Here is a 109740-nt window from a genome sequence, read left to right as displayed (position 1 = left end):
GACCGCGCAGCAGAAATTATGGCTGGTCGAGGCGCCGATCGCCGCACCGGTGGTGATGGCGGGCATTCGCACTGCGGCGGTGTGGACGATCGGCGCCGCGACGCTCTCCACGACCGTGGGCCAGCCGAGCCTGGGCGACCTGATCTTTGCGGGACTCCAGACCCAGAATTGGGCGCTGGTGCTCGCCGGGTGCATTGGCGCCGCAACGCTGGCGATGGGGGTGGACCTGATCCTGGCGCTGGCAGAGGGGGGCATCCGGACGCGCAACCGCGCGCGGGTCTGGGCCGGGGTCGGCGCGCTTATCGCGATCATCGCGGCGGCGGCCATTGCGCTCGCCCCCGCTGCCGGCGGCAAGACGGTGGTGGTCGGCGCCAAGGGCTTTTCCGAACAGTTCATCCTTGCCCGGCTGATCGGCCAGCGCCTGGAAGCCGCGGGCTATCGCGTCGAATATCGCGAGGGGCTGGGATCCGCAGTGGCGTTCGGCGCGCTCGCGGGCGGCGATGTCGATGTCTATGTCGATTATTCGGGGACGATCTGGACCAACCAGATGCAGCGCAGCGACGTACCCCCGCGCGAGGCGATCGTCGCCGGGGTCGGTGAATGGGCGAAGGCGCAGCATGGGGTTGGCCTGCTGGGGTCGCTCGGCTTCGAAAATGCCTATGCGTTTGCGATGCGCGGCGACGACGCGCGGCGGCGCGGGATCGCGACGCTGGCCGATCTGGCGGCGCAGGCACCGCAACTGAACCTCGCCACCGATGTCGAGTTTCTGGAGCGGCCGGAGTGGCGCGCGGTGCGCGATGCCTATGGCCTACGCTTCAAATCGGCGCGGCCGTATCAGCCGACCTTCATGTACCGCGCGCTGGCGAGCGGGCGGGCGGATGTGATCCCGGCCTTTTCCTCCGACGGGCGAATTGCGGCGGACAGGCTGGTGGTGCTGGACGATCCCAAGGGAGCGATCCCCGGCTATGACGCGATCCTGCTGGTCGCGCCGGACAGGGCGGAGGATACGCGGTTCGTCGCAGCGCTGCAGCCGCTGATCGGCAAGATTCCGGTTGCGGCGATGCGCGAGGCGAATCTGATGGTCGATCGGGATGTGGACAAGCGGACGCCGGATGAGGCGGCGCGGTGGCTGGCGGAGAAGGCGGGGATATAGCTAAAGCCCCCCCTTTAGGGGAGGGGTTGGGGTGGGGCCTATATTCTTGGCCCGTCGGTCTCGGTGAGACTGAGACGCCCCACCCCCATCCCCTCCCCTGAAGGGGAGGGGCGCGCCCGGCCTCAACCCCAGTCCCTCAATCCACCAGCGCGTCGATCGCCTGTGCCATCTCGATATCGCGCCCGGACAGGCCGCCCGCGTCATGCGTGGTGAGCAGGATGTCGACGCGGTTCCACACGTTCGACCATTCGGGGTGATGGTTCGCCTTTTCCGCGAGCAGCGCGACCTGGGTCATGAAGGCAAACGCCTGACTGAAATCGTCGAAGGTGAAACTGCGCGTGATCGCGTCGCGGCCATCGTCATGGTCCCATTCGGGCAGCCCCTCGAGCGCGTCGTCGCGCTCCGCCTGGCTCAGTTGCTCGACCATTCTTCCCCTCCTGTGCTGGGTGCGGCATAGCGCGGGACGATGACGGAGAAAACCGAGACCTTCGCGCCGAGTGCGGAACAGATGGAAGCGCTCGCGCGCGCGGCGTTGGCCCGCATCCCCGAGCCGTTCGCAGGGCATCTGCCCGACATCGTGCTGATCGTCGAGGATTTCGCCGACGAGACGATCCTGCGCGAGATGGGGATGGAGGATCCGTTCGAGCTGACCGGCCTCTATTCGGGACGGCCAGTGGGCGAGAAGGAGGGGTTCGCGATCGGCGAAATCCCGCAGCCGGACACGATTCACCTCTACCGCGTCCCGCTGCTCGCCGAATGGGTCGAGACCGGGGTGAGCCTGGAAGCGCTCGTCACGCATGTCGTGGTGCATGAGGTGGGGCATCATTTCGGGCTTTCGGATGACGACATGCACGCGCTGGAAGACAGCGTCGCGTGAGCGATTGCGGCATCCGGCTGGAGGGCGTGGCGTGCGCGCGCGGCGGGCGGATGCTGTTCGAGGGGCTCGATCTGGCGCTGGAGCCGGGGGGCGGGCTGCTGGTGACCGGGCCGAATGGCGCGGGCAAGTCGAGTTTGATCCGGATCGTCGCGGGCTTGCTGAACGCCAGCGCAGGGCACGTGTCGGTGACGGGGGAGAAGGCGTTGCTGGCCGTGGCGGCGGGGCTGGACCCGGAATTGCCGGTGGGCGAGGCGCTTCGCTTCTGGGCCGGACTGGATGGGCGGCGTGACGCGGTTGCGGACGCGCTGGAGGCGGTCGGGTTGCTGCATCTCACTCCGGTGCCCGTGCGGATGTTGTCGACCGGACAGCGCAAGCGCGTTGGGATTGCACGGGTGGTGGCGAGCGGGGCGCCGATCTGGTTGCTCGATGAGCCCGCGAACGGGCTGGACCATGGCGCGATCGGGGTGCTGGGCGGGTTGATCGCGGCGCACCGCGCGGCGGGCGGGATCGCGGTGGTGGCGACGCATCTGCCGATCCGGATGCAGGGCGCGCGGGAGATATTGATCGGGGGTGGAGGGTGAGCGCTGCGACGCATCCCCGGCCCGTCCTCCTGCGAAAGCAGGAGCCTAGGGTCACGCGGGATTTCCCTCCATGTCACTGGACCCCTGCTTTCGCAGGGGAATATCAGGGCGTTCCAAAATGAGCGGCTTCGGCGCACTCATAGCGCGCGAACTGCGCCGCGCCTGGGCGGCGGGAGGCCTCACCCTGCCCGTAGCCTTCTTCCTGCTGGTCGCGATCCTGTTCCCATTCGCGGTAGGGCCGGAGCCAAAGTTGCTGGCGCGGATCGGCGGCGGGGTGATCTGGGCAGCGGCGTTGCTCGCGGCGTTGCTGCCGGTCGAGCGGCTGGTGGCGCCCGATCTGGAGAGCGGGGTGCTCGATCAACTGAGCGTTCGTGGCTGGAACGACGCGAGCGTCGCGGCGGCGAAGATCGTCGGGCATTGGCTGGGCTTTGCGCCCGCCTTGCTGCTGGCGTGCGCGGTGGCGAGCGGGTTGCTGGGCCTGTCGCTGGAGCAGGCACTGGCGGCGGGACTGAGTTTGCTGATCGGCACGCCGGGGCTCGCGGCTCTGGGCGTCGCGACCGCCGCGTTGACGGCGGGCCTGCGCGGCGCGGGCGCGGTGGCGGGGCTGGTGATGCTCCCCTTTGCGGTGCCGCTGCTGATCTTTGGCGCGGGGGCGATGGGAACTGATCCGAGCGCGATGAAGCTGCTGGGCGCGGTGAGCTTGCTGCTGGTAGCGGGGTGCCCGTTCGTGGCGGGCGCGGCGATGCGGATGGGGCGGGGGTGATCATGAAGGACTGGCTAAGCAAGTTCGCCGAGGTAACACTTCTATTTTGCGCGCTAGCTTTCACCTTACCCTATATACCCTCCCATCCGATTGAGCGGCTCCCATTGTTTCCGGGCGCGGTGATCGCGCTAATCTGTTTCGCCGGAAGTCGAGCATTACGCTGGCGTCGAAACTATCTGCTCATCGGTCTGGAGACATCGGGCTTTCTGGCGTTCGTCTGGATCGCGAATCGAGTCGCGAACATTATCTACTCAAGCTGATCCTACCGACTCCACCGCGCAAAGATCGCGGTCGGCAGCACCAGCCCCCGCGCCTCCTCGCGCACACCAAGTTCGCCGCACTCGACCTTGCCGCCGAGGTCGGCAAAATGCTGGTTGAGCAATTCGCCGATCGCGAGCGCCGACATGCGGATTGCGTAGACGGTGAGGAACAGGAAGCGCGAGTCGGCGTCCAATAGCTGGCGGCAATCGGCGATCAGGCCGGGGAGGTCGCGTTCGAGTTGCCACACTTCGCCGGTCGGGCCGCGGCCATATTTGGGCGGGTCGAGCAGGATGCCTTCGTAGCGGCGGCCGCGGCGCACTTCGCGCGCGACGAACTTGGCGGCGTCGTCGATGATCCAGCGCACCGGCTTGTCGGTCATCCCCGACAGCGCGGCATTGCCCTTGGCCGCCTCGACCGACTTTTTCGACGCATCGACATGGACCATGTGCGCGCCGCTCGCCGCCATCGCCAGCGTGCCGACGCCGGTATAGCCGAACAGGTTCATCACCGTGGGTGCATCGACCCCGGCGGTCTGCTCGCGCATCCAGCTCCATACCGGCGCCATGTCGGGGAAGAAGCCGAGATGGCGGAACGGGGTGGTCTGCGCGGTGAACTTCGCCTCGTTCCACGCGAGCGGCCAGCCTTCGCGCGGCACGGGCTTGGTGAAGACCCAGCGGCCACCGCCTTCGTCATCGGGGGCGGGCATGAATTCGCCATGCGCGTCCCAGTCGGGCGACGCGGGCGCCCACATCGCCTGCGGCTCGGGGCGGATGAAGCGGTAGTCGCCGTAACGTTCTAGCTTGCGGCCATGGCCGGAGTCGACGAGGCCGTAATCGGCCCAAGGCTCGCCGGTGAGGGTAATGAGGTTCATGGGGGTCTCTTAGCCGTTCCTCCCCCAACGGGGGAGGGGGACCATGCGAAGCATGGTGGAGGGGCCGCCCCGCAGAGGGCGGAATTTTGCCGAGCTGTGCACGGCCGTCTGCGCGGCCGCCCCTCCGCCACCGGCTTCGCCGGCGGTCCCCCTCCCCTGAGACAAGCTCAGGGGAGGAATGGTCAGGATTTGGGCGTCCCGCGCTCCGCGACATAACCGGTGATCGCCTCGAACGTCGCGGGGAGGACGTCGTAACGCTCCTCGCGATCGAACAGGTCGCCGACGCGCGGCGGCAGCGTCGGGCGGATGCCGGTGGCGCGCTCGACCGCGTCGTCGAACTTGGCCGGATGCGCGGTCGCGAGCGTGACGATCGGCACGTGCGGCGCAAGATCGGCGCGGCGCGCGGCGGCAAGGCCGATCGCGGTGTGCGGATCCAGGATCTCGTTCGCGTTCGAACAGGCCCATGCCATCGCGCGCGACATGTCGTCCGGCTCGATCCGGTCGCTGGCGAACAGCGCGGCGGCGCCCTGTTGCTGCGCGTTGGTCAGGCGCATCGCCCGGCTCGATTCGAATCCCGCCATTTGGCCGGCGAGTGCCGGGCCGTCGCTCCCGGCGAGGTCGAACAACAGGCGTTCGAAGTTCGAGCTGACCTGGATGTCCATGCTCGGCGCGGCGGTGGGGGTGACGGCGCCGGCGGAATAATCGCCGCTCGACAGCGCGCGGTGGAGGATGTCGTTGACGTTGGTCGCGACGATCAGCTTGGCGACCGGAAGGCCCATCTTCGCCGCGACATAGCCAGCAAACACGTCGCCGAAATTGCCGGTGGGGACGCTGAACGCCACTTCGCGTGCCGGGGCGCCGAGGCGGACGGCAGCGTAGAAATAATAGACCACCTGCGCCATCAGTCGCGCCCAGTTGATCGAATTGACCGCGGTGACGTGGAAGCGGCCCGAGAAGTCCCCGTCGTTGAACATCGCCTTCACCAGCGCCTGCGCGTCGTCGAAACTGCCCTCGATCGCGATGTTGTGGACATTGGGCGCGAGCACGGTGGTCATCTGGCGGCGCTGGACGTCGCTGACCCGCCCCTTGGGGTGGAGCATGAAGATGTCGATCTTCTCGCGCCCCGCCACCGCGTCGATCGCGGCAGAGCCGGTGTCGCCGCTGGTCGCCCCGACGATGGTCAAATGCCGGTCGGTGCCGGTCAGAAACTTCTCGAACAGCAATCCGAGCAGCTGGAGCGCGACATCCTTGAACGCGAGCGTGGGCCCATGGAACAGTTCGAGCAGGAAATGGCGGTGGTCGAGCTGCACCAGCGGGGTCACCGCGGCGTGGCTGAACCGGCCATAGGCACGGGTACACAGATCGCGCAGCTCGTCCTCGGTGAGGCTCCCCGCGACGAACGGCGCCATGACGCGCACGGCGGTCTCGACATAGGAGAGGCCCGCCATGTCCGCGATCTGGTCGGCGGTGAAGCGCGGCCATTCGACCGGGATATACAGGCCGCCGTCGCTCGCCAGCCCGGCGAGGGTGACTTCACGGAAATCGAGTTCGGGCGCGGTGCCGCGCGTGCTCTGGTAGCGCATGGCTCGCGGACCTAGCCGCCGCACCGCCGGGCAGCAAGAAAGACTAGCTTTGCGCCGGATCGGATGGCGGCGTAGCGCGGCGCTCTCGCCGCCGCAGCGCGAGGAGGTAGATCACCAGCGCGATCCCCGCGAAGAGGAACCACTGCACCGCATAGGCGAGGTGGTTGTTGGGCACGCTGGATGGATCGGGCGGGGCGCTGGCGGACAGGCCCGGCGCAGGCGTGTCGGCGACGAGCATCAGGTTACGCGGCGGCCGTTTGCCGAAGAGCGATGCGAGCAAGGGCGTCGAATCGGGGGCGTGGGTGATCACCCCGCTGACCTGCCCGCCCTTCCATTGCGGGGTCACGCCCGGCTGGTCGCTGACGCCCATATCGACCTTGACGCCCATTCCCTCCGCCCCGATGCGGCATTCGGCGAGGTGGCGCCAGCCGCTCTTGCCATCGGCCTTGCGCCCCGCCTGCTCGCTCCACCCCGCGACCTCGAGGCACATGAACCCCGCGCGGCGGAACAGGTGTTCGTCGCCGACCGGAGGGCTGGGAAACGCCATTTCGGGGAGCGCGCGATTGGCGGCGAGGCGGGCGATCATCGCTTCCTTCTCGCCGCTTCGGTCGAGCTGCCAGATGCCGAGCCCGATCATCGCCGCGACGGCGAGGCCGACCAGGATCGTGGGGAATAGCGGAAGTCTCACGCCTCGGGGTCCTTCAATCGCCCCTCACGCGCGGCGTTGCGATATTCGAGTGCGAGCAGCGCTCCCTTGGCCCAGCGCAGGCTAAAGATCACCAGCAGCAAGGTCAGCGGCGGCCAGATCAGCAGATGGACCCAGACCGGCGGCTCGGCCGCCAGCTCCAGCCAGATCGACAGCACGACGATGATCGTGCCGACGATCAGCGTCAGAAACGCCGCCGGACCATCGCCGACGTTGAACGCGCTATAGTCGAGACCGCATGAAGGACAGCGATCCGCGAATTTGACCCAGCCGGAAAACAGCGAGGGCGCGCCGCACCGCGGACACGCCCCCTTCACTGCCGTTTCGATGACCGGAGGCGGTGCCTCGCTCATCGTCCCGAGTCAGCCGCCATGGACCGGCGCCCCGGCGCTGCCCCAGACATAGACGGCGACGAACAGGAACAGCCACACCACGTCGACGAAGTGCCAGTACCAGGCCGCCGCTTCGAAGCCGAAATGCTGGCGCGGGGTGAAATCGCCCTGATAGGCGCGGAGCAGGCAGACCATCAGGAAGATCGTGCCGACGATGACGTGGAAGCCGTGGAAGCCGGTCGCCATGTAGAAGGCCGACGAATAATTGGTCTTGCCGAACACAAACGGCGCGTGCGCATACTCATAGGCCTGGATGCCCGAGAATATCAGGCCGAGGATGATGGTGAGCCACAGGCCCTTCTTCACCACATCATTCTCACCCACGCCGATCGCGCCCCACAGGCCGCGCAGCGCACCGCCACGCTGATTGTGGATCAGGCCGTGATGCGCCCAGGTCACCGTGGTGCCCGACAGCAGCAGGATGAAGGTGTTGAGCAGCGGCAGTTCGAACGCGGGGAGGACTTCCATCCCCTTGGGCGGGAAGGTCGCGACCGCGCCCTGCACCAGATCCACCACGCTGCCATGTTCGGTGACGTTCATCGCCACCGGGAACAGCGCGAAATCGAACCACGCCCAGAACCAGCCGACGAAGAACATGACTTCCGACGCGATGAACAGGATCATGCCATAGCGCAGGTGCAGCTGGACCACCGGGGTATGGTCGCCTGCATTGGCTTCCTTGATCACGTCGACCCACCAGGACGCCATACAGAACAGCACGGCGGCAAGGCCCGAGAGCATCACCCAGAAGCCCGCCGGATGCTCTTTCATGTACATCAGGCCACCCGCCGCCAGCCACAGGGCGGCGAGCGAGCTGAGCATCGGCCACGGGCTGGGCGGGAGAATGTGGTAATCGTGGTTCTTGGCGCCTGCCATCGTCCGTCCCTGTTCGTTTCTGGCGTTGTTCGCTGGCTTCCCTAGCCTTTGGGCTTGGCGGAATCCACTGGGTAAAATGTGTAGGAAAGCGTGATCTTTTCGACGTCCTTCGTATCCGGATCGGTCAGGATCTTCGGGTCGACATAATAGATCACCGGCATCCGGACGCTTTCACCGGGTTGCAGCGTCTGCTCGGTGAAGCAGAAACACTCGATCTTGGTGAAATATTTGCCCGCCTGGGCCGGGGTGACATTGTAGGTCGCGGTGCCGGTGACCGGTACGGTACCGGTGTTGGTCGCGATATAGAACGCCATGTCGCGCGCGCCGATGGCGATCTTGTCGGACGCGACCTCGGGTTTGAACTTCCAGGTCAGCGCGGGGCTGATGTTCGAATCGAACGCGACGGTGACCTTGGCATCGACCGCGCCGGGGGCGTCGTCGGCGCGCTGGGTCGTCCCGCCAAAGCCGGTGACCTGGCAGAAGAGTCGGTAGAGCGGCACGCTGGCAAACGCGACGCCAGTCATCGCGACGACGCCGAGCACGGCGAGCAGCGCGGTGCGCAGCTTGCGATCGATGGGAAGAGCGAGGTTCATTCGGCCCTCAACGGCATTCCGGCCTGGATCTTCACGATGGCGATCGCGAACACCAGCACGACAAAGGCGAGCAGCAGCACCGCCATGATGCGGGCGCGTGATTTCTGCCGCGCGCGGATCAGGTCTTCTTCCTCGGGGTTCATGCGAACCACCTATCCGCCGCGACCGCGCCGAACAAGATGAAGAGATAGGAGATCGAATAGGCGAACAGCCGCTTTTCGGGCTTCATCGCATCCCCCTCGACCGCCATCCGCGTCGCGACCTGGAGCGCCAGCAGTGCGAACAGCGCCGTCGTGACGATCGAAACGATTCCGTACAGCGCGCCAGTCAGCCCGAGCGGCCAGGGCGCGACCGCCACCGCCGCCATGGGAATCGTGTAGAGGCCGATCTGCGCCCGCGTCGCCCTTTCGCCCGCCACCACGGGCAGCATCGGCACACCCGCATTGGCATAATCGGTCTTCACGAACAGCGCGAGCGCCCAGAAATGGGGCGGGGTCCACAGGAAGACGAGGCCGAACAGGAGCACGGGGAGCAGCGCCACATCCCCCATCGCCGCGGCCCAGCCGATCAGCGGCGGAAACGCCCCGGCCGCGCCGCCGATAACGATATTCTGCGGCGTCCGCCGCTTGAGCCAGACAGTATAGACCAGCACGTAGAACAGGATCGACAGCAGCAATATGCCCGCCGCGACATAGTTCACCGCAAGCCCCATCAGGATCACCGACAGCGCGGCGACGGCGACCCCGAAATGCAGCGCCGACTGGCGATCCATCCGCCCGGCGGGCAGCGGGCGACCCTGCGTCCGCTTCATCTTGCCGTCGAGGTCCGCCTCATACCATTGGTTGAGCGCCCCCGCCGCGCCCGCCCCCAGCGCGATGCAGAGGATCGCGGTAAAGCCGATCACCGGATGGATCGGCGCGGGTGCCGCGAGCATCCCGCACAGCCCGGTAAACACGACAAGGCTCATCACCCGCGGCTTGGTCAGCGCGAGAAAATCGCGCCAGTCGGCGGGGATGGTCAGGGCGTGGTTGGCGACGGACATTTGTCGGGCGCTATAGGCGGGGATGGGGCGCGGGGGAAGAGCGGTCGCTTAGGTCAGTCGCTTCTTCAAATAGGAGGTGCCGACGCTTACAAGAACGCCACCGGTCAATAGATTCTGAAGATGAGCGAGTTGCTCTACGCTCAAAAAGTGCCACGGGGTGACAATGTGCCAGAACCATGCGCCTCCAGATAGGAGCATCGCGCCCGCCAATACATATAGCGCGCATATCCCGATCTTGTCGAAGTGACGCTTAAATTTCTCGTTTCGCTCGTGATCGGACTCTTCTGCTTCTCGGCGAAGGTCGCGGGCAGGCAATCCCCGCCCTAGCGAAAACGCTTCCGCTTGTCCAAGATCGACGCCAGCGACAGGCGCATCTTCCTCCGCCAACGGAGGAATTTGCGCCTGCCTCTCGTCGCTCAAGCCGCAGCTTTCTTAGCGAGTCTAGCGTAGTGATCTTCGATCAAATCGTTGGGAATGACGGTTCCATAAGACCCGTGGTCGTAGACCGCATCCCACGGGCTACCCTTCTGGTGCGTCAAACGAGAGAGGGCAGGCCCGGACCGGTTACCATAGATATCATAGACTTGCCGAACGATGCTGTCTTCCGTCGCATCCAGCGCAGCGTTCTCCGCGGACAACGGGCCTTCAACTGGCTGACTCCGAAAACGGCGGATTGCATTATATAGCCGCGGAATAACCGGCCCATATTGCCAAGCCTCAACCTCGTCACGGATCAACGGCCTGCCGTGAAGCCCGAGCATCCATCCGTGAGCGATGTACACCAACTTCAAAAGTTGCATGGGAGTGACCGCGTCACCGCGTTCCAGTGCTAGATCGAGGAAGCGGTTGGCCACTGATCGACTATCGCGCATAGCAGCCTCCACGAGAACATTATAAGCACAAGACGACGTCTTTACAAGCTACGAGCGCTGACCATTGCATCCTTCACGAACCAAAACGCCCCGGAGTTTCCCCCGGGGCGCTTCGCGTTTCAGCCGTCGCCAAACCTCAGTGATGCTTGTCGTCGTCGATCACCGGCAGCGTTTCGAACTGGTGGAACGGCGGCGGGCTGGACAAGGTCCATTCCAGCGTCGTCGCGCCTTCGCCCCAGGGATTGTCTGGCGCCTTCTTACCCGCGGCCAGCGACCAGAACAGGTTGGCGAAGAAGATCGCCATGCCCGCCAGCATGATCAGATAGCCATAGGACGAAATCTCGTTCCAATGGGCATAGGCATCCGGATAGTCGGGATAGCGGCGCGGCATACCCTGAAGGCCCAGGAAATGCTGCGGGAAGAACAGCACGTTCACGCCGACGAAGAACACCCAGAAGTGCAGCTGGCCGAGCAGCTCGCTGTACATCTTGCCCGACATTTTCGGGAACCAGTAATAGAAGCCGGCGAACAGCCCGAACACTGCGCCCAGCGAGAGCACATAGTGGAAGTGCGCGACGACATAATAGGTGTCGTGCATATAGTCGTCGACGCCGCCGTTCGCGAGCACCACGCCGGTCACGCCGCCCACGGTGAACATGAAGATGAAGCCGATCGCCCAGACCATCGGGGTCTTGAAGCTCATCGATCCGCCCCACATCGTCGCGATCCACGAGAAGATCTTGATGCCGGTGGGCACCGCGATGATCATCGTCGCGGCGGTGAAGTACATCTTCACGTTCACGCTCATGCCGGTCGTGAACATGTGGTGCGCCCATACGACGAAGCCGACCACGCCGATCGCGACCATTGCGTATGCCATGCCGAGATAGCCGAACACCGGCTTGCGGCTGAACGTCGCGACGATCTGGCTGATGATGCCGAAGCCCGGCAGGATCATGATGTACACTTCGGGGTGGCCGAAGAACCAGAAGAGATGCTGGTACAGCACCGGATCGCCGCCGCCGGCGGGATCGTAGAAGGTGGTGCCGAAGTTACGGTCGGTCAGCAGCATGGTGATCGCCGCCGCCAGAACCGGCAGCGCGAGCAGCAGCAGGAAGGCGGTGATCAGCACCGACCACACGAACAGCGGCATCTTGTGCAGGGTCATGCCCGGCGCGCGCATGTTGAAGATGGTGGTGATGAAGTTGATCGCACCCAGGATTGAGCTGGCGCCCGCGAGGTGGAGTGACAGGATCGCCATATCGACCGCCGGACCCGGCTCGCCATAGGTGGAGAGCGGGGCATAGACCGTCCAGCCCACGCCCGCGCCACCACCGAAGAAGGGGGAGGCGAGGAGCAGGAGGAAGGCCGGGATGAGCAGCCAGAAGGACAGGTTGTTCATGCGCGGGAACGCCATGTCCGGCGCACCGATCATGATCGGGACGAACCAGTTGCCGAAGCCGCCGATCATCGCCGGCATGACCATGAAGAACACCATGATCAGGCCGTGCGCCGTGATCAGCACGTTCCAGAAGTGCAGCGATTCATCAAAGGTCTGCGGGCCGCCATGGACGAATTCCGCGATCCAGCCGAGATGCTGGATGCCCGGCTCGGCCAGCTCGAGGCGCATGATGCCCGAAATACCGCCGCCGATGATCCCCGCGACGATCGCGAAGATCAGGTACAGCGTGCCGATGTCCTTGTGATTGGTCGACAGGAACCAGCGCGCGAAAAAACCGGGCTTGTGATCCGCATCGTGATGGTGGTCGTCATGCGCCTGGAAGGCGTGCGCGTCGCGTGCTGCGTCGGTCATGGCTTACTGGTCCGTGTTGCCGGTGGCGGCTTGATTGGTGGTCGCGCCCGCGGCGGTCGCTTCGATCGTGTCGTTGCCGGTGGGAACGGTGCCCTCCAGCGGGGTCGCGGTGGCGTCGGCCGCATCGCTGCCCGGCTGGGCCGGGGCGGCGGCGGACGGCGTATTGGCCGCCGGCATCGTGCCGCCCTTGGCCGCGATCCATTGCGCGAACACGGCGGGCTCAACCGCCTCGACCACGATCGGCATATAGGCATGGCGCGCGCCGCACAGCTCGCTGCACTGACCGAAATAGACGCCCGGCTTGTCGACGGTGAAGCTGGTCTCGTTCAGGCGGCCTGGGACCGCGTCGATCTTGATCCAGAAAGCGGGAATCGCCCAGCTGTGGATCACATCATTCGCCGTGGCGATGATGCGGATCGGGGTGCCGACCGGCACGACGATGCGGTTGTCGACCGCGAGCAGGCGCGGGCCATCGGTATCGGTGCGGAACCGTGCGCCCGCCGCAACCTCATCCTTTTCCTTCAGCATGTTCGCGGTGATCGAAATGCCGCCATGGTCGGGATATTCGTAGGACCAATACCATTGGTTGCCGATCGCCTTGATCGTCACGGCGTTATCGGGCGCAGGCTTGAACTGCTTGGCGAGCAGGGAGATCGACGGCCAGGCGATGACCGCCAGGATCAGCACCGGCACCAGCGTCCACACGATTTCGATCATCGTGTTGTGCGTGGTCTTCGACGGCACCGGATTGCGCGCGCGGCGATAGCGCAGGATCGTCCAGCCGAGCAGCAGCAGGACGAAGATCGAGATCACCACGATGATCGGCAGCAGCAGATAATTGTGGAAGTTCGCGGCGCGCTGACCCAGCTGGGTCACCTGGGGCTGAATGCCCAGCTTGCCGTCGACCGGCTGACCAACCGCTTCGGTCGGGCCATTTTTGTGCGTGCCGTCGGCATTGAGCAACGGATCGGCGGGCGTCGTCGCAGCGGGCGCCGCTGCGGCCGCGGGCGATTCGACCGCAACCGGTGCGGGTGCCTCGGGCGCGCCGACAACCGGTGCCGCAGGTGCCTGCTGCGCCTGAGCCGTCATGCCCCCGGCCAGCGCCAGGCCCGCAGCCAGGACGATCGCCTTCAATCCATCCATGCGCATCGTGTCGTTGTACCCCATGTTTTCCGTCTTCCCCGATTATGGGGGCGCCGGCTCTCCGGTCGCGCGGGCGCATTCCGCCCGTTGAGGCTGGCCTATAGCACCACAATCGCGGGCCTCAAGCACAACGCTTGCTCTTTTTGACCCGCGGGCGCCGGGGGGCTTGCTCTTTTTGAACCTCCAGTTGCGGGGGAACCGGCACATGCCTAGATGCTCGGCAACCACAAGGGAGCAGGCGGCGGCGTGACCGAGGACGAGGTTCTGGACGAATTCCGGGCGGCGCAGGCGCTGCTTGAGGGGCATTTCATCCTGTCGTCGGGGCTTCGCAGCCCTCGCTACCTGCAATGCGCACGCGTGCTGATGCACCCGGCGCGCGCCGCGCGGCTGGCGCAAGCGGTGGCGGGACAGATTCCCGCCGATCTGCGCGCACGGATCAGCGCGGTCGTCTCCCCGGCGATGGGCGGCGTGATCGCCGGGCAGGAGGTCGCGCGCGCGCTGAACGTCGATGCGATGTTCGTCGAACGCCCCACCGGCACCTTCGAACTGCGGCGCGGATTTGCGCTGGAGCCGGGACAGCAGGTGCTGATGATGGAGGATGTCGTCACCACCGGGCTTTCGTCGCGCGAGGCGATCCGAGCGATCGCGCACGCCGGGGGCGAGGTGATCGCAGCGGCGAGCCTGGTCGACCGGTCGAACGGCACCGTCGATCTCGGCGTTCCCTTCTTCCCGCTGATCCGCCTGGACGTTCCGAGCTATGCGCCCGACGCGCTTCCGCCCGAGCTGGCGGCGATCCCGGCCGTCAAGCCGGGAAGCCGGGCGGCGGCGTGAAGATAGCGCTCGCCGCGCTGCTGCTGCAGGCAGCAACGGCGCAGACGGCGCCCCCGATCGACGCACAAGCAGTGGACGCGTTGGTCGAGGCGTCGGAATTCAGCGGTGATATCCGGATCGCCGATGCGCAGGGCGGCGGCTGGGGTTGGGTCGGGACGCTCCCGCAGCCCGCGCGCGGGGGCGAGGACGGCGCGACCTGGCGCTGGGCGTCGGTCACCAAACAGGTCGTCGCCGTACTGGTGATGCAGGAAGTCGTCGCTGGACGAGTCGAGCTCGACCGCCCGATCGCCGCCTATCTCCCCGGATTTCGCAGCGCCAATGCCGCGACGGTGACGGTCCGCCAGCTGCTCCAGCACCGCTCCGGCCTGCCCAATCCGGACGACAGCCCGGTAGGGACCGGCGGCTTTCCGTCCTATTATCAGCCCGGCTACGCCGGCAGCCGCGATCCGCTGGCCGGCTATTGCGCGGGACCGGTCAAGGGCGCGCCGGGCGGCGACTGGTCGTACAATAATTGCGACTATTCGGTGTTGGGCGCGCTGCTGGAGGCGGTGACCGGCACGCCCTGGGCCGCGCTGGTCGAGCAGCGCATCGCCAGGCCGCTGAAGATCGATTTCCTCGCCGCCTATCCCGGCGAGCGCTATACCCGCATCGGCATGATCGAGGGCAAGCCGGAACCCGCGATCGATCTGGCGAGCTACGGCGCGGCGGCCGGGCTGTATGGATCGGTCGACGCTCTCGCCAGATTCGATCTGGCGCTGATGGACGGGACGCTGCTCCCAAAGGACGCGCTGGCCGTGCTGTGGAAGGGCGATCCTGCCCTGGGCTATATGGCGCTGGGGCAATGGGCGTTCGAGGCCCCGCTCAAGGGTTGTGACAAGCCGGTCCGAATCATCGAGCGACGCGGCGGGGTCGGCGGGGTCGAGGTGCGCAACTTCATCCTGCCCGAGATCGGTCGCGCCGTGATCGCCTTTTCCGACCGCGCGCCGTTCGACTTTGGCGAGGTGTGGCAGGGCACCGGCTTTTCGCATGATCTGTTGAGTGCCGCAGCGTGCGGCAAGAGGATTCGGGAATGAGCGGCCATCTGCGCCTGGGCGTGAACATCGATCATGTCGCCACCGTGCGGAATGCGCGGGGCAGCGGCTATCCCGATCCGGTGCGTGCGGCTTTGCTGGCGGCGGAGGCGGGAGCAGACGGGATCACCGCGCATCTGCGCGAGGATCGACGGCACATCACCGATGACGATATCGCCCGGCTGGCGACCGAACTGACGATCCCGCTGAACCTCGAAATGGCGGCGACCGACGAGATGCTGGCAATCGCGCTGCGTCACCGCCCGCACGCCGCCTGCATCGTGCCCGAACGGCGCGAGGAGCGCACGACCGAGGGCGGGCTGGATGCGGCGGGGCAGCATAATGTGCTCGCACCGATGGTGTCCGAACTCAGGGGCGCGAATATCCGCGTGTCGCTGTTCATCGAACCCGATCCCGCACAGATCGAGGCGGCGATCCGGCTCGGCGCGCCGGTCGTGGAGCTTCATACCGGCCGTTATTGCGAGCTGGAGGGCGAGGCGCGCACCGCCGAGCTGCGCCGCATCGCCGACGCCGCCGCGCTGGCCGCTAAGAACGGGATCGAGGTTCATGCGGGGCACGGCCTGACCTTCGACAATGTCGTGCCAATCGCGGCGATCCCGCAGCTCGCCGAACTCAATATCGGCCATTTTCTGATCGGCGAGGCGATCTTCGACGGGCTGGCGCCGGTGGTAAAGCGGATGCGCGACCTGATGGACGAAGCGCGGTGAGGACTGGAAACTCCGTCATCCCGGCGAAAGCCGGGATCTCCCGTTTCAGAGCGAACGGCCTGACGCACCAGACCCCGGCTTTCGCCGGGGCAACGGCGGTGCCGTCATGATCATCGGCATCGGCTCCGACCTCTGCAACATCGAGCGCATCCAGTCATCGCTCGACCGGTTCGGAATGCGCTTCGAACAACGCGTCTTCACCGATGTCGAATTGCGCAAGGCGGCGCGGCGGCCGATGGGCTATGCCGCAACGCTCGCGAAGCGGTTCGCCGCCAAAGAGGCTTTTTCCAAGGCGGTGGGGACCGGATTCAAATCCGGCGTGTTCATGCGCGACATCGGCGTGGTCAATGCGCCGTCGGGCGCGCCGACCCTGGCGCTGACCGGCGGGGCAAAGGCGCGGCTTGACGCGATGACCCCGCCCGGTCACGTCGTGAAGGTGCATCTGACGCTCACCGATGACCATCCCTGGGCACAGGCGCTAGTGGTGATCGAGGCGTTGCCCCGGGCGGCGGAATGAGGAACGGGACGGGCATGGCCGAGGAGCTGGCGTTGAAGGGCGAGGACGAACACCGCCGGACCGGGACCGACTGGTGGGCCGAGGCGCGCGGCATTTTCTGGCTCGTCCTTGCGGTGCTCGGATTCCACAGCCTGGTCGCCAAGCCCTTCTACATCCCGTCGGAATCGATGATGCCCGCGCTGCTCGTCGGCGATCGGCTGGTGGTGACCAAATATCCCTATGGCTATAGCTACGTCACCCCGACCTTCCATATCCTCCCCTTTATCGACGGACGGCTGTTCGGCAGCCTGCCCAAGCGCGGCGACATCGTCATCGTCACGCCGACCGATGCGCGCACCGATTATATCAAGCGCGTGATCGGCCTGCCGGGCGATCTTGTCGAGATGCATGGCGGGATTCTCTATATCAACGGCAAGGCGGTGGAGCGCGAGCGGCTGGGAATGCGTGCGCTCAAGGTCGACGACAATCTGAAGTGCGATCCGGACCATTATCCCGGCGCGCTGGGCCGCGACGCAACCGGAGCGCTGGTGTGCAATGTCCAGATCGTGCGGGAGACGTTGCCGGATGGCGCCAGCTACGACACGATCGACATCGGTCCGACCACGGCGGACAATTTCGCGCCGTTGCGCGTTCCGGCGGGCCATGTCTGGCTGATGGGCGACAATCGCGACAACAGCGCCGACAGCCGCATGACGATTGCGCAGAGCGGGCTGGGCGGCGCGGTGCCGATCGAAAATATCGGCGGCCGCGCCGAATTCATCACCTTCAGCCTGGACGGCAGCGCAAGCTGGAACCCGCTCAGCTGGGCCGGATCCTTCCGATCGGGCCGGGCGGGCAATTCGCTCCATCCTGATCGCCCGGAGGAATAAGGCGGTGAGCGACGCGCGGGACGATGTGAATGTCACCCGGTCCCCCGGCCCCAACGAAATGCGCGATCCGGTGATGCGCGCGGAGATGCGGCGCGCATCGGTATGGTTCGGCCTCGCCATCGCCGTCGCGCTGGTTGTTCTGCTGATCCAGCCGCTGCTGTTGATCTTTGCGGGACTCGTCGTCGCATCGATGCTGGACGGCGGGGCAAGGCTGATCCGTCGCTATATCCCGATCCCGCGCGGGCTGGCGCTCAGCATCGTCGTGATCGCGGTGGTCGCCTTTATCGGCGGCGTTTTCTACCTTACCGGGGTCGAGATCGCGACCCAGGCCGAACAGTTGCGCGCGACGCTGGAGGCGCAGGCGCTGCGCATCGGCGCATGGCTGACCGAACTCGGCATCGTTCCGGGCGCGCAGGATCTTGCCGGGCTGGCGCAGCAGGCGCTGGGGTCGGTGGGTCGGGTCACGTCGCTGATCGGCGGCGCACTGGGCGCGATCGCCAGCTTTTTCCTCGTCCTCGTCATCGGCCTGTTCGTCGCGATGGAGCCGCGTCTGTACGAGCGCGGCCTGCAATGGATGGTGCCCATGGGATCGCGCGACCAGTTTGCGATCACCGTCGCCCGGATGGCGCGCACCATGCGGATTCTGCTCGCCGGGCGCCTGCTCGGCATGGTGTTTGAAGGGATCGTTACCTGGATTCTTCTGTCGATTGCCGGGGTGCCGATGGCGCTGCTGCTGGGCATCCTCACCGGTATGCTCGCCTTCATCCCCAATATCGGCGCGTTCATCTCAGGCGTGCTGATGGTCGCGGTGGGCTTCAGCGCGGGACCGACCGAGGGTCTGTGGGCGATCGCCATCTATTTCGGGGTGCAGACATTCGACGGCTATGTGCTGCTTCCGCTCGTCGCCAAACGCACCGTCGATATGCCCCCGGCGCTCACCGTCTCGTCGCAGATCTTGATGAGCACATTGTTCGGCTTTCTCGGCCTTGCACTGGCCGACCCGATCGTGGCGATGATCAAGGTCGCGCTGGAGCGCCGTTCGGAACAAGCGATCGCGGCGGGCTTTGGACGCGATGGGGATGACGGCCCCGCCCCCGACCCCCTCGCCTCCGAACCGGAGTCCGCCAACGCATGATACTCTACGATTATTTCCGATCGAGCGCCGCCTATCGCGTTCGCATTGCGCTAAACCTCAAGGACGTGCCGCATGAGCGGCGCGAAGTGCATCTGGTAAAGGGTGACCAGCGCAGCGACGCGCATCTCGCGCGCAATCCCCAGGGCTTCGTCCCCGCGCTCGATATCGGCGGCGGACGGGTGCTGAGCCAGAGCCTGGCGATCATCGAATGGCTCGATGCGACCTATCCCGAGCCGCGTCTGATCCCGCTCGACCCGCTGGCGCGCGCCGCGACCATGGCGATGGCACTGAGCATCGCCGCCGACATCCACCCGCTCAACAATCTGCGCGTGCTCAAGCGGCTCGAGTCGCAGTTCGGCGCGGACGAGGCGGCAAAGGCCGACTGGTATCGTCACTGGATCGGCGAGGGCTTCACCGCGCTTGAGGCGATGGCCGCGGCCAATGCCGCGCCCGGCCCGTTCCTGGGCGGCACCGCACCGAATATCGCAGACGTCTTTCTGGTTCCCCAGATGTACAATGCGCGCCGGTTCGACACGCCGCTCGACGCCTTCCCGACGCTGGTCGCAGCCGATGCGGCGGCGGGCACACTGGACGCCTTCGTCGCTGCCAGCCCGGACTGGGCCAAACCGCAATGAGGGGCGCGCCCCTCCTGCTCCTCCTCGCCTTGCCCCTTCCCACCGCCGCGCAGGAGATCATCGTCACCGGGCGCGGGCTCGACGCCCCGCCGGGCGACGCCGCCTATGCCGTGGCCGAAATCGATCGGGAGCGGATCGAGGAGAGCGCGAGCGGCCGGATCGAGGACGTGCTGCGCGATGTCGCGGGCATCGCGCAGTTCCGGCGCGCCGATTCGCGGTCTTCGCATCCGACCGCGCAGGGAATCAGCCTGCGCGGGATCGGCGGCAATGCCTCGAGCCGCGCACTGCTCGTGCTCGATGGGGTGCCCCAGGCCGATCCGTTCGGCGGCTGGGTCCCCTTTCCCGCCTATCTGCCCCAGCGGCTGGCCGGGATCCGCGTCACCCGGGGCGGGGGAAGCGGCTATCATGGCGCAGGTGCGCTCGTCGGCACGGTCGAACTGACCAGCGCGAGCGCAGACGAACTGGGACCGCTGGCGCTGACCGGCTGGTATGGGAGCCGAGAGTCGATCGATCTGGTCGCGACGGGCGGCACCCGGCTCGGCGCAGGCGAGGTGACGGTTGCGGCCCAGTTCGCGCGCGGCGACGGCTTCACCCCGACCGTGGCGGAGGATCGCGGCGCTGCCGACCGTGCGGCACCCTATCGCCAGGCCAGCCTGGCGCTACGTGGCGTCGCTTCTGTCGCATCGGGGGTGGAACTTCAGACCAATCTCTCCGCCTTCGCCGATTCGCGCGAACGCGGCACCGCCTTCACGCCCGTCGACAGCAAGGGGACGGATGCCAGCCTTCGCCTCGTCGGACGCGGCACGTGGCGCTGGTCGGCGCTCGCCTTTCTCCAGCATCGCGACTTTTCGAGCGGCTTCGCCAGCGTCGATGCAACCCGCGACACGGCGAGCGCGGTGCTCGACCAGCATGTCCCGGCAAGCGGCCATGGCGCGCGGATCGAGATCGAACCGCCGCTGGGATCGGGCGTGACGCTGCGTATCGGCGCGGATCTGCGCAGCGTGCGCGGGCGGACCCAGGAGCTGTACAGCTTCGTGGCGGGCAGCCCGACCCGGCGGCGCAGCGCGGGCGGCGCGAGCGACACTACCGGCGCCTTCGCCGATCTGAGCGTCGAGCGTGGCGACTGGACGCTGAGCGGAGGCGGGCGGATCGATCGCTGGGCGATCCGCGACGGCAGCCTGTTCGAGGCGCCGCTGGCGGGCGGCCTTCCGCTTACCGATACGCAGTTTTCCGATCGCAGCGGGTGGGAAGCGAGCGGGCGGGCGGGCGTCGCCTGGCGCGCGGATGACGCCGTCACGCTGCGCGCAGCGGGATATACAGGCTGGCGGCTGCCCACCCTCAATGAACTCTACCGCCCGTTCCGCGCCGGGACCGATGCCACCGCCGCCAATGCCCTGCTCGATCCCGAGCGACTGCGCGGAGTCGAGATCGGGGTCGATCTGACCCCGGCTACCGGGCTCAGTCTGCGCGCGACCGGGTTTCTCAACCGGCTGGACAATGCGATCGGCAATGTGACGCTGGCGACCGGCCCGGGCAGTTTTCCCGGGGTCGGCTTCGTTCCGGCCGGCGGCGCCTATCGCCAGCGGCTGAATCTCGATGCGATCGACGCGCGCGGGGTGGAGATCGATCTGCGCTGGCAGGCGGGACCGTGGCGGGCGCGCGCGTCCTGGGCCTATACCGATGCGCGGGTGAAGGCGTCGGGCGCGGCGGCAGCGCTGGACGGGATGCGTCCCGCCCAGACCGCGCCGCATCAGCTTTCGGCCAGCCTCGGCTATCGCGGCGAACGCGCGGGCGGGTCGGTTACCGCGCGCTACGCTGCGGCACAGTTCGAGGACGATCTCAACGGTCGCGCGCTCGCCGACGCGCTGACCTTCGACGCACGGCTGAGCCTGCCGCTCACCGAGCGCTTCGGACTGGAGTTGCGCGGCGAGAATCTCACGGACACGCAGGTCGAAACCGGAGTGAGCGGCACCGGCGTGGTCGAACGCGCTACCCCGCGCACGCTGTGGATCGGCCTTAGTCTCGTTTTTGGTTAGGCGGCACCGTCCCGCTCCCCCACCCGGTCACCCAACGGCAGTGTATTCTATGGGTGGCCGGGTGGGGGAGAGGGCCGGTGCCGCTTCAGCGAAGCTGAAACGGGTCTCGCTACCGGATGCGATAAACCTACGCCGCCCGCGCCTGGCTCCATGCCCCGGCGATTTCCTCAAGATCGTCGGCGACCGCGCGGAACGGCGTCGGGTCACGGCCAAGGCTCGCCTGAACGATCTGGGCGCGCAGCCCGTGATAGAGCGTCGCCAGCGTGCGGGACACATCGCCACCACGCTCGAAATCAAGCCCGCCTTCGAGCGCGAACAGGATCGCGGTGGCACGCGCGATCCGCTCGCTCTTGACCGACAGCTGGCGCTTTTCGGTGGCGAATGCGGCGGAGCGGAGTGCCGCGACACATTCCTTGTACATCAGTTCGACCAGCTGGTGCGGATCGGCGGTCGCCGTCCGCCCCACCGCATCGATCGAGCGATAGGTGGCGGCCGCATCGGTGCTGAGGTGCATGGGAAAGCGCATCGCATCAATCCTGCTTGTTCCATGCATCGACCTGATTCTCGAGGAAGGTCATGGTCGATTTGTACGCCGCGACCTTGGCATCCATCGTCGCGAACTGGCGGGTCATCCGGGTACGCAGCGACTCCGCCGCCTCCAGCGCGTCGGCCTTGGCGTCGGCGAGATCGGTCTTGCTGCGCGAATAGCTGAGCTCGCTGGCACCAAGCCCGCGGACGGTGCTCGCCGCTTCGGTCGCGATGGCGTTGAGCGCGCCCGCGACGCCATTTGCGGTTGCGGACGAACCCACCGGTTCGGCGAACATCTTTTCGACTGCATCGGGATAATCGACCAGCGCGCGGGTGAGCGCAGTGGTATCGACGGTCAGTGATCCGTCACGTTCGGTGCGGATGCCGATCTGCGCGAGCGTCGTCGGGGTGCCGTTCGCGCCGCTGGTGATCTGCGCGACGGTGAGCTGTTGCAGCTGGCGCTTGAGCGTCTTCGCTGCGCTGTCGGCGCGCAGCGCGCCGCCCATCGGATCGAGATCGACGTTCAGCCCCGACAGCATCTCGTTATAGGTCGCGACGAAATCCTGCGCGGCCTGGATCAGCGCGGAGGTCGGCAACGACTTGCCGATCGATATGATCGTTCCCGGCTGGGCCGCGGCGAGGTCGAGCCGCACGCCGGGCACCAGATCGGAAATACTGTTCGAATCACGCCGCAGCGCGACCCCGTCGATCGCGACGATCGCATCGGAAGCGGCGCTGCCGATCGTCGTGCCGGTCGCGCCCACGCCAACCGCGAGCGCGGCCAGCCCTTCCTGTCCCACCGTCTCGGTCGCGGCGAGCGTGAAGGCGCGTTCCTCGCCGCTTGCGCCCTTGATGACCAGCCGTGCGCCGTCCGCATCGGTCAGGATGCTGGCGGTGACCCCGGCATTGGCGGCGTTGATCTTTGCGGCGATGCCGTCGAGGCTCGCATCCTCAGGACCGATGGCGATGGCGACCGGATCGCCTTCGCCGGGTACGAAGCCGGTCATCGTTCCATCGACGACCGTCGCGGTGCCGAGAGTAAGCGTGAGCACGCCCTGTCCTACCGCCGCCGTGCGATCGGCGACCGGCGCCGATGCGGCGCTTTGCGCGGCGGCAAGCTGGCGCACCTCGACCTTGGCGTTGAGATTGGCGAGATCGGCACCGGCAAGGCGCGAGACGCCCAGGATCGCACTGTTCGAACTGGTCGGCTGGGTGGACAGCGTGCCGCCGCGCGTCAGCGTGGTGAGCGCGCTGGCAAAGCCGGTGATATTCGCCTTGTGCGTCGAGGCGGCGGTAATCTGGGCGGTGAGCTTTTCTTCGCGCGCGGTGATCTGCGCATTCTTCGGCTCGAACTGCGCATCGACCAGGCTCTGGACGAGCGCGGTCGTGTCGATGCCCGACCCGGTACCAATCGTCTTGGCGATCGATTCAATGGCCATGTCGCCCCCCTCTGATCGGGTTAACGGCCATCACGCCCTACCCTTAAGGTCAATCTGGCGGCCTTCCTCGTCGAATTGTGCGGTCGGCGGAACGGTGACCTGCGGCAGCTGCGACCCGGCGCGCTTGTCGAGGCCGAAGACGAAGGCGAGCACCGTCGCGACGGCCATATAGAGGTCGTCGCGAATCTCCTGTCCCTCGCGGCTGGTGAAATAGATGGCGCGGGCGAGCGGGGGCAGTTCGATGCGCGGCACCGCCAGCTCGTCGGCCAGTTCGCGGATCGCCAGCGCGATCTCGCCGCGCCCCTTGGCGACCACCACCGGCACCTGATCCTTGCCCGCGTCATAGCGCAGCGCGACCGAGAAATGGGTCGGATTGGTGAGCACGACATGCGCGGTTGCCATCGCCTTGCGCATCCCGCCCTTGGCCAGCTCGCGCTGCCGCTGGCGGCGGGCCGCCTTAGCCTCGGGCGAGCCCTCGGTCTGTTTGTGCTCGTCCTTTACCTCCTGAAAACTCATCTTGAGCCGTTGCATATGGCGGAAGATCTGGATCGGCAGATCGACGCCCGCGATCAGCAGCAATCCGCCCGCCATCACGAAGATCAGCGTCGCGAAGGTATCGCCCAGCGACTTCACCGCCGTGCCGAGATCGGACGAGACCAGCCCCATGGTCGGCCCCGCCGCGCTCCACAGCATCCAGGCACCCATGCCGCCGAGCAGGATGACCTTGAGCAGCGACTTGCCGAGCTCGATCCAGCCGTTCGGACCGAAGATGCGTTTCAGGCCCGATCCGGGATTGATGCGATTGCCCTTGGGCGCCAGCAGCTTGCCGTTGAAGCGCAGCGCGCCGAGCGCCGCCTGGCTGAACACCGCGCCGACCAACGTCACCGCAAGCAGCGCGCCAAGCGAGGGCGCGAGCTTCCATCCGGCAATGGCCAGCGGCTTCCAGGGCTGGAAATTCTCGATATCGTCGCGCCCGAAACTGAAGCTGGCGGACATGACCTCGCGGATCGCGGCGAGCAGCTGCGGCCCCATCAGCACCATCCACCCGCACCCGAGCAGCACGATCAGCGCCGCACCGAAATCCCGCGATTTGATGAGGTCGCCATCGTCCAGCGCCTTTTGCTTGCGCTTGGGTGTTGGGGCTTGTGTCTTTTCGCCTGCGCTTTCCGACATCAGCCGAGCACCAGCATCTGTGCCGCGTCGAGCGCCTCGCGGACGATCACCAGCATATAGTCACCCATTGCGGGCATACCCACGAGCAATGCCAGCACGCCCATCGCCAGGCTGGCGGGAATACCGATCGCGAACAGGTTGAGCGCCGGCGCCGAGCGCGACAGCATCCCGACGACGATGTTGAGACACAGCAACAGGAAGCCGACCGGGAGCGCGAGCAGCAGCCCGGCAAGAAAGGCATAGCCGCCGAACAGCGCGATGTTCATGAGCTTGCCCGGCGCCAGCCACGCGCCGCCCGGCGGCAGCAGCGTATAGGAGCGCACGACCAGATCGACGAGCACGAGGTGGCCGTCGACGGCGAGGAAGAGCAACGTCAGCAGGATCGTCAGGAACTGGCCGAGCGCCGGGGTCGACTGGCCGGTCTGCGGGTTGATCGCGGTCGCAAAGCTCAGCCCCATCGACACGCCGATCATCTCGCTTGCGACCAAGGGCGCGGCGAAGGCGATCTGGAGGATGAAGCCGAGCGCGAGTCCGACCAGCGCCTCGGCCGCGACCGACAGGATCGTGGTGAGACCGAAGATCTCTGCGGGCGGCTCGATCGGCGCGGCGTTCATCGACAGGATCGCGACCGCACCGGTCAGAAGGACGCGCACGTTGAGCGGCACCGACACCGCGCTGAACACCGGCGCGGCGAGGAACGCAGCGCCAACGCGCACCATCGTGAACAGCAGCGTCCACAACTGTGGCTCAATCGAAAGGCCGAGGCCGAGCATCAGCGTTGAGGGCCCTTCGGCTGCGCCGAAGTACGTGCGGCACCGCCATCGAGCGAAGCTGGATCCGTCACTAGCGCACCAAATCCGGAATACGCTCGAAGATGCCGGTGGTGAAATCGCCCAGCAGCGTCATGATCATGCCGCCGAAGATCACCAGGCTGAGCCCGACGATCGCCAGTTTCGGCACGAAGGTCAGCGTCTGTTCCTGGATCGAGGTCGCGGCCTGAATCATGCCGAGGATCAGACCCGACAGCAACGCCGGGATCAGGATCGGTGCCGAGGCAAGCGCAAGGATCCACATCGCCTCGCGCGCGACCGACAGGAAATAATCGGCGTCCATTTCATTGGTCCTTCGCGGTGCCGGCCCGCTCCCCCATCCAGCCACCCATAGGGTAGCCTGGCTGGGTGGCCGGGTGGGGGAGCGGGCAGGCGCCGTTCATTGGTCGCTATCCCGAGAAACTTGAGGCGAGGCTGCCCATCGTCAGCGCCCAGCCGTCCACCAGGACGAAGAGCAGCAGCTTGAACGGCATCGAGATGATCGTCGGCGACATCATCATCATGCCAAGGCTCATCAGCACGGTGGCGACGATCAGGTCGATGACGATGAAGGGCAGAAAGATCAGGAAACCGATCTGGAACGCGGTCTTGAGCTCGCTGGTGACGAATGCCGGGAGCAGGATCGAAAAGGGTGTATCCTTGGGTTCTGCGATCGGCCCCATTTTGGCGATGCCGGCGAACATGGTGATGTCCTTCACCCGGGTCTGCGCGAGCATGAAGGCGTGGAGCGGGGCGCCGGCCTTTTCGATCATCTCGGTCGCGCCGATGCGTCCTTCCGCATAGGGCTGGATCGCGACGCTGTTGATCTGGTTCAGCGTGGGCGCCATGATGAAGAAGGACAGGAACAGCGACAGGCCGACCAGCACCTGATTGGGCGGCGTCTGTTGCAGCCCCAGCGCCTGGCGCAGGATCGCCAGCACGATGATGATCCGGGTGAAGCTGGTCATCATCAGCAGGATGCCCGGCAGGATCGTGAGCAGGCCCATGATGATGAGGACCTGAAGCGACAGCGACAGCGGCGCATCGCCGCCGCCAAGCTCGCCCAGCGCGCGATCGATCGCGTCCCCCGCTCCGGGCGTCGGCACCGCGACGGGCGCCGCCGGCGCCGCTGCCTGGGCGAAAGCGGGCGAAACCACGAACAGCGCCAGCGCCAGCGCGCCGAGCAGCAGCAGCAGATGGCGCAGCATCGGGCTCATGCGTCGATCCGGTCGATCAGCGAGACGCCGTTGCGGCTGACCGAGACGAGGATACGTTTGCCCTCGACCTCGAGCACCGCGATGCGGGTGCCGGTCGAGACCATCATCGTCTCACGCACCTTCAGCATCCGGTCGCCCTGGTTGCCGGGCAGCCGCGCCTCGAGCTTGCGCCAGAGATAGAGGCAGCCGATCAGCAGCCCGCAGACCAGCGGCAGCAGCACGACCAGCTTGAGGATGTAGGACCACATCATGGGTCGATCAGCCCCGCTTTTCGGGCGCGACCAGCTCGGTCATGCGCACCCCGAACTTGTCGCCGACGGTCACCACCTCGCCCCGGCCGATCAACGTGCCGTTGACGAACACGTCGAGCAGTTCGTCCGCCTCGCGGTCCAGCTCGATCACGCTCGCCTCGGTCAGCGCGAGCAGTTCGCGCAGCGTCAGCGTGGTCGATCCGATTTCGACGGTCAGCTTGACCCCGACATCCTGGATCAGGTGGAAATTGGCCGCAGCCGCGGTCTCGGCGGCGAAGCTGGCGCTCATGTCGTTCATCGTGCGTCCTCGAGTTCAAGCGGGTCGAAACGGGTCATGCGGATCGCGGCGCGTCCGTTGGCGGTGCCGACCGTCCCGGCGCCGATCGCGCGGCGCGCGACCATCACCGGTACGTCGGGACCGAAGCTGATCGGGATGACGTCGCCGGGCTTCAGCGCCATCAGCATCTGCACCGGCACCACCGGCTCGGCGAGCACCGAGCGGACGGGCAGGCGAACCCCCAAAGCTGCGCGGGTCAGCGCGTTGCGCCATTCGGGCTCCGCCTCAGGCTCGCCGCCGATCACCCGCGCGGTCAGCGAGGGGGTGTAGGGCTTGAGCGCGGACACGGGGTAGAGGATGTCGATCCAGTGCGGCTTGGCATTGCCCTGCGCGACGCCGATCCGGGTGACGACCATCGCGTCCCCCCCCTCGATCTCCGGCGCGACCGACAGCGGCGCGTGAACCGGGACCGGCGCGAAATCGATCTGCGCCAGCACGTCCCAGGCAGGCCGAAGCTGTTCGGCGATACGGTTTGCGAGCCGGGTCAGCAGCATCTCCGCCGATCCGGTGAAGTCGCTGGGAAGCGGCTGCGGCGCCTCGCCATCGCCACCGAAGAAGCGGTCGAGCATCTCATAGGTCAGCTTGCCCTCGATCGCGATCAGCGCACGGCCCCGCCCCGGCGCCATCGCCAGCGGCAGCCAGGCGGTAAGGCCGTCGGGCCGCTCGGCGCGATAATCGGCGAACCGCTGCACCGCCAGCGGCTCGGCCCAGATGCGCAGTCCTTCGCCGACCAGCGGCTCGAACACGGGCTTCAACGTCTTGGCGAGCCGCGCGGTCAGATGCTGCACCCCGTGCAGATCGCCGAACGGATTGAGGTTCGCGGTCCCGAGCGCCGGTGCGTGCTCCGCACCGGATCGGGTCCGCTCGCGCCGTTCGGGCGTCACCAAATCTGAAGGGCCGTTAACCATGCCCGTTCACTGAACAATGAAATTGGTAAAGTAGACGTTACCAATCCCGCCAAATCCCTCTTTTTCCTTCAGGACTCCGTTAATTGCAGCCACAAGGCGCTTCTGGAGCTTCTTCTTGCCGTCGGCGGTGAAGACATCGTCCTCACCCGTCTCGCCCAGCGCCATCAGGATCGCCGAGCGCACCGCGAGCTCATGCGTTTTGATGTTCTCGATCACGCGACTGTCATAAGGCGTCGAGATCGCGACCCCGACCTGCACGAAATGGACGCTCTCGCGCAGGTTGGAGGTGAATTCCTTTTCGAGCTGGTAATAGGTCGAGGCATATTTGTCCCCGCCCTGCCCCTTGGGGGTCGGCATACCGGCACCGGCGTCGCCCTCCTCACCGCCCTCCCCCTTCGCCACGGCGCGGACTTCGTCGCTCTTCGGGACGAGTTGGGGGATATCGGCGGCGGCGGCGGCACCCTGTGCGCCGGTGCCGCCGATCAGGCCCGAATTCGCCGCATACAGCCCGCCACCGACGCCGCCGCCGATCAGCACGATCAGCCCGGTGCCGATCAGGAGCCATTTCATCGCGCCGCCCTTTTTCTTGGGCGTCGCAGCCGTCGCTTCAGTCTCGCTCATTTCTCATTCCCCCTGGGGCTGTTCATGCGATCCGCTCGCTCGGAGCGGGGGTGGCCGTGGCGGGAGCGGCGGATGCCGGGCGCGCGGGCCGGTTGCTGTGCGACGGCGGCGAGTCCTGGCGGCCATCCTGACCGCCAGTGCCGCCGCCGACGCTGGTCTGGCCGAGCTTCACCCCGCGCGACTCCGCCAGTTCGGCAAGCCGGGGCGCGGCCTCGGCAAGCAGGTGACGGGTCGCCGGAGTTTCGGCGTTGAAATGGACGTGCAGGCGATCGCCATCGCGGCGGATCGAGACCTCGACCGAGCCGAGATGTTCGGGCGCGAGGCGAATTCGGGTATCCGCCGCCTCGGCCGCGTCGCGCAGGGTGGCGATGCGATCGATCATCTTGCCGGTCCACTCCTCGCGGCTGAGGTCGAGCGGCGCCTGATCGGCCTGGGTCATCGCCTGCACGCTGGTGCGCTGCGTCTCGGCAGCACGCGTGGCCTGGGCTTCGATCACGACGGGATCGACCGTGCGCGCTGTGCTTTCGACGGGGTCGGCCAGCGGCGCGGCGAGCGCGGCGGCGAAGACCTGTGCGGCCGGCGCCGCAGCCTGGGTCGCGTTCGGTAGAGGCGCTGGCTGGTGTTCAGGTGCCGCAACGCCGATGGCGCGCGCGATGCGCGTCTCCGGCGTTGCGGCATCCCCGCCCCCGATGCGCGGCTCGGCCTGGGCCGGAACCGTCGCGGATCGGGTGGGAAGCGCGGTAAGGGAATCGCATGTGTCGGCGGCGAAGTCGGCAACTTCAGCGACCGAACTTTCGCCCGGCAGCGCGGTTTGCTCGGCGATCGGGGCCTCGAAAGCGGCCGAATCCGGCGGCGTGAGCGCCTCGGCCTCAGCACCGTCCGGCACGACGGTGAACGTGATGCCCGGCAGGGGCGACGGATCGGGAAGCGGTACCGGCTGGCCCGGAAGCCAGGTGAGCAGCGCATCATCATCCTCGGTGTCGGTCCCGGCATCCGCCACCGGCAAATCCTTGCCGCCAGCGGCAACTGCCTTGCCATTGCCCTTGCCGGGCAGCGCGATCCCCGGCGGGACGAGCGCATCCAGCGCCAGCGCGAACGCCTCACCCGGCGAACCCGTGTCGGGCAGCGCGACAGGGGCGGTGCGCGACAGGATGGCCGGAGCGAATGCGGGCAAGGCGGTGGTGGCGAGCAGGGGTGGCACGGCGGGCGAATCTCCTTCGCCCGTGGATCAGCAAGGATCGTGCCGTTTTCGCGGGATCGCGGGCATGTCCTCCAGCGCGCGCATCGCGCGGCGCGCGGCGCTGGCCTCGGCGCGTTCGAGCAGCTTTTCGATCGCGCTCTGGTCGCGCTTCGCTTCCTGCGTGGCGGCGCGCGCGGTTCGCAGACCGCGTTCGGCATCGATCACGCGGCGTTCGGCGGCAGCAGCCGATTGGTGGAGCCGATCGCGATAATGGGCGGCGGCGATCAGGCTCGTCGCGCTGCCCGGAACAGGAGCTGGAGCCGGAGCGACACCCTGGGCAAGCTGTTCGATCCGCGCGCGCAGCGCCTGTTCGGCCGCGACCTTGTCGCGCGCCGCCGCCTCGCTCGCGCGGACCATGTCGAGTTGCAACGTGCGGACGCGCAACAGCCGCCCGAGCTTCTCGGCGTGTTTATCGGCCATAAAGGGCGCCCAAATCTTCCTCAAGCATTCCCGAACACGCCCACCAGCTCGGTCACCGCTTCATCCAGCCCGACGGTTTCGTCATAGGGCTGGCGAATATAGTCGAGCACCGTGTCGTGGCAGGCGATCGCCGCGTCGATCTGTGCATCGGCGCCGGGGCGATAGGCGCCCATCAGCACCAGATCGCGATTCTCCTCATAGGTGGCGAGGTGGCGGCGCAGCACGCGCGCGGCGGCGATATGCTCTTTGCTCGCGATATCGGTCATCACCCGGCTCACCGACGGCCCCAGGTCGATCGCGGGATAGACGCCGCGTTCGGCGAGCGCCCGGCTCAGCACGATATGCCCGTCCAGGATCGATCGCGCGCTGTCGACCACCGGGTCGTTGCCGTCGTCGCCATCGGCGAGCACGGTGTAGATCGCGGTGATCGATCCGCCGCTATGGACGTCGGTTCCGGCCCGTTCGATCAGACTGGGCAGCATCGCGATCGCGCTGGGCGGATAGCCGCGCGCGCTCGCGGGTTCGCCCAATGCCAGTCCGATCTCGCGTCCGGCATGGGCGACGCGGGTCAGCGAATCCATGATGAGCAGCACCTTCTTGCCCTCGGCGCGAAAGGATTCGGCGATGGCGGTGGCGCGCAGCGCGCCGCGAATGCGCAGCACCGGCGAATGATTGGCCGGGACCGCGACGACGACCGAGCGCGCCCGCGCCGCGCCCGCCACCTTGGTCTCCAGAAAATCCGAAACCTCGCGCGAGCGCTCGCCGATCAGGCCGATGACGATCACATCCGCCTTGGCCGCGCGGACCATCATGCCGAGCAGGACCGACTTGCCAACGCCCGACCCAGCCATGATCCCGACACGCTGGCCCTGGCCGATGGTAAGCAACCCGTTGATCGCACGCACGCCGACATCCATCGGTTGCAGCACGCGCCCGCGATCGAGCGGCGACTGGATCTTGCCCGCGAGCGGCCACTTACCGGCGCCCCTTATCGGGCCGAGGCCATCGATCGGCTTGCCCGCGCCATCGACCACCCTGCCGAGCAGCGCGTCACCCACCTCCGCCTCGCCCGGCGGGCCGATCGGGCGCACCGGAGCATTGGGCAGGAGCGCGGCGGGGCCACCCAGGTTCATCAGCAACGTCTTGCCGCCGCGAAAGCCGATCACTTCGGCTTCAATCCGGCTGGTGCCGGTGCCGATCGCACAGACCGTGCCGACCGGAAGCGAGAGGCCGACCGCCTCCATCAACAATCCGTCATAGGAGGAAAGCCGACCGGAGATCTTGGGCCGCGGGCGGAAATCGCCGCAGACAAGGCCGTCGAGATAATCGGCGGTGAAGCGGTTCAGCATTGGGGAACCCTAGATGGCGGGGGGAATGGGAACGCGATCGATGGCGTCGGCCAGTTGTTCGAGCCACAATTCCGGCCCGTCCTCGACGATGGTGGACGCGCTTTCGATGACGAATCCGCCGCGCGCGACATGCGGATCGCCGGCCGGGAAGACATTCTTGGGCAGATGCCCCTCGATCAGCGCGACATCGTCGGGATGCAGGCGCAGGATCGCCGATTCGGCGCTGTCGGCCAGCATGTCAGTGGCTGCCTCGATCCGCGCGGCGAGTATGTCGGGCGCGATCCCCGCCTCACCGATCATCCGGGTGACGAGGTGCAGCACCGTCTGGCGCAGATGCCCGGCCATGCGTTCGCGGTCGAAATGGGCCCCCTTGGTCAACGCGTCGCTGACCTGTTCGAGCAACGCCGCCTGTTGCGCGGCGGCGGCATCGGCTTCGGCCCGACCTGCGGCATAGCCCTCGGCATAGCCCGCCGCGCGCGCGGCGGCGACCGGATCGACAAAGCTCTTCGATGCGGGTTCGGGCGCTGGATCGACCAGCGCGTCGGCGTCGAACATGTCCCAGCCCTCGGTCGGCTTGTGACCCGGGGCTTCGGGCGCGAAGTGGCGCGGCTTCACCGCGTCTCGCGCCGCCGGGACCGCGCGCGGGGCAAAGCCCTGCGTTGGTGCAAAGGCGCGCTTGAGCGCTTCGGCAATCCCCTCGCCGCGTGCCGCAAGCCCGGGCGTGAAGTCAGACATAATCGTCGTCTCCGCCGCCGCCCGGCATGGTGATCGTGCCGTCCTTCACCAGCTGGCGGGCGATCGCGATCATGGTCTTCTGCGCTTCGAGCACCTCGGCCATCTTCATCGGCCCGCGCGCTTCCATCTCGTCGCGGATCGTGTCGGCGGCGCGGCTCGACATGCACGACAGGAAGCGGGTGCGGGCCGCCTCGTCCACGCCCTTCAGGCTGCGGACCAGTATGTCGCTGTCGATGTTGCGCAGCAGCGTGCCCATATTCTTGTCGTCCAGCTCGAGCAGATTGTCGAACACGAACATCTGCTCCTCGATCGCGCGGGCGATCTCGCGGTCGAGCTTGGCGAGCTTGGGCATCACCTTCTGCTCGGTGATCTTGCGCGCCGACGACATGATCTTCGCCGCCTCGCGCGTGCCGCCCATCTGGACGCCCGCCGCGCGGCGCGGCTGGCGCGCATGACGCTCGAGCACCTCGGTGAGCGCGGCGATCGCCTCCGAGGTCACCGGACCCAGCCGCGCGACGCGACGCAGCACCTGGGGCTGCATCGCCTCGGGCAGCATTTCCAGCACCTGCGCGGCGATAGCGGACTCAAGATGCGCCATCAGCACCGCAGCGATCTGGGGATGTTCCTCCTCCAGCATCGCCGCAATTTCGGTCGGCTCCATCCAGGCGAGCGCGGCGATCGATTCATTTGGCTGGGGTGGCAGGATGCGCGCAAGCACGGCGCCTGCCCGCTCCGGCCCCAGCGCCTTGGTGACCACCGATTCGAGCTTGGGGCGGGGGTCGAACTGAATCGCGCTGCGCTCCTGCGCGCGGCCGGTGAAATCGTCGAGAACCTGCGCCATTTCCCATTCGCTGACATCGGCAACGCTCATCATCGCCGAGCCGAGCTGGCGCACCTCGTCGGGATCGAGCTTTTGGAGGATGGCTGCTGCTTCCTCGTCGCCGACGACCATCATCAGCACGGCGGCGCGTTCGATGCCGTTGAACTTGCGGGGCGCGTTCATCTTAGTTCGCCTCGGTACGGATCATGTCGCGCACCGCCAATGCGGCGCGCGCGGGATTTTCGCGGGTGAAGTCGCGCACCAGCCCCACCCGATCGCCCAGGGTCAGGCCGGTCCCGGCGAGCATTTCCGGGCTGACCTGCGCGGGCAGCTGGACGCCGTCCCCGGCGATCGGCAGCGCACCGGTCGTCGGTCGCGCATCCTCGCGCTTGCGGAGCAGCGCCTTGGCCAGCGGACGCACACCCAGCAGCAGCACGAGCAGCGCGATCACCAGCGCAGTGACGTTGCGCGCGACCATCGCGAACCAGCCGGTTTCGTAGAAGGGGGCGCCCTCGCTCGCATCGGCGGCGTTGGTGCTGAACTTGCGGCTGACGACCGTCACCTGATCCTGGCGCTCGGCCTTAAAGCCGACCGCGGCCTTCACCAGGCTGTCGATCTGGCGCAGCTCGACCTGTCCGCGCGGCTTGCCCGGCTCCTCGCGCAGCACCACCGCGACCGACAGGCGGCGGACGCTGCCCGGCGCGTTGCGGGTGACCGAGATTTCCTTGCCGGTGTTGTAGCTGCGCACGAAGCTGTCGCTCTGCTTCATCGCGGGTGCCGCCGCCGCTGCGACCTGCCCCGGTGCCGCGGCGGCGGTGCCGTCCGGCGAAGGGGTCGCGACCGTGGCGGACGGCGGCGGAACATTGGAGAGGGCGCCGGGAATGCCGCCGGGCGCATTGGCACCATCGCGCGGCGCGCCGGTCCAGTTGCCCTGTTCGGCGCGCACCACGGCGCCTTCCTTGTCATAGCTTTCGCGGGTCGCCTGGCTCTCGTCCAGATCGACCTCGGCCTGCACCTCGGCGCTGAAGTTGCCCGCGCCGAGCAGGGGGGTGAGCAGCGTCACGAGCTGCTGGCGTACCTTGTCCTCGACCCGTCCCTGAAATTCGATGCGCGCGTCGCCGACGCTCTTTTCCTGCCCCGATTTGCTCAGCAGTTCGCCCATCTGGTCGACGATCGTGACGGCGTCGGGCTTCATGCCCGGCACCGACGAGGCGACCAGATTGACGATCGAGCGCACCTGCGCCTCGGACAGCGAGCGGCCCGGCTGGAGTTTGACGATCACCGATGCCGAGGGTTCGGCCTTGTCGCGCACGAATACCGTCGCCTCGGGCGTGGCGAGATGCACGCGCGCCTCGGCCACCGTATCGATCTCGCCGATCGAGCGGGCGAGTTCGGTTTCGCGCGCCTGGCGCAGCCGCTCGCCTTCCACCGCGCGCGACGCGCCCATCGGCATCTGGTCGAGCAGTGCATAACCGCCCGGCGCCGCCTTGGGCAGATCCTGCCCGGCGAGCAGCATCCGCGCCTTGTGATAATCGTCCTCGTTGACGGTGATCGACCCGCCATTGTCGATGCGGTTGGGGATGCTCGCGGCATCCAGTGCCTGCGCCACAGCAGCCTTGTCGCTTTCGGGCAGACTGGCGAACAGCACGCGCTGCGGCGGGGTCGACAGGCTCGCCCAGGCGAGCGCGGCGGCGCCGATCAGGGCGAGCATGAAGATCAGCGGCAGGCTGCGCTTCACCGCGGGCTGGGACAGGATGCCGCCCAGCTGCTTGATCGGATTGGCCATGCCGAGACCCGCAGGAGCGGGAGCGGCGGGCGCGTCGGATACGGAGAGTGCGTTGCTCATGATCAGACCGGCATGCTCATGATGTCACGATAGGCGGTCAGGAGCTTGTTCCTGACCTGAAGCGTCGCCTCGAATCCGACCGACGCCTCCTGGCGGGCGAGCATCACCTTGGCGATGTCGACCGTCTCGCCGCGCTCATAAGCGGCGGCGAGGTCGCCGGCGCGGCTCTGTGCGTCGTTCACATTGGCCACCGCCTGCTGCATCGTGTCGATGAAGCTGGACGGACCCGTGGGCTGGCCAGCGGGCGCCGCAGCCGGGGCGGCAACGCCGCTGGTGGCGCGCTGCAGCGCCTCGTTGCGTTCGAGAATCTGGGCGCGCAGCTGCATCACCCGATCGACGCCGCCGATCCCATCGATCCCGCTCATGCGCTAGCCCTCCGGACAAGGTCCTCACCCTGCTCGCGCGCCTTGGCGAGGCGGTAGCGCAGCGTGCGCTCGGAAATGCCGAGCCGCCGGGCGGTCTCGGTGCGGCTGCCGCCGCACGCCGCCAGCGTTTCGCGGATGGCGGCGAATTCGCTGAGCTGAACAATGTTACTCAACTGGGCACCGTCCGCGCGGAGCGGAGCCTCGGCAGCCGGAGCGCGATCGAAGATCAGGTGGTCGGGGGTGATCGCGTCACCGCCGCAGAGCAGCAGCGCGCGCTGGATCACATTTTCAAGCTCGCGGACATTGCCCGGCCAGTCGTGGGCCTGAAGCACCGCCAGCGCGGCGCGCGTCACCCAGGGCAGGCGGGCGCGACCGCCAGCATGGCGCAGCACCATCGTTGCGGCGAGCGCGGCGACATCGCCGGGCCGTTCGGCAAGCGGCTTGGTGGACAGCGGGAAGACCGAGAGGCGGTAGTAAAGGTCGGCACGGAACCGGCCTTCGGTCACCTCGGTCTGAAGGTCGCGGTTGGCACACGCAATGACGCGCACGTCGATCTTCTCCGGCGTCGTCGCGCCGATCGGCACCACCTCGCGCTCCTGAAGAGCGCGCAGCAGCTTGGCCTGGAGCGCGAGCGGCATTTCCGCCACCTCGTCAAGCAGCAACGTTCCGCCATTGGCGGCGCGGAAAAAGCCCTCTCCCGCCGCGTTCGCGCCCGTGAACGATCCTTTCTGGTGGCCGAACAACAAGGCTTCGAGCATCGTTTCGGGCAGCGCCGCGCAATTCACCGCGATGAACGGGCCGTCGCGGCGGGTGGAGCCCATGTGGATTGCGCGTGCCAGCACCTCCTTGCCGGTTCCGGTGGGTCCGTTGACCAGCACGGTGATGTCGGCGGCGGCGACCCGCTCTGCCAGCGCATAGAGCGCGAGACTTTCGGGATCGGCGGCGACGGGCGCATGGGCGCCGCGCAGCATCGCGCTGGCAAAGCCGCTCGCAACCGCCGCGTCGTCGGGACCGTAGGACAGCCGGGCCGGATTGCCGTCGCTAAAGGGAACCGCCGCGACCGGCCCTTCGGCCAGCACCAGCGTGCGCGAGGAAACCGGGGGCGCCTCGCCCTCGACGATCATGAACAGGTCGCCGGGCAACGGCTTCACCTTGTCGGCCGCGCCGATCGTGAAGCCCTGCGCCCGAAGCGCCGAGACCAGCGCATAATTCTGGCGAAGAACGGCAGCCGACGGAAAGATGGTCTGCATTCAAGAACCCCCCTGTTGCAGGGTGAATGCGGGATTGATGGTAAACGAGCGGTAAACCATCCGGCAAAAAATAGCCTCTCCGGCTCCAGATTGCCGCGCGCGCCTCTACGCACACGCGCGAGGGCTTTGCGAAAGCTGGTTCAGAAAAGTGCTTAATCGCCGATGCGCCTTGCCGTTCACCCCTTTGGCGGCTCGGGTTCCTTCGCATTCAGGGGGGTATCGCGGGGACGCTGGGACTGAACGGAGAACGGACATGACTGTTATCGGAACGAATATCGCGAGCCTGCGCGCCGCGAATGCGTCCAAGATGGCGTCGACCTCGCTGCAGAGCGCGATGGAGCGCCTGTCGACCGGCAAGCGCATCAACAGCGCCAAGGACGACGCAGCGGGTCTGGCCATTGCGAGCCGCATGACCAGCCAGATCAAATCGATGACCGTATCGATCCGCAATGCGAACGATGGCATCAGCCTCGCTCAGACTGCGGAAGGTGCGCTGGGCGAAGTCACCAACATGCTTCAGCGCATGAAGGAACTGGCGACCCAGGCATCGTCGGGTACCTATTCGGACGACGACCGCAAGAATATGCAGACGGAAGTCACCGAGCTGTCGGGTCAGATCAACGACATCCTGAAGAACACCAAGTTCAACAATGTCCAGCTGTTCGCGACCGACGCGGACATCACCAAGACGATCCAGGTCGGATCGAGCGCCGACCAGACGGTGTCGCTGAAGATCACCAAGCTCGACCTGTCGTCGATCACCGGCCATACCATCGCGGCTCCGGTCGAAGCGGTCGAGGGCGGCGCGGGTGAAGGCGAAGGTGAAGGCGAGGGGACGTTCGAACTCCAGACGATCGGCGCCGGCGACGAGCGGATCGACAGCGAGTACACCGTCACGGCCGACGACGTCGAGAATGGCGCCGAATTCGCGATGGCGGTCGACCGTCAGGTCATGCTCAAGGCGGGCGACCAGATTTGGGATGCTACGGCAAATGCCGGTGCAGGTGGCCTCAAGACGCTCGCCGATGGCGATACCGAACTGGACGACTGGCACACCGTCACCCAGGACGACATCGATAACGATGCGGTGATCAGCGCGTTCGCCGAACCGGCGGAAGGCGACCAGATCAAGCTCGCCGAAGGCGACAAGGTATGGGCGTCGGCCGAGGCTGGCGAGGCCGAGGGCGCAGAGGAAGCTTCGGGTGAGCTCGACACGTTGGGCGCCGGCGACGAGCGGATCGACAGCGAGTACACCGTCACGGCCGACGACGTCGAGAATGGCGCCGAATTCGCGATGGCGGTCGACCGTCAGGTCATGCTCAAGGCGGGCGACCAGATTTGGGATGCTACGGCAAATGCCGGTGCAGGTGGCCTCAAGACGCTCGCCGATGGCGATACCGAACTGGACGACTGGCACACCGTCACCCAGGACGACATCGATAACGATGCGGTGATCAGCGCGTTCGCCGAACCGGCGGAAGGCGACCAGATCAAGCTCGCCGAAGGCGACAAGGTATGGGTCGCAGCCGAGGCCGGTGAGGGCGCAGGCGAGGGCGAGGGCGAAGGAACCGGCGGCGAAGCCACCGTGCTTCAGATCGGCACCCGCACCGAGGCGTCGACCGCGCTCAAGACGATCGACGACGCGCTCGACGCGGTGGCATCCACCCGGGCCAGCCTGGGCGCCGCGCAGAGCCGCCTCGAATCGGTGGTCAACAACCTGACGACCAACTCGACCAACCTGTCCGAAGCGCGCAGCCGCATCGAGGACGCCGATTTCTCGGCCGAAACGATGGCGCTCGCCAAGGCCCAGATCCTGGGCCAGGCATCCACCGCGATGCTGGCACAGGCCAACCAGTCGCAGCAGAACGTTCTTTCGCTGCTTCGCTAAGCGTGAGCCGGTCGGGGTGTCACCCCCCTGACAGGCGCCACGGCCGGTCACCCTTCCCTATGGAAGGGCATGCGAGGAAGCCCCGGTGGTCGCAAGACCGCCGGGGTTTTTCGGCTTTGGCTGGCTTGGCTTTCCTCATTCCTCCCCTGCCCCGCAGGGGAGGTGGCATCGCGCAGCGATAACGGGGGGGCGGCCGCGTAGACGGCCGAAACGACTCGGCAAAATTCTGCCCTCTGCGGGGCAGCCCCTCCACCACCCGCTACGCGGGCGGTCCCCCTCCCCTGAGACAAGCTCAGGGGAGGAATGGCAGACTCCAGCCCCTTACTCCCCCGGCTTGCCGCCCGGCGTCCAGTCGGGGCGGAAGTCGCTGTCGGCGAGCCAGCGCGCCGGGCCGATCAGCGACTGGACCGCGCCCGCCATGAACGGGATATCGAGCGCGTCGATCGTGTCCTTCGGCGAATGATAGGTCGGCGTAACCGCCCAGCCCGAAATCGTGTGCGCCACCACCCCGCGCCGGGCGAGCGCATAGTTATCCGACCGTTCGAAGAAATTCTGCTCGGGATAGGGGTCCTTCACCACCAGCGCGCCGCGTTCCGCAAGCGCGGGACCCAGGGTGGATCGCTCATAGCCGGTCATCATCATCGTGCCTGCGGGCAGCTTTGGGTCTTGCGCGCCGATCATCTCGATCGCGATATTCGCGACGATATCGGTCAGCGGCACCGGCGGCGCATCGGCGAACGCGCGCGATCCGAAGCCACCCAGCTCCTCCGCCCCGAACGCCGCGAACAGGATGCCGCGCCGATGCCGCTTCCCCGACGACAGCGCATGGGCGAGTTCGAGTATGGCGGCGGTACCCGACGCATTGTCATTGGCGCCGTGCATCACCGTCCCGTCGGGCTGGACGCCGAGATGATCGAGATGCGCGGCGAGCAGGATCACCCCCGCCTTGGGATCGGTACCGGGAAGATAGCCGATCGCATTGGTCGTCTCGACCTCCTCGCGCACCAATCCCGGAAGGGTCATCGCCACGGGCTTGCCCGCCGCTTTGGCCGCCCGGTCGAACGCCTCGGCAGGGAGAATCAACACCGACAGCCCGTCGCGCGGTGGCTGCGACGCGAGATAGGCGGTCAGGCGCGGCTGGCGGCCAATCTGGTCCCACAGCTTTGCGGTCTGGTCGCTTGCGCGCAACACCAGCAATTTGGTCCCCTTGCCCCGCACCGCACGCAGCGCGGCGGAGGGCGACAATTTGGCGCTGGCGGATAAAATCACGTCACCCGTCGGCATCGCCGCCGCGTCGTCGCCAGTGAACAGGGTCGCGGTTCCCTCCACCTTTTCCGCGCCACCGAGGAGCAAGGTTGCGCCCGCGACCGCCTTGCCATCCACGGTCAGCGCCGGATCGCCATCGAGCCGGGGCCGGATCACCTTCACCTTCTGGAGATAGGAATCGGCGCCGGGTGCGGGCGCAAGCCCATAGCCCTGGAAGCGCGCGGCGACATAAGCGGCGGCGATCGCCTCGTCCCGCGTGGCGCTGCCGCGCCCCCGCAATTCCGGCCCGGCGAGGAAGCGGACATGCGCCGCGATCCATTCGGGTTTGACCGTCCAGTCCTCGGCCGGGGCCGCGCTGACCACCGGTGCCGGAGTCGCAGTCTGGGCGGTGGCGTGCGGCGTCGTCGTCGCGGTGGCGAGCAGCAATGCGGCGGCGAACTGATATTTCATGGAATCCCCTCAAACAGATCGAGGGACCCTAACGCCAGCACCGTGCCGGGCAAGCCGTCAGGCTTCGGGGCGGCTCCAAAGCCAGCCGCCGATGACGACCGCAGCTGCGATGGTAACCAACGGCCAGGGCATCGCGGTCAATGCGAGCGTGAGCACGATGCTGACCGCAAAGGCGATGCTCGCCGCCACCTTGCCCGATCGACTGACCGCGCCCTTTTCCCGCCACCGCACGATATGCGGGCCGAAGCGCGGATGCTCCAGCAACCGCGCCTCCAATCGCGGCGAACTGCGCGCGAAGCAATAGGCCGCCATGATGACGAACACCGTGGTCGGCATCACCGGCAACAGCGCGCCGATCACCGCAAGGCCGAGGCAGAGGAAGCCGGCAATCAGATAGAGATGACGACGCACGGCCCTTGCGTAGCACGGCATAAGAGCAAGCCGCTCCAAGAATAACGTGCCGATTGCCAATCCCGATCGGTGACGCCACAGCTTGCGCGATGGACCGCCCGGGGAGAGAGGAAGCGACGCGACGCGACGCCGCGATGGTGGCCGCACCTGTTCCGCTCGCACTCGCAGCGCTGTTCGCGGCCTACGCCCTCGCGTTTGCATTGAGCGGCGCACACCTCGCCGACGCGCTCTCGTCGGCAGCGGTCAATGTCGCCGCTGCCGCGATCTCGGGTATTGCCGCAACGGTGGTGATCCGAATCGTGCGGAGGTCCGCGCTCGCCCTGCGATGGATGCTTGCGATCCATGTCGTCGGCGCCGTCGCCTTCGCCTTTCTATGGTATCTGCTGGTGCTGGTCGGTTTTTCGATCGGCGCGAACTGGCTGCGCGGTGGTCTGGTCGCGCGCGCGTTCGGCGAAAATGCGCTGGTCTGGCAGCTCTTCCAGGGCGTCACGCTCTATGCGTTGCTTGTCCTTTGGTGTGAGCGGACCCATTATCCGGCGACCGGCGACGCCAAACCGCCGGCTGGAGTACTCACGCCTGCCGACCCGCGGGCGCCGTTGCTGGTGCGCCGCGGCGACGAGATCATCGCGATCGAGCTGGCCGATATCGTGCAGATCAGCGCCGCCAGCGGCTATGCAGAGATCGTCACCGCGACACGCAGCTTCCTGTCGGGCCGCACGCTCTCTAGCCTGGCCGAAACGCTCCCCGGCGATTTTCTTCGCGTCCACCGGTCGCATATCGTGCGGCATGGCGCGATCGTGAGCGCCGAACCGGCCGGCAACGGGCGACTGACGCTGCACCTTTCCGACGGCGACGCGGTGACCACGAGCCGCGAAGGCGCCCGCCTGATTCGGGCTCTTTCGAGCTGATTGTCGCTTCACGCTGCGCTGGTGTCACTTCACCGGATTTTCCGCAGAAGGGCTCCGGCGGACGGCAAGGGTCACGGCATGATCCGCTTTCTCCTCGCTCTCCCGCTCGCCCTCGCCGGCTGCGCCACGCCATCCGCCGGGCCGGGCCCGTCGCCCTTGCCGGTCGCGGAGCCCGTCCTGCATGGCCAGATCGATGCAATCCTGACGAAGGGCGGAATCACGACCGCCGGGATCGGCGTGATGCGCGGCGGTCGCCTGGTGTTCGAACATTACCATGGCGATGCGGGTGGAACCCCGGCCAATCCGGACACGCGGTTTGACGTCGCGTCGATCACCAAGACAGTTGCGGCCGAGACCTATCTGCGCATGGTGGCTGCGGGCCAGGCTGAGCTCGACACGCCGCTTTCCCGCTATTGGGTCGACCCCGATGTGCAAGGCGACCCGCGTCACCGACTGCTCACTGCGCGGATGATCCTGACCCATCGCAGCGGCCTGCCCAACTGGCGTCTCTTCCGTGCCGACAGAAAGCTGGCCTTCGAACGCAATCCCGGCAGCGGCTATGGTTATTCGGGCGAGGGGATCGAATATCTCTGGCGCGCGATGGAGCGCAGACATGGCGCCAGTTTTCCGGTGCTGGCCGATCGCTATCTCCTCCGCCCGATCGGCGTCACCTCCGCGACGCTGACGGTTGATCGGGCCGATCGCGTCAATGTCGCGCTGGGCGTCGACGAGCAGGGCAAGCGTTACGATCCCGGATGCCGACCGGGCTTTTGCTGGCCGGAGGGCCAATGGTCGGCAGCGGGCGGGATGCTCATCACGCTGCGTGACTATGCAAAGGTGATGGCCGCGATCAGCGACGGCGGCGGCTACGGCATCGGCCTGCGGCGCGAGCGGAATCGCATCGTCACCGATCGCGGCGGGGAATCGGTGGTCGATTGCACCCAGCCGCGCGTGATCTGTCCGAAGCGTCAGGGCTACGGCCTGGGCTTCGACATGGTCGATATGGGCGGTCGCCGGACGATCGGGCATGAGGGCGGTGACTGGTCGCAACTCACCATCGCCTATAGCGACCTGCCCTCACGCGACGGCCTTATCATCTTTTTGAACGTGCCGATGCGCCGCGGCATTGCGCCGATGCGGGACCTGATCGCGCTGCTCGATCCGGATTCACCCTATGCGGCACGTTTCGAGAAATGGGCACGCGAGGGTAGTTAGAGTCGCTTTCGGCAACGCTGACACGGCACCGGTCCGCTCCCCCACCCGACCACCCATAGAATACACTGGCGGTGGGTTGCCGGGTGGGGGAGCGGGCCGGTGCCGCCTAACTGAAAACGACTCTACCCCAGCCGCCGCATCAGCCCCTTCTTCAGCCGATCATGCGCGCTCTTCTTGATCTGGCACACGCGCGCGGCGCCGACGCCGAGCACCTGGCCGATTTCTTCGAGATTCAGTTCCTCGACATAATAGAGCTGGATCACCAGCTGCTCCTTTTCCGGCAGTTCGGAAATCGCGCCGATCAGCGCCTCGCGCTGGTCGGCATCGGCGAGCTGGTCGAAGGCGCTGGGTTCGTCAGACATGAACCACGGGCCCTCGTCCGAATAGACATCGTCGATCGGGTCGAAACGCACCGCCTCCGCCGTCGCATAGTCGCTGCGCAGCTTGTCGACGCTGACGCCCAGCCGCGCCGCGACCGCCGCTTCGTCGGGCCTCCCGCCATCGACGCTGAGCGCCGCGACCGCATCCTGATAGGCACGCCGCCGCTTCATCGCGCCGCGGGTCAGCGTCGCCTGTCGCCGCAATTCGTCGATCATCGCGCCGCGCACGCGGGTATGGAGATACTGGTCGAAGCTGACGAGACCACGATCCTCGAAGCTCGTCGATGCCTCGACCAGCGCGACGAGGCCGATCTGGACCAGATCCTCGACATCGATCAGCGCGCTCATCGATCCATGGACGTGCCAGGCGAGGCGCCGGACAAGCGGCATATGCTTGCGCACCAGCGCATCCATGTCGCGCCGGGTCTCGCCGGTGCGCGCATAGGTCAGGGCGAATTCGTTGGGGGCTGGCTGGTAGGTCATGCGGCAAGCGCCTCCGGTGCGCCGATCACGGCGACGACTTCGACCGACTTGTCTTCGGGAACCTCGAAAAAGCTCATCACGGGGGTATCCGGCAACACGGTGCGGACCAGCTTACGGATCGCGATGCGGATCGACGGCTGGACGACCAGGGCAAAGGGCTTGGCTTCGGACACCAAAGGCTGCGCGGCGCGCTGGAGCGCGTCGACGATGCGGCGGCCGAGATCGGGCTCGATGGTGTGGCGCTTGGCGGGATCGGAGCGCACCGCCTGGCCGAGCAGCGCCTCGAGCTGCCCCTCCAACGTCATCACCCGAAGCGGTTCGCGCACCCCGCACAGCCGCTGAATGATCAGCGGGCCGAGCTCGGGGCGGATCAGCTCGATGATCTCGTCGGCGTCCGCGCTCTTCTGCGCGGCGAGCGCGATCGCGGCGGCAATGCGGCGGAATTCCTTGAGCGGGATATTCTCCGCGAGCAGGCCGCGCAGCACCTGGGTCAGCGTCGTGATCGGCAGCGGGTTGGGCGAGAGCGAGGCGACCAGCTGTGCCGCGCGCTCGCGCAGCCCGTCGAGCAGCGCCTGGACCTCGTCCGGACCCAGCAGGTCGGCGGCATTCTGGATCAGCGTCTGGTTGAGGTGGGTCGCCATCACCGTGCCGGGATCGACCACCAGCCAGCCCTGCCCCGTCGCCGCATCGGCATCCGCCGCGGCGATCCAGATCGCGTCGAGACCGAAGGTCGGATCCTTCACCTTCTTGCCCGGAAGGCTGCCGACCGCCTGGCCGGTATCGAGCGCCAGCATCTCGTCGGGCGAGACGCTGTCCTCGCCGATCACCACACCGCCGACGACGATGCGATAGGCAAAGGGCTGCATGTTGATGTCGTCGCGCACCCGCACCTGCGGCACGACGAAGCCGAGCTCCTTCGACAGCTGGCGCCGCACGCCGGTGATCCGGCCCATCAGCGCACCGCCGCGGCGCTCATCGACCAGCGGCACCAGGCCATAGCCGATGTCGATCATCACCTGCATGTTATCGGTCACCTCGTCCCAGCCGATGCGTGAGGGATCGGTGGGTTCGGTAGGCGCGACGGTTGCGGGCGGGGGCGGCAGCTTGCTCGCGCGGTACATCTTCCACGCCATGAAGCCCGATCCGGCGGCGGCGGGAAGGATGATGAAGGCGGGCATTCCGGGCAGCAGGCCGAGCAGGCCGGTGATGACCGCGACCGGGGTCCAGGTACGGTGGCTGCCGAACTGGGTGCCGATCTGTCCGGTGAGGTCCTGATCCGTGCTCGACGCGACGCGGGTGACGATCGCCGCAGCGGCGATCGAGAGCAGCAATGCGGGAATCTGCGCGACCAGCGCATCGCCGATGGCGAGCAGCACATAGGTCTGCGCCGCCTCGCCCAGCGACAGGCCATGGCTGACCGGGCCGAGGATCAGGCCGCCGATCACGTTGATGAACAGGATCAGCAGGCCGGCGATCGCATCGCCCTTCACGAACTTCGACGAACCGTCCATCGCGCCGTAGAAGTCGGCCTCGGTCGACACCTCGACACGGCGCGTCTTGGCCTCGTCCGGCGTGATGAGGCCGGCGTTTAGGTCGGCATCGATCGCCATCTGCTTGCCGGGCAAGGCATCGAGGGTGAAGCGCGCCGACACTTCGGACACGCGGCCCGCGCCCTTGGTCACCACGATCATGTTGATGATGATCAGGATCGCGAAGACGAACAGGCCGACGACATAGTCGCCGCCGATCATGAAGGTCCCGAACGCCTCGATCACATGGCCCGCCGCGGCCTCGCCCTCATGGCCATGGCCCAGCACGACGCGGGTCGAGGCGACGTTGAGGCCGAGCCGGAACAGCGTCGCGAACAGCAGCACCGTGGGAAAGGCGGAGAAGTCGAGCGGCTTTTGCGCGTTGAGGGCAACCATCAGCACGGCGAGGCTGATGATGATGTTCATGATGAAGAAAACGTCGAGCAGGAAGGTCGGAACCGGCACGACCATCATCGCGACGAGCACGAGGATGGCGACCGGCAGCGCGAAGCCCTTCAGCGCGGGGACGAGATTCTGCTGGAACGTCAGTGCGGTCATTGCGGATCAGGCTCCCAGCCGCGCGAGCATCAGATAGGCGAGCTTGGCCGTTTCCGGCGTCGGGCGCAGCGGATTGACCGTCGGCAGTGCAGACGCCTTCAGCCTTCCTGCGCTTTCCAGCCGGTCGAGCGTGGTCAGCCAGCCGCGATCCTGCGCGACCGCGTCATTGCCCAGCACCACCTCGACATCCTCGCCCAGCGACTGGACGAGCTGTTCGAACTTCGCGTCGAGCGATCCCGAGGCAAGGCCGGTGGCGCCGACCGCCGCCGCGCCCTTGTCGAGCTTGCCCGCGAACCGTTCGTAAATCTGACCGAGCGAGCGCTGCGATCCGTCGGGCGCATAGAAGATATTGCGATTGGCGCGCGCGGCGGCAGGGAACATGCCCGCCGCGCCGCGATCCGGGTCGGCATCCATCGCGCGCAGGAATTTGCGCGCGCCGCCAAGGCCCAGGAAATGCGCCATATAGAGGTCGGTTCCGGTCGCCTCGCGCCCGAGCGAGGCTTCGAGCGCATCCTTGTTGTCGCTGGCATGTTCGGCCGCCATGACCGAGGCGGCGTTCGGATCGGTGCGCAGCGACAGGATCGCCTGGCGCGTTGCCGCATCGCTGACCACGAACCGGCCAGACGATGTCCGTTTGATGCTGTCCGCGGCCCAGCCAAGGCCGTGCTTCTGGCCGTGCTCCTTGACCACGCCGAGCCAGCTTTGTTCGATGAACTGATAGAGACCGGTCGCGCTGGAGGTGCGCGCGCGCGCATCGGCGCGCATCCCGCTTTCCACCTGGGCCTGGCCCAGCAGATAGTTGAAGTCGATGCCGGTCTTCTGGCTTGCCGTGGCGATCGCCGTGGTGACGTTCGTCCTGGCTCCGATCGAAGGTACGCTCATCCGCTGTGCTTCTCATTCCCCTGGGTAGGGAGCGATCAGCAAAAGACGTGCCAGTTATTCGAGATTGTCGTCACCCCAGCGAAAGCTGGGGTCTTCGGCCTGTAAAGACCCCAGCTTTCGCTGGGGTGGCGGTAGCGCGGACCGTTTAGGAGAATGCCCCGGCAATGCCCGGCCGGTAGGACGGCAAATCATTGCCGGTCAGCGCGTGCAGCCGCCGCCGCACATTGGCGGCCATCAGGTTGACATAGATGCGGCAACTTTCGTTGAGGCGATGCGCCTCTTCCGCCAGCACCCGCAATTCCCCGGCCAGCGCCGGATCGTCGTCATTGGCGGCCCCCACCGCTTCGATCCCGATCAGCTTCTCCCGCGTCGCGCGTTCGAGCGCGGCGACATCGTTCTTCTTCAACGCGTCGATCTCGGCGTGCAGCGCGTCGATCACCCGGACCAGGGCGTCACGCCTGTTCATTGGGGTTCCATTGCAGCTTGAGCGCCAGCAGCCGATCCGCGACGGTCGAGGGGACCAAGGGGAACTTGCCATCGGCAATCGCCTTCTTGATCCGCGCGACGCGCTCTGCATCGACCGGCGCGCTCGCCGCAGCGTTCTGGGTGAGCGACGCGGCGGTGCTGGTCTGCGCAGCCTGTGTCGCGCCCTCCGCCGCCCGCACGGGTGCGGTCGGCGCCACCGGCGTCAGCCGGCTGGCATTCGATACAGGCTTGAAGCCAATTGGATCCACCATGTCTGCAACCCTTTTCGTTCTGCTGACATACGCCTGAACGACCCCTTTGCGCGGAGCTTTAGCAAAAAATTCAGTCGCCGAATCCGGGCAGCCGCGCACGACCCGGTTCGAGCGCGATCGCCGCGACCGGCGGGCGTTTGTCATGGACCTTCACCGGCACGCGCGCGCCCGCAACGGCATCGGCCATCGCCACCCCCTCACGCGTAATCGAAAAGCCTGCCGCGCCCGCCTCCAGCATCACCGGATCGCCGCGCTTGATGATCGCCTCAGCCTTGACCGGCGCCACCGGACGGACGGCGGCGACCTGCGCCGGCGCTGCTTTGGGCAGCGCGTTGATGGCGACGAAGACGCGCCATTGCTGGGGACCCTGGCAGCGAATCACCACCGCATCCTCGGCGGGCGAACGCCAGCTGAGATGCGGCGTATCGCAGGCAGCGAGCTTGAGCCTCTTGTCCACCGCCGCCCGCGCGCCGCCCTCGGCGCCGATCGGCGCGCCGGCAAAGCGTTCGACCAGCTGGTCAAGCGCTTCGGTCGACTGGAATTCGCCGGGCGTGGCAGCGGCGGCGAGCAGGAGCGAAAGGACGATCATCGGATGTCTCCAGACTGAAGGTGCGAATCGCCGGCGAAGCCGACGGAAAGGGTCACCGCGCGGCGCGTGCCGGGGGTGACGCGAAGAATGAGGCGGTCGGGCGACACCGCGCGCCGCGCCACCAGTGCGGCGGCGACGGCACGCGCGCGATCGGCGGCCAGGATCGCCGCGCTGCCGGTGGCTGGATCGACATCGCCCTGAGGGTCGGTCGACCCGGTGACGGTGATGCGGATGCGCGGGTCGCGTGCGACATCGCGCGCCCAGTCGATCACGGCACGCAGATCGGCATCGGTGCCGCCGGGCGCGAAACCGTCGACGCGGGCACGAGCCACCGCCATCGGATCGGCAACGGCCGGGCTCTCGACTCCGAATCCCGCACGCATACCCGCGAACAGCACGTCGCGGTCGAGCGTTCGGTTGGCCTGAAGCAGTACGAAAAAGCCGACCAGCAGCAGTGCCAGATCGGCCAGCGTGATGAGCCACACGCTGCGCGCGGGCGCGATGTCGTCCCAGCTGTCGGACGTGATGGCGGGCATCACGCGGCAATGTCCCGCTTGCGCGCGCGTTCGAGCGTCGCGAGCAGCGCGAGCGGCGCGGCCAGCCGCATCCGCTCCGCCGCCTCGACCCGAGCCAGCCGCTTCAACCGTGCGGTGACGGGCATTGCGACGAGATTGGCGACCAGCGCGCCATAGAGGGTGGCGAGCAGCGCGATTGCCATTGCCGCACCGATCCGGTCCGCATCCTCCATCGTCGCGAACATGCGGACTAGGCCGAAAATCGTACCGATCAGCCCCATGGCGGGCGCCGCCTCCGCGACCCCGCTCCACAATTCGATGACCGCGCGGTGCCGTTCGGCACGCGCGGCCACGCGGTCGGCGACGAGCGCCGCAACCTGTTCGGGGGTGTCGCCATCCACCGCAGCGGCAACCGCAGCGGCCATGTCGGGATCCTCGATTACCGACCGGTCGAGCGCGATCAGCCCGTGGCGCCGCGCGATCCGGTCGAGCGACGCGACCTGCGCCAGCAGCGGTTCGGCATCGAACGGTCGCCGCCCCATCGTTACCAGCGCGGCAAGCGCGCGCCCGATATCGCCCAGTCGGTTGCGCAGCAGCACGCTGAGCGCGGTGCCGCCGAGCACGATGGCGAGCGCCAGCGGATCGAGCAGCACGCCAAGGTCCGGCTGGGTCAGGACGGCGGAATCGGACGGCGCGAGAAGAGTCATGCGCGACCCTGTGCAAGCGCCGGGCCAGTTTCCGCTTCCGGGAGGAGACGCTCGGTGGGGTCGGCACGCCCGGCAAAAGCGGCAACCGCCTTGCCGACCACCCGGCAACATCTTGCCGGTCTCACCGCCAAACCCGGCAATCGCGACGTTTCGGGGGCGGCCCGGCCAAATTGGCACGCCCATTGCTAGGAATGGCCCGAACGATTGCATGAGGATCACGCATATGGGCAGCAACAGTCTCTTCGGGGTGCATGGCGCCGCGCTCGAGGTGCGTTCGCAGCGCATGGGAGTGCTCGCGTCGAACATCGCCAACGCCTCGACCCCCGGATTCAAGGCGAAGGACATCGATTTCCGCGAAGCACTGAACGCGATCGAGACGCCCAATGGCATGGGGGGCCTCGCAGGCGCCGATCCGATCGGCGGCGCGACCAAATATCGCGTGCCGCTCCAGCCCAGCCTCGACGGCAACACCGTTGAGCTCGCCACCGAACAGACGGCGTTCGCGGAGAATGCGGTCGCCTATCAGACGACGCTCGCATTCCTCAACGGGCGCATCGACACGATCAAACGCGCGCTGAAGGGGGAATAAGCACATGTCCGACCAGCCGCTCAGCATTTTCCAGGTCGCGGGACGCGCCATGTCGGCGCAGCTCGTGCGGATGAACACCACCGCGTCGAACCTCGCCAATGTCGGCCAGGTCGCGTCCAACCCGGGCCAAGCCTATCGCACGATGAAGCCGGTGTTCCGCACCCATTTCGATGCGGCCAGCGGCATGTCCACCGTCGATGTCGAGCGCGTCGTCGCGGCGGGCGAAGCGCCCACCAAACGCTACGATCCCGGCAACCCGATGGCCGACAAGGACGGCAATATCTGGGAAAGCGCGGTCGATGAGACCCGCGAACTGGTCGACATGCTGGAGACCGCCCGCACCTATCAGAACAATGTCGAGGTGATGCAGACGGCGAAGACGCTGATCACCCAGACGCTCAACCTGGGACGCAGCTGATGAGCTTCGACACGACGCTTGCCAATCTCGGCATCGGCCGCACCGGCACGACCAACCAGAGCGCGACCAATTCGCTCGGCTCCGAGGCGATGGACCAGTCCGACTTCCTGACGCTGATGACGGCGCAGATGAAGAATCAGGACCCGTTCGAGCCGGTCGACAACACCCAGATGGTTGCGCAGATGGCGCAATTCTCGTCGCTCGCCGGGATCAGCGAGATGAACACGACGCTTCAGGCGATCGCCGCGAAGCTGGGCGGCACATCGACCACCGATCTCGTCTCCTGGGCCGGCCGAACCGTGCTGACGGAGGGCAATGTCGCCTTTCCGCGCACCGATGGATCGCTGGGCGGGGTAATCGAACTGGGCGCCGAGGCGGCCGAGGTCAATGTCGTGATCGAGGGGCCGAACGGCGAAATCCTCAAAAGCGTCTCGCTCGGCGCTGCGCCAGCGGGCCAGACCGAATTCGAATGGGACGGAACGACCGATACCGGCGAGCCGGCGGGCGACGGCCCCTTCACCATCCGCGTCGCCGCACGCGACGCCAATGGCGAAGCCGTCGCCGCGCAACCGCTTGTCTGGGCGCCGGTCACATCGGTGGCGATGGGCAGCGACGGCAACCCGGTCCTTACTCTGCCCGGCATCGGCCAGGTCTCCACCACCGCGGTCCGCAAGGTCGCCTGAACTTTCCTCTGAGGAGCTACCGAAATGTCCTTCTTTACCTCGCTCTCCGGTCTTCAGGCGGCGCAGACCGACATGTCGACCATCTCGCACAATCTGTCGAACGTCTCGACCAACGGCTTCAAGAAGAGCCGGACCGAATTCGCCGACGTCATCGCGTCGAGCGTGTCGCTCAACCCGAACCAGATGATCGGATCGGGCACGGTGGTGAAGGGGATCCGCCAGCAATTTGGCCAGGGCGGGATGCAGCAATCGGCATCGAGCCTGGACATCGCGATCGCCGGGGACGGCTTCTTCGCGGTCAAGCCGAGCCTGGAAGCGGCGGGGGTGAACTTCACCCGCAACGGCAGCTTCCTGGTCGACAGCGACCGCTATGTCACCGATTCGCAGGGCGGCTATCTCCAGGTCTATCCGGTCGACGGGTCGGGCGCGGTGGTCGCGACTGGCCTCGGCTCCACCGTCAACCTGCGCCTGCCGCAGACCAGCGGCGTACCGGAGGCGACCGAGAATGTCGCGCTGTCGCTCAACCTCTCGGCCTATTCATCCGTCCCGGCCGAGGCGTCGCGCTTCACCGAGGAAACGCCCTATGCGTTCGACCGGTTTGATCCGGGCACCTACAACAATTCGACCCAGACGACGATCTATGACGCCAGCGGCAACCCGCTGACCATGACCAGCTATTTCGTGCGCGAGACGACCGAGGCTCCGGCGAGCTGGTCGGTCTATACCTTTGTCGGCGACAAGCAGCTGGGCACGGATGCCGAGAACCCGCAGCCGGTGACCCTGACGTTCGACGCCAATGGCGCGCTGACGCAGCCGACCGAGCCGACCCAGTTCGCGCCGTTCACGGTGGGGACCAGCACCACGGAACAGAGCATCGCGCTCGACTTCGGCAGCGCGACGACGCAGCTTGGCGCGCCGTTCAGCGTCGACAGCCGCTCGCAGGACGGCCGCGCGGTGGGTCAGCTCGACGGTGTGACGGTGGGCGAGGACGGCATCGTCCGCGCCAGCTTCTCCAACGGCGACAGCATGGCGCTGGGCAAGGTGGCGCTCGCCGCCTTCTCCAACCCGTCGGGGCTGCGCCAGCTCGGCAATTCAACCTGGGCCGCGACCGGCCTGTCGGGCGAGCCGCGGCTGGGTGAACCGGGATCGAACGGCTTTGGCGACCTGATGTCGGGCGCGATCGAGCGATCGAACGTCGATATTACCGAGGAGCTGGTCGGCCTGATCGCGGCACAGCGCAATTTCCAGGCGAACGCCAAGGCGCTCGATACCGCGAGCCAGATCTCGCAGACCATTTTCAACATCCGCAGCTGATTTCAACGGGTTAGGAGGCATTCGCGATGGACAGGCTCGTCTATACCGCATTGTCGGGTCTCAAGGGCCAGATGGATGCGCAGGCGACGATCGCGAACAATATCGCGAACGCCTCGACGATCGGCTTCCGCGCCGACCGGGTCAATTTCGAGCGGTTGATGGTACAGGGCGACGGCCACGACAGCCGCCAGCCCAGCGCCGAAACCGTGGTCGATATGGACCGGCGCGCGGGTGCGATCACCCAGACCGGCCGCGGGCTCGACATCGCCATTACCGGCGAGAACTGGCTCGCGGTACAGGCTGCCGATGGCAGCGAAGCCTATACGCGGCGCGGCGATCTTCGCATCGCGCCGAGTGGCGTGTTGGAAACCGGCGACGGTTTCCCGGTGATGGGGTCGGGGGGCCCCATCACCGTGCCGCCCCATGACAAGATCGTGATCGCCGATGACGGGACGATCTCGATCGTGCCTCCGGGCGCCGACCCCAGCCAGCCGCCCCAGATCCTCGACCAGCTCAAGCTGGTGAGCGACCAGGGCAGCACGACGGTGAAGGGGCTGGACAATCTGCTCCATGTCCGCGGCGGCGGCGCGCTGCCCCAGGATATGGAGGCGAAGGTCCAGACCGGCGCGCTCGAACAGTCGAACGTCAACCTGACCCAGGCGCTGGTCGACATGATCGAAAATCAGCGCAGCTACGAGGTGCAGGCCAATCTGCTCCGCGAAGCCAAGAGCATGGACGAGAGCGCAGCGTCGTTGATGCGCGTCAGCTGAAACATCAGCACGCGGCTTTGATGCACGTCAGCTAAGAATTTTTAGGAAGGACCAAGACCATGGGTTCCGCAGCAATGCACATCGCGCGCACCGGGCTTGATGCCCAGGACATGCGTATGCGGGTGATCTCGAACAACCTCGCCAACGTCAACACGACGGGGTTCAAGCGCGACCGCGCGAGCTTCGAGGCGCTGGCCTATCAGGTCGTGACCGCGCCCGGCTCCGCCAGCACCGCAGAGACAAAATATGCCACCGGCCTGAACCTCGGCACCGGCGTGCGCGTCCAGGGGACGGCGCGGATCGATACCCAGGGGGCTATGCAGACCACCGGCAACGCGCTCGACATGGCGCTCGATGGCAATGGCTATTTCCAGGTACAGATGCCGGGCGGTCAGCTGGGCTATACCCGCGCAGGCAATTTCTCCCGCTCGCCCGAAGGGTTGATGGTGACCAATGAGGGCTATCAGGTAATGCCCGGAATCACCATTCCCGAGGGCGCGACGTCGATCACCGTCGGCAGCGACGGCACCGTCAGCGCGACCATCCCCGGCCAGACCGAGGCGAGCCAGATCGGCCAGATCCAGATCGCGGCCTTTCCCAATTCGGCGGGGCTGCAGGCGGTCGGCGACAATTACCTCGTCGAGACTGCGGCGAGCGGCGCGGTCAATCTCGGCATCGCCGGGCAGGACGGTCGCGGCAACATCCGCCAGGGGATGCTCGAAGGATCGAACGTCAATGTCGTCGAGGAACTGGTCGACATGATCGAGACCCAGCGCGCCTATGAGGTCAATTCCAAGATGATCTCGGCCACCGACGAGATGCTGCAATATGTCAACCAGAACGTCTGAGGGGGCCGCGATGCGCTTCATCATCGGTCTCGCCATCGGCGCTGCGCTCGTCGCCCCGCTCATGCTCGCCGCGCCTGCGGACGCAAAGCTGTTCGGCAAGAAAAAGCCCCGGGAGGACTTTACCGTCACCCTGCCCGCGCCGGTCACCGCGCCGCCGCCCGCCAACGGATCGATCTTTCAGGCGAGCGAGGGCTATGCCGCGCTCTACGAGGGGACCCGGGCGCGCCGCGTCGGCGATCCGGTAACGATCGTACTGGTCGAGCGCACCAGCGCGTCCAAATCGGCGGGCACCAATCTCGACAGCGGCGGCGGCTTTTCGATCACCCCGCCGACAACGGGCGCGCTCAACCTGTTCAACCAGAGCGACGCGAGCATCAGCGGCAAGCGCGGATTCAAGGGCACCGGCGCCGCCGACCAGTCCAATGCACTGTCGGGCGAGATCAGCGTGACCGTGGCCGCGGTGCTGCCGAACGGCACGATGCTGGTCCAGGGGCAGAAGCGCGTCACGCTGAACCGTGGCGACGAGTTCATCCAGATCAAGGGCATCATACGACCCACCGATATCGACGCGAACAACCGCATCGCCTCCACCCGCGTGGCCGATGCGCAGATCGCCTATACCGGCAAGGGCGACGTCGCCCGTGCCGCCCGGCAGGGGTGGCTCAGCCGCTTCTTCCAAGTCATCAGTCCGTTCTGAGGATGAAAGACATGCTGCGCTTTCTGCTCTCCCTGCTCGCAACACTCCTTCTCGCCCAGCCCGTCGCGGCCGAGCGGATCAAGGATCTCGGCAATTTCCAGGGCATCCGCACCAACCAGCTGACCGGCTACGGCATCGTCGTCGGTCTGCCGGGAACGGGCGACGACAATCTCGAATATACCGTCCAGTCGATGAAGGGCGTCACCGCGCGCTTCGGTCTGGCGCTGCCGCCTGGCGTCAATCCAGCGCTCAAAAATGCAGCGGTGGTGATGGTGACGGCCGAACTGCCGCCCTTCGCCAAGCCGGGGCAAAAGCTCGACATCACCGTCTCGTCGATGGGCAAGGCAAAATCCCTGCGCGGCGGCACGCTCGTGATGACTCCGCTGATGGGTGCGGACGGACAGATTTACGCAATGGCGCAGGGTAACCTCGCCGTGGGCGGTCTGGGCGCCGAGGGCGCGGACGGATCGAAGATCGTCGTCAACATTCCGTCATCTGGCCGTATCCCGGAGGGTGCAACGGTCGAGCGCGCGGTCGAGACCGGCTTCGCCACCGCCCCTACGCTGACCTACAACCTCGCCCGCGCGGACTTCACCACCGCCCAGCGCGTCGCCGACGCGATCAATGGCCGGTTCGGCTTCGGCACCGCGCGCGCGGTGGATGCCGTGTCGGTCGCCGTCGCAGCGCCGCAGGGCGCCGATGTCCGCGCGCAGATCATGAGCGAGATCGAGAATCTCAACGTCGACGCCGCCGAAGCCGCCGCCAAGGTCATCGTTAACGCGCGCACCGGCACCGTAGTCATCAACTCCGCCGTGCGGGTCAGCCCCGCCGCGGTAACACATGGTAAACTGACTGTTCGTATTGATGAAGCTCAGCGTGTCAGTCAGCCGCTGCCGTTCAGCCAGGGGGAAACCGCGGTCGAACAGCGCAGCGGGGTCGGCGTCGAGGAGGAGAAGCGGCCGATGTTCCTGCTGGATCCGGGTCCCAAGCTTGCCGATGTGGTGAAGGCGGTGAACGCGATCGGCGCCTCGCCAGCCGACCTGGTCGCGATCCTGGAAGCCCTGAAGCAGGCCGGCGCGCTCAAGGCGGAGCTGATCGTCCTGTGACCCAGCCGATCGCCCCAGCCTCGCTCAAGCTGACCGGCAGTGTCTCGACCGACACCGCTCGGCTGGGGACGCGCGACAATCTGGACGCGGCGGGCGAGAAGTTCGAGGCGATCTTCACCAAGATGATGCTGAGCTCGATGCGCAAGGCGAAGCTCGCCGACAGCCTGTTCGAGAGCCAGGCGCTCGACCAGTTCCGCGACATGCAGGACCAGAAGCTGGCCGAAAATATGGCCGCGCACACGCCGATCGGCATCGGCAAGGCAATGACCGAGTTTCTGGCAAAAGCCGGATCGGTGCCCGACGCCGCCTCCGCCGCGACCAAGGGTGACACGCCATGAGCGACATGCTGTCCATTGGTGCGAGCGGCGTTCGCGCCTATCAGACCGCGCTGACCACCACGTCCGAGAATATCGCCAACGCGGGCACTGCGGGCTATTCGCGCCGGGTTTCCAATCCCAGCGAGGTCGCCGCGCCGAGCGACGGGTCGAACCGCACGCTCAACGGCCTTGGCGTCACCGTCACCGGCGTCACCCGCACGGGCAGCGACCTGCGCAGCGCCGAAGTGCGTGCCGCCGGGTCCGACCTTGCGCGCAGCGAGGCGGGGGTCGTCTGGCTCGAACGCACCGAAAGCGCGCTGACCGCCAACAAGCTCGACGAGCGGATGACCGCATTCTTCAACGCCGCCACCGCACTCGCCGCCGACCCGTCGGCGAGCGCGCCGCGCGCCACAATGCTTCAGGCGGCCGCCAGCCTCGCCAATGCCTTTGCCGCGACCGGCTCCGCCGTCGACGGCGCGCTCGCCGACCTCGACGGCACGGCGGAAGCGGCGGTGTCCGATCTCAACGCGCTGAGCTCCGGACTGGCCAAGGTCAATTCGGCGCTCGGCCGCACGCCGCAAAACACCAGCGCGCAGGCCGCCTTGCTCGACGAGCGCGACCGGCTGCTCGAATCCATGAGCGCGCTCACCGATATCGCGACGAGCTTCGATGCCGCCGGACGCGTCAGCGTCCGTGTCGGTGCGAGCGGACCGGTGCTGGTCCAGGGCGATCAGGCCGCGGTCGTCACCTACGCACGCAATGACGCCGCGGTCTCCTTCGCCGCTTATGGCATCGACGGATCGCACAGTCTTACCCCGACCGGCGGCGCGCTCGCGGGAATGGCGGAAGGCGCGGCGCGGCTCTCCGACGCGCGCGATGCGCTCGACGCGCTGGCAGTGGAGTTTGCCGATGGCGTCAACGCGGTGCAGGCGGCAGGCGAGGATTTGACCGGCACATCCGGCGCGGCAATGTTCGAGGCGAGCGGGGCGAGCGATTTCCGCATGATCCTCAATGATCCGCGCGGTATCGCCGCCGCCGCGCCCGGCGCAGGCGAGCGTGACAATGGTAATCTGACCGCGCTCACGACGCTGCGCAGCACCGAAGGGTTCGAGAGCCAGCTCACCACGCTCACCACCGGCAATGCCAGCGCGCTCGCCGGGCGCCGCGCCATTGCCGAGGTCCAGTCGACGATCCGCACCAACGCGATCGCGGCGCGCGATTCGGTGAGCGGCGTCAATGTCGATGAGGAAGCGGTCGATCTGATCCGCTTCCAGCAAGCCTATCAGGCGTCGAGCCGGGTGATCCAGGTCGCCCGCGAAACGCTCGATACCCTCTTTAACATCCGGTGACCGCGATGCGCGTAACGACCAGCCAGAGCTTCGACCGCCCCTCGCTGATGATGGCGAGCCTGACCAGACAGGCCGACCAGTTTCAGACGCAGGTCGCGACCGGCAAGAAGATCCTTGCCCCCTCCGACAGCGCGTCGGGGTGGCAGCAACTCGCGTCGCTCAAGCGGGCGGGCGCGGACGATACCGCCTATGGCGCGAACATCGCCACCGCACAGGGTCTGCTTGCCGCGACCGACGCGGCGCTGTCGAGCGTCGAGACCCAGCTCCAGCGGGCCAAGGCGCTGGCGGTGCAGGCGGGCAGCGACACGCTGAGCGATGCCGACCGGCAGGCGGTGCTGGAGGACGTCGACGCGATCATCGATGACCTGCTGGCCATCGCCAACAGCAAGGATTCGCGCGGCCATCCGCTGTTCGGCGGCGCATCGGGCGACACCGCCTATGCGCGCGGAGCCGATGGCTCGATCGCCTATGTCGGCACGGGCGACGCCGCGGCGATCCCGGTCGGCGATGGCGTCGCCATGGTCGCGACCACCAGCGGCGACCGCGCGTTCGGCGGCATCGCGGCACCGGGTGGCACCACCGACATGTTCGCGATCCTCACCGCGCTCGCTGCGGCGCTCCAGTCCGACGCCGAAGCGGGCGGGATCGGGACGGCGATGGACGATCTCGACGCCGCGCTCGACCAGATCGGGACCACCCGCGCATCGGTCGGCGCGCGCGCGTTCCGCCTCGACCTGGAGGCCGAACGGCTGGGCGATGCGGAGATCGCACGCGAGGCCACACGATCGGGGATCGAGGATGCGGATACCGCGACGTCGATCGCCGAACTGCAAAAGACGCTGACCATTCTTCAGGCGACCCAGGCGAGCTTCACCAAGCTCACCAGCCTTTCGCTGTTCGATTATCTGCGCTGACCGCTCAAACACGCGGTGAATCGGTCGTTAGACATGTTTGTACGGGCCGCGCGCGTGAGCGCACGCGGCGAGTGACTTCGGGGGAAGAGCGCGCTCATGTTTCCAGCAATCGGCTTCGTCGTCCTGATCGCCATGGTGTTCGGCGGCTTCGCTTTGACCGGCGGCGCCCTCGGCCCCGTGCTCCACGCACTGCCGCACGAGATGCTCATCATCGGCGGTGCGGCGGTGGGAGCGCTCATCATCGGCAATTCGGGACGCGAATTGAAGGCGCTCGGGGGCGGCTTCGTCAAGGTGCTCAAGGGACCGAAATACAAGAAGCAGGATTATCTCGACGTCATCTTCCTCGTCTCCAAGCTGATGAAGATGCTGCGCGTCGACGGGCCGATCGCGCTTGAGCCGCATGTCGAGGATCCCAAATCCTCCGCGATCTTCGCCGACTATCCCCGGCTGCTCGCCGATCACACCTTGATCAATCTGATCGCGGACACGCTGCGGCTGGTGGTCGTCTCCTCCGGTACGCTCGACGTGCACGCCGTGGAGGAGGTGATGGACAATGCGATCAAGACCCACCACCACGAGGTCGAGGAGCCGCAGCACGCCTTGCAGAACCTGGCCGATGCGCTCCCCGCGCTCGGCATCGTCGCGGCGGTGCTGGGCGTGGTCAAGACGATGGGATCGATCGACAAGCCGCCCAACATCCTGGGCGGAATGATCGGATCGGCGCTGGTCGGCACCTTCCTCGGCGTGCTGCTCGCTTATGGTCTGGTCGGGCCGCTCGCGGGTCGGCTGAAGCAGATCATTGAGGCGGATGCCGCGATCTATCACACGGTCAAGCAGATCATCATCGCCTCGCTGCACGGCCATCCGCAACCGCTGGTGATCGAGGCCGCGCGCAGCGGCATCGCCCATCACAACCAGCCGGGCTTTGCCGAAGTGTTTGACGGTCTGCGCGGGAAATAATCGTGAGCGCACGGGCTCCCCATGCGGCCAAGCAGCCGCCCAAGATCATCGTCAAGAAGATCTATATCGAAGGTGGCGGTGGCCATCACGGCGGCGCCTGGAAGGTCGCCTATGCCGATTTCGTCACCGCGATGATGGCATTCTTCCTGCTGATGTGGCTGCTCGGCGCGACCAATGAGAAGCAGCGCAAGGCGCTCGCCGATTATTTCGCGCCGACGCTGATCGAGTTCAAGCAGAACAGCGCCGGGTCGAACGGCCTGTTCGGCGGCGACGCGATCCAGGGACGCGACAATTATCCGACCAACGGCAAGCAGACCGGTACGCGATCGATGACGATCCCGGCGGGCGCTGCGGGCGGCGACCGGGTGGGCACGGGCGAAAAGGGCAGCCTCAAGAACAAGGAGGCGATGGACGTCGCCGACCGCAAGGCATTCGCCCGGATGAAAAGCGAGATCGAATCGAAGATGAAGGCCAATGGCCTCACCCGCCTCGGCAAGCAGGTCCGCTTCGTCCCGACGCGCGAGGGGATGCGGATCGACCTGATGGACGACGCCGATTATTCGATGTTCGCGCTGGGCACGACCAGCTTCGTCCCCGATGCGGCCGAACTGGTGAAGCTGGTCGCCCAGTCGATCGCGGATTCGGAAAACCCGCTGATGATCCGCGGCCATACCGACAGTCTGCGCTATGGCGATCCGACCAACATGAACAACTGGATGCTGTCGAGCGCGCGGTCGGAAGAGACGCGCCGACGCCTCGTCGCCAATGGCGTGCCCGAGACGCGGTTCGAGCGGATCGAGGGGGTCGCCGACCGCGAGCCACTGATCGCCGACAACCCCGCCGATCCGCGCAACCGCCGCGTCGCGATCACCTTGCTGTACCGCAAGAGCAAGTTCGGAAAGTAGGTTTTTTGGAGTTCGGCACCGGCCCGCTACCTCGCGCGGCGTATCCGCGACGCCACAAATTCAAAAAAACAATTTCCGCACGCTGATCCGCACCGTTCGCCCCACCGGGTCGAGCAGCGCGGGCTGATAGCTGAGCGGGGTTGCGCCGCTGGCGTCGGTGACCTTCAGCCGATTGTCGAACAGGTTGTCGACCGACACCACCAGGCGCGTGCCTGTCAGCCACCGATTGTCGCGCACGAATTTGAACTGTGGCCCCAGATTCGCGAACAGGCGCAGATTGACGGTCGCGAAATCGTCGAATCGCAATGTCTCGCCGCCGGTCGTGCCGCCGCTCACGCGCGTCGCGCTCTGCCAGTCGGCGTTGAGCCGCACGCCGATGCCGTCACGGACCACGCCGGTCCGCAGCTCGACCTGGTGGCGCGGCGATCCGCCCCGGCTGCCGGTCGCCGATCCATTGAGCAGGTCCAGCGCAGGCAGGCCGTCGCGGATCTCGACCCGGTCGGTGAGCGCGATGGTGTGATAGATCCCGAACTGGAACCGCCCGCCTGCCGCGCCGCCGCCGCGACCGCCGAAACCGCCGCGTCCCGGGCCACGCCCACCACCGAAGCGCGGGCCACCCGGCCGCTCACCTGCGCCGGGACGCGCGCCTTCCCGATCCGGCTGACCCTCACTCGCTTCCCGCGCTGCTGCGCGCTCGGCACGGCGCGCCTGGGCCGCCTCCATCGCTGCGCGTGCCAGCGGGGAACTGATCGGTGCGGAGAAATTGAGGCCCCAGCGAATCTGCTCGCGCTCGCTGCGCTCGAAATTGACCGGACGGTTGTCGATCTGGATCAGCTGGCCATCGCCGTCGCGCACGAACCGGTCGGGAAACGCCGCCTCGATCTCCGCCGTTGCCGTCGGAAAAGAGGCGATCGGGTTGCGGATCGTGCTCTTGGTATAATCGACATTGAGCGTCAGGTCGGCGTCAAAGGGCCGCAGGTTGGCGCCCAGCTTCATCACGCTGCGATTGTCGGCGCCCAGCCCGGGATTGCCGCCATCGATCCGGTTGATGTCCACCGTCTCGCCCCGCACGAAGTCGAATACGCGCACATTGGGCGTTTCCACCCGGGGGTTGCCGAGCTGTTGCGCGCTGGGTGCCCCTTCCTCCTCGGTAAAGGACGCAATCAGCCGCACACCATCGATCGGAGACCAGTTGGCACCGTAGCCATAGGTGACCAACGTACCGAAGTCCGACAGTTGCTCCACCTCGCCATTGGCGTTGAGCGACAGATTGCCAAGCGCTGACAGCACCGCCTTGCTGCGGCTGGCGATCGGCAGGTCCAGATTGGCGCGGACGCTACCCGAATCGCGGCCGATATCGGTATCGGCGAACAGGCCGTCACGGCGCGATTCACTGGTGAGGCCGCTGGTGCGCCCGGCGACGCGCAGGCTGGTGCTGATCGCACCGGCGGGCAGATCGGCGACCGCGCCGTTCACCAGCGCATCGACCGACGCGACGTTCGAGATCGAACGCGCCCAGTCGGTCAGGCCAGTGTCCCGATCGGTGAGCGTGCGGCTTTCGACCCGGTCCCAATTGCCGGTGGCCGACCAGCGCCATTTCGGCGAGATATCGCCGTTGAGCGAGATGCCGCCGTGCAGCGTGTTGCTGTCACTACTGCGCCGGAGCGGATCGGTGCCGCCCGCGATCGGCAGGCCGAGCAGCGAATCCGACCAACTCTGCTCCATGCGCAGATTCGCGGTCGCCGCAACCTTTCCGATAGTGCGGCTGAGCACGGCATTCGCCGTGAGACTCTGCCGGTCGGGCTGCAGCGTCCGATATTCGCCATCGGTGCGCGAGTTGGCGGGATCCTGGATGATGTCGCGCTCGCTCTCGAGCAGGCTCGAATCGCGTTCATATTCGACATCTAGATTGACGCGGCCGTCCGGATTGAGCCGCAACATGCTGAGTTCGACATCCTGCCCGTCGCGCCCGCCCGCAGTGGCCACCGTGCCGTCGAGTTCGGCGGTGATCGAACGGAAGCGACGGCGCAGTACGATGTTCACGACGCGCTGGTCGGCGCGATAGCCGAGCTTGAGCGCGGCTTCCTCGGGCAATATCTCGACGCGCTCGATCGCCTCGGGCGGGATGTCGCGGATCTCGCCGAAGCTGGAGATGCGGCGGCCGCTGAGCAACAGCACCGGGGCCCCGCCGTCGCGCCCGCGCCCGCTGCGCGTCTGGGGCTCCAGTTCGGTCAGCAGTTCGGCGAGCGATCCGACGCCATAGGCGCGGATATCGGCGGGGTTCAGCGTCAGTTCGGGCTTGATATCGCCGGGGACGGCGCCGCGCAGCGGTCCGCCGGTGATGACGACCTCCTCGATATCGTCGCCCATCGGATCGACGCCCGGCGCGCCCGCGTCATCCTGCCGCGGCGTCTCGGTTCCGACGGGTGCATCACTCTGGCCTGCCGCCATCGCCGCGGGGGCCGCCGTCGTCATCAGCAGTGCGAGTGCCGCCGAACCAAAACGCCGCATCGTCCAAATACTCCGGATACAAAAAGGGCCGACGAATCGCGCCAGCCACTGTCCAATAACGGCCCTTTGTCGCATAATTGTGCCGGTGCGAAGGCGCGTCAGGCGAAGCGCGCCTTGGGCAAGTGGCTGATGCGGCAGGCCAAATCGCTCTCGCCGCTGGCGACGATATAGGTGTCTCCAGCATCGGCGATGCCGGTAGTGAACACGACTGGCGAGGGCAGATAGCGGCGATCCGCGAGGGGTTCGGTCAGCGCGGGCTTCTCCTCCAGCAGCGGCGCATCATCCTCTTGCCGCAGCACGCGCGTAGGATCGTCGCGGTCGAGCAAGGCCCAGAACGTCCGGTAGGCCCCGATTGCGTCCCGGCGTTCGACGCCGTGATAGAGCGTCAACCACCCCTGCGGCGTGAGCAGCGGCGGAGTGCCGCCGCCCATGCGCAAATTGGTGCTGGTTCCCGCCCGCGCGCGCAGGCCGGGCGAGTCGAGCGGCTTCCAGTGGAGCGTATCGGGCGACTGGGCCAGGTGGATCGCGGGGCCACCGACAAAGGGGCTGTCGGGCGGCGGGGCGAAGTAAATTTCGCCGAGCGGCCGGGTAAGCGCCATGAACTTGCCGCCCACCTTTCCCTCGAACAGGCACATGTCCTTGTTCTGGTGATCGAGGACAATCCCCTCGCAGCGATAGTCGAGCCCGTTCACCGAGCGGTAGAGGGCGCTGCAGTGCCGCTCGTCCGACACGGCACAGGCGGTCATGTACCAGGCACCGCCGATCAGGCTGATCCGCGCATCCTCAAGCCCCAGCGCCATGAAGGACGCGGACGGCTCCACCGCCTTGTCGTAGTGAACCTTCACCACCGACCGCCCATCGCCGGTTAGCTCGACCGGCAGCAGCCAGGAGAGCGAGGTCAGCCCCGCCTGCACGGGCGCGCGGCCGCGCAGGCGGAAGGTACGCGGATCGTCCATCTCGATCGCGTCGAGCGGATAGCGATCGAGCACATAACCGTCTGGAGTCCAGCGGATCGCACGGGCGTGACCGTCGACCACCGGCTCGCACAAGGCCTCCGCCACCCGCACCATCGCCAGCAGATTGCCGCCCGGAAGGCGCGTCAGCCCGGGATTGAACGCGCCGAGCACATAGGTTTCCGCATCGAGCGAACGCCGCAGCGGCGAGCGGGAGAGATCCACGTCATCTGGCGTGAAGATCAGCCTGTCGTCGCTCATTAAACCCAGCCCCAATCTCGCCCCGTGGGCAAACCTCGATCGCGTCAATCGATTCCCGTCGCATCCTGCATCCGGGCATGGTGACGAATCACCTCGTCGATGATGAATCGCAGGAATTTTTCCGAGAATTCAGGATCGAGATCGGCCTGGGCAGCGAGATCGCGCAGCCGGGCGATCTGCCGCTCCTCCCGCGCAGGGTCGGCGGGGGGAAGGTTGGTTTCGGCCTTGAACCGGCCGACCGCCTGGGTGATCTGAAACCGTTCGGCCAGCAGAAAGACGAGCGCGGCATCGATCCGGTCGATGCTCTGACGATAGCGTTTCAGCGTCTCTTCGCTCATGCGTTTTCCTTGGTTCAGCGGTGCTGAACGGGGTGACTCTCCCGCGCCTTGTCGCCGCGCTTTCGGCTCCGCGCAACCCTGAACCCTTGCCTTTGGACGCGCTTGCCGTCATCGCGGCGCCATGAGCGCGACCATTCATCGCATCGGCCACAAGAACGCCAGTGGCGCCGAGCCCTCACTCGAACCGATGATCGCGCTGGTCACCGGCGACATGAACCATGTGAATAGCGTGATCCTCGACCGGATGCAGTCGCAGATCCCGCTGATTCCCGAACTCGCCGGTCACTTGATCGCTGGGGGCGGCAAGCGGATGCGCCCCATGCTGACGCTCGCCAGCGCACGGCTGCTGGATTATCCGGGCACACGCCACCACCGGCTGGCAGCGGCGGTCGAGTTCATCCACACCGCGACCCTGCTGCACGACGATGTCGTCGACGGGTCCGACATGCGCCGCGGAAAGCGCACCGCCAATCTGATCTGGGGCAATCCGGCAAGCGTGCTGGTCGGCGATTTCCTGTTCAGCCGCAGCTTCGAGCTGATGGTCGAGGATGGCAGCCTGAAGGTGCTCAAGATCCTGTCCAATGCCAGCGCGGTGATCGCCGAGGGCGAGGTCAACCAGCTGACCGCCGCCCGCCGGGTCGATCTCGATGAGGAACGCTATCTCGACATCATCGGCGCCAAGACCGCCGCCTTGTTCGCCGCCGCATGTCGCATCGCCGCGGTCGTCGCCGAACGCAGCGAGGCTGAGGAAGCTGCGCTCGACGCCTATGGCCGCAACCTTGGCATCGCATTTCAGCTGGTCGACGACGCGATCGATTATGTTTCCGACACCGGCACGATGGGCAAGGATGCGGGCGACGACTTCCGCGAGGGGAAAATGACGCTGCCCGTCATCCTCGCCTATGCGCGCGGAAACGACGCCGACCGCGCCTTCTGGAAGGAAGCGGTGCTTGGCCGCAGCAACAGCGACGCCGATTTCGCGCGCGCGATCGAACTGGTCCGGTCCAGCCGGGCGGTGGACGACACGCTCGCCCGCGCGCGCCATTACGGCCAGCGCGCGATCGACGCGCTCGGCATGTTCCCGGCGAGCGCGGCCAAGGATGCGATGATCGAGGCGGTCGAGTTCGCCGTCGCGCGTGCCTATTGATGGCGCGTCCGACCCGCGACGGCTTTGACCGCATCGGTCCGTTCCACCCCTATTTCGTCTGGGCAGGGGTGCTGGCGCTCGACCTTTTGATCATAGTCTTCGTCCTCGGCGCGCTCACCGCATTGGGCGACACGATCGAGGATGCGATCTGGCCCGGCGGTGTCGATCTGGTGGACGCCCTGTAACCGCCTGTTCGGCAGGGCGGCGCCGACCGGCTATTCGTCTATCTCTTCGTCCGCATCATCGTCGACGCCCAGCGCGTCGTCCTCGTCCGCGTCCAGCGCTTCGCTGATCGCTTCGGAGATCAGATCGAGCTGTTCGTAGCTTGCGGTGAGTTCGAGCGTCTCGCCATCCTCATCCTCGAAGTTGAGCAGATAATCGCCCTTGCCGTCAGCGGTGACGCTGAAGCTCGAAACCGTCCGTGCCATGCGCTTGTCTCCTTCCAATCCGGCGCAACGCACGTCGCGGCGTCCGGTGCCATCGCCGCTTCAAGCATCGCGCGTTATTGCGTAGGGCGGTGGCGTGAGCGACCTGCCCATCCATGCCGTTCTGCCCGATCTGCTCGCCGCGTTGCGGGGCACGAGCAATGCGGTGCTCGTCGCGCCGCCGGGAGCGGGCAAGACCACCGCAGTGGCGCCGGCATTGCTGGACGAGGGGTGGTGTACGGGCGAAATCCTGCTGCTCTCCCCCCGCCGCCTCGCCGCGCGCGCGGCGGCGGAACGCATGGCGAGCCTGGCCGGCGAGAGCGTCGGCGGCACCTATGGCTATGCGACGCGGATGGACAGCAAGCGCTCCGCCGCTACCCGGGTGACGGTCGTTACCGAGGGCATTTTCGTCAGCCGAATCCAGTCCGATCCTGAATTGGCTGCGGTCAGCGCGGTCCTGTTCGACGAAGTGCATGAGCGCAGCCTCGACAGCGATTTCGGGCTTGCCCTCGCGCTGGATGCGCAAGGCGCGCTGAGGCCCGACCTTCGGATCGTGGCGATGTCGGCAACGCTCGACGGTGGCCGGTTTTCGACGTTGATGGGCGACGCGCCGGTGATCGAGAGCGAGGGGCGCAGCTACCCGCTGGAACTGCGGCATATCGGGCGCCCGGCGGAGGCGCGGATCGACGAACCGGTCGCCGCCGCGATCCGCCAGGCGCTGCGCGAGGCCGAGGGCGGTATCCTCGCCTTCCTGCCCGGCGTCGCGGAGATCGAGCGGACGGCGGAGCGACTAGGCGAGATTCCTGGCGCGGCAATTCACAAGCTGCATGGCAGCCTCGACCCCGCAGCGCAGCGGGCCGCGATTGCGCCGGAGCGCGAGGGGCGGCGCAAGATCGTGCTGGCGACATCGATCGCCGAAACCTCGCTGACGCTCGACGGCATTCGGGTGGTGGTCGATTCGGGGCTGGCGCGGCGCCCCCGCTACGATCGGGCAGCGGGGATGACGCGGCTGGTGACCGAGCGCGCCAGCCAAGCATCGGCGACGCAGCGGGCAGGGCGCGCCGCACGCCAGGGGCCGGGGGTTGCCTACCGATTATGGGAGGCGGCGGCCACGGCGGGAATGCCGCCCTATGACCCGCCCGAAATCCTTGAGGCCGACCTGTCGGCGCTGACGCTCGATTGCGCTTTGTGGGGCGTCGCCGATCCGCGCGACCTGCGCTGGCTCGACCCGCCCCCCACTGCTGCGGTGAGCGAGGCGCGCGCGCGGTTGCAGGCATTGGAGGCAATCGACGCGGACGCGCGCCCGACCGCGCATGGCAAGGCGATCGCCCGCCTGCCTCTCCCGCCCCGGCTCGGCCATATGCTGGTGCGGGCCGCAGCGTTGGGAATGGCGACCACCGCCGCGCAGGTCGCGGTGCTGCTCGGCGAGCGGGGGCTGGGCGGCAACGACGCCGATCTCGAGACGCGGATGCGCCGCTGGCGGACCGAGCGCGGGCAGCGCGCGGAGGCGGGGCGAAAGCTGGCCGAGCGCTGGACGAAGCTCGTTGCCGCGACTGCAACTGCGGGGGGTGGTGCCGAGACCGTGGCGACCTGCATCGCTCTCGCCTTTCCGGATCGGATCGCACGTCGTCGCGACGCCAGCGGCGAGACCTGGGCGTCGGCGGGCGGGCGCGCGTTCAGGCTCGACCCCAGTTCCTCGCTCGCGCGCCACGAATGGCTCGCGGTCGCCGAGACGCAGGGGGTGGCCGCGGGCGCACGCATCCTCTCCGCCGCGCCGCTCGACCCGGCGCAGATCGAAACGCTGTTCGCCGACCGCATTGAAACGCGCCGCCATGTCCGCTTCGACCCAGCGACCGGTCGGGTCGAAGCGACGCGCGAGCGGCGATTGGGAGCAATCCGCCTCTCGTCGGGACCCGATACCGCCGCCGACCCGGACGAGATCGCCGCCGCGCTGCTCGAAGGCGCGCGTACGCATGGCTTGGCACTGCTGCCATGGCCGGAGGGCGCGCAGGCGCTGCGCACCCGCGCCGCTTATGCCGGGCTGGATACGCTGTCCGACGCCGCGCTGATCGCCGATCTCGACGACTGGCTGCCCCCGCTCGTTGCGGGCAAGCGCCGCCTTGATTCGATTTCGGGGGAGGGGCTGATCCATGCGCTGCAGAACCGGATCGGCTGGGAGGGGCAAAAGAGCCTTGACCGGCTCGCCCCGGCGCGGCTGGAAGCGCCCGCCGGTTCGAGCCATGCAATCGACTATGCGGCCGAGGGCGGCCCGACCGTGGAGGTGCGGGTGCAGGCGTTGTTCGGTCTAGCCGCGCACCCAATGCTGGGCGATGGGACGCCGATCATCCTGTCACTCACCTCGCCCGCCGGCCGCCCGATCCAGACGACCCGCGATCTGCCCGGCTTCTGGAAGGGCAGCTGGGCCGATGTCGCCAAGGAAATGCGCGGTCGCTATCCCCGCCACCCCTGGCCCGACGATCCCGCCGCCGCGAGCGCAACGCTGCGCACCAAAAATGCAGATGCGCGGCGCGGAAGATCGGGTTAAAGGGCGGACCATGGCAAGCGCACGCATCTATCAACGGCCCAAAAACGCGATGCAGTCGGGCCGCGCCCGCACCGACCGCTGGGTGCTCGAATTCGAATCGAACGAGAAGCAGCGTCCCGACCCGCTGACCGGCTGGGCGGGATCCGGTGACACGCGCGCGCAGCTGCGACTCAACTTTCCGACGCTGGAGGCGGCACAGGATTATGCAGCGCGCGAAGGGATCGACGTCCATGTCGTCCCCGCCCCCGAACGTAAGCTGAAATTGCAGGCTTATGCCGACAATTTCCGGTGATGCCGGCTGAACTTCTCGACCGCTGGCAGGCTTCGAACGCCTTTATCCCAGCAGCGACTGACCCAGCACCAACAGCAATTTGACGTCGATCGCCATGCCGCGCGCACGGCAATCGGCGACGAACTGCGGCACGTCGCTACGGGGGACGCGATGGACGGTGATCCCCTCCCCCTCCACGCCGCCGCCATCGCCGATTCGGGTCAGGACGTGCGCGCGGACCAAGGTGAAGCTCTCGCTGACCATGCCGGGGGAGGAGAAATATTCCCCCAGCGATTCGATCCGGCCGGCGCGATAGCCGGTCTCCTCCTCCAGCTCGCGCGCAGCGGCCGTTTCGACCGTTTCGCCATCCTCTTCGTCGCCGATCAGCCCCGCAGGCAATTCGAGACAGGCGCGCCCCAACGGCACGCGATATTGCTCGACCAGAAGCAGATGATCCTCATCGTCGATCGCGACGATCACCGCCGCGCGAATGCCACGCGCGCGCGCGACATATTCCCAGCGACCCTGCGTCTTCGCGGTGATGAACCTGCCCTGCCAGACCGTTTCGACCGGCGCGTCGGCGTCGGGCGTCACAGTTCGATCAGCCGATCGGGCAGTTCGTTGGGATCGTTCGCGGTCTTGGGGAAATGCGCGGCGAGCACCGCGCCGATGCGCTCCACCGCGGCAGCCATGCCACCCGCCGGGTCCCCCGCGCGAATCTTGTCGACCAGCGCGACCATCGCATCGCCCCAGATTGTGTCATCGACCTGGCCCACGATCGCCGCGTCCGCGACGATTTCCGCGCGATGTTCGGCAAGGCTGAGATAGAGCAGCACGCCGATACGGTCCGCCGTGCGCTTCTCCGCGCTTGCCTTGAAGAATTGCACCGCGCGCCGCCGCACCCGCCGCCCGCGCACCGCGCCGGGGATCAGCACGCCGCGCCCCGGCAGCGCCTCGAACCCGAAACGGACCGCGAGGAACAGCACCGCCTGAATTACAACCAGCAGCGCCAGCTGGATATGCCGCTCCGCCTCGCCCCACCCCCCGGTGAACCAGGCGAGCTTGGCGTCGAGCAAGCCGGGGAATGCCGCGAAAAGGCCGAGCGCCGCAAGCATCGCTGCCCCGGCATAATAGAGCGAGACGTCGTGATAGTGATCGGACCAGTCGGTGACGATCGTGACGATCTCCCCGTCGGTCCCCCGCTCGGCCGCCGCGACCGCGGCGGTTACCGTGGCATGTTCCTGCGCCGTGAATTTCCGTGCCATCACCATCCCCCCGATGCGCCGCCGCCGCCGAACGACCCGCCGCCGCCGGAGAAGCCGCCACCGCCACCAAAGCCGCCACCGCCTCCACCCCAGGAACTGCCACCGCCGCCCCAGGACGACCCGCCGCCGCTACCCCAGCCGGGACCCCAGATCACCACCGGCGCGCGGCCGCGCCGATGCTTTTTGCCACTCGCCGCGCCGATGATGATCGGCAGGACAACGAACAGCAGCACGGCGATCCACAAGACCAGCACGATCCAGCCTGCGCCATCTTTCTTGCGCGTCTTGCCGCTGTCGAGCAGTTGCTTGGCGCGCGCCTCGGCAGCTTCCAGCGGCAGCTTGAGCTGTTCGTTGACCGCCGCCGCGCCCGCCATGATCCCGCCCGGCATGTCGCCGTCCTTGAAGCGGGGAATGATCGTGTCGCGGATGATCATCCCCGACAGCGCGTCGGTCATGATCGGCTCGAGGCCGTAGCCGACCTCGATCCGCACCTTGCGTTCCTTGGGGGCGACCAGCAGGATGATGCCGTTATTGGCGTCCTTCTGGCCAATTTCCCATTTGCGGGCGAGGCGGTAGCCATAATCCTCGATCGGATAGTCCTGCAGGTCGGGAACCGTGGCGACGACGAGCTGTCGGCCGGTCGCCTTCTCGGTCGCCTCGGACATGGCAGTCAATTCCGCCTCCTGCGCAGGGCTGAGCAGATCGGCCGCATCGACCACCCGCCCGGTCAGCTTGGGAAAGCTTTGCGCCTGCGCCGCCTGCCCCGCGAGCGCGGCGAGCATCAGGGCAAGCAAAAGATGGACCAGCCTCACGGCGTTACTCCTGGTTCGTCGATCTCGCGGATGATCGCGGCGCTTCCGCGGAAAATGCCCGCCGCCATCCTGCCCTTGCGGAAAAGGGGTAGTATGCGCTGGTCGATAATCGCCTGCGCCTCGCTATTCGTCAGAGCGGCCTCAAGACCGCATCCGACCTCAATCCGCACCTTGCGTTCGTTCGGCGCCACGATCAGCAGCACGCCGTCATTATAGTCCTTGCGGCCAATTCCCCAGCCATTGCCCAGCGCCAGCCCCACCTCTTCGATCGAGCGCCCGCCGAGCGACGGCAGTGTGACGACGACGAACTGGTGCCGGGTCAGACGCTCGGTCGTCGCGAGCGCCGCGCTCAACTGCGCCTCCTGATCGGCGATCAGAAGATCGGCATTATCCACTACGCGCCCGGTCAGCGCGGGAAGCGGAAACGGCGGCGCGACGGAGCGCTTCATGGACGCCCCCCAAGGCGCCTCCGCGACCCGCTCCGCCGGTCCGCCGCACCCGGCGAGCGCCGCGCCGGCGAGCAGCAGGAAGAGCGTCATCGCCGCCGATCCGACCGCGCGATCAGCTCGCGTTCCCGAAATCCACCTTGGGCGCGGTGTCGGCGCCCGGTGTCGTCGCCTGGAACGGTACCATCGGCTTGGCACCGTAAAAGACCTTGGCGCCGATCGCGTCGGGGAAGGTGCGGATCGTGGTGTTATAGCTCTGCACCGCCTCGTTGTAATCGCGGCGGGCGATGCCGATTCGGTTCTCGGTCCCTTCCAGCTGGCTCATCAGCGTGGCGTAATTCGCCTGGCTCTTCAGCTCCGGATACGCCTCCTGCAACCGCTGAAGCGTCAGCGTCACCCCCGCCTGGACGCGGTCATAGGCGGCCAGCTTGGCGGGGTCGGTCAGGTCGGCATCGCTGACGCGCACCTGCGTCGCCGCGGCGCGCGCCTGAGTCACCTCGACCAGGATCGCCTTTTCCTGCCCGCCCGCCGCACGAACGGTGGAAACGAGATTGGGGATCAGGTCGGCGCGACGCTGATACTGGTTCTGGACCTCCGCCCATTTCGCCTTCGCATTTTCCTCGGCGGTCGGAACGCTGTTCAGTCCGCACGCCGAAAGCAGCGCGGCCGAAACCATCACGGCAACCAGACGAAACTTCATCGCGAAAAACCCCTCAATGTGTGTCGCATCGATACGACACTTGCAAATCTAGGGGTCCCCATGCCGCTGCGCAATGGAAAGCGGATATTTGCGCGGCACGAACGCGTTGGATAGCGTCACCCCGCAGCCATCAGGGAGACGCCAATGCTCAAGGAATTCCGGACCTTCATCGCGCGCGGGAACGTGCTCGACCTTGCCGTCGGCGTGATCATCGGCGCGGCGTTCGGCACGATCACCAAATCGCTCACCGACGATCTCATCATGCCCTTGGTCGGATGGATTTTCGGCGGGTTCGATTTTTCGAGCTACTTCATCCGGCTGGGTCCGATTCCGGAAACCTATACCGGCGCGCCGACGAACTATGCCGCGCTAAAGGAAGCCGGCGTACCGCTGATCGGTTTCGGCCAGTTCGTCACGGTGGCGATCAACTTCGTGATCCTCGCCTTCATCGTGTTCCTGATCGTGCGATCTGTGAACCGGCTGCTGGCGACGATGGAGAAGGAAAAGGCCGAAGGGACCGCCCCGCCCGCCGCCGATCCGGCGGACGTGGTGCTGCTGCGCGAGATTCGCGACGAGCTGAAGAAGCGGAACGGCGCGGCCTGATCCAATTGCGGCAGGCGCCAGCAAACTAAGCTGCGGCGAGATCCTCGGCGGTGGCATCCGCCAGGCTGGTGCCGTCGAGGATGCGCGCCGTCTCGTCGCGGACGCGGGCCATCGCGTGGCGGATCGCGCACGACGCCTCGTCCTTGCAATCCAGGCAGGGGCGGTACGCGGTGCGGCTGACACAGGGCACCAGCGCCAGCGGCCCCTCGATCACGCGGACGATTTCACCCAGCGAAATGAGGTGATTGGGGCGCGACAGGCGATATCCGCCCATCTTGCCGCGCGTCGAATGCAGGAACCCCGCTTCGCGAAGATCGGCCAGGATCAGTTCGAGAAACTTGCGCGGCACATTCGCTTCGGCGGCGATCCGCGTCATCGGCGTCGGCGCGCCTTCGCGTGGCTGCTTCGCGAGAAACAACATGGCGCGCAGGGCATAACGGGAGCGCTGAGTCAGCATGGCACGCTATTTGCTCCCGCTTTATGGCCTTCACAAGGCCAAATCCCCATTGTTTTGTTTGGGTTCGGCAGCGGGCCGGTGCCGCAGGTCAACCGACACCAAATCCCGCTCTTTGCAATCGGATTTGGCGTCCCTATATCGGTCCTGCCGGGTTCGCCCGGCTATGACGATAAATTGTGGCGTGCAATAGACGCAGCGGACCCGGGGGCAGTACCCGGCGGCTCCACCATAATTGGTGGCCAGAACCGAAAGGATTTCTGGACACCGTTTCTGACGGGGCCGAACCAGGATCGACGTGTGTTGAAAAGCGCTTCTTTCGTTCGGAATGGGACCACCGCGACGGCCCATACACACAAGTGCCAACGATAACGAAGCACTCGCTATTGCGGCGTAATCCCAAGACCTAACGGTCTAAGATTACTCTAAAATGCGCGGTTGGACCGCACCGGGCAACAGAAGCGGATTCCAGCGGTACGGGGGGCACCGGGCAACAGAAGCTCCCCACTTTCTCCTTCATTTCCTACGAGCGAGACGCTCTTCCTCGATGCTGAACGCCGAGCGCCCTTTGCTGATCGGCGGCGTCGCGGTGGCAAAGAAGGCCACCCCTGTGCCCGCAGCACGATCGATCCAGAAGCCCGAGCGAAGGCCATAAGCCTCGCCCGCATGGCCGATGCGCGTACGTCCATCGCCGAACAGATCGTCGTCGCATCCCGATTGCGCGGTGGGGAGGGTCGTCACGGCCAGCCCATACTGGCAGTAGAACCCACCCGTCGTATCGCCGTTTGTCCCGTCGAAGCGCCACGCCGCGCTCTCAATCTCCGCGATCGAGTCCGGCTTGAGGAAGCTGCCGTCGTTGCGCAGCAGCATCCCGCCGATGACCGCCAGATCGCGCATCGAGGCGCGCAGCCCGCCCTGCGGCGAGAACAGCGCGCCATTCTCGCCCAGCCGGTATCCGGCAAGATCGCACCCGTCCTTCGTGATCACCGGGCAATCGGGGCGCTTGCCGCCCAGATCGTCGAGCGCCACCTCCCCGCTCGCGCGGTACAGCACGACATGGCGCGCGATCTTTGCGTCGGAACAGGTCGACCAGTTGTAGCAGGCGTCGAGCTTCAACGGCGCGAGCACCAGCCGGTGCATCAATCGATCGAACCGCTCGTTGCCCGCGCGTTCCATCACGCTGGCGATCACCGGAAAGGCGACGTTCGAATAGCGGAAATAGGTGCCGGGCCCGTGCTGCGCGTCCCACAAGGCGGGTCCCGCAACGACATCGGCCAGCTGCTCGCCCAGCGGCACGCGATAGTCCTTCGGGTCGATCAGGCCCGAGCGGTGCGAGAGCAGGTGCCGCAACGTCACCGGCGCTTCGGGGAAGGCCGGGTTGCGCACGGGCCAGCCCACTATCTCGGAAACGTCGCGATCAAGGTCGAGCTGTCCGGCCTCGACCATTCGCATCACCCCCAGCGCGACGACCAGCTTGGAGATGCTGGCGATCCGCACCGGATCGTCGGGCGTGACGCGACGGCCGGTGGTGCGGTCGGCGGTGCCGGTTGCGCGCGCCGCCGTGATACCGCTCGAGTCGAACGCCACCCGCACTTCCGCCGGTCGCGTCGTCGCGCATCCAGCAAGCAGGGCGGCCCCAATCAATAGCAGTGACCGCATCGCGCTCACGCCTTGTTCGCGGCGATGTAACGATCGACCTCTTCCTCCAGCACATTGAGTGGCACCGCGCCGTTGCCCAGCACCACCTCGTGGAAGTCGCGGATGTCGAACCGGTCACCCAGCGCGGCTTCGGCCCGCTTGCGCAGCTCGGTGATCTTGAGCTGGCCGATCATGTAGCTCGTCGCCTGCCCCGGATTGTTGATGTAGCGATTGACCTCCCGCTCGATATCGAGCGGCGAGAGTGACGAGTTGGCCTTGAAATAATCGATCGCCTGCTCGCGGCTCCATTTCTTCGCGTGCAGCCCGGTGTCTGTCACCAGCCGAATCGCGCGCCACATCTGGAGCGAGAGCATCCCGAACTCCGCATAGGGATCGGCATAGGCGCCCATCTCCTTGGCCAGCCGCTCGGTATAGAGGCCCCAACCTTCACTATAGGCGCTGTAGCCGCCGAAGCGGCGGAACTTGGGCAAGCCCTGAAGCTCCTGCGCGCGGGCGATCTGGAAATGATGACCCGGGGCGCCCTCATGCACCGCGATCCCCTCCAGCTGAATCTTCTGCACCTGATTCATGTCCGCAAGGTTGGTGTAATAGATGCCGGGCCGCGAACCATCGGGCGCGGGGCGGTTGTAGAAGGCGACGGGCGCCGTCCCCTCACGCCATTTCTCGACCGCGCGCACCTCCAGCGCCGCCTTGGGCAGGCGATGGAACCAGCGCGGTGCAGCCGCCATCATCTTCGCGACCACCGCCCGCGCCTCGGTCAGATAGGCTTCGCGACCGGCATCGGTGTTGGGATATTTGAACTTGGGATCGGTGCGGATCGCATCGAAGAAGGATTCGAGCGTGCCCTCATAGCCGATGCGCGCCTTGACCGCCTCCATCTCCTTGCGGATCGCGGCGACCTGATCGAGGCCGATCTGGTGGATGTGGTCGGCGGTCAGGTCGGTCGTGGTGTTCTGCGCCAGCCGCGCGGCATAATAGGCCGCGCCATTGGGCAGGCTCCACGCACCGTCATTGCCCTTTGCCTGGGGCTCGATCTCGTCGAGCACCGCGAACAGCGTGTCGAAACCGCGCTTGAACGGACCCTTGAGCGCCGTTTCCGCCTCCCCGATCAGCGCCGCCCTCTCGGCATCCGGGATTTTGAGCGCAGCCACCTTCTTGCGGAAATCGGCGAGCAGCGTGCTGTCGCCTCCAGGGCCAAAGGGCGCGCCGACGATCACCTTTGCCGCATCCTCGCGCGCCGGTTTGAAAACCATTTTGGGCGGAACGATGCCCTTGGCCGCTTGCGCCCGCATCGTCGCCGCGACCTCGCGCATCACCCGCTCGGTCTCGCCGATCCGCGAAATATAGGCGCGCGCGTCCGCCACGCTGTCGATGCGGTGATTGTTGATCAGAAAGACCGGGATCTGCCCGGCAGGGCTGCCATTGGTCGAGACCGGAAAACCATAGTCGCGAAAGGCGTAGTTGGCGCGCGAGCGCTCGACCTGGGTCTCGAACAATCGATAGCTCAACCGCGCCTGCGGCCCGAGCTTCGCCGGGTCGAATTGCGCGCGCATCGCTGCGAGCTGCTTCTCCGCCAGCGCCATCCGGCGTTCGTCCGCCGCATCGGTATAGTCGCCGAGCTTGTCGTAGTTTGTCTTGAGGCCGAGGGCGGTCTGCGTCTCCGGGCTCAACGCCACATTGGCGTCGAACGCGGCATCGAGGAAGGCGTTGAGGCGAGCGTCCTCGGCCTTGGTGTCGACCGTCTGCACGACGGGCGCCGTGCTGGAGACGAGCGCGGGCGCCGCGACACAGGCGAACAGCAGCAGGAGGGAAGGGCGTAGGGTCACGGGTAAATCCTGTCTGAACAGTGCAGACCCACGCTATCGCCTATTTCGCGCCGGGCAACCCGCCGCGAATTTTCGAGCCTCGCCAGTCGGACCCAGGCCTTACATGGCAAAGCCGCCACACCGCCCCCAGCATGGGCGCGGCGATCTGGACAACCATAAAACTGTCACTAATCTCGACCAAGCAACTGTATTGCCGATAATTTAGGCGCACTTAGGGGGGAAAGTTGATGCGGGGTATCTTGCCGATTTTTGGCATGGGGCTGCTTGCCGCCTGTTCGGGGGGAGGAAGCAGCAACGGTGGAAACATATCGGGCCCGCCAGCGATTCCGACATTGACCGTCACGCTGAGTGAAGCGAGCCAGACGCGTTCGGCGTCCGAGTCCGATTCCCGCGCGTCCTTCACCTTCAACGCTAGCTATAGCGGCACCAGCGACAAGCCGGTGCTCCCCAAGCTCAGCTTCGACACGACGATTCTGGCGATGGACGGCGACATTGTGCAGTCTGGCAACAGTTTTCAGGTCAAGCTGAAGAGCCTGGACAAGCTGGACGCCGCGAGCCGCTCTGGCGATGTTACCTTTCGACTTTGCCGCGACGATGGCTGCAGTGAAGTATATCCGGGGTCAACTCAAACCTTCCGCTACACGCTCGATGTCAAGCTCCTCGACTGGGTTACCCATCAGCGCACTGCCAGTCACACAGCCTATGTTCATGCTACCTTCGATCCTGCGAAATTCGGGAAAGCCTGGGACAAGACGATAACCGGCGCGACAGTGATCAAGCCTGTGGCCACCAAGGGGACGCAGTTGTTCCTCACACGCGCAGGAGCGAGCGGATGGGGTGTGACGACGCTCGACACGGCGACCGGCGCCGAACGCTGGTCTTATGATATTGGACCGATTTACAGCGCGAGTGGACCGAGCGTCACTGGCGACCAGATCCAGATCGTCTCGATGATCCATTCATCCGGCGAGAATCGGATCATCACGATCGATGCCAATAATGGTCGCTTCGTGCGCAATATGCTGTTCCCGGCGCAATGGTCGAACTTCGCGCAACCGACTGCGATGGACCGCGAATTGTTCCTTGCGTCCGGCTATTATGGAAATGTCGTCTATAGCTACGATCTGGACGACGGCACCAAGCGCTGGGAAGCGAGTGGCAGCGCGGGCAAGGTGTGGGACGGCGCTACCGTTGGTGCCGACTCCGAATATGTTTATTATTATTCGGGTGCGCTTGACGTCTTCCGTCGCTCGGACGGCGTAAGGGTCAAATCGATCGAGGACCCCTATTGGGTCTGGAACGGGTATAGCTATTCCGGTGGACCCATCCTTGGCTCACGAAAGAACGCGATAGCCTATTCCGGATCGGGGATGGGAACTTATGATCTGTCCTTCCCGCTGGTCAGCTTTGACATTGCCGAATCAAAGATCGCCTGGCGGACGGCCGGCACATATAGCACGGCGCCGGCACTGGGGAGCGGCGTCCTCTATGCCGCCAGCAATTCGCGCGGCCAATTCGATGCAATCGACGAAGCGGACGGCACGGTGCGCTGGTCGTGGCCGCTCTCGACCGCCGAGCGGTTTGTCGGCAATGTCATTGTCACCGACACGCTGGTGTTCTTCTCGACCGATACCAAGGTATACGCGGTCTCGCTCGCCGCACCCTACGCCACGGTCTGGAGCGCCCCCACACCCGGCAACCTCGCAATCAGCCAGGACGCAAAGTTGATCGTAACCCCTATTGCGGTGTCAGGAAGCGCACCGGTCATCACCGCCTACGCGCTGCGCTGAGCACATCGAAAAAGGGGGCTCCGGATTTCTTCCGGAGCCCCCTTTCGTTTAACGATCGTCAGAGCGATCAGTCGTCATTGCCGCCGGTCAGGAAGGCGGGGAGGCCGATCGTCTCGCCGCCCTCGTCCTTCGCTTCCGAACGCTCGCCGCGCGGGCGATCGTTGCGGTCTCCCCGGTCGCGGCGCGGGCCGCGATCGCGGTCGCCGCCACGGCCACCCTCGCGACGGCGGTCGCCGCCACGGCCGCCTTCGCGGTCGCCACGCTCGCCGCGCTCGCGCGGTTCACGCGCCGGACGGGTGTCCTCCAGCTCTTCGCCGGTCTCCTGATCGACGACGCGCATCGACAGGCGAACCTTGCCGCGCTGGTCGATCTCGAGGACCTTGACCTTGACTTCCTGGCCTTCGCTCAGGACGTCGCTGACCTTCTCGACCCGCTCGTTCTTGATCTCGGAGACGTGGACGAGACCGTCCTTGCCGCCCATGAAGTTCACGAACGCACCGAAGTCGACCAGGTTGACGACCTTGCCGTTGTAGATCTTGCCGACTTCCGCCTCTTCGACGATGCCCTTGATCCAGTTCATCGCGGCTTCGATCTGGCTGACGTCGGACGACGACACCTTGATGATGCCTTCGTCGTCGATATCGACCTTGGCGCCGGTGGTGGCGACGATCTCGCGGATCACCTTGCCGCCGGTGCCGATGACGTCGCGGATCTTCGACTTGTCGATCTGCATCGTCTCGATGCGCGGGGCATGGGCCGACAGTTCGGTGCGGGTTTCGCCCAGTGCCTTGGACATTTCGCCCAGGATGTGCGCGCGGCCTTCCTTGGCCTGTTCCAACGCGACGCGCATGATCTCGTCGGTGATGCCGGCGACCTTGATGTCCATCTGCATCGTGGTGATGCCTTCGGACGTGCCCGCAACCTTGAAGTCCATGTCGCCGAGATGATCCTCGTCACCCAGGATGTCGGACAGGATCGCGAAATCCTTGCCTTCCAGGATCAGGCCCATGGCGATGCCCGACACCGGACGCTTGAGGGGAACGCCCGCGTCCATCATCGACAGCGAACCGCCGCACACGGTGGCCATCGACGACGAGCCGTTCGACTCGGTGATGTCCGACAGGACGCGGATCGTATAGGGGAACTCGTCCTTGCTCGGCAGCACCGGGTGCAGCGCGCGCCAGGCCAGCTTGCCATGGCCGACTTCGCGACGGCCCGGCGCGCCGAAGCGGCCGACTTCACCGACCGAATAGGGCGGGAAGTTATAGTGGAGCATGAAGTTCGAATAGGACAGGCCGTCCAGCCCGTCGATCATCTGCTCGGCGTCCTTGGTACCCAGCGTGGTGGTGCAGATCGCCTGCGTCTCGCCACGCGTGAACAGTGCCGAACCATGCGCGCGCGGCAGGAAGTGGACCATCGCCTCGATCGGACGGATCTGGGTGGTCGAGCGGCCGTCGATGCGGGTGCCGTCCTTCAGGATGGCGCCGCGGACGATCTCCGCTTCCAGCTTCTTGACCAGCTTCATCGCGGCCATCTGATCCTGCGGCGTGGCGTCGGCGAACGCTTCCTTCGCCTTGGCCCGCGCATCGTTGAGCAGGCCCGAACGCTTGGACTTGTCGGTCACCTTGTAGGCGGCGGCGATATCCTTGCCGATCAGCTTCTTGAGCTTGTCCTTGGCGGCCGACAGGTCGGCCTGCTCGGCCATTTCCCACGGATCCTTCGCAGCCTGCTCGGCCAGGTCGATGATCGCGCCCGCGGCCTGCTTGCACGCCTTGTGCGCGAACTGGACCGCGCCCAGCATGACCTCTTCCGACAGCTCCTTGGCTTCGGATTCGACCATCATCACCGCATTGCCGGTGGCGGCGACGACCAGGTCCAGATCACCCTCGGCGACCTGCTCGTTGGTCGGGTTGAGAACGTACTCGCCATCGACATAGCCGACGCGCGCGGCGCCGATCGGGCCCATGAACGGCACGCCCGAAATGGTGAGGGCTGCGGACGCCGCGACCATCGCGAGGATGTCCGGCTCATTCTCGCCGTCATAGGACAGCACCTGGCAGATCACGTTGATCTCGTTGTAGAACCCTTCCGGGAACAACGGGCGGATCGGACGGTCGATCAGGCGGCTGGTCAGCGTTTCCTTTTCGGTCGCGCCGCGCTCACGCTTGAAGAAGCCGCCCGGGATGCGCCCGGCGGCCGAGAATTTTTCCTGATAGTGCACGGTGAGCGGGAAGAAATCCTGCCCTTCCTTCACCGACTTGGCGGCGGTGACGGCGCACAGCACCACGGTTTCGCCGAGCGTCGCCATCACGGCGCCATCGGCCTGACGGGCAACCTGCCCGGTTTCGAGTGTCAGGGTTTGTCCGCCCCACTCGATCGATACGGTCTTCTTGTCGAACATCTGATTTCCTTTGGACCGGACGCCCAATGCGCCCGGGGCCTGTGTGCAGGCTGTCCGGCCTGCGCGGTGCGGGGTGACGTCACCCCTGGTGCGGGTCGGTGGCCGAATTGCCGGTGACCCAGGGTCCGGGCCCATGCCCGGAATGGCAAAAAGGCGACCCGAAGGCCGCCTTTCCGGTTACTTGCGAAGCCCGAGCTTCGCGATGAGTGCGGTGTAGCGGTCCCCGTCCTTCTTGCGGAGGTAGTCGAGGAGGCTGCGACGCTTGTTGACCATCATCAGCAGGCCGCGACGCGAATGGTTGTCCTTCGCATGGCCCTTGAAGTGCTCGGTCAGGTTGACGATGCGCTCGGTCAGGATCGCGATCTGTACCTCGGGGCTTCCGGTATCGCCTTCGGCGCGTCCGTGTTCCTTGGTCAGTTCAGCCTTGCGCTCGGTCGTGATCGTCATGTCTTTTCCTTCGACATCATTCTACAGGTTGAAGCCGCGCACGACCCGGACGGTTCCGTCCGAAACCGCAACCAGCGCGACCGGCGTGTCGCCGTCCAGCGCGAAGTGTTGGCCATCGTCAGCGGCTATCCCGGTCAGCACTTTCCCCTGGCGGAGAGCCCCTGCCTGACCGGGTTCGAGGAGTAGAGCCGGGATGTCGTCCAGCCCCGCCCTCAGCGGCAGGAGGCATTGTTCAAGGGTGCGGCCCATAGCGGCCTCAGCCAATTTGTCCAGTGATATCGCGGAATCGAGCGTGAACGGGCCCGCTTTCACGCGGCGGAGCATGGTGACATGGCCGACACTGCCGAGCGCCAGCGCGATATCGCGCGCAAGGCTGCGGATATAGGTGCCCTTCGAGACACAAGCGGTCAGCGTCACCGAGTCGCCATCGGTGTCGGCGATCGTCAGCGTATGGATTGTCACCGCGCGAGTCGCCAGTGTGACCGCTTCGCCCTTGCGCGCCAGATCATAGGCACGCGCGCCATCGACCTTGAGCGCCGAATAGGCGGGCGGAACCTGGTCGATCGGGCCGGTAAAGCGCGGCAGCACCGCTTCGACCTGCGCGCGCGTCGGTCGCACATCCGATTCGGCGACGGGCGCGCCCTCCAGATCGAGCGTATCGGTCTCGATCCCGAAGCGGATCGTGAAATCATAGACCTTGTCGCTGTCGAGCATCCTGCCCGCCAGCTTGGTCGCCTCGCCCACCGCGATCGGCAGCACCCCGGTCGCCAGCGGGTCGAGCGTGCCGCCATGCCCCACCTTGGGCAGGTCGCGCAGCTTCGGCCCATAGCCGCTGTCACGCAGCGCGCGCTTGACCGCGCTCACCCCCTGGGTCGAGCCCAGGCCGAGCGGCTTGTCGAGGATGATCCAGCCGTGCATCAGCCGGCGATCATCGCGGCGATTGCGAAAAACCAGCCGCTCACCGCCTGCGCCGGGGGCAGCACGACACGCTCGACGATATCGGCATCCGGCCAGACCGTCGGCACCACCAGCAGCAGGATGAACAGCAGCGGGAAACCGAATTTGGCGAGCGACGCCCAGCGCGCGGCAAGCGTTGGCGGCAACAGCCCCTCGACCACATGTCCGCCATCGAACGGCGGAACGGGAAGCAGATTGAACAGCGCGAGGAAGACGTTCACCGCGACGAAGTTGAACAGATTCTCCGCCGCGAACGCCCCGGTAGGGCCAAGCTCCGCCTCGCCCGTGATCGCGAACAACAGGCCGATCAGCACCGCCCCGACCAGCGCGAGCAGCAGGTTCATGCCCGGCCCGGCCAGCGCCACCAAGACCATCCCGCCGCGCGGATTGCGCAGCCGCGCATGATTGACCGGCACCGGCTTTGCCCAGCCGAACACGGGCATCTTGGTCAGCGCCAGGATCAACGGCAGCACGACCGTGCCGATCGGATCGACATGGCGCAGCGGGTTGAGCGACAGCCGCTTGCGCTCGGCTGCAGTCGGATCGCCCAGCCCGCGCGCGACCAGGCCATGTGCGACTTCGTGGAAGACGATCGCGATCACCAGCGGGATGATCCAGACGGCGGCACGATAGACGATGGAATCGGGATTCATGGGGGCGATCTAGGCGCTGCCGACGCGCTCCGCCAGCGATGCGTCGGTTTGCGGCAGGCTACGCGGCTAGACCGTCAGGTTGACCAGTCCCAGCACGAAGCGCGTGATCGCATTGATCAGCGGCGCGGCGACCCATTCGCCGAGTCGCGCGTGCGGATCGAGCAGGGGGATCGCGACCACCGTCGCGATGACCGCGAGCACCATCACCCGTCCCGCGCTGCGCAGGCGCGTCCGCAACGGCACGGGCAGCAATGCGCTCAACGCCCGCCCCATGTCGAACGGTGGGACCGGAAGCAGGTGAAAGCTGGTCATGCAGGCGTTGGCGAGAATGAAGTTGAGCAGATTGCTCGTGATCAGCCAGGCCACTCCCCGTTGCGGCATCGCACCGCCCGACGCGGCGACCGTCGCGCCCAGTGCCACCCCTCCCGCCAGCGCGGCGGCAAAGCTGGCGACCGGCCCGGACAGCGCACTCACGATGCGTCGACGGCGTGCAAGCGACCCTTCCCCAGACGCAAAGGGGCGATAACGCATCCACCCGAAGACCGGGGCGCCGGACAGGGCGAGCGCGAGCGGGACCGCAAGCGTCCCCACAGGATCGAGCGCAGTCAGCCCATGCCGTTGGCGACCGGAAGCATCCGGCTCGACCTCCGGTTCCTGCGGCAGCCATCCTGCCACCATGCGCTGCGCCGAATCGTGCAGCAGCACCGCGGCGATCGCGGGCACGGTCCATACGGCAATCGATTCAACGATCGGCTGCATCCACTCCCCCGGCGACATCGTGGCGCAGCGTTGCGCGCGACTCCACCCGATTCGGGCGGCGCGCCGGTCGCGTTTCGGGACGGATCAGTCGGCAGCCGCCAGCGCCTCGGTGAAGTGGCGCCGGCACAGTGCGATATAGCGATCATTGCCGCCGATCTCGGTTTGTGCGCCCTCGGCCACCGCGCGCCCTTCGCCATCGACGCGCAGGTTCATCGTCGCCTTGCGGCCGCAGCGGCACACCGACTTGATCTCGACCAGCGAATCGGCAAGCGCCAGCAGCCGTGCCGATCCGGGAAACAGACTCCCGCGAAAATCGGTGCGCAAGCCATAGGCCAGCACCGGAATACCCAACACATCGGCGACCGCCGCAAGCTGATCCACCTGCGCTGCAGTCAGGAATTGCGCCTCGTCCACCAGCACGCAATGGACCGGGCCATGATCGGTCTCGCGCTCGACATGCAGGCGCAGGTCCATCTCCGCCCCGAACGCCACCGCGCCGGTATCGAGCCCGATCCGCGATGCGATGCGCCCCGTCCCCGCGCGATCGTCGAGCGCTGCGGTGAACAACAGGGTCCGCATCCCCCGCTCGCGATAGTTGAAATCGGCCTGCAACAGCGTGGTCGATTTGCCTGCATTCATGCTGGCATAATAGAAATAGAGCTTGGCCATTCAGTTCAATGTCTCGATGCGCAGGGGCGGGTTGGCGCCCGCCTGCGCGGCAAGCGCGTGGTCGAATGTTGCGAAATGATCGGCGACCCCATCGCCGGAAATCAGGTGTATCATATCGCTCCAATCCGCCCCGGCCCGATAGCGTTCGATCGCCCATGACAAGCCCGCCGAATCCGGTGCGTGCACGGTATCGATCGTCAAGATCGTGCCAAGCATGTCGGCGACCATTGTACGGTCCAGCCCCAGCCGCTTGCTCAGCACCCAGCCCAGTTCGAGCCAGACGCTGAACGAAATCCAGACCGGGTCGCGCAGAACCTCGACGGCGCGCTGCGCCTGTTGCGGGTGATCGCCAAGAATGAAGCGGGCAAGGACGCTCGTATCGACCGACTTCATGCGCCGGGATCATCCAGCTCGGGACTCCAGCTCAGCTGCTCGATCGGTACTGGCTGCCCTTCGTGCCGGTACATCCCTCGCAACCGGCTGACCGCATCGTTGACGTTCAGGGTGCCCGCACCCCGGCGCGGCCGCAACGTGACGGAATCGGCGCTTTCGATGACCTCGAGTTCGACGCCCGGCTGCCAGCCCAGCCGATCGCGCGACGCTTTCGGCACGACGACCTGACCTTTGTCCGACAGCTTGGTGAACGCGTTCATCACGGTAAGATGCGTCTTACCGCGCCATCTGTCAATCGGCCGAGTCCGCCTCGCCCAAATCCTGCGCCACCTTGGGATCGCGCAGCAGCTGCTCGATATGGCTGCCTTCGTCGAAGCTCTCGTCGGCGAGGAATTTGAGCTTGGCGGCATATTTCAGCTTCACCCGGCTCGCGACCTCGCGCTGGAGATAGGCGGTGTTGGTGCGCAGTGCCTTGATCACCGCGTCCTCGTCCTTGCCGAGCAGCGGCTTCACGAACACCGTCGCGTGACGCAGGTCGGGCGACATGCGCACTTCGGTCACGCTCACCACATGGCTGGCGAGCACATCGTCATGCACCTCCCCGCGCGCGAGGATGTCGGACAGGATATGGCGCACCTGCTCGCCCACGCGCAGCAGCCGGACGGAACGGGTTTCGGGGGTGTCGTTGTGGCGCATTAAATGGCGCTCCCTTCGGTCGCTTGTGGCGGCACCGGCTCGCTCCCCCACCCGGCCACCCAACGGAAGTGTATTCTATGGGTGGCCGGGTGGGGGAGCGGGCCGGTGCCGCCTTCGTCGCGCAAGCGACGACCTAAATCAAAGCGTCCGTTCGCGCATCTCGACCTCGAAGGTTTCGAGATAGTCGCCCGGCTTGATGTCGGTGAAGTTCTGCGTGAACGTCACGCCGCACTCCAGACCGGCACGCACTTCGGGGACATCGTCCTTGAAGCGGCGCAGCGATGCGATCTCGCCCTGGTAGATGATGACGTCGTCGCGCGTGATACGGGCCTTGAGCGCCTTGCGGATCGCGCCGTCAGTGACCAGCAGACCGGCGGCCTTGCCATGCTTGCCGGCGCTGAACACGTCCTTGATCTCGGCGCGGCCGACCACCGTTTCGAACGCCTCGGGACCGAGTTGCCCGGCCATGCCGGCGCGGATCTCGTCGGTGAGTTCGTAGATCACGTCATAATATTTGAACGCGACCTTGTGGCGATCGGCGATCTCGCGTGCCTTGGCGTTCGGCCGGACGTTGAAGCCGATGATCGGCGCGCCCGAGGCCGCAGCCGCGTTGACGTCGCTCTCGGTGATGCCGCCCACGCCCGCGTGCAGCACGCGCGCCTTGATGTCGTCGGTGCTGATCTTGTTGATCGCAGCCACGATCGCCTCGACCGTGCCCTGCGTATCCGCCTTGACGACCAGCGGATATTCCATCGCCTGCTTTTCCTTGAGCGCACTGAACATGCTCTCAAGGCTCGCCGGGCTGGACGTAGTCCGCTTCTGCTGGATCACGCCGGCGCGATATTCCGCGACTTCGCGGGCGCGTGCCTCGTTCTCCACGACCTGCAACAGGTCGCCCGCCATCGGCACGCCCGACAGGCCCAGCACCTCGACCGGGGTCGAAGGACCGGCTTCCTTGATCTGGCGCCCCTTGTCGTCGACCAGTGCGCGCACCTTGCCGCTCTCTGCACCGACGACGAACACGTCGCCGACGCGCAGCGTGCCGCGCGTGACCAGCACCGTTGCGACCGGGCCGCGGCCCTTGTCGAGCTTCGCCTCGACCACATTGCCCTCGGCAGCGCGATCGGGATTGGCCTTGAGCTCGCTCAGTTCGGCCTGGAGCTGGATCTTTTCGATCAGGTCGTCGAGCCCGGTCTTCTTGAGCGCGGACACCTCGACATCCTGCGTCTCGCCGCCCATCGCCTCGACCTGCACGTCATGCTCGAGCAGGCGCTCGCGCACCTTCTGGGCATTCGCCTCGGGCTTGTCGATCTTGTTGATCGCGACGATCATCGGCACGCCCGCCGCCTTGGTGTGGTTGATCGCCTCGATCGTCTGCGGCATCAGGCCGTCATCGGCAGCGACCACCAGCACGACGATGTCGGTGACGTTCGCACCACGCGCGCGCATCTCCGAAAACGCCTCGTGGCCCGGCGTGTCGAGGAAGGTGATCTTCGACTTGTCCTTCAGCGTCACCTGATAGGCGCCGATATGCTGGGTGATGCCCCCCGCTTCGCCGCGCACCACGTCGGTACCGCGCAGCGCGTCAAGCAGCGAGGTCTTGCCGTGATCGACATGACCCATGATCGTAACCACCGGCGGGCGCGGCTTCATCGCGTCCTCGGCATCCGCATCGGTATCCAGCACCAGATCGATGTCGCTGTCGCTGACGCGGACGATGTTGTGCCCGAATTCGGTCACCAGCAGTTCGGCCGTGTCCTGGTCGATCGACTGGGTCAGGGTGACGGGCATCCCCATCTTGAACAGCGCCTTCACCAGGTCGGCGCCCTTTTCCGCCATGCGGTTGGCGAGTTCGGACACGGTGATGGTTTCCGGCACCTTGACGTCGCGGATCTGCTTGACCTGCGGCTCGCGCGGCCCGGAATGCCGACGATGTTCCTTTTCACGCGCACGCTTCAGAGCTGCAAGGCTGCGCGCACGTGCGCCGTCCTCGCCGCCCAGCGCGCGGTTGACCGTCAGCTTGCCGCCGCGACGTTCGTCGCCCTTGCGGTCGCGCTGTTGCGGCTTGGCCGGTTCGGCCCGCTTTGACGCGCCGCCGCCGGGCGCACCCGCATTGCCACCGCCGGCAGGGCGCGGTGCAGCAAGATTGGGCTCGGGACGCGCGGCCGGGGTTGGCGCCGGGGTCGGGGCCGGACGCGGAATTTCAGGCCGCTGCACCGGAGTGAAGCGACGCGGGGCGGGACGAGTCGGGTCAAGCTGCAACCCAACCGGCTCCGGCGCGGGCGCGGGTGCGGGGGTCGGGGTCGGCTCGACCGCTTTGGCGGTTGGCGCGGGTTCGGGCGCAGCCTCGACCTTGGGCGCTTCGGCAGCCTTTGCGGCTTCGGCTTCGGCGCGGGCGCGCTCCTCGGCGCGGCGCTTTTCTTCCTCGGCGGCCTCGGCGCGCTCACGCTCCTCGCGGCGACGCGCTTCCTCCAGCGCCTGCATCCGCTGTTCCTCGGCTTCGCGCAGCAGACGGGTCTGGCGCTCCTGCGGGGTCTCGCCCGCCGGGGCGGAAGGGCGCGGTGCCGGCGCGGGCGGCGGGGGTGGGGCAGCGACGGGCGCGGGCGGCGGCGGCGGGGCAGCCTCTTCCTGTGGGGCGCCCGACTGGGGCCCCAGCACACGACGGCGCTTCACTTCGACCACGACGGTATTCGAGCGTCCGTGGCTGAAGCTCTGCTTCACCTTGCCGGTCTCGACTGTGCGCTTCAGCCCCAGCGGCTGGCGCATTCCGAGTTTCGGCTTTTCGTTTTCGGTATCGCTCAAGTCTCTAATCCTGTCGTTCTTCGTCGTTCGTCGGATCGCCGCAAGGCCCGATGCGCCTTGCGAGCGGGTTTCGCAAGGCTAGGGGGCCGGGTCGGGTCCGATAAAATGCAGCAAACGGGCCAGTGCTTCGCGCACCCGCCCTGCTGCTCTGGCGTCGGTCAGGCCAACATGTACCACATTTTCGCGGCCAAGGGCCAAGGACAATATGGTGCGGGGCAGCGGCAATGTGAACCCCGTGTCGCCAGAGCCCTCACGATCGGTGCCGACGCGCAGCGCCTGGTCGAGCTTGCGCGATCCGTCCGCTCCGGCATCGGCGGCGTGGAGCAACAAGTGCAGCTTGCCGCTGCGCCCGGCCTTTTCGATGCGCTCGCCACCGATCACCACATGGCCCGACTTGGCCTCAAGCCCCAGCCGGTCGAGAAACGCGCGTTCCAGCTGGTCGGCGATGCGCCGGCCCAGATCGTCGGGAATGTTGAGGTCGCCGGTCTTGAACGCGCGCGCCAACGCGCCGCGCAGCGCCTTGCCGTTCGCCTCCAGCTGCGCACGGGTCACGCCGATCCACGCACCGCGGCCGGGCGCCTTGGCGCGCACATCGGGAAGCACATCGCCATCGGGCGAGAGGGCAAGCCGGATCAGCCCGTCGCGAGGCTGGCCCTCGCGCGAGAGGATGCAGGTGCGGATGGGACCACCATCCGCACGTCCGCCGTCCGTCAGTTCAGCCGGGTGCTCATTGCTTGGATTCCGCAACAGCGTCCTCCTCGCCGGCGGAGCCGGATGCGTCGGCGTCGGTCGCAACCGGTTCGTCGTCGAACCAGTGCGCGCGCGCCGCCATGATGATCTCGTTGCCCTGCTCTTCGGTCAGGCCATATTCGCCCAGCACGCCGCCCTTGTCCTGCTCGCGCTGCGGCGCGGCGGGGCCGTCGCCGCGACGGCGCGGCTCGGCGCGCTTCTTCGCGACCAGCTCGTCGGTGGCGAGATCGGCGAGATCGTCGAGCGTCTTGATCCCTGCCTTGCCCAGCGTGACCAGCATCGCTTCGGTCAGATAGGGCATGGTCGCCAGATCGTCCTCGACGCCCAGCGCGCGACGCGCCTCGCGATTGGCTTCCTCGCGGCGCTCGAGCGCTTCGGCAGCGCGGCTCTGCAGCTCGCTCGCCAGGTCGTCGTCGAACCCTTCGATGCTCGCCAGCTCGTCGATCTCGACATAGGCGACTTCCTCGAGCGCGCTGAAGCCTTCGGCCACCAGCAGCTGGGCCAACGTCTCGTCGACGTCGAGCTCGTTCTGGAACATTTCGCTGTTGGCGACGAATTCCTGCTGGCGCTTCTCGCTCGAATCGGTCTCGGTCAGGATGTCGATCGCCTTGCCGGTCAGCTGGCTGGCGAGGCGGACATTCTGGCCGCGGCGGCCGATGGCGAGGCTCAGCATGTCGTCGGGGACGACCACCTCGATGCGGTCATCCTCTTCGTCGATGACGACGCGTGCCACATTGGCCGGCTGGAGCGCGTTGACGACGAAGGTCGCGGTGTCCTCGCTCCAGGGGATGATATCGATCTTCTCGCCCTGCATCTCCTGCACGACCGCCTGGACGCGGCTGCCCTTCATGCCGACGCAGGCGCCGACCGGATCGATGCTCGAATCGTGGCTGATCACGCCGATCTTGGCGCGGCTGCCCGGGTCGCGGGCCGCCGCCTTGATCTCGATGATCCCGTCGTAGATTTCAGGGACTTCCTGCGCGAACAGCTTCTTCATGAAGTCGGGATGCGCGCGGCTGAGGAAGATCTGCGGCCCGCGCGTCTCGCGCACGACCTTGAGGATCAGGCTGCGCACACGGTCGCCGACGCGCACGACTTCGCGCGGGATTTGCGCATCGCGGCGGATCACGCCCTCGGCGCGGCCGAGATCGACCACGACATGGCCGAATTCGACGCGCTTGACGACGCCGGTGATGATCTCGCCCTGGCGGTCCTTGAACTCTTCATATTGGCGCTCGCGCTCGGCATCGCGGACCTTCTGGAAGATGATCTGCTTCGATGCCTGCGCCTGGATGCGCCCGAATTCGATCGGGGGCAGCGGATCGACGATGAAGTCGCCGACCTTTGCGTCCTTCTGGATCTTCTGCGCGCCCTTCAGATCGATCTGCTTGAAATAATCATCGACGGCCTCGACCACCTCGACCACGCGCCACAGGCGCAGGTCGCCGGTCTGCGGGTCGAGCTTCGCGCGAATGTCGTTCTCAACGCCATAGCGGTTCTTGGCGGCACGCTCGATCGCGTCCTCCATCGCCTCGATGACGATCGCCTTGTCGATCATCTTCTCGCTCGCCACCGAATTGGCGATGGCGATCAGCTCGGCCTTGTTGGCGGAAATCGCGGTGGCCATCAGTCCTGTTCCTCTGCTTCGAATTCGTCTGCGCCCTCGGTGGAGAGCGGTTTGGTTGCGGCGATCAGCCGGTCGGTAATCACGAGCTTCGCGTCCTCGATGGTCGCAAGGGCGATGTTGTGGGTCAGCCCGTGCCCGTCGGTGATCGCGATCACGTCGCCCTCCACCCCGGCAAGGTGGCCCTTGAACTGTCTGCGCCCGTCGATCTTCTCGGTGAGCGTGATGCGGGCCTCATGCCCCTTCCAGTCCTCGAAATCCTTGATCCGGGTCAGTGGCCGGTCGATTCCCGGCGAACTGACCTCGAGCCGATAGGCCTCGGGGATCGGGTCCTTGCCCGCTTCCTCGAGTTCGTCCAGCCGGTCCGAGATGCGGCGCGACAGGTCGGCGCAATCGTCGATATTGAGCTGGCGGGTGTCGGGGCGTTCGGCCATCACCTGCAGCGTGCGGACGCCCTCGCCGCCGAACATCTTCACGCGCACCAGATCGAAGCCGAGCGCCCGCGCCTCCGGCTCGATGATCGTGGTGAGGGCAGCGATATCCGCCAACGAACAAACTCCAAATGCACCGGAAACACCCCGTCGCCGCCGGACCCGGTGGGGCCGACCTCGCCAAGGTTTCCAATGTCGAGAACAACGCCTCTATACGCCCAAGCCGGGCGGTGGGCAAGGATTTCGAGTCACGCCCGCCTTTTCACGAGGCGCCGGGTGATGCAACATCGTCACAGCCGGCGCGTTGCGCCCTCGTCATTACCGGAGAAGCCCATGCGCCCGCTGTCGATCGCCGCCCTTTCGCTCACCCTTATCGCCTGTACCGGCGCCAGCCCGGGCAACGGGTCCGAGCAGGCTGCCGAGGCTTCGGGCCTGCCATTCAAGGTCACCCCGGTCGCCGATTTCGATGCGCCTTGGGCGATGACCTTTCTGCCCGACGGCCGGATGCTGGTGACCGAAAAGTCCGGCCAGCTCGTCCTGCTGAGCGCCGACGGCAAGATCAAGACCATGGTGTCGGGCGTACCGACGGTCGACAGCGCCGGGCAGGGCGGCTTCATGGACGTCGTCCTCGCGCCCGATTTCGCCACCAGCAAGCGGGTCTATTTCAGCTTCTCCGAATCGGGGGCAGGCGGCAAGGGCGTGGTCCTCGCCCGCGCGACCCTGTCCGATGGCGACGCCCCGGCGCTGACCGGGATGGAGCGGTTGTTCCAGGCGACGCCCTATGTCACGGGCAACGGCCATTATTCCGGCCGCATCGCCTTCGCGCCCGACGGCAAGCATCTCTTCTTCACCAATGGCGAGCGCCAGAAGTTCGATCCGGCGCAGGATCCCAAGGCGACGCTGGGCAAGATGCTGCGCCTGACCCTCGACGGCAAGCCGGCGGGCGATCCGGGGCTGACGGCAAAGGGCTTCCATCCCGCCGTCTGGTCCTATGGCCACCGCAACCTGCTCGGCATCGCCTTCGACAAGGCGGGCAATCTGTGGGAGCAGGAAATGGGGCCCAAGGGCGGTGACGAGGTGAACCTCGTCCTCCCCGGCCGCAATTACGGCTATCCGATCGTGTCCGACGGCGATCATTATGACGGTCGCGACATCCCCGATCACAGCACGCGACCCGAGTTCGAGGCGCCCAAGGTCTCGTGGAACCCGGCAATCTCGCCGGGCGGGCTGATCGTCTATTCGGGCAAGATGTTCCCGCAATGGGCGGGCGACCTGTTCATCGGCGGGCTTTCCAGTCAGGCATTGGTCCGCGTCGATGTGAACGGCACCAGCGCAGCCAAGGGCGATCAATGGCCGATGGGCGCCCGTATCCGCGAAGTGGAAGAAGGCCCGGACGGCGCGATCTGGGTGCTGGAAGACGGCGGCCGCGGATCGGAAGGGCGGCTGCTCAAACTGACGCGGGGATAATCCTACCCGATCAGGAAATTCATCCGGGCCGCCGCCACCGGGCGGTCCGGATCGTCCTGCCAGGCAAACGCCTCCACATTGGCGACGCGGTTGCCCAGCCGGCTGACCTTGCCCTGCGCGCGCGTCGTTTTTTCGCGCCCGCCGCGCATGAAATCGACCGTGACGTTGACCGGCTTGATCCGTGCATCCCCCCGCGCTTCCTGTTCAAGCGCGTGTTTGAGTGCGGTGATCGCAGCCATCTCGAGCAGACCCGACAGCGCACCGCCATGGACGAACCCCGGACGCCCGAGCACATCGCCGCCAAAGGGCATCGCAAGCACCGGAGCGTCACCGCCTTCCGGTGCCTCCGGTTCCAAGACGAGACCCAGGATCTGCGCATAAGGCGGGAGCGCCACGCTCATGCCGCGGCATCCATGAACATGAAGGTTCCCGCGACATGCGCGACCGGATCGTCCGCGTCGCCATCATGCGCGGTGCCGCGCACAAAGCCGACCGAGCGGGTGATGCGATAGCATTCGCCGCGCCCGATCACCTCGCGCCCCGCCGCCGCCGGGCGCAGATAATCGACCCTGAGATCAAGCGTCGCGTGCGGCAGGAACCCGCCGCGCTTCATCCACACCGCGACACTGGTCGCCATGTCGAGCAGGGTGATGATCGGGCCGGATGCCAGCACGCCGCGCTCGACATCGCCGATGAGCTTCGGATCGAACGGCAGGTTCAGTTCGCACCAGTCGGGTCCATGGGCGCGATAGCCGATCCCCAGCGCGCCGCCATGTCCGCCCATTCGCCGGGCGAAGAATGTTTCGGGATCGAAGGGCATCGGGGGCGCTGGCATCGTCGTCGCGGTAGCCGCACGCCGCCGGCGCCGCAACCCGGGTACAGTGCGATCGACAGGGCGCGATCGTTAGAGTTTGTTTGGAAGTGCGCCGCGGCGCATTTCGCTGCGCCGGCCCACTCCCCCACCCGGCCACCCATAGAATACTGCCGTTGGGTGGCCGGGTGGGGGAGTGGGCCGGCGCAGCCTCGAAATTCGCGTTTCCGCGAATTTCCAAACGGTCTCTTGGGGCGCGATCGTTAGGGCGAATTAACTCCGCGCCCATTCCGAGCTGTCCTAGCCTCTCTCCGGACCAAAAGGGGACCTGCCATGCTGACGCTCGCCCATGCCGACATCGCCACCCTTGGGACGCAAGTCGCCACCCATGGCGCGTTACGCTCGAACGAAGTCGCCGGGGACGAGATTTTCGAGATGATGGTGGCGATCGTCGTGCTGGTGTACGACACGCCGTGAACCCCGCGCCGTTCGATCCCGGCGCCTATCCCGCGATCCTTGATGCCCGCGCGCGATCGGCCGCAGTCAATACCGACTGGTCGCGCACGACGCGTGCCGCGATCGACGCGCGGTTCGACGGACTCGAAACACCCGAAGCGATCGTCGATGCCGGACGCGCATTGCTCGCTGATTCGACCTGGGTCGAGCGATTGTTCGCTCCGATGATCGACGCGCTGCGCAAAGACCCCTGGTTCGCGCCGGGCCTGCGGGTCAATCGCGACGCGTTGCGCACCGGCATCATCATCGCCGACTGTGCGCAGGCGACTCTTTCCGCGACGGTGACCAGCGCTGCGGCGCTCGCGCAACTGGAGCCGCCCGGCACAATGGTGATCGCGGGCCGGTGGTCGGTCACCCGCTATGTGCGCGGCGGACAGGCCGAGATACGGCGATGGCGCGCGCCCCCCGCCGGGTTCGATTTCAGCGCCCGCACCGCGGAGCCCGCGCGCACCCTCGCGTCCCGGTCGCTGGAGGATGGCGACATTCTGGTGCAATCCCCCTGCGAAGGGCATCTGATCGTCGCCGCACATAGCGATATCGTCACGCTGACCTTTACGGCAAAGCGGGGCGCCGCGCCGTTGATGCGCGAATATGCGACCCGCGACGGCGCCTTTGTCCGCGCGTCATGTGGTGAGGATCGGACGGCGCGTGCGGAAATGCTGCTCAGCTTCCTGCGCGCAAGCGGCAGAAGCGATGCGGGAACACAGTTCGAGCGCGAAAGCCGCCACCCGGCCTTTCACCAGCGCTGGGCGGCGATGCGCGAATGGCTGATGCTCGATGCGCGCGCCGCGCGCCCAAGGCTGGCGGAAATGGCCGCAGCCGACCCGAATGACGAGGTCCGCGCTGCTGCCGCCGCAACGCTCGCCACGCTCGACCAGAGGCTGACAGCGCCATGCCCCGCCTGATCGATCCAGGCGTTGCACCCGCCATCACGCTCGACGAACTGGTCGATGCGCTCGACTCGAGCACGGTCGATCCGCGGGACGAGGATGCGTTTGCCGCGCTCGGCCCGTTGCTCGCGCAGCTCGGGCGAAACCCGACATTCCTCGCCGACCTTGCGATCGCGGAGCTCAAGGCACGCTGCGCAAACCAGGCCCGGGCGAACAGCTATGGCCCGCAGGTCTTTCTGCTCCGGCCGCCCGCTGGCCGCTTCGTCCTGCGCGCCAATTTCTGGCCCGCGCAGCAGGATGCCGTGGTGCGCGCGAGCGGCGAGGCGCCGTTCTTTTACGGTTTCCCGCACGACCATAATTTCCCCTTCCTCACCTATGGCTATTTGGGGCCCGGCTATTGGAGCGACTATTATGAGCGCGCGCCCGACGATCCGGCACGCGCGCCGCGCTTTGTCGGTCGGGCGCGGCTGGAGCCGGGACAGTTGATGCTCTACCGCATGTGCCGCGACGTCCATGCGCAGCTGCCGCCCGACGCCTTCTCGGTGTCGCTCAACATATTGGGCCAACACCCGGCGAGCCCCTGGATCGATCAATATCGCTTCGATATTGCGCGCGGGACGATCGCGGCCGGACTCACCACCGCCCCCTCCGAGGGACTGGTCGCGCTTGCCGCGCATCTGGGCGGGGGCAATGGGCTGGACCTGATCGACCATCTCGCCTGTCGCCATCCGCATCCGCGGATGCGTGCCACGGCAATGGCGGCGCTCGCCTCAGCGAGACTCGGTTTCAGTCAGGCGGCACCGGCCCGCTCCGCGATCGGTTAGCGATCGATTACGCCACTTCGGAGTCATCTCCGGCAGACAGAGACGCGGGCTATCTCCGACAACCGGGCGGTGGCGCCGGTGATTCTCTCCGAAATCGATATACCGCAGCTTGACTGTGCGGTTCGGGCGCGTGGCTACCTACTGGAGATCGGCCCGCCGACCTTTCCGCCCCATGTCGCCGCGATCCTCCGCCGCTGGCGCAGCGGACTCGCGATCGATCCTGGTCCGGTGCCGCAGATCGCCGTCGCCCATTCCCGGCACGAACTGTCTGCAGCGCTCGACGCAGGCGCCGCCGATGCCGTCGCCGATCCGGTCGATCCCGACGAGCTTGCCGCGCGGGTCGATGCGCGTGTGCGGACCCATGTGCCGCAGACGCTGCGGATCGGCGATCTGACGATCGATCCGATCGGCCGCAGCGCCACGCGGGGCGACACGCCGATCCCGCTGGTGCCACGCGAATATGCGCTGTTGCGCTACCTTGCCGAGCGGCGCGGTCGTTTCGTCACGCGGGACGAACTGCTGAAGGGCGTGTGGCGCTTGCGCTTCGACCCGGGAACCAATGTCGTCGCGGTCCATGTCTCTACGCTGCGCGCCAAGCTCGACCGCCCCTTTGGCACGGCGATGATCCGCAGCCACAAGGGACTCGGCTACTGCCTCGATGCCGGTTAGCGTGAGTATAAATTCGTCGGCGCGGTGCCAGCCCGCTCCCCCACCCGGCCACCCAACGACAGTGTATTCTATGGGTGGCCGGGTGGGGGAGCGGGCTGGCACCGCCTAGACAAAAGGAGAGGACGATCATGAGCGAACAGCGCGTAACCATCGATTTCGCCGACGGCATCGCCGATGTCCGGCTGGCCCGACCCGACAAGATGAATGCGCTGGACCCGGCGATGTTCGCCGGGATCGCCGATGCGATCGACCGGCTTGCCGGGATGGCGGGGGTGCGCGCGGTCGTGCTGTCGGGCGAGGGTCGGGCCTTTTGCGCCGGTCTCGACATGGCGAGCATGGCAGGCGGCGGCACCGGCCTCGATATCCATGCCCGCAGCCATGGCGAGGCGAACCTGTTCCAGCAGGTCGCCTGGGGCTGGCGCACGCTGCCCGTCCCCGTCATCGCCGCAGTGCACGGCATCGCCTTTGGCGGCGGGTTTCAGATCCTTTCGGGCACCGACATCCGCATCATGGCGCCCGGCACGCGCTGTTCGATCATGGAGATGAAATGGGGGATCGTCCCCGACATGGCGGGCTATGCACTATGGCGCACGACGGTACGCGACGATGTACTGCGCGAACTGAGCTATACCGCGCGCGAATTTGCAGCGGAGGAAGCGCTGGCGCTCGGCTTCGTCACCCGGGTCGCCGAGGATCCCCACGCCGAAGCGATGGCTCTGGCGCGCGCGATTGCGGGCCGCAATCCGCACGCGATCCGCGCCGCCAAACGGCTGGCCAATCTCGCCGCCGATGCCAATGCGGGCGCGATTCTGGCGGCCGAGAGCGCCGAACAGGCGAAACTGCTGCGCTCACCCAACCAGATGGAGGCGGTGATGGCGAACATGCAAAAACGCGCGCCGAATTTTACCGACTGAATCTTCCAATCTTCAATAGCGCACGTTAAGCAACGGCCATACCCGATATACGAATGAGAGGATGCCCATGCGCGAAGCCGCGATTGTCTCCACCGCCCGGACGGGCATCGGCAAGGCGTATCGCGGGGCATTCAACGCGACGGAGGCGCCGGTTTTGGCGGGCCATGTGATGAACGCTGCGGTCGAACGGGCCGGGATCGATCCCGCGCGCATCGACGACATCTTCTGGGGCGTCGGCAATCAATGGGGAACGCAGGGCGGAAATGCCGGGCGCATGGCGCTGTTCGCCGCCGGCTTGCCGCAAAGCGTTCCCGCCTTCACGCTCGACCGGAAATGCGGATCGGGCCTGACCGCGCTGGCGCTCGCCGCCCGCTCGATCATCGCGGGCGACATCGATGTCGCACTCTCGGGCGGCATGGAATCGATCAGCCTGACGGTGACCAAGGACGCGCCGCGCTTCGCCAACAAATCGGTTTTGGCAAACGAACCGCACGCGTACATGCCGATGATCGAGACCGCCGAGATCGTCGCCGACCGCTATGGCATCAGCCGCGAAGCGCAGGACGCCTATGCCGCACAGAGCCAGCAGCGCGCCGAAGCGGGACTGGCAAATGGCGCCTTTGCCGAGGAGATCGTGCCGATCACCGTCGAAAAGGCGCTGTTCGACAAGGAAGGCAACCGCACCGGCAGCGAGACCGTCACCGTCACCCAGGATGAAGGGATCCGCCTCGGCACCACCATTGAGGCGCTGCGCGGTCTAAAGACGGTGTGGAAGGACGGCCAGGTCGTCACAGAAGGGCGACACATCACCGCCGGCAATGCCAGTCAGCTGTCCGACGGTGCCGCCGCGCAAGTCGTGATGGACCGCGCCACCGCCGACGCCGAGGGCAAGGAAATCCTCGGCATCTATCGCGGCTTTCAGGCGGCGGGCTGCGCGCCAGAAGAGATGGGAATCGGTCCCATCTTCGCGATCCCCAAATTGCTCGACCGCGCCGGGCTGTCGGTCGCCGATATCGGCCTGTGGGAGCTCAACGAAGCGTTCGCCAGCCAGTGTCTTTATTGCCGCGACCATCTCGGCATCGATCCCGAACGGTACAACGTCAATGGCGGCGCGATCGCGATCGGCCACCCCTTCGGCATGACCGGCGCGCGGCTGGTCGGTCATGCGCTGATCGAAGGACGCAAGCGTGGCGCCCGCTGGGTGGTGGTATCGATGTGCACCGCAGGCGGCATGGGCGCGGCGGGACTGTTCGAGATCGTCTGACCCCTTCGACATCGCGGAGCCGCTTCGCTAGACGCGGCGCATGAAGCTTCGTCTCGGTACCCGCGGTTCGCCGCTCGCGCGCGTTCAGGCCCAGTCCGTCCGTCATGCGCTGCTTGCCGCGCATGGCTGGGGGCCGGATGCCGTCGAGATCGTCGAGATCCGCACCACCGGCGACCGGGTTCAGGACCGCGCGCTGGCCGAAATCGGCGGCAAGGCGCTGTGGACCAAGGAACTCGATCGCGCCCTGCTCGGCGGCGAGATCGATATGGCGGTCCATTCGATGAAGGATGTCGAGACCGTCCGGCCGGAGACAATCGCCGTCGCCGCGATGCTGCCCCGCGCCGATGTGCGCGACCGGTTAATCGGCGCAGACTCGATCGACGCGCTCCCGCATGGCGCGCGGATCGGCACCAGTTCGCCGCGCCGCGCCGCGCAACTGCGCCGCATCCGTCCCGACCTGTCCATCGTCCTGCTGCGCGGCAATGTCGCGACGCGCCGGGCCAAGGTCGCTGCGGGAGAGGCGGATGCGACCCTGCTCGCCGCCGCCGGACTCGACCGGCTGGGCGAACCGGATGTCGGCATCGCCATCCCGGTCGACCTGATGCTGCCCGCGCCCTCGCAAGGCGCCATCGGGGTCGAGGTGCGCGCGGACGATGTCGCCACCCGGATGCACCTCGCCGCGATCGGTCACCCCGCGACCGAGGCGTGCGTCTGGGCCGAACGCGGCGTCCTGGCCGCGCTCGCGGCCGATTGTCATTCGCCGGTCGGCGCGCTCGCGACGCTGGAGCCTGAAGGGATGCGGCTGCGCGCCGAAATCCTGAGCGAGGACGGCGCCGAGCATGTCCGGGCCGATCGCACCGGGCTGACCGGCAGCCCGGAGGAAGCCGCAGAGATCGCGCAGGACCTGCTCGCACGTGCATCGCCCCGGTTACGCGGCCTGTTCGGCCATTGACCCGGCCGATCGCCATCCTGCGCCCGCAGCCGGGCAATGCGGCAACGGCGGAGCGGGTGCGTGCGGCGGGCCTCGATCCGATCGCCGTCCCGCTGTTCGTCGTCGCGCCGCTCGATTGGGCGCCACCCGATCCGCGCGGGTTCGATGCGTTGCTGTTGAGCAGCGCCAACGCCCCGCGCCATGCCGGGCCAGGCCTGGCAGCGCTGGCGACGCTGCCGGTTATCGCGGTCGGCCCGGAAACCGCGCACGCCGCACAGCTCGCCGGATTGACGGTGATCGAGACCGGCACCCGCGATCTTGCCGCGCTGCTCGCCCGCCAGCCCGGCAGCCAGAAACTGCTGTGGCTTGCCGGACGCGACCGCGCCGCCCCCAGCCACCCGGCAATTCGTACGGTAATCCCCGTTTATGCAAGCGAGCCTGCGCCACGCACCCACGAGGAAGCCAGCCGGATCGCCGGCAGCGTGGCGCTGGTCCATTCCGCACGCGCCGGGCGACAGCTCGGCGCAGAACTCGACCGGCACGGGATCCCCCGCGCATCGGTACGGATCGCGGCGATCAGCGCGCGGGCTGCGGACGCCGCAGGGCGGGGATGGGCGCGTATCGCGATTGCTGCCGAGCCGAATGACGCCGCCCTGATCGCCGCCGCGCACCGCCTGGCGATTGACCCCTGACCGCATCAGGAGAATAAGCAGCTCATGACCCCCGACGCCCCGGTTTCCGCGCCGCCCGCTCGCGGCAACTCGTTCCTCTTCCTGCTGGCCCCGGTTCTGATCGCCTTTATCGCCGGACTGGCGCTGATGGCCGCACTGTTCCGGTTCGGCGGCTGGGGCGAGCCTGAGGCCGTTCCCGCCCCCGTCGCGCCCGTCGCGGTCCAGCCCGCACTCTCGACCCCGCCGGTGGCCCCGGCCGGAACCGATCTCGCCACCCTGTCGGCGCGCGAACAGGCGCTCGCGGCACGGCTCGATGCGCTCGACAACCGGCTGCGCGCGACCGACGCCGATTCGCGTCAGGCCGCCAATCAGGCGGCGCGCGCAGAGGCGATGATGCTGGTGTTCGGCGCGCGCCGTTCGCTGGAGCGCGGGCAGGAGCTGGGCTTTATCGACCGCGAGCTGCGCCGGCGCCTCGGCCCCGTCGAGCCCCAGGCGGTGGCCACCGTCGTCCGCGCCGCCGCCGAGCCGGTGACGCTGGAGGATCTGCGCCTCGCCTTCGATCAGATCGCGCCGCGCCTGTCGACGTCCGAACCCGATGACAGCTGGCTGCACGCGCTCCAGCGCGAGCTCAGCAATCTGGTGATCGTGCGCAAACAGGATTCGCCCAGCCCGCATCCGCGCGAACGGCTGGCTCGCGCGCGCCGCCTGCTCGCCCAGGCCCATGTCGAAGCAGCGCTCGCCGAAGTGGCGCGTCTGCCCGGCGCGCAGGGCGCGGAAAGCTGGATGGCGGCCGCCGGTCGCTATATCGAAACCCGCCGGGCGCTCGATCGGCTGGAGGAGGCGGCGATGACGCTCGCCACCCAGCCCGCAACCGCTCAGACCCCGGCACCCCGGTAACAGACGCTTTAGGAGAGAGACATGGCCGAGATGGGCCGGTTCGACTGGCAGGATCCGTTCGCACTCGACGCGCAGTTGACCGATGAGGAGCGGATGGTCCGCGACGCCGCGCGCGCCTATGCGCAGGAACAGCTGCTGCCGCGCGTCACCCGCGCGTTCCTCGACGAGACTTTCGACCGCGAGATCATGTCGGAAATGGGCCAGCTCGGCCTGCTCGGGCCGACCATTCCCGAAACCTATGGCGGCGCGGGCCTTGGCTATGTCGCCTATGGCCTGGTCGCGCGTGAGGTCGAGGCAGTCGATTCAGGATATCGCAGCGCGATGAGCGTGCAGTCGAGCCTCGTGATGCACCCGATCCATGCCTATGGGACGGAGGAACAGAAGCGGAAGTATCTGCCCAAGCTGGCGAGCGGCGAATGGGTCGGCTGTTTCGGTCTCACCGAACCCGATGCGGGCAGCGACCCGGGCGGAATGCGCACCCGGGCGGTCAAGATCGACGGCGGCTACAAGCTCACCGGATCGAAGATGTGGATCACCAACTCGCCGATCGCCGATGTCTTCGTCGTCTGGGCGAAGAGCGAGGCGCATGGCGGCGGGATCAAGGGCTTCGTCCTCGAAAAGGGAATGAAGGGCCTGTCCGCCCCCAAGATCGAGGGCAAGCTGTCCCTGCGCGCATCGATCACCGGCGAAATCGTGATGGACGGGGTCGAGGTCGGCGAGGACGCGCTGCTTCCCGAGGTTCAGGGGCTCAAGGGCCCGTTCGGCTGCCTCAACCGCGCACGCTACGGCATCGCCTGGGGCACGATGGGGGCAGCCGAGGCATGTATGCAGGCCGCACGCCAGTACACGCTCGACCGCGCCCAGTTCGGCCGCCCGCTCGCGGCGACGCAGCTCGTCCAGCTCAAGCTGGCCAACATGGAAACCGAGATCGCGCTCGGGCTTCAAGCGGCGCTGCGCTGCGGCCGCATGTTCGATGAGGGGACGCTGGCGCCCGAGGCGATCAGCATCATCAAGCGCAACAATTGCGGCAAGGCGCTCGATATCGCCCGCGTCGCGCGCGACATGCATGGCGGCAACGGCATTTCCGCCGAATTCCACGTCATGCGCCACGCGATCAACCTCGAAACGGTCAACACCTATGAGGGCACGCACGACGTCCACGGCCTGATCCTGGGTCGCGCAATCACCGGGATCGCCGCGTTTTGATCTGCGGTTCAGCAAAGCTGAACCGGGCGGCACCAGCCCGCTCCCCCACCCGGCCACCCACAGCGTATCCTGAATGGGTGGCCGGGTGGGGGAGCGGGCTGGTGCCGGTCCGGCGTAGCCGGACACAATATCCATGACACCGGACCGGCAGCCGGTGCTGGAGGGCGAGCTGGTCACCATTCGCCCGCTGCGTGCGGAAGATTGGGACGCGCTGTTCGCGGTGGCGTCGGACCCGCTGATCTGGGAACTCCATCCGGCGCAGGACCGCTGGCGAGAGCCGGTGTTCCGCAACTTCTTCGCCGAGGCGCTGGCCTGCGGCGGCGGCCTGGCGATCCTCGACCGGGCGAGCGGCGCGGTCATCGGCTCGAGCCGTTACGATTTCTGGGTGCCCCAGGAAGACGAGATCGAGATCGGCTGGACCTTCATCGCCCGTGTCTATTGGGGCGGGACGTACAATCGCGAGGTCAAGCAACTGATGCTCGACCATATCCATCGCTTCGTGCGCCGCGTCGTCTTCCTTGTCGGGCGGGACAATCTCCGCTCACGCGGCGCCATGGCGAAGATCGGCGGGACGCTGATCGAAGGGCGCACGCACCGCGGCGGCGGGCAGGTCTTCCCCGACCATGTCGTCTACGAGATCTGCCGCCCATGAAACCGCTCGCCGGGATCAAGGTGGTCGAGCTCGCCCGCATCCTTGCCGGGCCATGGTGCGGACAACTGCTCGCCGATCTGGGTGCTGAGGTCATCAAGGTCGAGCGCCCGGGCGCCGGCGACGACACCCGCCACTGGGGACCGCCCTTCCTGCACGACGCCGATGGCGCGAACCGCGACGCCGCCTATTATCACTCCGCCAATCGCGGCAAGACCGCGCGATTCATCGACATCGCCACACCCGCGGGACAGGAAGAAGTGCGCGCGCTGGTCGCCGACGCCGATGTCGTGATCGAGAATTACAAGGTTGGCGGGCTCGTCAAATACGGCCTCGGCCATGCCAGCCTAAGCGCGATCAACCCACGCCTCGTCACCTGCTCGATCACCGGTTTCGGCCAGACCGGCCCCTATGCCCATCGCGCCGGATACGATTTCATCATTCAGGGGATGGGCGGGATCATGTCGCTGACCGGCGAGCCCGACGGCGCGCCGCAAAAGGCGGGGATCGCCTATGCCGACATCTTCACCGGGGTCTATTCCGCCGTCGCGATCCTCGCCGCGCTGCGCCAGCGCGATGCGACGGGGAAAGGCGCACATATCGATATGGCGCTACTCGACACGCAGGTCGCGGTGCTCGCCAATCAGGCGCTCAACTGGATGGCCAACCCGGCCAAGATCCCGCATCGCATGGGCAATGGCCATGCCAACCTCGCCCCCTATCAGGCGTTCACCGCCAGCGACGGCGACCTGATCATCGCGGTCGGCAATGACGGGCAGTTCCGCAGGCTGTGCGCCGTGCTCGGCCTGCCCCTCGCCGACGACCCCGATTTCGCGACCAATCCCGCGCGGGTGCGCAACCGCGCCCGGCTGATCGCGCCGATCCAGGCTGCGGTTGCGGACTGGACCAAACAGGCATTGTCCGATGCGCTGGAGCGCGAGGGCGTTCCCGCCGGTCCGATCAACACGGTCGATGAGGTATTCGCCGACCCGCAGGTGATCGCGCGTGGGATGCGGATCGCGGCCGACGGGCTTCCCGGCGTTGCCAGCCCGATCGTGATCGACGGCCAGCGCATGGTTTCCGACCGCGCCAGCCCAGCACGTCCCGGGGAAGATTAAGCTGCCGCCGCGCGACATCGCCGTGGCGGGATGCGGCACCGCGGGGCTTGCCGCAGCCTTGCTTCTCCACCGCGACGGCCATCGCGTCACATTGTTCGAGCGGTTCGACACGCCGCGCCCGCTCGGCTCGGGCCTGCTGATCCAGCCAACCGGGCAGGCAGTCCTGCGCGCATTGGGGCTGGAAGCCGAACTGGTCGCGCGCGGCGCGCGGGTCGAGCGGCTGATCGGCCATGCGGGCGGTCGCTGCGTCCTCGATGTTCACTATGCCGCCCTGAAGCGCGACGGCGTAGGGATCGGCGTCCATCGCGCGACTTTGTTCGCGATCCTGTACGACGCGGTGTGTGCCGAAGGGATACTGATCGAGGCGGGTCGCGCGATCACTGGCTGTGCGGACGGCCGCCTGCACTTCGCGGACGGCGTACGAACAGGGCGCTTCGACCTGATCGTCGATGCAATGGGCAGTCGCTCGCCGCTCGTCCCCGCGACCCGCCCTCTGGCATTCGGCGCGCTCTGGGCCGATCTCGACTGGGCGGGCGGCTTCCTCCCCAATGCGCTCCAGCAACGCTATCGCCGGGCGAGCGTGATGGCGGGGGTGCTGCCCATCGGGACGCCGGCCCACGCCGCTGGCCCTCGTGCGGCCCTGTTCTGGTCGCTGCGCGGCGACCGGCTGACGGACTGGCGCGCGGCGGGGCTGGCGTCGTGGAAAGCGGAGGTGCTGGCGCTATGGCCTGCAACTGCGCCGCTCCTCGATCAGATCGCCGATCCCGGTCAGCTCAGCTTCGCCAGCTATTGCCATCGCACGTTACGCCATCCGGTCGAGCCGGGCCTGATCCATCTCGGCGATGCCTGGCATTCGACGAGTCCGCAGCTGGGGCAGGAGGCCAACATGGCGTTGCTCGACGCCTATGCCCTCGCGCTCGGCCTGCGCCGCGCGCGCACGCTCCCCGACGCGCTTGCCGAAATGATCCCTGCGGCGGGACCAGATTCAGCTTTACCAACTGCTCAGCCATTTGCTGACCCCGGTCTATCAGTCCGACGGCATGGCGATTCCCTGGCTGCGCGATCGGGTGATGGGGCCGGTATCGAAGCGATGGCCGTTCACTGCGGCGCAGGCGGCACTGGTCAGCGGCGCGGTCGGCCACCCGCTCGCGCGGCTGGGACTCGACGCCTGAGCCAGGCACGCAACGCTCCGGTCCGCGCCTCGGTCTGTGCCGCAAACAGCCACGCCGCGGCGAGTGCCAGCACCATGATCGCCACCGCCGCCAGCGCAGCCCCTGCATCCGGAGCCAGCCGTGCGTCTCCGACGACCCACCCCGCCGCCAGCGCCATCAGCGGAAAATGGATGGCGTAGAGCGAAAAGCTCGCCCGCGCGCCATAAGCGGCAAGCGGACCGAGCGCGCCAAACCGGGGCGGGTCGCTGCGCAACAAGGCGAAAAGGAACAGCGCGAAACTGGCGGCCTCGATCGGGTCCTCGACCCCGAAATCGCCCGTTCGTCCCCAGAGCAACACCGCCAGGCACAACAGGCCGACCGGAACCGGCGCCCAGCGTGGCAGGCGCCGCTCGGGCCATCGCCGCTCCAGACCATGGAGCGCCGCGCCGCAGAGCCAGCTCAGAAATCCGAACGCGATCTCCGGATTTGCAAAGGCGATCGCCAGGCTCGCCAGCGCGATTCCGGGCCGCTGATATCGCAGCGCCAGATACAGCGCCGGAAACCAGAGATAATACCAGAATTCGAACGCAAGGCTCCACAAAGGACCGTTGCTGCCGAACGGCGGGACGATCAGATGCTGCAGGAACAGCAGGTTGCCGATCAGCGCCCGCACCGTCAGCGACTGCGACAGATCCTGGGTGAACACCCACGCCCCGGTCAGGCCGTGATGGGTGGGCAGCGCGAGGACGCTGTAACCGATCCAGTCGAGCGCTCCACCGATGGCGAGCGCGGGGACCAGCACGATCCCCAGCCGCGCGACCCGGTCGATCAGATAATCGTCCCAGCGCCAGCCTCGCGCCGCCCGCCCGGTCACGCTGCGCGCGATCCAATAGCCACTGAGCACGAAGAACAGGATCACCGCCGAATGCGCAAATCCGGCCAGGAAATAGCCTGCGCGAATCAGCAGCGAGGCGGTCGGCCGATAATCCTCGATCAACAGACCCCATAGATGGCCAAAGGCGACGGTGAGCGCGAGCACCGCCCGCATCGCATCCATGTAGAACCATGCCGGTCGGGACGTCTCCGCCCCCGCCGCGTCACGCGGGTTCAGCCGCGCACCCGTGTCGCGAGCGCCTGCGCACCGGCGGGCGCCCGCACCTTGCCGCCATGAATGAAGAAAACGAAGGTCTCGCGCGGCGTTCCGGGCGGATCGCGTTCCTCGACATAGGGCAGCCCGGCGGGGCGCCCGCCCGACGCCCAGCAGCGCGCAGCCTCGGCCCAGCGATCCAGCTCAGCCTCTGGATAGCAGAGCGGATTGTCGTCCGCGCCCGATTCGAGCCGCGCATAGACGAAATCGCCGGTGATATCGGCGATCGCGGGATAATCGGGCGAATGGGCATAGACGATCGCCACCCCGGCATTGCGGCACAGCGTCAAGAATTCGGGCACCGCAAAGCTCTCATGCCGCACCTGCACCGCGTGGCGCAGCCTTACCCCATCATGGCTGGCGGGCAGCAGCTTCAGGAACGCGCTGAAGTCGTCGGCGTCAAACTTCTTGGTCGCCATGAACTGCCACAGGATCGGACCGAGCCTGTCGCCCAGTTCGACAATGCCTTGGCCGACAAATTTCGCGACCGATTCGCCGGCGTCCGCCAGGACCTTTCTATTGGTGCAATAGCGCGACGCCTTGACCGCGAAGACGAAGTCGTCGGGCACGCTTGCCGCCCATCCGGCGAAAGTCGCGGGCTTGAACCCCGAATAATAGGTGCCGTTGATCTCGATCGCGGAAAGCTGGCGGCTGGCGAATTCCAGCTCCTTCTTCTGCGCCAGCCCCTCGGGGTAAAAGGTCCCGCGCCACGGCTCGAAGGTCCAGCCGCCAATGCCGGTGCGAATGGGTGCCGGATGTTCAGATCGCGTCATGCCGCGTATCTAGCGCGCTGCCACACCGCCGCACATCACGAAATACGCGTCCAGGTCTGCGATTTGCAGATGAAACCCAGCACACAGCCGCGCCCGATCATCGAATCGCCCTCGATCCGCATCTGGCCGGAAAAGGTGCGGTTCATGTCGGGCACGAATACCTTGCCCTTATATTTGCCCGGCGCGACCTCGCGAAATTCGCGAAACAGGTTCGCGCCGACCAGCCGATCCGTGCCGCCCTTGCGCGCATCGGCCTTGGCCTTCTCGCTCGCCCAGATCACGGTGCCGCACACCCCCTCGCCACAGGGCGTGATGCGAATGTGCACGCTGTTGCTGGGGTTACGCCACTCGCTCGCGACAAGCTGCGCAGCGCCGTTTCCGGCAGCGTCCGCACCGCCCAGCGGCGCGGCCAGGATCGCCAGCCCTGCCACCGCCATCATCCATGCGCGCGGACGCACCGTGCGCCGCATCGGTCCCTCAATCGTCATGGTTGAATCTCCGTCATGTTCTTTGGAATCACGCCTGCGCGCGCCAAACCATTTTGAACAGACAAGTAGGCACGCCCGCAGGCCGGAAAAGGGCGAGAAGGAGGCAATTTTCGAAACGGCGCGTTTGGGAATGAAGCCATTACAGCGGCCCGCGCGCGATGGGCTTAGAACCACTTGCCTAGCGCTTCAGCGCGAAGGGCCAACAAAAAACCCAAGGGTTCAAACGAACTGGGCGTGAGCAAACCCACGCTATCGCCGCAGGAAAACTGGAGCGGGCGAAGGGATTCGAACCCTCGACCCCAACCTTGGCAAGGTTGTGCTCTACCCCTGAGCTACGCCCGCTCGCTGGCGCCGATGTGCCCGCTCGAAAAGGCCGAGGGGGCGGGGCAAGGTGGCGGCCTCTAGCAGCGGGTTTGTGGGTCTGCAAGCCATGATTTTATGAAAGTGCGGCACCGGCCCGCTCCCCCACCCGGCCACCCATCGACAGGATATTCTGAAATGGGTGGCCGGGTGGGGGAGCGGGCCGGTGCCGGGGCGGCGAAGCCGACCAAATTGATCAAATCCCTTGGCCCTGACGCCGCGAACGCCCAAATAGGGCATTGACGCATTGCTCGAACGACAAGGGATTCGCCGTGGCCACGCTTGGACTTTCGCCCGCAGAGAAGGACGCCGTCGAGGCATTTCGCCGGGACGTTGCCGAACCGTCGATGACGAAGCTCGTCATCCTCGATTTCTGGGCCGAATGGTGCGGGCCGTGCAAGTCGCTGGCGCCCGTGCTGGAAAAGGTTGCCGCCGATTATGCCGACAAGGGCGTGATGCTGGCGAAGATCGACGTCGACGCCAATCAGTTCATCGCCGCGCAGTTCCAGGTGCGCTCGATCCCCACCGTCTATGCGATGTTCCAGGGCCAGCTGGTCGCCGATCTGACCAACGCGCGGACCGAATCGCAGCTCAAATCGATGCTCGACCAGATTCTCAAGCAGATCCCGGTGCAGAGCGAGGCCGGCGATCAGGCCGCCGAACTCGAACCGCTGCTGGCGATGGGCGAGGAGGTGCTGGCGGGCGGCGAGACCGAGCGCGCGCTGTCGATCTTCGAACAGATCGCCGAAATCGCGCCGGAAAACCCGCGGGCTGCGGCCGGCCGCGCGCGCGCGCTGACCGCGCTGGGTCGCCTCGACGAGGCTGCCGCCGTGCTCGACGCGCTGCCCGCCGACGCGGCCAAGGCGCCCGAGGTCGAGCGCGCCCGCGCCGCGCTCAGCATCGCGCAGGAGGCTCCGGCCGCGGCAGATGACAGCGAGCTCGGCGACCTGCGCGCCCGGGCCGCAGGCGGCGACATGGAGGCGCGCTACGACCTCGCCGGCGCGCTGATGGGCAGCGACCGCGAGGGCGCCGCCGAAACGCTGCTGGCGATGATCGCGGAGGACAAGGAGTGGAACGAGGGCGCCGCCCGCGCACGCCTGCTCAAGCTGTTCGAGGCGGTCGGTCTGGAAGACCCCTGGGTCTCGACGCAGCGCCGCAAGCTCTCCGCCATATTGTTCGGATGAGCGCGACCAGGCTCTCGATCTTCCCGCTGCCGGGCGCACTGCTGTTTCCCGGTATGCATTTGCCGTTGCACATCTTCGAGCCGCGCTACCGCGCGATGGTGACCGATTCGCTCGCCCGCGACCGGCGCATCGCGATGATCCAGCCGAAAGCCGGGGGTGAGAAGCCGCCGCTGTTCGAAATCGGCTGTGTCGGTCGTATCGCCGATGTCGAGGCGCTGGAGGATGGTCGGTTCAATATCGTGCTGGAGGGGCTCTCGCGCTTCCGCATCCTGCGCGAGCTGGACGTGACGACCCTGTTCCGCCAGGTCGAGGCCGAGCTGATCGCCGATCCGCAGGACGAAACGCTCTCGATGGGCGAACGCGCCGCGCTCGAACTCGAATCGCGCCGCTTCGCCGAATCTCAGGGCTATGCGGTCGACTGGAACGCGGTCGCGCGACTCGACGACCAGAATCTCGTCAACGGCATCGCCCAGATTGCCCCCTTCGACCCCGCCGCCAAACAGGCGCTGCTCGAAGCCGACACGATTCGGGACCGCGCCGAACTGATCGTCCAGCTGATGCAGTTCTTCGGTCGACACGAAGGGGAAGCGGGGACGTTGCAGTAGACAAATCCTCCCCGGAACGGGGAGGGGGACCATTCGGAGCATGGTGGAGGGGGCCCGCGGCAATCGATTCGGTTTTAGGAGGGGCCCCTCCGTCAGCGCTGCGCGCTGCCACCTCCCCGTGCCGGGGAGGATTTTTTCAAGCCATCTCCCCATGCAGCAATCGGGGCACCTTGCCCGATTCGCCGCGTGCTTCGCTCATGAACCAGTTCTTGAGCGTCGGAATCCGGTCCACCGCCGACAGCCCGAACCGCCGCGCCGCGTTCGCCGCTCCGCCCGGAATCCCGAACAGATGCGTCAGCGCGTCGGTGGCGATGCTGACCATCATCGTGTCGAGGCTGCGCCAGCGTTCGTAGCGCGACAGCAGCGCGGGGTCGCCCATGTCGAGCCCCAGCCGTTTCCCCTCGACCAGCACCTCGACCAATGCCGCGACGTCGCGAAAGCCGACATTCACGCCCTGTCCCGCGATCGGGTGGATGCCATGCGCGGCGTCGCCGACCAGCGCCAGCCGCTCCGCCGTTATCTTGGCGGCATGATGGAAGCCGAGCGGATAGCTGAAACGCGGGCCGAGCGGCCC

120 protein-coding genes, 1 tRNA gene, 1 other RNA gene and 3 pseudogenes (2 of these 125 running past the window's edge) are annotated in these 109740 nt (G+C 66.8%); 52 read left to right on the top strand and 73 right to left on the bottom strand.

Annotated elements, in window-relative coordinates; translation table 11 throughout:
- A protein-coding gene (locus FPZ54_RS15300) for an ABC transporter permease/substrate-binding protein (RefSeq protein WP_145848612.1) crosses the window boundary here: on the top strand, positions 1-1153 show its 3' portion. The gene continues 374 nt to the left of window position 1, outside the view; only the last 1153 of its 1527 coding nucleotides appear in the window; the start codon falls outside the window, past its left edge; it ends in the stop codon at positions 1151-1153.
- Between the two features lie 136 nt (positions 1154-1289).
- Here FPZ54_RS15300 and FPZ54_RS15295 read toward each other — a convergent pair whose 3' ends face one another.
- A complete protein-coding gene (locus tag FPZ54_RS15295) occupies positions 1290-1580 on the bottom strand; it encodes a 4a-hydroxytetrahydrobiopterin dehydratase (RefSeq protein ID WP_145848610.1) in 291 nt (96 codons plus the stop codon).
- Positions 1581-1619: 39 nt separating this feature from the next.
- Here FPZ54_RS15295 and FPZ54_RS15290 point away from each other — a divergent pair, with 39 nt between their 5' ends.
- From FPZ54_RS15290 to FPZ54_RS15280, 3 genes are all read left to right on the top strand, one after another.
- Positions 1620-2030 carry a metallopeptidase family protein gene (locus FPZ54_RS15290; protein ID WP_145848608.1) on the top strand — a complete coding sequence of 137 codons (411 nt, stop codon included), beginning with the start codon at positions 1620-1622 and terminating at the stop codon, positions 2028-2030.
- Positions 2027-2611 (top strand): heme ABC exporter ATP-binding protein CcmA, encoded by a 585-nt coding sequence (ccmA, locus tag FPZ54_RS15285; protein WP_145848607.1) that lies wholly within the window; start codon positions 2027-2029, stop codon positions 2609-2611. Before FPZ54_RS15290 ends, ccmA begins: the two co-directional genes overlap by 4 nt.
- Positions 2612-2729: 118 nt before the next feature.
- Positions 2730-3374 (top strand): heme exporter protein CcmB, encoded by a 645-nt coding sequence (locus FPZ54_RS15280; RefSeq protein WP_145848605.1) that lies wholly within the window; start codon positions 2730-2732, stop codon positions 3372-3374.
- Positions 3375-3636: 262 nt separating this feature from the next.
- On the opposite strand, the gene FPZ54_RS15275 is transcribed toward FPZ54_RS15280, so the two are convergent.
- The 12 genes from FPZ54_RS15275 to coxB all read right to left on the bottom strand — a co-directional run bounded on the left by FPZ54_RS15275 (position 3637) and on the right by coxB (position 13550).
- On the bottom strand, positions 3637-4506 hold the full coding sequence (locus FPZ54_RS15275; protein WP_145848604.1) for a class I SAM-dependent methyltransferase: 870 nt from the start codon (positions 4504-4506) through the stop codon (positions 3637-3639).
- A gap of 182 nt (positions 4507-4688) precedes the next feature.
- Positions 4689-6089 carry a threonine synthase gene (thrC, locus tag FPZ54_RS15270; protein ID WP_145848602.1) on the bottom strand — a complete coding sequence of 467 codons (1401 nt, stop codon included), beginning with the start codon at positions 6087-6089 and terminating at the stop codon, positions 4689-4691.
- A 43-nt stretch (positions 6090-6132) separates the two neighbouring features.
- Entirely contained in the window at positions 6133-6726 is a 594-nt protein-coding gene (locus tag FPZ54_RS15265) for an SURF1 family protein (protein WP_145849915.1), read from the bottom strand.
- 47 nt (positions 6727-6773) lie between these two features.
- Entirely contained in the window at positions 6774-7148 is a 375-nt protein-coding gene (locus tag FPZ54_RS15260; RefSeq protein WP_145848600.1) for a DUF983 domain-containing protein, read from the bottom strand.
- A gap of 9 nt (positions 7149-7157) precedes the next feature.
- Positions 7158-8063: a cytochrome c oxidase subunit 3 gene (locus tag FPZ54_RS15255; protein ID WP_145848598.1), complete on the bottom strand. Its 906-nt coding sequence runs from the start codon at positions 8061-8063 to the stop codon at positions 7158-7160.
- A gap of 41 nt (positions 8064-8104) precedes the next feature.
- On the bottom strand, positions 8105-8656 hold the full coding sequence (locus FPZ54_RS15250; RefSeq protein ID WP_145848596.1) for a cytochrome c oxidase assembly protein: 552 nt from the start codon (positions 8654-8656) through the stop codon (positions 8105-8107).
- The gene (locus FPZ54_RS19945; RefSeq protein WP_186456788.1) at positions 8653-8799 is read right to left on the bottom strand and encodes a hypothetical protein; all 147 of its coding nucleotides are present in this window, start codon (positions 8797-8799) and stop codon (positions 8653-8655) included. Before FPZ54_RS19945 ends, FPZ54_RS15250 begins: the two co-directional genes overlap by 4 nt.
- The gene (locus FPZ54_RS15245; RefSeq protein WP_145848594.1) at positions 8796-9698 is read right to left on the bottom strand and encodes a heme o synthase; all 903 of its coding nucleotides are present in this window, start codon (positions 9696-9698) and stop codon (positions 8796-8798) included. The genes FPZ54_RS19945 and FPZ54_RS15245 overlap by 4 nt, the downstream gene beginning before the upstream one ends.
- A gap of 48 nt (positions 9699-9746) precedes the next feature.
- Positions 9747-10118, bottom strand: coding sequence for a hypothetical protein (locus FPZ54_RS15240; protein WP_145848592.1), 372 nt, complete (start codon positions 10116-10118; stop codon positions 9747-9749).
- Positions 10115-10570, bottom strand: coding sequence for a Panacea domain-containing protein (locus FPZ54_RS15235; protein ID WP_145848591.1), 456 nt, complete (start codon positions 10568-10570; stop codon positions 10115-10117). Before FPZ54_RS15235 ends, FPZ54_RS15240 begins: the two co-directional genes overlap by 4 nt.
- Positions 10571-10706: 136 nt before the next feature.
- Positions 10707-12383: a cytochrome c oxidase subunit I gene (gene ctaD, locus FPZ54_RS15230; RefSeq protein WP_145848588.1), complete on the bottom strand. Its 1677-nt coding sequence runs from the start codon at positions 12381-12383 to the stop codon at positions 10707-10709.
- A gap of 3 nt (positions 12384-12386) precedes the next feature.
- Entirely contained in the window at positions 12387-13550 is a 1164-nt protein-coding gene (gene coxB, locus FPZ54_RS15225; protein ID WP_239019597.1) for a cytochrome c oxidase subunit II, read from the bottom strand.
- Positions 13551-13772: 222 nt separating this feature from the next.
- Here coxB and pyrE point away from each other — a divergent pair, with 222 nt between their 5' ends.
- From pyrE to FPZ54_RS15185, 8 genes are all read left to right on the top strand, one after another.
- Complete coding sequence (gene pyrE / locus FPZ54_RS15220; RefSeq protein ID WP_145849911.1) at positions 13773-14357, top strand: orotate phosphoribosyltransferase; 585 nt, start codon at positions 13773-13775, stop codon at positions 14355-14357.
- Positions 14354-15430, top strand: a complete 1077-nt coding sequence (locus tag FPZ54_RS15215) for a serine hydrolase domain-containing protein (protein ID WP_145848586.1) — start codon at positions 14354-14356, stop codon at positions 15428-15430. The genes pyrE and FPZ54_RS15215 overlap by 4 nt, the downstream gene beginning before the upstream one ends.
- Complete coding sequence (locus FPZ54_RS15210; protein WP_145848584.1) at positions 15427-16155, top strand: pyridoxine 5'-phosphate synthase; 729 nt, start codon at positions 15427-15429, stop codon at positions 16153-16155. The genes FPZ54_RS15215 and FPZ54_RS15210 overlap by 4 nt, the downstream gene beginning before the upstream one ends.
- A 106-nt stretch (positions 16156-16261) precedes the next feature.
- Positions 16262-16672: a holo-ACP synthase gene (acpS, locus tag FPZ54_RS15205; protein ID WP_145848583.1), complete on the top strand. Its 411-nt coding sequence runs from the start codon at positions 16262-16264 to the stop codon at positions 16670-16672.
- 14 nt (positions 16673-16686) lie between these two features.
- Positions 16687-17541, top strand: a complete 855-nt coding sequence (gene lepB, locus FPZ54_RS15200) for a signal peptidase I (RefSeq protein WP_145848580.1) — start codon at positions 16687-16689, stop codon at positions 17539-17541.
- 4 nt (positions 17542-17545) lie between these two features.
- The gene (locus FPZ54_RS15195; protein ID WP_145848578.1) at positions 17546-18676 is read left to right on the top strand and encodes an AI-2E family transporter; all 1131 of its coding nucleotides are present in this window, start codon (positions 17546-17548) and stop codon (positions 18674-18676) included.
- Positions 18673-19311: a maleylacetoacetate isomerase gene (gene maiA / locus FPZ54_RS15190; protein WP_145848576.1), complete on the top strand. Its 639-nt coding sequence runs from the start codon at positions 18673-18675 to the stop codon at positions 19309-19311. Before FPZ54_RS15195 ends, maiA begins: the two co-directional genes overlap by 4 nt.
- The gene (locus FPZ54_RS15185; protein WP_145848574.1) at positions 19308-21347 is read left to right on the top strand and encodes a TonB-dependent receptor; all 2040 of its coding nucleotides are present in this window, start codon (positions 19308-19310) and stop codon (positions 21345-21347) included. The genes maiA and FPZ54_RS15185 overlap by 4 nt, the downstream gene beginning before the upstream one ends.
- A gap of 127 nt (positions 21348-21474) precedes the next feature.
- Here the strand turns inward: FPZ54_RS15185 and FPZ54_RS15180 are convergent, their stop codons facing one another.
- The 18 genes from FPZ54_RS15180 to FPZ54_RS15095 form a co-directional block, all read right to left on the bottom strand.
- Entirely contained in the window at positions 21475-21873 is a 399-nt protein-coding gene (locus FPZ54_RS15180; RefSeq protein WP_145848572.1) for a flagellar export chaperone FliS, read from the bottom strand.
- 4 nt (positions 21874-21877) lie between these two features.
- On the bottom strand, positions 21878-23314 hold the full coding sequence (fliD, locus tag FPZ54_RS15175) for a flagellar filament capping protein FliD (protein ID WP_145848569.1): 1437 nt from the start codon (positions 23312-23314) through the stop codon (positions 21878-21880).
- Between the two features lie 30 nt (positions 23315-23344).
- Positions 23345-24487 carry an EscU/YscU/HrcU family type III secretion system export apparatus switch protein gene (locus tag FPZ54_RS15170; protein WP_145848567.1) on the bottom strand — a complete coding sequence of 381 codons (1143 nt, stop codon included), beginning with the start codon at positions 24485-24487 and terminating at the stop codon, positions 23345-23347.
- Positions 24487-25260 carry a flagellar biosynthetic protein FliR gene (fliR, locus tag FPZ54_RS15165; RefSeq protein WP_145848565.1) on the bottom strand — a complete coding sequence of 258 codons (774 nt, stop codon included), beginning with the start codon at positions 25258-25260 and terminating at the stop codon, positions 24487-24489. Before fliR ends, FPZ54_RS15170 begins: the two co-directional genes overlap by 1 nt.
- 70 nt (positions 25261-25330) lie before the next feature.
- On the bottom strand, positions 25331-25600 hold the full coding sequence (fliQ, locus tag FPZ54_RS15160) for a flagellar biosynthesis protein FliQ (RefSeq protein ID WP_145848563.1): 270 nt from the start codon (positions 25598-25600) through the stop codon (positions 25331-25333).
- A 106-nt stretch (positions 25601-25706) separates the two neighbouring features.
- Entirely contained in the window at positions 25707-26513 is an 807-nt protein-coding gene (fliP, locus tag FPZ54_RS15155; protein ID WP_422396541.1) for a flagellar type III secretion system pore protein FliP, read from the bottom strand.
- Positions 26510-26764 carry a flagellar biosynthetic protein FliO gene (locus tag FPZ54_RS15150; RefSeq protein ID WP_145848561.1) on the bottom strand — a complete coding sequence of 85 codons (255 nt, stop codon included), beginning with the start codon at positions 26762-26764 and terminating at the stop codon, positions 26510-26512. Before FPZ54_RS15150 ends, fliP begins: the two co-directional genes overlap by 4 nt.
- 7 nt (positions 26765-26771) lie before the next feature.
- A complete protein-coding gene (fliN, locus tag FPZ54_RS15145; protein ID WP_145848559.1) occupies positions 26772-27062 on the bottom strand; it encodes a flagellar motor switch protein FliN in 291 nt (96 codons plus the stop codon).
- Positions 27059-28009 carry a FliM/FliN family flagellar motor switch protein gene (locus tag FPZ54_RS15140; RefSeq protein WP_145848557.1) on the bottom strand — a complete coding sequence of 317 codons (951 nt, stop codon included), beginning with the start codon at positions 28007-28009 and terminating at the stop codon, positions 27059-27061. Before FPZ54_RS15140 ends, fliN begins: the two co-directional genes overlap by 4 nt.
- A 6-nt stretch (positions 28010-28015) precedes the next feature.
- On the bottom strand, positions 28016-28630 hold the full coding sequence (locus FPZ54_RS15135) for a flagellar basal body-associated FliL family protein (protein ID WP_145848555.1): 615 nt from the start codon (positions 28628-28630) through the stop codon (positions 28016-28018).
- A gap of 22 nt (positions 28631-28652) precedes the next feature.
- Positions 28653-29831 carry a flagellar hook-length control protein FliK gene (locus FPZ54_RS15130; RefSeq protein WP_145848553.1) on the bottom strand — a complete coding sequence of 393 codons (1179 nt, stop codon included), beginning with the start codon at positions 29829-29831 and terminating at the stop codon, positions 28653-28655.
- Between the two features lie 27 nt (positions 29832-29858).
- Positions 29859-30290 carry a hypothetical protein gene (locus FPZ54_RS15125; RefSeq protein WP_145848551.1) on the bottom strand — a complete coding sequence of 144 codons (432 nt, stop codon included), beginning with the start codon at positions 30288-30290 and terminating at the stop codon, positions 29859-29861.
- 20 nt (positions 30291-30310) lie between these two features.
- On the bottom strand, positions 30311-31639 hold the full coding sequence (locus FPZ54_RS15120) for a FliI/YscN family ATPase (RefSeq protein ID WP_145848549.1): 1329 nt from the start codon (positions 31637-31639) through the stop codon (positions 30311-30313).
- A 9-nt stretch (positions 31640-31648) separates the two neighbouring features.
- The gene (locus FPZ54_RS15115) at positions 31649-32374 is read right to left on the bottom strand and encodes a FliH/SctL family protein (protein ID WP_145848547.1); all 726 of its coding nucleotides are present in this window, start codon (positions 32372-32374) and stop codon (positions 31649-31651) included.
- Positions 32367-33377 carry a flagellar motor switch protein FliG gene (gene fliG / locus FPZ54_RS15110; protein ID WP_145848546.1) on the bottom strand — a complete coding sequence of 337 codons (1011 nt, stop codon included), beginning with the start codon at positions 33375-33377 and terminating at the stop codon, positions 32367-32369. The genes FPZ54_RS15115 and fliG overlap by 8 nt, the downstream gene beginning before the upstream one ends.
- Before the next feature lies 1 nt (position 33378).
- A complete protein-coding gene (gene fliF, locus FPZ54_RS15105; RefSeq protein WP_145848544.1) occupies positions 33379-35040 on the bottom strand; it encodes a flagellar basal-body MS-ring/collar protein FliF in 1662 nt (553 codons plus the stop codon).
- Positions 35041-35042: 2 nt separating this feature from the next.
- Complete coding sequence (fliE, locus tag FPZ54_RS15100) at positions 35043-35405, bottom strand: flagellar hook-basal body complex protein FliE (protein ID WP_145848542.1); 363 nt, start codon at positions 35403-35405, stop codon at positions 35043-35045.
- Complete coding sequence (locus FPZ54_RS15095; RefSeq protein WP_145848540.1) at positions 35402-36655, bottom strand: sigma-54 interaction domain-containing protein; 1254 nt, start codon at positions 36653-36655, stop codon at positions 35402-35404. The genes fliE and FPZ54_RS15095 overlap by 4 nt, the downstream gene beginning before the upstream one ends.
- Before the next feature lie 253 nt (positions 36656-36908).
- Here FPZ54_RS15095 and FPZ54_RS20075 point away from each other — a divergent pair.
- Both FPZ54_RS20075 and FPZ54_RS20250 read left to right on the top strand, forming a co-directional pair.
- A pseudogene (locus tag FPZ54_RS20075) lies at positions 36909-37265 on the top strand (flagellin N-terminal helical domain-containing protein); the annotation flags it as partial.
- A 1023-nt stretch (positions 37266-38288) separates the two neighbouring features.
- Positions 38289-38543, top strand: a pseudogene (locus FPZ54_RS20250) (flagellin); the annotation flags it as partial.
- A gap of 321 nt (positions 38544-38864) precedes the next feature.
- Here FPZ54_RS20250 and FPZ54_RS15085 read toward each other — a convergent pair.
- Together FPZ54_RS15085 and FPZ54_RS15080 are read right to left on the bottom strand one after the other, a co-directional pair.
- Positions 38865-40259, bottom strand: coding sequence for a M28 family metallopeptidase (locus FPZ54_RS15085; protein WP_145848536.1), 1395 nt, complete (start codon positions 40257-40259; stop codon positions 38865-38867).
- Positions 40260-40316: 57 nt separating this feature from the next.
- Entirely contained in the window at positions 40317-40670 is a 354-nt protein-coding gene (locus FPZ54_RS15080) for a YbaN family protein (RefSeq protein ID WP_145848534.1), read from the bottom strand.
- An 89-nt stretch (positions 40671-40759) separates the two neighbouring features.
- Between FPZ54_RS15080 and FPZ54_RS15075 the strand changes: the two genes are divergently transcribed.
- Complete coding sequence (locus FPZ54_RS15075) at positions 40760-41578, top strand: LytR/AlgR family response regulator transcription factor (RefSeq protein WP_145848532.1); 819 nt, start codon at positions 40760-40762, stop codon at positions 41576-41578.
- 78 nt (positions 41579-41656) lie between these two features.
- On the top strand, positions 41657-42793 hold the full coding sequence (locus FPZ54_RS15070; RefSeq protein WP_145848531.1) for a serine hydrolase domain-containing protein: 1137 nt from the start codon (positions 41657-41659) through the stop codon (positions 42791-42793).
- Positions 42794-42915: 122 nt separating this feature from the next.
- Here the strand turns inward: FPZ54_RS15070 and FPZ54_RS15065 are convergent, their stop codons facing one another.
- The 8 genes from FPZ54_RS15065 to FPZ54_RS15030 form a co-directional block, all read right to left on the bottom strand.
- Positions 42916-43656, bottom strand: coding sequence for a sigma-70 family RNA polymerase sigma factor (locus FPZ54_RS15065; protein WP_145848528.1), 741 nt, complete (start codon positions 43654-43656; stop codon positions 42916-42918).
- Positions 43653-45743, bottom strand: coding sequence for a flagellar biosynthesis protein FlhA (gene flhA, locus FPZ54_RS15060; RefSeq protein ID WP_145848527.1), 2091 nt, complete (start codon positions 45741-45743; stop codon positions 43653-43655). The genes FPZ54_RS15065 and flhA overlap by 4 nt, the downstream gene beginning before the upstream one ends.
- A 6-nt stretch (positions 45744-45749) precedes the next feature.
- Entirely contained in the window at positions 45750-46625 is an 876-nt protein-coding gene (locus FPZ54_RS15055; RefSeq protein ID WP_145848525.1) for a lytic transglycosylase domain-containing protein, read from the bottom strand.
- Between the two features lie 145 nt (positions 46626-46770).
- A complete protein-coding gene (locus FPZ54_RS15050) occupies positions 46771-47091 on the bottom strand; it encodes a flagellar protein FlgN (protein ID WP_145848523.1) in 321 nt (106 codons plus the stop codon).
- Positions 47078-47362, bottom strand: a complete 285-nt coding sequence (flgM, locus tag FPZ54_RS15045) for a flagellar biosynthesis anti-sigma factor FlgM (RefSeq protein WP_145848521.1) — start codon at positions 47360-47362, stop codon at positions 47078-47080. The genes FPZ54_RS15050 and flgM overlap by 14 nt, the downstream gene beginning before the upstream one ends.
- Positions 47363-47432: 70 nt before the next feature.
- A complete protein-coding gene (locus tag FPZ54_RS15040) occupies positions 47433-47951 on the bottom strand; it encodes a flagella basal body P-ring formation protein FlgA (RefSeq protein WP_145848519.1) in 519 nt (172 codons plus the stop codon).
- Positions 47948-48487, bottom strand: coding sequence for a flagellar motor protein MotB (locus FPZ54_RS15035; RefSeq protein ID WP_239019824.1), 540 nt, complete (start codon positions 48485-48487; stop codon positions 47948-47950). Before FPZ54_RS15035 ends, FPZ54_RS15040 begins: the two co-directional genes overlap by 4 nt.
- The gene (locus tag FPZ54_RS15030) at positions 48487-49173 is read right to left on the bottom strand and encodes a motility protein A (RefSeq protein ID WP_145848517.1); all 687 of its coding nucleotides are present in this window, start codon (positions 49171-49173) and stop codon (positions 48487-48489) included. Before FPZ54_RS15030 ends, FPZ54_RS15035 begins: the two co-directional genes overlap by 1 nt.
- A gap of 223 nt (positions 49174-49396) precedes the next feature.
- Here FPZ54_RS15030 and flgB point away from each other — a divergent pair, with 223 nt between their 5' ends.
- From flgB to FPZ54_RS14965, 13 genes are all read left to right on the top strand, one after another.
- Positions 49397-49762 (top strand): flagellar basal body rod protein FlgB, encoded by a 366-nt coding sequence (gene flgB / locus FPZ54_RS15025; protein ID WP_145849905.1) that lies wholly within the window; start codon positions 49397-49399, stop codon positions 49760-49762.
- Positions 49763-49766: 4 nt separating this feature from the next.
- Positions 49767-50180, top strand: coding sequence for a flagellar basal body rod protein FlgC (gene flgC / locus FPZ54_RS15020; protein ID WP_145848515.1), 414 nt, complete (start codon positions 49767-49769; stop codon positions 50178-50180).
- Positions 50180-50863, top strand: coding sequence for a flagellar hook assembly protein FlgD (locus FPZ54_RS15015; protein WP_145848513.1), 684 nt, complete (start codon positions 50180-50182; stop codon positions 50861-50863). The genes flgC and FPZ54_RS15015 overlap by 1 nt, the downstream gene beginning before the upstream one ends.
- A gap of 24 nt (positions 50864-50887) precedes the next feature.
- Entirely contained in the window at positions 50888-52177 is a 1290-nt protein-coding gene (locus FPZ54_RS15010; RefSeq protein ID WP_145848511.1) for a flagellar hook protein FlgE, read from the top strand.
- A 26-nt stretch (positions 52178-52203) separates the two neighbouring features.
- On the top strand, positions 52204-52947 hold the full coding sequence (gene flgF / locus FPZ54_RS15005) for a flagellar basal-body rod protein FlgF (RefSeq protein WP_145848509.1): 744 nt from the start codon (positions 52204-52206) through the stop codon (positions 52945-52947).
- Between the two features lie 59 nt (positions 52948-53006).
- Positions 53007-53795 carry a flagellar basal-body rod protein FlgG gene (gene flgG, locus FPZ54_RS15000; RefSeq protein WP_145848505.1) on the top strand — a complete coding sequence of 263 codons (789 nt, stop codon included), beginning with the start codon at positions 53007-53009 and terminating at the stop codon, positions 53793-53795.
- 10 nt (positions 53796-53805) lie between these two features.
- Positions 53806-54492, top strand: a complete 687-nt coding sequence (locus FPZ54_RS14995) for a flagellar basal body L-ring protein FlgH (protein WP_145848503.1) — start codon at positions 53806-53808, stop codon at positions 54490-54492.
- 11 nt (positions 54493-54503) lie between these two features.
- Complete coding sequence (locus tag FPZ54_RS14990) at positions 54504-55598, top strand: flagellar basal body P-ring protein FlgI (protein WP_422396540.1); 1095 nt, start codon at positions 54504-54506, stop codon at positions 55596-55598.
- Positions 55595-55936 (top strand): rod-binding protein, encoded by a 342-nt coding sequence (locus FPZ54_RS20245; RefSeq protein WP_145848500.1) that lies wholly within the window; start codon positions 55595-55597, stop codon positions 55934-55936. Before FPZ54_RS14990 ends, FPZ54_RS20245 begins: the two co-directional genes overlap by 4 nt.
- A complete protein-coding gene (flgK, locus tag FPZ54_RS14980; protein ID WP_145848498.1) occupies positions 55933-57264 on the top strand; it encodes a flagellar hook-associated protein FlgK in 1332 nt (443 codons plus the stop codon). Before FPZ54_RS20245 ends, flgK begins: the two co-directional genes overlap by 4 nt.
- A gap of 5 nt (positions 57265-57269) precedes the next feature.
- Positions 57270-58178 (top strand): flagellar hook-associated protein FlgL, encoded by a 909-nt coding sequence (gene flgL, locus FPZ54_RS14975; RefSeq protein WP_186456787.1) that lies wholly within the window; start codon positions 57270-57272, stop codon positions 58176-58178.
- A gap of 96 nt (positions 58179-58274) precedes the next feature.
- Positions 58275-59138 (top strand): flagellar motor stator protein MotA, encoded by an 864-nt coding sequence (motA, locus tag FPZ54_RS14970; protein WP_145848494.1) that lies wholly within the window; start codon positions 58275-58277, stop codon positions 59136-59138.
- Between the two features lie 2 nt (positions 59139-59140).
- Positions 59141-60043, top strand: coding sequence for a flagellar motor protein MotB (locus tag FPZ54_RS14965; protein WP_145848492.1), 903 nt, complete (start codon positions 59141-59143; stop codon positions 60041-60043).
- A 60-nt stretch (positions 60044-60103) separates the two neighbouring features.
- Here the strand turns inward: FPZ54_RS14965 and FPZ54_RS14960 are convergent, their stop codons facing one another.
- From FPZ54_RS14960 to FPZ54_RS14950, 3 genes are all read right to left on the bottom strand, one after another.
- Complete coding sequence (locus FPZ54_RS14960; protein ID WP_145848490.1) at positions 60104-62554, bottom strand: TonB-dependent receptor; 2451 nt, start codon at positions 62552-62554, stop codon at positions 60104-60106.
- 98 nt (positions 62555-62652) lie between these two features.
- Positions 62653-63768 carry a glycoside hydrolase family 130 protein gene (locus tag FPZ54_RS14955; protein WP_145848488.1) on the bottom strand — a complete coding sequence of 372 codons (1116 nt, stop codon included), beginning with the start codon at positions 63766-63768 and terminating at the stop codon, positions 62653-62655.
- Positions 63769-63812: 44 nt separating this feature from the next.
- Positions 63813-64106: a chorismate mutase gene (locus FPZ54_RS14950; protein ID WP_145848486.1), complete on the bottom strand. Its 294-nt coding sequence runs from the start codon at positions 64104-64106 to the stop codon at positions 63813-63815.
- A 121-nt stretch (positions 64107-64227) separates the two neighbouring features.
- On the opposite strand from FPZ54_RS14950, the gene FPZ54_RS14945 reads away from it, so the two are divergent.
- Positions 64228-65253 carry a polyprenyl synthetase family protein gene (locus tag FPZ54_RS14945; RefSeq protein ID WP_145848484.1) on the top strand — a complete coding sequence of 342 codons (1026 nt, stop codon included), beginning with the start codon at positions 64228-64230 and terminating at the stop codon, positions 65251-65253.
- On the top strand, positions 65253-65438 hold the full coding sequence (locus FPZ54_RS14940; RefSeq protein ID WP_145848482.1) for a hypothetical protein: 186 nt from the start codon (positions 65253-65255) through the stop codon (positions 65436-65438). Before FPZ54_RS14945 ends, FPZ54_RS14940 begins: the two co-directional genes overlap by 1 nt.
- Before the next feature lie 30 nt (positions 65439-65468).
- Here the strand turns inward: FPZ54_RS14940 and FPZ54_RS14935 are convergent, their stop codons facing one another.
- Positions 65469-65681 carry a hypothetical protein gene (locus FPZ54_RS14935; protein WP_145848480.1) on the bottom strand — a complete coding sequence of 71 codons (213 nt, stop codon included), beginning with the start codon at positions 65679-65681 and terminating at the stop codon, positions 65469-65471.
- A 94-nt stretch (positions 65682-65775) separates the two neighbouring features.
- Here FPZ54_RS14935 and hrpB point away from each other — a divergent pair, with 94 nt between their 5' ends.
- Positions 65776-68223, top strand: a complete 2448-nt coding sequence (hrpB, locus tag FPZ54_RS14930) for an ATP-dependent helicase HrpB (RefSeq protein ID WP_145848479.1) — start codon at positions 65776-65778, stop codon at positions 68221-68223.
- 10 nt (positions 68224-68233) lie between these two features.
- Entirely contained in the window at positions 68234-68515 is a 282-nt protein-coding gene (locus tag FPZ54_RS14925) for an ETC complex I subunit (RefSeq protein WP_145848477.1), read from the top strand.
- A 42-nt stretch (positions 68516-68557) separates the two neighbouring features.
- Here the strand turns inward: FPZ54_RS14925 and FPZ54_RS14920 are convergent, their stop codons facing one another.
- From FPZ54_RS14920 to FPZ54_RS14900, 5 genes are read right to left on the bottom strand one after another with little or no spacing between them, the layout of a single operon-like run.
- Positions 68558-69088, bottom strand: coding sequence for an NUDIX hydrolase (locus tag FPZ54_RS14920; protein WP_145848475.1), 531 nt, complete (start codon positions 69086-69088; stop codon positions 68558-68560).
- Positions 69085-69759, bottom strand: a complete 675-nt coding sequence (locus FPZ54_RS14915) for a TPM domain-containing protein (protein WP_145848472.1) — start codon at positions 69757-69759, stop codon at positions 69085-69087. Before FPZ54_RS14915 ends, FPZ54_RS14920 begins: the two co-directional genes overlap by 4 nt.
- Positions 69759-70541: a TPM domain-containing protein gene (locus tag FPZ54_RS14910; RefSeq protein WP_145849903.1), complete on the bottom strand. Its 783-nt coding sequence runs from the start codon at positions 70539-70541 to the stop codon at positions 69759-69761. The genes FPZ54_RS14915 and FPZ54_RS14910 overlap by 1 nt, the downstream gene beginning before the upstream one ends.
- Before the next feature lie 26 nt (positions 70542-70567).
- Positions 70568-71110: a TPM domain-containing protein gene (locus FPZ54_RS14905; protein ID WP_145848470.1), complete on the bottom strand. Its 543-nt coding sequence runs from the start codon at positions 71108-71110 to the stop codon at positions 70568-70570.
- 22 nt (positions 71111-71132) lie between these two features.
- Entirely contained in the window at positions 71133-71717 is a 585-nt protein-coding gene (locus FPZ54_RS14900; RefSeq protein ID WP_145848468.1) for a LemA family protein, read from the bottom strand.
- A 144-nt stretch (positions 71718-71861) separates the two neighbouring features.
- Between FPZ54_RS14900 and mscL the strand changes: the two genes are divergently transcribed.
- Positions 71862-72320, top strand: a complete 459-nt coding sequence (gene mscL, locus FPZ54_RS14895) for a large conductance mechanosensitive channel protein MscL (protein WP_145848466.1) — start codon at positions 71862-71864, stop codon at positions 72318-72320.
- A gap of 25 nt (positions 72321-72345) precedes the next feature.
- Here the strand turns inward: mscL and FPZ54_RS14890 are convergent, their stop codons facing one another.
- The gene (locus tag FPZ54_RS14890; protein ID WP_145848464.1) at positions 72346-72777 is read right to left on the bottom strand and encodes an RrF2 family transcriptional regulator; all 432 of its coding nucleotides are present in this window, start codon (positions 72775-72777) and stop codon (positions 72346-72348) included.
- Positions 72778-72884: 107 nt separating this feature from the next.
- On the opposite strand from FPZ54_RS14890, the gene ssrA reads away from it, so the two are divergent.
- Positions 72885-73244: a transfer-messenger RNA gene (gene ssrA, locus FPZ54_RS14885) on the top strand.
- A 46-nt stretch (positions 73245-73290) separates the two neighbouring features.
- Here the strand turns inward: ssrA and FPZ54_RS14880 are convergent.
- Both FPZ54_RS14880 and FPZ54_RS14875 read right to left on the bottom strand, forming a co-directional pair.
- Entirely contained in the window at positions 73291-74433 is a 1143-nt protein-coding gene (locus tag FPZ54_RS14880; protein ID WP_145848462.1) for a serine hydrolase domain-containing protein, read from the bottom strand.
- Between the two features lie 5 nt (positions 74434-74438).
- On the bottom strand, positions 74439-76259 hold the full coding sequence (locus FPZ54_RS14875; protein WP_145848461.1) for a DUF885 domain-containing protein: 1821 nt from the start codon (positions 76257-76259) through the stop codon (positions 74439-74441).
- Between the two features lie 227 nt (positions 76260-76486).
- Here FPZ54_RS14875 and FPZ54_RS14870 point away from each other — a divergent pair, with 227 nt between their 5' ends.
- Positions 76487-78049 (top strand): outer membrane protein assembly factor BamB family protein, encoded by a 1563-nt coding sequence (locus FPZ54_RS14870; protein WP_145848459.1) that lies wholly within the window; start codon positions 76487-76489, stop codon positions 78047-78049.
- A 67-nt stretch (positions 78050-78116) separates the two neighbouring features.
- Here FPZ54_RS14870 and pnp read toward each other — a convergent pair whose 3' ends face one another.
- From pnp to rimP, 13 genes are all read right to left on the bottom strand, one after another.
- Positions 78117-80450 carry a polyribonucleotide nucleotidyltransferase gene (gene pnp, locus FPZ54_RS14865; RefSeq protein WP_145848457.1) on the bottom strand — a complete coding sequence of 778 codons (2334 nt, stop codon included), beginning with the start codon at positions 80448-80450 and terminating at the stop codon, positions 78117-78119.
- A 177-nt stretch (positions 80451-80627) separates the two neighbouring features.
- A complete protein-coding gene (gene rpsO, locus FPZ54_RS14860) occupies positions 80628-80897 on the bottom strand; it encodes a 30S ribosomal protein S15 (protein WP_145848455.1) in 270 nt (89 codons plus the stop codon).
- 21 nt (positions 80898-80918) lie between these two features.
- Positions 80919-81815, bottom strand: a complete 897-nt coding sequence (gene truB, locus FPZ54_RS14855; RefSeq protein ID WP_145848452.1) for a tRNA pseudouridine(55) synthase TruB — start codon at positions 81813-81815, stop codon at positions 80919-80921.
- Positions 81815-82507, bottom strand: a complete 693-nt coding sequence (locus FPZ54_RS14850) for a site-2 protease family protein (protein ID WP_145848450.1) — start codon at positions 82505-82507, stop codon at positions 81815-81817. Before FPZ54_RS14850 ends, truB begins: the two co-directional genes overlap by 1 nt.
- 66 nt (positions 82508-82573) lie before the next feature.
- Positions 82574-83266: a zinc metalloprotease gene (locus FPZ54_RS19935; RefSeq protein ID WP_186456786.1), complete on the bottom strand. Its 693-nt coding sequence runs from the start codon at positions 83264-83266 to the stop codon at positions 82574-82576.
- Between the two features lie 84 nt (positions 83267-83350).
- Positions 83351-83935 carry a thymidine kinase gene (locus tag FPZ54_RS14835; RefSeq protein ID WP_145848444.1) on the bottom strand — a complete coding sequence of 195 codons (585 nt, stop codon included), beginning with the start codon at positions 83933-83935 and terminating at the stop codon, positions 83351-83353.
- Positions 83936-84328, bottom strand: a complete 393-nt coding sequence (locus FPZ54_RS14830) for a type II toxin-antitoxin system VapC family toxin (protein ID WP_145848442.1) — start codon at positions 84326-84328, stop codon at positions 83936-83938.
- Positions 84325-84588, bottom strand: coding sequence for an AbrB/MazE/SpoVT family DNA-binding domain-containing protein (locus FPZ54_RS14825; RefSeq protein WP_145848440.1), 264 nt, complete (start codon positions 84586-84588; stop codon positions 84325-84327). The genes FPZ54_RS14830 and FPZ54_RS14825 overlap by 4 nt, the downstream gene beginning before the upstream one ends.
- 31 nt (positions 84589-84619) lie before the next feature.
- Positions 84620-85024, bottom strand: coding sequence for a 30S ribosome-binding factor RbfA (rbfA, locus tag FPZ54_RS14820; protein ID WP_145848437.1), 405 nt, complete (start codon positions 85022-85024; stop codon positions 84620-84622).
- Positions 85025-85162: 138 nt separating this feature from the next.
- The gene (gene infB, locus FPZ54_RS14815) at positions 85163-87826 is read right to left on the bottom strand and encodes a translation initiation factor IF-2 (RefSeq protein WP_145848435.1); all 2664 of its coding nucleotides are present in this window, start codon (positions 87824-87826) and stop codon (positions 85163-85165) included.
- 78 nt (positions 87827-87904) lie between these two features.
- A complete protein-coding gene (locus tag FPZ54_RS14810) occupies positions 87905-88573 on the bottom strand; it encodes a DUF448 domain-containing protein (protein WP_145848433.1) in 669 nt (222 codons plus the stop codon).
- Positions 88554-90203, bottom strand: a complete 1650-nt coding sequence (gene nusA, locus FPZ54_RS14805) for a transcription termination factor NusA (protein ID WP_145848431.1) — start codon at positions 90201-90203, stop codon at positions 88554-88556. The genes FPZ54_RS14810 and nusA overlap by 20 nt, the downstream gene beginning before the upstream one ends.
- Entirely contained in the window at positions 90203-90748 is a 546-nt protein-coding gene (gene rimP / locus FPZ54_RS14800; RefSeq protein ID WP_145848429.1) for a ribosome maturation protein RimP, read from the bottom strand. Before rimP ends, nusA begins: the two co-directional genes overlap by 1 nt.
- 216 nt (positions 90749-90964) lie before the next feature.
- Between rimP and FPZ54_RS14795 the strand changes: the two genes are divergently transcribed.
- Positions 90965-92098 carry a PQQ-dependent sugar dehydrogenase gene (locus FPZ54_RS14795; RefSeq protein ID WP_145848427.1) on the top strand — a complete coding sequence of 378 codons (1134 nt, stop codon included), beginning with the start codon at positions 90965-90967 and terminating at the stop codon, positions 92096-92098.
- A 2-nt stretch (positions 92099-92100) separates the two neighbouring features.
- On the opposite strand, the gene FPZ54_RS14790 is transcribed toward FPZ54_RS14795, so the two are convergent.
- Entirely contained in the window at positions 92101-92499 is a 399-nt protein-coding gene (locus tag FPZ54_RS14790) for a PaaI family thioesterase (protein ID WP_145848425.1), read from the bottom strand.
- Entirely contained in the window at positions 92496-92933 is a 438-nt protein-coding gene (locus FPZ54_RS14785) for a PaaI family thioesterase (RefSeq protein WP_145848423.1), read from the bottom strand. The genes FPZ54_RS14790 and FPZ54_RS14785 overlap by 4 nt, the downstream gene beginning before the upstream one ends.
- Before the next feature lie 309 nt (positions 92934-93242).
- Here FPZ54_RS14785 and FPZ54_RS19930 point away from each other — a divergent pair, with 309 nt between their 5' ends.
- The 13 genes and pseudogenes from FPZ54_RS19930 to FPZ54_RS20240 form a co-directional block, all read left to right on the top strand.
- Positions 93243-93386 (top strand): hypothetical protein, encoded by a 144-nt coding sequence (locus FPZ54_RS19930; protein WP_186456785.1) that lies wholly within the window; start codon positions 93243-93245, stop codon positions 93384-93386.
- Positions 93383-94330, top strand: coding sequence for a hypothetical protein (locus FPZ54_RS14780; RefSeq protein WP_145848421.1), 948 nt, complete (start codon positions 93383-93385; stop codon positions 94328-94330). Before FPZ54_RS19930 ends, FPZ54_RS14780 begins: the two co-directional genes overlap by 4 nt.
- Entirely contained in the window at positions 94318-95139 is an 822-nt protein-coding gene (locus tag FPZ54_RS14775) for a transposase (RefSeq protein WP_145848419.1), read from the top strand. Before FPZ54_RS14780 ends, FPZ54_RS14775 begins: the two co-directional genes overlap by 13 nt.
- Positions 95140-95217: 78 nt before the next feature.
- Positions 95218-95808, top strand: a complete 591-nt coding sequence (locus FPZ54_RS14770) for a winged helix-turn-helix domain-containing protein (RefSeq protein WP_239019596.1) — start codon at positions 95218-95220, stop codon at positions 95806-95808.
- 128 nt (positions 95809-95936) lie between these two features.
- Positions 95937-96722, top strand: coding sequence for a crotonase/enoyl-CoA hydratase family protein (locus tag FPZ54_RS14765; RefSeq protein WP_145848417.1), 786 nt, complete (start codon positions 95937-95939; stop codon positions 96720-96722).
- Positions 96723-96789: 67 nt separating this feature from the next.
- Positions 96790-97986, top strand: a complete 1197-nt coding sequence (locus FPZ54_RS14760; RefSeq protein WP_145848415.1) for a thiolase family protein — start codon at positions 96790-96792, stop codon at positions 97984-97986.
- 40 nt (positions 97987-98026) lie between these two features.
- Positions 98027-98938 (top strand): hydroxymethylbilane synthase, encoded by a 912-nt coding sequence (gene hemC / locus FPZ54_RS14755; RefSeq protein ID WP_145848413.1) that lies wholly within the window; start codon positions 98027-98029, stop codon positions 98936-98938.
- A complete protein-coding gene (locus FPZ54_RS14750; protein ID WP_145848412.1) occupies positions 98935-99609 on the top strand; it encodes a uroporphyrinogen-III synthase in 675 nt (224 codons plus the stop codon). The genes hemC and FPZ54_RS14750 overlap by 4 nt, the downstream gene beginning before the upstream one ends.
- 24 nt (positions 99610-99633) lie before the next feature.
- Complete coding sequence (locus tag FPZ54_RS14745; RefSeq protein ID WP_145848410.1) at positions 99634-100485, top strand: hypothetical protein; 852 nt, start codon at positions 99634-99636, stop codon at positions 100483-100485.
- A 21-nt stretch (positions 100486-100506) separates the two neighbouring features.
- The gene (locus FPZ54_RS14740; RefSeq protein ID WP_145848408.1) at positions 100507-101691 is read left to right on the top strand and encodes an acyl-CoA dehydrogenase; all 1185 of its coding nucleotides are present in this window, start codon (positions 100507-100509) and stop codon (positions 101689-101691) included.
- Between the two features lie 133 nt (positions 101692-101824).
- Positions 101825-102343, top strand: a complete 519-nt coding sequence (locus FPZ54_RS14735; protein ID WP_145848406.1) for a GNAT family N-acetyltransferase — start codon at positions 101825-101827, stop codon at positions 102341-102343.
- The gene (locus tag FPZ54_RS14730) at positions 102340-103458 is read left to right on the top strand and encodes a CaiB/BaiF CoA transferase family protein (protein ID WP_145848404.1); all 1119 of its coding nucleotides are present in this window, start codon (positions 102340-102342) and stop codon (positions 103456-103458) included. The genes FPZ54_RS14735 and FPZ54_RS14730 overlap by 4 nt, the downstream gene beginning before the upstream one ends.
- A 22-nt stretch (positions 103459-103480) precedes the next feature.
- A pseudogene (locus FPZ54_RS20240) lies at positions 103481-103618 on the top strand (NAD(P)-binding protein); the annotation flags it as partial.
- A gap of 962 nt (positions 103619-104580) precedes the next feature.
- On the opposite strand, the gene FPZ54_RS14720 reads toward FPZ54_RS20240, so the two are convergent.
- The 4 genes from FPZ54_RS14720 to FPZ54_RS14705 form a co-directional block, all read right to left on the bottom strand.
- Positions 104581-105666, bottom strand: a complete 1086-nt coding sequence (locus FPZ54_RS14720) for an acyltransferase family protein (RefSeq protein WP_145848402.1) — start codon at positions 105664-105666, stop codon at positions 104581-104583.
- 50 nt (positions 105667-105716) lie between these two features.
- Positions 105717-106529, bottom strand: a complete 813-nt coding sequence (locus tag FPZ54_RS14715) for a DUF72 domain-containing protein (protein ID WP_145848400.1) — start codon at positions 106527-106529, stop codon at positions 105717-105719.
- A gap of 35 nt (positions 106530-106564) precedes the next feature.
- A complete protein-coding gene (locus FPZ54_RS14710; RefSeq protein ID WP_239019595.1) occupies positions 106565-107017 on the bottom strand; it encodes a DUF2147 domain-containing protein in 453 nt (150 codons plus the stop codon).
- A gap of 267 nt (positions 107018-107284) precedes the next feature.
- Positions 107285-107359 (bottom strand) — tRNA-Gly (locus FPZ54_RS14705).
- 290 nt (positions 107360-107649) lie between these two features.
- On the opposite strand from FPZ54_RS14705, the gene FPZ54_RS14700 reads away from it, so the two are divergent.
- Complete coding sequence (locus FPZ54_RS14700; protein WP_145848398.1) at positions 107650-108561, top strand: tetratricopeptide repeat protein; 912 nt, start codon at positions 107650-107652, stop codon at positions 108559-108561.
- A complete protein-coding gene (locus tag FPZ54_RS14695; protein ID WP_145848396.1) occupies positions 108558-109166 on the top strand; it encodes an LON peptidase substrate-binding domain-containing protein in 609 nt (202 codons plus the stop codon). Before FPZ54_RS14700 ends, FPZ54_RS14695 begins: the two co-directional genes overlap by 4 nt.
- 136 nt (positions 109167-109302) lie before the next feature.
- Here FPZ54_RS14695 and FPZ54_RS14690 read toward each other — a convergent pair whose 3' ends face one another.
- Positions 109303-109740, bottom strand: partial view of an FAD-dependent monooxygenase gene (locus FPZ54_RS14690; RefSeq protein ID WP_145848394.1) — the 3' portion only. Its footprint extends 780 nt past the window's final position; only the last 438 of its 1218 coding nucleotides appear in the window; its start codon lies off the right edge, out of view; its stop codon occupies positions 109303-109305.

Origin of the sequence: Sphingomonas suaedae (assembly GCF_007833215.1) — a bacterium.
GTDB classification, from domain to species: Bacteria; Pseudomonadota; Alphaproteobacteria; order Sphingomonadales; family Sphingomonadaceae; genus Sphingomonas; species Sphingomonas suaedae.
The sequence above is the reverse complement of the archived record's forward strand: the minus strand, read 5'-3'. Positions and strand labels throughout refer to the sequence as shown.

Bases quoted from the DNA above. Each gene is read 5' to 3' on its own strand.
- FPZ54_RS15295 (WP_145848610.1), bottom strand. From the start codon at position 1,580: ATGGTCGAGCAACTGAGCCAGGCGGAGCGCGACGACGCGCTCGAGGGG.
- FPZ54_RS15290 (WP_145848608.1), top strand. From the start codon at position 1,620: ATGACGGAGAAAACCGAGACCTTCGCGCCGAGTGCGGAACAGATGGAA.
- FPZ54_RS15280 (WP_145848605.1), top strand. From the start codon at position 2,730: ATGAGCGGCTTCGGCGCACTCATAGCGCGCGAACTGCGCCGCGCCTGG.
- FPZ54_RS15275 (WP_145848604.1), bottom strand. From the start codon at position 4,506: ATGAACCTCATTACCCTCACCGGCGAGCCTTGGGCCGATTACGGCCTC.
- thrC (WP_145848602.1), bottom strand. From the start codon at position 6,089: ATGCGCTACCAGAGCACGCGCGGCACCGCGCCCGAACTCGATTTCCGT.
- FPZ54_RS15265 (WP_145849915.1), bottom strand. From the start codon at position 6,726: ATGATCGGGCTCGGCATCTGGCAGCTCGACCGAAGCGGCGAGAAGGAA.
- FPZ54_RS15260 (WP_145848600.1), bottom strand. From the start codon at position 7,148: ATGAGCGAGGCACCGCCTCCGGTCATCGAAACGGCAGTGAAGGGGGCG.
- FPZ54_RS15255 (WP_145848598.1), bottom strand. From the start codon at position 8,063: ATGGCAGGCGCCAAGAACCACGATTACCACATTCTCCCGCCCAGCCCG.
- FPZ54_RS15250 (WP_145848596.1), bottom strand. From the start codon at position 8,656: ATGAACCTCGCTCTTCCCATCGATCGCAAGCTGCGCACCGCGCTGCTC.
- FPZ54_RS19945 (WP_186456788.1), bottom strand. From the start codon at position 8,799: ATGAACCCCGAGGAAGAAGACCTGATCCGCGCGCGGCAGAAATCACGC.
- FPZ54_RS15245 (WP_145848594.1), bottom strand. From the start codon at position 9,698: ATGTCCGTCGCCAACCACGCCCTGACCATCCCCGCCGACTGGCGCGAT.
- FPZ54_RS15235 (WP_145848591.1), bottom strand. From the start codon at position 10,570: ATGCGCGATAGTCGATCAGTGGCCAACCGCTTCCTCGATCTAGCACTG.
- ctaD (WP_145848588.1), bottom strand. From the start codon at position 12,383: ATGACCGACGCAGCACGCGACGCGCACGCCTTCCAGGCGCATGACGAC.
- coxB (WP_239019597.1), bottom strand. From the start codon at position 13,550: ATGGGGTACAACGACACGATGCGCATGGATGGATTGAAGGCGATCGTC.
- FPZ54_RS15210 (WP_145848584.1), top strand. From the start codon at position 15,427: ATGAGCGGCCATCTGCGCCTGGGCGTGAACATCGATCATGTCGCCACC.
- acpS (WP_145848583.1), top strand. From the start codon at position 16,262: ATGATCATCGGCATCGGCTCCGACCTCTGCAACATCGAGCGCATCCAG.
- lepB (WP_145848580.1), top strand. From the start codon at position 16,687: ATGGCCGAGGAGCTGGCGTTGAAGGGCGAGGACGAACACCGCCGGACC.
- maiA (WP_145848576.1), top strand. From the start codon at position 18,673: ATGATACTCTACGATTATTTCCGATCGAGCGCCGCCTATCGCGTTCGC.
- FPZ54_RS15185 (WP_145848574.1), top strand. From the start codon at position 19,308: ATGAGGGGCGCGCCCCTCCTGCTCCTCCTCGCCTTGCCCCTTCCCACC.
- FPZ54_RS15180 (WP_145848572.1), bottom strand. From the start codon at position 21,873: ATGCGCTTTCCCATGCACCTCAGCACCGATGCGGCCGCCACCTATCGC.
- fliD (WP_145848569.1), bottom strand. From the start codon at position 23,314: ATGGCCATTGAATCGATCGCCAAGACGATTGGTACCGGGTCGGGCATC.
- FPZ54_RS15170 (WP_145848567.1), bottom strand. From the start codon at position 24,487: ATGTCGGAAAGCGCAGGCGAAAAGACACAAGCCCCAACACCCAAGCGC.
- fliR (WP_145848565.1), bottom strand. From the start codon at position 25,260: ATGCTCGGCCTCGGCCTTTCGATTGAGCCACAGTTGTGGACGCTGCTG.
- fliQ (WP_145848563.1), bottom strand. From the start codon at position 25,600: ATGGACGCCGATTATTTCCTGTCGGTCGCGCGCGAGGCGATGTGGATC.
- fliP (WP_422396541.1), bottom strand. From the start codon at position 26,513: ATGAGCCCGATGCTGCGCCATCTGCTGCTGCTGCTCGGCGCGCTGGCG.
- FPZ54_RS15150 (WP_145848561.1), bottom strand. From the start codon at position 26,764: ATGATGTGGTCCTACATCCTCAAGCTGGTCGTGCTGCTGCCGCTGGTC.
- fliN (WP_145848559.1), bottom strand. From the start codon at position 27,062: ATGAACGACATGAGCGCCAGCTTCGCCGCCGAGACCGCGGCTGCGGCC.
- FPZ54_RS15140 (WP_145848557.1), bottom strand. From the start codon at position 28,009: ATGGTTAACGGCCCTTCAGATTTGGTGACGCCCGAACGGCGCGAGCGG.
- FPZ54_RS15135 (WP_145848555.1), bottom strand. From the start codon at position 28,630: ATGAGCGAGACTGAAGCGACGGCTGCGACGCCCAAGAAAAAGGGCGGC.
- FPZ54_RS15125 (WP_145848551.1), bottom strand. From the start codon at position 30,290: ATGGCCGATAAACACGCCGAGAAGCTCGGGCGGCTGTTGCGCGTCCGC.
- FPZ54_RS15120 (WP_145848549.1), bottom strand. From the start codon at position 31,639: ATGCTGAACCGCTTCACCGCCGATTATCTCGACGGCCTTGTCTGCGGC.
- FPZ54_RS15115 (WP_145848547.1), bottom strand. From the start codon at position 32,374: ATGTCTGACTTCACGCCCGGGCTTGCGGCACGCGGCGAGGGGATTGCC.
- fliG (WP_145848546.1), bottom strand. From the start codon at position 33,377: ATGAACGCGCCCCGCAAGTTCAACGGCATCGAACGCGCCGCCGTGCTG.
- fliF (WP_145848544.1), bottom strand. From the start codon at position 35,040: ATGAGCAACGCACTCTCCGTATCCGACGCGCCCGCCGCTCCCGCTCCT.
- fliE (WP_145848542.1), bottom strand. From the start codon at position 35,405: ATGAGCGGGATCGATGGGATCGGCGGCGTCGATCGGGTGATGCAGCTG.
- FPZ54_RS15095 (WP_145848540.1), bottom strand. From the start codon at position 36,655: ATGCAGACCATCTTTCCGTCGGCTGCCGTTCTTCGCCAGAATTATGCG.
- FPZ54_RS15085 (WP_145848536.1), bottom strand. From the start codon at position 40,259: ATGAAATATCAGTTCGCCGCCGCATTGCTGCTCGCCACCGCGACGACG.
- FPZ54_RS15075 (WP_145848532.1), top strand. From the start codon at position 40,760: ATGGACCGCCCGGGGAGAGAGGAAGCGACGCGACGCGACGCCGCGATG.
- FPZ54_RS15070 (WP_145848531.1), top strand. From the start codon at position 41,657: ATGATCCGCTTTCTCCTCGCTCTCCCGCTCGCCCTCGCCGGCTGCGCC.
- FPZ54_RS15065 (WP_145848528.1), bottom strand. From the start codon at position 43,656: ATGACCTACCAGCCAGCCCCCAACGAATTCGCCCTGACCTATGCGCGC.
- flhA (WP_145848527.1), bottom strand. From the start codon at position 45,743: ATGACCGCACTGACGTTCCAGCAGAATCTCGTCCCCGCGCTGAAGGGC.
- FPZ54_RS15055 (WP_145848525.1), bottom strand. From the start codon at position 46,625: ATGAGCGTACCTTCGATCGGAGCCAGGACGAACGTCACCACGGCGATC.
- FPZ54_RS15050 (WP_145848523.1), bottom strand. From the start codon at position 47,091: ATGAACAGGCGTGACGCCCTGGTCCGGGTGATCGACGCGCTGCACGCC.
- flgM (WP_145848521.1), bottom strand. From the start codon at position 47,362: ATGGTGGATCCAATTGGCTTCAAGCCTGTATCGAATGCCAGCCGGCTG.
- FPZ54_RS15040 (WP_145848519.1), bottom strand. From the start codon at position 47,951: ATGATCGTCCTTTCGCTCCTGCTCGCCGCCGCTGCCACGCCCGGCGAA.
- FPZ54_RS15035 (WP_239019824.1), bottom strand. From the start codon at position 48,487: ATGCCCGCCATCACGTCCGACAGCTGGGACGACATCGCGCCCGCGCGC.
- FPZ54_RS15030 (WP_145848517.1), bottom strand. From the start codon at position 49,173: ATGACTCTTCTCGCGCCGTCCGATTCCGCCGTCCTGACCCAGCCGGAC.
- flgB (WP_145849905.1), top strand. From the start codon at position 49,397: ATGGGCAGCAACAGTCTCTTCGGGGTGCATGGCGCCGCGCTCGAGGTG.
- flgC (WP_145848515.1), top strand. From the start codon at position 49,767: ATGTCCGACCAGCCGCTCAGCATTTTCCAGGTCGCGGGACGCGCCATG.
- FPZ54_RS15015 (WP_145848513.1), top strand. From the start codon at position 50,180: ATGAGCTTCGACACGACGCTTGCCAATCTCGGCATCGGCCGCACCGGC.
- FPZ54_RS15010 (WP_145848511.1), top strand. From the start codon at position 50,888: ATGTCCTTCTTTACCTCGCTCTCCGGTCTTCAGGCGGCGCAGACCGAC.
- flgF (WP_145848509.1), top strand. From the start codon at position 52,204: ATGGACAGGCTCGTCTATACCGCATTGTCGGGTCTCAAGGGCCAGATG.
- flgG (WP_145848505.1), top strand. From the start codon at position 53,007: ATGGGTTCCGCAGCAATGCACATCGCGCGCACCGGGCTTGATGCCCAG.
- FPZ54_RS14995 (WP_145848503.1), top strand. From the start codon at position 53,806: ATGCGCTTCATCATCGGTCTCGCCATCGGCGCTGCGCTCGTCGCCCCG.
- FPZ54_RS14990 (WP_422396540.1), top strand. From the start codon at position 54,504: ATGCTGCGCTTTCTGCTCTCCCTGCTCGCAACACTCCTTCTCGCCCAG.
- flgK (WP_145848498.1), top strand. From the start codon at position 55,933: ATGAGCGACATGCTGTCCATTGGTGCGAGCGGCGTTCGCGCCTATCAG.
- flgL (WP_186456787.1), top strand. From the start codon at position 57,270: ATGCGCGTAACGACCAGCCAGAGCTTCGACCGCCCCTCGCTGATGATG.
- motA (WP_145848494.1), top strand. From the start codon at position 58,275: ATGTTTCCAGCAATCGGCTTCGTCGTCCTGATCGCCATGGTGTTCGGC.
- FPZ54_RS14960 (WP_145848490.1), bottom strand. From the start codon at position 62,554: ATGCGGCGTTTTGGTTCGGCGGCACTCGCACTGCTGATGACGACGGCG.
- FPZ54_RS14955 (WP_145848488.1), bottom strand. From the start codon at position 63,768: ATGAGCGACGACAGGCTGATCTTCACGCCAGATGACGTGGATCTCTCC.
- FPZ54_RS14950 (WP_145848486.1), bottom strand. From the start codon at position 64,106: ATGAGCGAAGAGACGCTGAAACGCTATCGTCAGAGCATCGACCGGATC.
- FPZ54_RS14945 (WP_145848484.1), top strand. From the start codon at position 64,228: ATGAGCGCGACCATTCATCGCATCGGCCACAAGAACGCCAGTGGCGCC.
- FPZ54_RS14940 (WP_145848482.1), top strand. From the start codon at position 65,253: ATGGCGCGTCCGACCCGCGACGGCTTTGACCGCATCGGTCCGTTCCAC.
- FPZ54_RS14935 (WP_145848480.1), bottom strand. From the start codon at position 65,681: ATGGCACGGACGGTTTCGAGCTTCAGCGTCACCGCTGACGGCAAGGGC.
- FPZ54_RS14925 (WP_145848477.1), top strand. From the start codon at position 68,234: ATGGCAAGCGCACGCATCTATCAACGGCCCAAAAACGCGATGCAGTCG.
- FPZ54_RS14915 (WP_145848472.1), bottom strand. From the start codon at position 69,759: ATGGCACGGAAATTCACGGCGCAGGAACATGCCACGGTAACCGCCGCG.
- FPZ54_RS14910 (WP_145849903.1), bottom strand. From the start codon at position 70,541: ATGCTCGCCGCGCTCGCGGGGCAGGCGGCGCAGGCGCAAAGCTTTCCC.
- FPZ54_RS14905 (WP_145848470.1), bottom strand. From the start codon at position 71,110: ATGACGCTCTTCCTGCTGCTCGCCGGCGCGGCGCTCGCCGGGTGCGGC.
- FPZ54_RS14900 (WP_145848468.1), bottom strand. From the start codon at position 71,717: ATGAAGTTTCGTCTGGTTGCCGTGATGGTTTCGGCCGCGCTGCTTTCG.
- mscL (WP_145848466.1), top strand. From the start codon at position 71,862: ATGCTCAAGGAATTCCGGACCTTCATCGCGCGCGGGAACGTGCTCGAC.
- FPZ54_RS14890 (WP_145848464.1), bottom strand. From the start codon at position 72,777: ATGCTGACTCAGCGCTCCCGTTATGCCCTGCGCGCCATGTTGTTTCTC.
- FPZ54_RS14880 (WP_145848462.1), bottom strand. From the start codon at position 74,433: ATGCGGTCACTGCTATTGATTGGGGCCGCCCTGCTTGCTGGATGCGCG.
- FPZ54_RS14870 (WP_145848459.1), top strand. From the start codon at position 76,487: ATGCGGGGTATCTTGCCGATTTTTGGCATGGGGCTGCTTGCCGCCTGT.
- pnp (WP_145848457.1), bottom strand. From the start codon at position 80,450: ATGTTCGACAAGAAGACCGTATCGATCGAGTGGGGCGGACAAACCCTG.
- rpsO (WP_145848455.1), bottom strand. From the start codon at position 80,897: ATGACGATCACGACCGAGCGCAAGGCTGAACTGACCAAGGAACACGGA.
- truB (WP_145848452.1), bottom strand. From the start codon at position 81,815: ATGCACGGCTGGATCATCCTCGACAAGCCGCTCGGCCTGGGCTCGACC.
- FPZ54_RS14850 (WP_145848450.1), bottom strand. From the start codon at position 82,507: ATGAATCCCGATTCCATCGTCTATCGTGCCGCCGTCTGGATCATCCCG.
- FPZ54_RS19935 (WP_186456786.1), bottom strand. From the start codon at position 83,266: ATGCAGCCGATCGTTGAATCGATTGCCGTATGGACCGTGCCCGCGATC.
- FPZ54_RS14835 (WP_145848444.1), bottom strand. From the start codon at position 83,935: ATGGCCAAGCTCTATTTCTATTATGCCAGCATGAATGCAGGCAAATCG.
- FPZ54_RS14830 (WP_145848442.1), bottom strand. From the start codon at position 84,328: ATGAAGTCGGTCGATACGAGCGTCCTTGCCCGCTTCATTCTTGGCGAT.
- FPZ54_RS14825 (WP_145848440.1), bottom strand. From the start codon at position 84,588: ATGAACGCGTTCACCAAGCTGTCGGACAAAGGTCAGGTCGTCGTGCCG.
- rbfA (WP_145848437.1), bottom strand. From the start codon at position 85,024: ATGCGCCACAACGACACCCCCGAAACCCGTTCCGTCCGGCTGCTGCGC.
- nusA (WP_145848431.1), bottom strand. From the start codon at position 90,203: ATGGCCACCGCGATTTCCGCCAACAAGGCCGAGCTGATCGCCATCGCC.
- FPZ54_RS14795 (WP_145848427.1), top strand. From the start codon at position 90,965: ATGCGCCCGCTGTCGATCGCCGCCCTTTCGCTCACCCTTATCGCCTGT.
- FPZ54_RS14790 (WP_145848425.1), bottom strand. From the start codon at position 92,499: ATGAGCGTGGCGCTCCCGCCTTATGCGCAGATCCTGGGTCTCGTCTTG.
- FPZ54_RS14785 (WP_145848423.1), bottom strand. From the start codon at position 92,933: ATGCCAGCGCCCCCGATGCCCTTCGATCCCGAAACATTCTTCGCCCGG.
- FPZ54_RS19930 (WP_186456785.1), top strand. From the start codon at position 93,243: ATGCTGACGCTCGCCCATGCCGACATCGCCACCCTTGGGACGCAAGTC.
- FPZ54_RS14775 (WP_145848419.1), top strand. From the start codon at position 94,318: ATGCCCCGCCTGATCGATCCAGGCGTTGCACCCGCCATCACGCTCGAC.
- FPZ54_RS14765 (WP_145848417.1), top strand. From the start codon at position 95,937: ATGAGCGAACAGCGCGTAACCATCGATTTCGCCGACGGCATCGCCGAT.
- FPZ54_RS14760 (WP_145848415.1), top strand. From the start codon at position 96,790: ATGCGCGAAGCCGCGATTGTCTCCACCGCCCGGACGGGCATCGGCAAG.
- hemC (WP_145848413.1), top strand. From the start codon at position 98,027: ATGAAGCTTCGTCTCGGTACCCGCGGTTCGCCGCTCGCGCGCGTTCAG.
- FPZ54_RS14745 (WP_145848410.1), top strand. From the start codon at position 99,634: ATGACCCCCGACGCCCCGGTTTCCGCGCCGCCCGCTCGCGGCAACTCG.
- FPZ54_RS14740 (WP_145848408.1), top strand. From the start codon at position 100,507: ATGGCCGAGATGGGCCGGTTCGACTGGCAGGATCCGTTCGCACTCGAC.
- FPZ54_RS14735 (WP_145848406.1), top strand. From the start codon at position 101,825: ATGACACCGGACCGGCAGCCGGTGCTGGAGGGCGAGCTGGTCACCATT.
- FPZ54_RS14730 (WP_145848404.1), top strand. From the start codon at position 102,340: ATGAAACCGCTCGCCGGGATCAAGGTGGTCGAGCTCGCCCGCATCCTT.
- FPZ54_RS14720 (WP_145848402.1), bottom strand. From the start codon at position 105,666: ATGGATGCGATGCGGGCGGTGCTCGCGCTCACCGTCGCCTTTGGCCAT.
- FPZ54_RS14715 (WP_145848400.1), bottom strand. From the start codon at position 106,529: ATGACGCGATCTGAACATCCGGCACCCATTCGCACCGGCATTGGCGGC.
- FPZ54_RS14710 (WP_239019595.1), bottom strand. From the start codon at position 107,017: ATGACGATTGAGGGACCGATGCGGCGCACGGTGCGTCCGCGCGCATGG.
- FPZ54_RS14695 (WP_145848396.1), top strand. From the start codon at position 108,558: ATGAGCGCGACCAGGCTCTCGATCTTCCCGCTGCCGGGCGCACTGCTG.